Genomic DNA, 100,417 nt, shown 5'->3' with positions numbered 1-100,417 from the left:
AACCGGTCTTCCCAATGTATCTCCAGCAGTCTGCGTAGGATATTCCCAGTCCAGATCGATGCCGTCCAAATCATATTGAACAATATAATCGATGATACTCTTCGTAAAGGTATCGCGAGATTCAGCCGTTAATGCCGCATCTGAGAAACCATCGGCTGCCCATCCGCCTACCGAATTCAGAATTTTAAGATTTGGATTCTGCTTCTTCAGGTTTTTCATATAAGCATAGTTTGCCTCATAGAAATTACCTTCAACTGGCACAAGCTGGTTATTGGAAATATGAGTGAAAGCGTAATCAATATGTGTGAGCTTTGTAGCATCAATCGCTTTCGCCTCAGACCATTGATTCTCACCATTTACATACCCAATCAACTTAACCGCAGGATCAACAGTGAATTTAACCGTTGTTTTTGACGTCTTCCCACTTACATTGTGCAGCGCCGTAACAACAAGCGTATATTCGCCCGCCTCGGTGATTCCTTGGCCCTTAATATAGGCAGCTCCATTCAACGTCGCCGTGCTTGTCGTACCTACTTCATCCGTCCAATTCGGAAGTACACCGGAAGTGTACGTTTGACCTTCGGATACGCCTGTAACGCTAGGTACAGCAGGCACCGTGTTATCTGGGTTTGGTTCCTCTGGACCTGGTACATACGGTTTACCTTGAAGTCCATTCGCTAACGAATTCAGCAGTGTGCCTGTACTGTCATTGCTGTACTCCCAGAACATCGCACCACCGAGCTTCTTGTCGAGTACATACTTCGCTTTTTCGTGTACAGACTGTGGATCATCATACGATATGAACGTGCTTCCATTGAAACGATATGGCGCTTTCGCCGCATCATCCCAATACCGCTTGTATCCATTTGCTGCGTTATACTTCGCGAGAATTTCATTATACGTTGGCGTATTCCCGGAACCTGTAGCAGGTTGGCCTAATCCACCATTCTCCTTGGATGTAACATCCGTCCACATGTGGCTGTAGAATGCAGCCCCAATGATGATTTTATTAGCAGGTACCTTACCTTTTAGGAAAAGGTTTACACTCCAGTCCACACTAATATTGCCATATAAATTCGTGTGGTGGGCTGCATAAGGAACCCAACCGCCTGCGAGATCATAGGTCATAATATTAATATTATCTAGGAGTGGCGCAATCTTCTCAATTTCAACGCCTGCTAGATAGTTTGGACCTGCTCCAGCTGCAATCGATAACTCATAATACTTGTTGTGCTCTAGACCTAGTGCATTTAACTTTTCCCGAAGCAATTTCAATAGCAATGTGAAATTCTGTTTGTCTTCCGGTCTTCCCTTGGTATCCCCCGCTGTTTGCGTTGGATATTCCCAATCTAAGTCGATACCGTCCAGATCATATTTAACAATATAATCGATGATACTCTTCGTAAATATTTCGCGTGTTTCTGGCGTGAATGCCGCATCCGAGAATCCATTCGCTGCCCATCCACCTACGGAATTTAGAATTTTGAGGTTTGGGTTCTGCTTCTTCAAGTTTTTCATATAGGCATAGTTATCTTTATAAAAATTACCTTCAACGGGCACAAGCTTGTTATCTAAAATATGAGTGAAAGCGTAATCAATATGCGTCAGCTTGGTAGCATCTATCGCTTTCGCCTCAGACCATTTCGTCTCACCATTTACGTAGCCGATGAGCTTAACGGCAGGGTCAACCTTAAATTTAACCGTTGCCTTCGACGTCTTCCCGCTCACACTATGCAGAGCTGTAACAACTAACGTGTACTCACCCGCTTCAGTGATACCATTTCCCTTAATATAGGCAGCTCCGTTTAACGTTGCCGTGCTTGTTGTACCTACTTCATCCGTCCAGTTTGGAAGAACACCGGAAGTGTAAGTTTGTCCTTCGGATACTCCAGAAACACTTGGTACAGCAGGTACGGTGTTATCTGGATTTGGCTCTTCAGGGCCTGGTACATATGGAAGACCTTGAAGTCCATTCGCTAACGAATTCAGCAGTGTGCCTGTACTGTCATTGCTGTATTCCCAGAACATCGCTCCGCCGAGCTTCTTGTCGAGTACATACTTCGCTTTTTCGTGTACAGACTGTGGATCATCATACGATATGAACGTGCTTCCATTGAAACGATATGGCGCTTTCGCCGCATCATCCCAATACCGCTTGTATCCATTTGCTGCGTTATACTTCGCGAGAATTTCATTATACGTTGGTGTATTCCCGGAACCTGTAGCAGGTTGACCTAATCCACCATTCTCCTTGGATGTAACATCCATCCACATGTGGCTGTAGAAGGCTGCGCCAATGACGATTTTGTTAGCAGGTACCTTACCTTTTAAGTAAAGATTTACACTCCAGTCAACACTAATATTGCCATATAAATTCGTGTGGTGGGCTGCATAAGGAACCCAACCGCCTGCGAGATCATACGTCATAATATTAATGTTATCTAGGAGTGGCACAATCTTCTCGATTTCAACACCAGCTAGATAGTTTGGACCTGCTCCAGCTGCAATTGAGAGCTCATAATACTTGTTGTGCTCTAGACCTAGTGCATTTAACTTTTCCCGAAGCAATTTCAATAGCAATGTGAAATTCTGTTTGTCTTCCGGTCTTCCCTTGGTATCCCCCGCTGTTTGCGTTGGATATTCCCAATCTAAGTCGATGCCATCCAGATCATATTTAACAATATAATCAATGATACTCTTCACAAATACTTCGCGTGTTTCAGGCGTGAATGCCGCATCCGAGAACCCATTCGCTGCCCATCCACCTACGGAATTCAGAATTTTAAGATTTGGGTTCTGCTTCTTCAAGTTTTTCATATAGGCATAGTTATCTTTATAAAAATTGCCTTCAACGGGCACAAGCTTGTTATCTAAAATATGAGTGAAAGCGTAATCAATATGCGTCAGCTTGGTAGCATCGATCGCTTTCGCCTCAGACCATTTCGTCTCACCATTTACATAGCCAATGAGTTTAACGGCAGGGTCAACCTTGAATTTAACCGTTGTTTTTGACGTCTTTCCCGTTGAAGTCTTGAGAGCTGTAACAACTAACGTGTACTCACCCGCTTCAGTGATACCGTTACCCTTAATATAGGCAGCTCCGTTTAACGTTGCCGTGCTTGTTGTACCTACAGCATCTGTCCAGTTAGGGAGTACGCCAGATGTGTATGTTTGCCCTTCCGATACTCCGATAACGCTTGGTGCTGCTGGAATGGACGTATCAGGATTTCCGCCAGTACCGCCACCTGTACTACCACCGCCACCGCTGCTTCCACCACCCGTATTCGATCCACCACCAGAACCTCCTGTCGAATTGCCCTTGATGGACCCACTTTGTGGACCATCCACTTTAGTTGGCGCAACCTCAAAGGATGAACCTTTACCACCTTCATTAATTGTTGCAGTCGATACCTTACCACTACCTAATAACTTTATTAATGCGTTAACCACTAGCTTCACAATACTAGCATCCTTACTCAAGGTGATTGTATTGCCACTTCCATCAACAGTTACAGATTCTACAGATCCTTTCAGGATCTCAATCTTCATGTTTGTGGCTTCAATCTTGAGATCTTTAAAGGTTCCGCTTAGAGTAGAATTCAATCCCTTAGACAACAGAACATTGATAAATCCTGCTCCTGTCAGATTACTGCTCTCCTCCAGAATTGCAGCGGACAATACGGTTGTATCTTGAATTGAAGACGCTAATTCCGCAACAATACGGACAACACCATTTTCTCTATTTACAACGAGTTTACCGAGTGTGGTATCCAACAAATGAATTGATTTCTCCCCACCGCCACTAACTGTCGTTGTTCCTTCTACCTTTACATTCTTTAAGGTAACATCCCCACTAGCGATGTCCTTACCAAGCACTAAATTACCATGAACCATTGTATTCTGTAACGTAACGCCTGCGACGTTAATGATTACGTCACCCATTACCATATCCATGCCTGTGGCTGGGCCGTAAGTTCCTGCTTTATCGTAGACAGTACTCTGTGCATTGGGAACTCGACTTAGCAGGATAACTGCCTCTGCACGAGTTAAACTTGCTTGAGGACGGAAAGTACCGTCTTTGTAGCCACTAATTAAACCTTTAGCGACCAACGTCCTAACCGCATTCTTACTCCATGCAGCAATATCTGCTTCATCTCTAAAGCTGCTTTTGTCACTTTCGGCTGCTGCACTTGCTTTGATAACATTTGCAAGCATTACAGCTACTTCTTGTCGACTCACCTGCTTATCAGGACGAATTGTTCCATCGCTGTATCCTTCGATATAGCCAGCTTGTGCTGCCTTGCAAGCTCCGGATACTGCCATTGATTCTTGACTAGATCAGTGAATTGGATCTCCTTCTGAACCGTAAATTTAAAGTACCTGTTCATCAGAGCTGCAAGTTCTGCGCGTGTAATACTCGAATTTGGTCTTAAAGAACCATCCGAGAACCCATGCAGAAGCCCTTTATTTTGCCACTCCTCTAGCTGTTTCTCCGCCCAGTGTCCCTTGATGTCAGATGTTTGGGCCATCGCTAGACCCGCAAAAGAGTAAGATGAAAAAATGATAGCTGTGCATACCACATAGATAAACCACTTCTGAGCAAAGAATTTTTGAAGCGCTTTCATAATACACCCCAATCTTATTATATTTATGCCTTGTCTAAATTAAGACGCGGCTATTAAACTCAGCCCACAGGGGCTGAATTTAAAACATAGTTAGACTTCCAATGGAGTTGGTTTACTAGTACGAATAGGCTACGTATTGAGATGAGAATACTTCAGAAGCTTTTTTCTAAATAGTTGTATAACATGAAAGGAGCACATAGAGGAATGAATATTAGTGAGGTTATTACACATTATTATAGCTAATTCTACGGGGTATTCTAGATGTCTATTCAACTAATTCAAGAAATCTTAATCGTGGATTAATATAAAGTAACTTCCTAATCATTCGTAAAATTGTAATGTTCGACAGCCTTCTCTATCCTTTGATCCCGACAAAAAAAGAAGTGCGCATCTTCCATAGTTAGGAAGGCCCACTTCTTCATTTTAATCTTCTTTATAATAATAAACGTCTTCGGTAACAGACCCTTTCCAAGGACTCCACCAATCGCTGTTTATACTCACAACAATCAATAACGTATCATCACCAATTTTCTGCATCGCTTGGAACATATTCTTTTTGCTGTAGCGATCATATATATCTTTTCTATTTCCATAGACCGTTACAATTTTATCGAAGATTTGCTGCGCATTTTTCATATCTATAATCTGTGAATGTTGGTAAGAATCACACAAAGTTAAATGCCTGAAATTCTTTATGATAATGAACGCCCTCCTTAACTTTGAATTTTCCTTTAACGTTATATAAATCTTTCGAATTTAACACCTTTCTGTTCTAACCAATCAATAATAAATGAAAATCCGTCTAAAGATAACTGAAGACTCTCTCTTGTATCATCAGATGATGTCTTATCAAATCGAATGGACTTGTCATATTCGCTATACACGATTATATAATTAACCTCTTTATCGTCGATTTGCTCTGTCCATTTACACATGAAACTACTCGCAAAATTTCTCATACTTTTTCTTTTGATTTCAAGCTGATTGTGAGTGCTATCAACGGGAACAATTTCTTTATTTTGGTCTGCTTGTCCTTCTTTGTTCTTCTCCATAGTTTGTTGATATCCCGACATCGTAGAATCCCCCGACTTTTTTGTATTTGATGTTATAAAATCATCCAGCCAATCATCATGTGATTGAGCTTCTGCATTCACAGCTTCGTTCTCTTCAATTGCTTCTTCAGCTGCAATTTCATCAGCATCTAATTCAGCCTCGTCGGTTATATTTTCCGTTTCAATGACTTCGTCCTCATGATTACTTTTTTCAATTTCTGTTGCTCTCTCGGATGTAATATCTAGTACTTTATCCGAATTCCCTTTAACTTCTACTGTTAATTCTTCATCGATCTTTTCAATTTCTTGATCTAATATAGTGGCAGCTACTTCTTCTGCAGTATTAAACTTAAAATCGTCCCTAGAGGCATCATCATTCTGCAAAAGCGAGCCAAATTCTTCTCTCGGCTCCGCCTGAACAATCTGTTGGCTTACAATCTCCGGCTCTCCCTGTTCACTTGTTTCTGATTCATCCTCGATCGCAACTTCTTCAACAACCTCATCTTTAACTAGTAATTCTTCGATTAAATCTTCTTCCATTACAAAATTAATGATCAATTCTTCGTCCTGATTTTTAGGTATCACTTTAGTTTGATCGATCTCATTGTCCCGCTTGACCTCATTTATATGTTTAAGTTCAATCTGATGATTGAGTTCTTTCTGATAATTAAGCTCATTCATTCGGTTGAGTTCATGGATACGGTTACTCTCAACTTCGTGCAGTTCATCCAGTTTGTTCTTATCCACTAATGGCAGAACCTCTTGAATAATTTCATTTACGCGTTCCGGCTCAAAAGGCTTGGTCACATAGTTATTCGCACCCGCTTTTAATGCTTTGGAGATCAAATCTCGTTGACTCATCGCAGAACATATTAGCACCACGGACCTCGAATCAAATGCTCTAATCTCCTTTAACGCTGTAATTCCATCCATCTCAGGCATCGTGATATCCATAATGACAATATCCGGTTTTAGCTCTTTGAACATCTCAACCCCGATTAAACCATTCTCTGCTTGACCAACTACTTCATAGCCCGATTTGCTTAAAATATCCGTCAACATCAACCGCAAAAATTTAGTATCATCAACGATAAGAATACGATATGACATCCTAAGTTCACCTACTCTCTCAAGTTCAAGTTCCTGTCTTATCATTTAAAACTTTGTTTTCATCAATTACTTTGTTTTCGCTAGGCACCCTGTTTTCAATGACCGCTTTGTTTTCCTTAATAGGTATTGTTTTTCCACTTGGAGCAGGGAAATTAGCCTTCGGCAGTCGTTCCTTAATGCTGTTAAAATCAGGCGCATAGTATATTGAAATGGATATATTATAAGTGTCTTCATCCGTCATTGTAAGAGAATCGATCTTGACTATCCGTTCCAAGCCTTCAATGCCTAGAATAAAATTTTTAAAATCACTATACGTTGGAGATTTCACCGTCATCCCTAAGACCACTTTGCTCACTTCCGGCGCTCCGGGTTCGGTTCCTTGAGCAGCAACCGGAACTGCAGCTGGCGTAGCCGCACCCGTTTCAGCATTCTGCGTTTCAATTACTGGAAGCAACTCACTAAGTGCTGTCTTGGAATAGCTGATTCCCAGGTTACTCATGACACTTTTAGTAGACAGCTCCTGTCCCTTCAAATCCAGAAGTAACTGATCTACAAAAGGATCGATTGGAACGAGGCGCTGTAATTCCAAGGTATCAACCTTGTTAGCCTGTTGTAGATTAGCCTGCTCTTGTAATAGATCTAATGCTTTCTTATTTGTTTTAAGTTTGTCCTCTAAGTCATCCACTTTTTTCTGAGTAGGACTGATGCTATTAAAGTAGAACAGAAGCAGCCCAGACATGATCAGAAAACCCAACGCGACTAAGACGAAGATTTTAATTTGTTTGGCGTTCACTTCACTCCGTCTCCTTTCGCTCTCAAGAAAGCATCTCTCTTAAGGTGGATAGCGTATGTGCCTCGTAGAGTCCCTGGCTTCCATTCTCCTGCCTTGCTATTGAAATGATTTCTACCTTCTGTACCCAGTCTGCATAGGATAAATGATGGAGATATTGCGCTGTATCCTCTAGGCTACCGAATTCTGCCATAACCTCAATTGTCCCTGTATCCTGGTAATTGTATGATTTGAAAAATCCACTTTGGGGTAATGCCGCTGTCATATCGTCAAGAATTGTAGCCGTTTGAATGGGCAATTCTACTAATGTGTTCACGAGTAACTCATATTTTCCAACCTCAGAAATGGTAGCTGCCTGTAAAAGGCTTGCTGTTTCCATCTCAATCAATTTTGTAATCGTCTTCATTTCAGACTCTTTTCGATCTTGTTCCTTTAGCAAAGACTGGTACTGTAAAAAGAGTACACCACCGCCAACTAACCCAATTAACAATATGGCGACCAATACAATAACGAAGAAGATACTTCGCTTCTCTCTTTGGGGGAGTAGATTAATATTACTAAGCATTACACGCCCCCCTTTAAGGAGAGGCCTAACGTTAAGTAGTATTTAGGTATAATGAGTTCCTTAGACTGCGTATCAAATAGTTCATTATGAAACGTTAATGGAGTTTTGCCGAAGGTTCTCTCTAAATCACTCGCAATATCTTCGAGATACGGATAATCCCCTGTTAATAAAAAGGTTTCAATTCCATCATTTTGATGATTAATTAGGGAACTGTAAAAGTTAATCACACGCTCAATCTCACTCATCATGACGTTAACTTCATATTTTAGGTAGTCTTCATCTCCGACCCAACTTGGTATCGATGTCCCATCTCGATCCGTTCCATGTTCCCAGTTTTCAATAGCTAGATTCATTTTAAATTGACGAACCAGTAATAATTTATGATGGTTAATGATACTGACTGTCACGTCTTGAAGGTTGAACTGAATCGAAAGCGTCGTAGCTCCTTCGGGACTGGTAGTTTCTGAATCACCGTAAACCTTATAGAATAATCGATAGATCGCTAAGGAAGATACGTCCGCTGCTATCGGCTTCAAGCCCACACTCTTCAATATTTGTGCATACTCGTTAACGACCTGCTCAGGCGCTGCAAATAATAGAATTTCCTTCTTGTCTTCCTTCTCTTCCAGAAAATCTACGTCAAATATAGGGTTATCAAATGGCAAATGGAGGCTTGTCCCTAGTTCAAGGTACAGATGTCCTTTAATTTCTTCATCCTTCACTTCCAGTGGAATATCCACCTTCCGAACGATAATAACTGAATCAGGAACAAGAAACTGTACTTCTCTATTCTGAATTTTCCATTTACGAATACATTCTTTCAGAATGGATGCTAACCTGGCAGCGTCAATAATTTTGCCTTCTTGAATAATTCCTGATTCTAGAAAATGCTCACCGAACGCCGTTACTCCATGCAAATGTGGTCTCTTCGAATCAATATAGCGAATCACATGGTCCTTTAGAACCAGGCTAATCATTTTCTTCTTTGGGGATACTACATTACTTATTTTATGATCTTTACTTGTTTTATGATCTTTGCTCGCTCTTTTATTGGCTCTACTTGCTATCATATTGTCTCCTCCACTAGTTCAAAAAGAACTGGTAATACCACTCAATAAAAGCGTCCCCCCATAAATAAACCGTCATTGTACCCAGCGCAATAGCTGGACCAAAAGGCATGGGCTGTCCTCTGCGAACCTTTCCGAGAATTATACCGCCCCCTCCAATGATCGTTCCATAAAACGCTGAGAACAAGAACGCGAGTAAAACCCCTTTCCACCCTAAAACCAAGCCCAAAACAGCAAATAATTTAATGTCTCCTCCGCCCATGCCATTCTTGCTAACCAAAGCGATCAGTAGAAGCATCATGAATCCAGTGGCAGCACCGATGAACATGTTCCACCAAGGATTTAAGGGAATGAATAACCGCTCTACAACGAAAATCATTGCAAAAACAATTAAAATTTTATTAGGAATGACCATGTAGTGGATATCTGTGATAACGATCATCATAAGCAGAGACGCCAGGGTCCATGCAATAATCAATTCCGGCGACCAACCCATCAACCAGGCGGTAACCAAGAATAGCAGTGATGTAGCTATTTCAGTTACGGGATATACAGGAGATATTTTAGTACCACAGCTTCTACATGATCCCTTCAAGAAAATATAAGAAAAAAAAGGGACCAGTTCTCCTGCTCCTAATGTGTGTTGACACTTCGGACAATGAGAGCGTGGTCGAATAATCGATTCACCTTTAGGAACTCGTAAACCTACAACGTTAAAGAATGAACCTAGAAACAAACCTATCACTGCAGCATAGATGTAATAAAACGTAGCCATGGTTCATCCCCTTGTTAAAAATAGAACTCCCCCAAGAGGGGGAGTTTTTAATTGTGAACAGTTCCCCGAGTTACAATATTGGCATAATAATATTCATTTATCGTTGTTATAAGAATAATATTTTTCTCAACAATACAACTGCGTATAACCAGTTGTATTTCTTTTAGGTTGTTGGCTAAGGTGTTGTTGGTGTAACTTTCGCTACTGAAGCGCGATTCACATCAGACTCTAGTACGAAGGCTGCTGCTGCTCCTGTCCCTGTTCCTGTTCCAGACCCTATACTTCTTGTGGGACTAAGAAGATGAACTCCATAAGTCATACTTCCTGTTGACGTAGCAGTTACTCGTACCGCTGAGTAAGCAGTTATAGCGGTAGCACTTGGTACAGTTGCATCAGTAGTATTCCCAGCAGCACCTTCGCGCGTATAATTACCACGATCTGGATCTGCTACTGGTTCAATGTAGCCATTTTGCTCTAACCATTTTAATGAAATGTACACACTATTGCCCGGAGTTGGCCTAGCAGTATTGTCACCTGCTACCGCTATTTTTGCGGAATTAATCATTTGAACAGCGTTGGCAGCAGTAGCATCCTTCTTACTGTTCTCAATAATTCCCCCAATAGCTGGAATTGCAATCGCAGCAATAATCCCTAAGATGACTACAACCGCTAGTAATTCAATCAGTGTTAAACCCTTCTCATTCTTTAATGCCTGTATTGCCCTCTTCAACACATAAATTCCCCCTAATAAATGATTAATCTATTATAATGTTGCCACTATAACCTATTTAACGTGGTTGAAAATATCAAACATCGGTACGATAATCGAAAGTACGATAAAGCCTACGACACCAGCAAGAAAAATGATCATTAATGGCTCAATCAAGCCCTTTAATGCATCTGCCGTCGCATCTACTTCCTTTTCGTAGAAATCTGATACTTTCTCTAGCATTAAGTCTAGAGAACCCGACTGCTCGCCAATGGCGATCATCTGGGTAACCATGGGTGGGAAGATCCAATGTTGCTTCATCGGATCCGAAAGAGACTTTCCACTTTCGAGTGAAGCACGAGATTCCCTTAACACCCCAATCATTACCTCGTTCATAACGACCTTCTCTACAATGCTTAATGCTTCTAGGATGGGAACAGAACTTTTAAAGAGTGAGCTGAGCGTTCGTGTCATTCTTGCAATTACGGACTTTTGAACTAATTTTCCGAATATTGGCATTTTTAATATAGCATAATCTAGGTAATATTTACTATATGAGTTTTTCAAAATAATTAAAGCTAATACAATTAATGCTATAAATAGTAATATAATGACCCACCAAAAGGACTGCATCCAATTACTGATAGCTAAAACGATCTTTGTAATCGTAGGAAGCTCAGCATCGAACTGGGCAAACATCGTCGCAAAGGTAGGAACAATATTCGTTAATAGGAAAATAACCACGACAATGGCAACAATGCCGATAGCAATCGGATAGGTTAATGCAGACTTTACTTTCTGCATACCATAATGCTGTTTTTCGAAAAAGGTAGCCAGACGATCTAATGTCTCATCTAAATTACCAGTGGCCTCTCCAGCTTGTACTAAATTGATAAACATCGGTGGAAAGATCTTCTCATGCACCGCTGCTGCAACGGACAATGGCTTGCCTGAACGTAGTTCTTCCTCCACATTCATTAAGGCTTTACGTAAAGCTTTGCTAGCCGTTTGCTGCGCTAATATTCTGGTTGCTTCAACTACTGATATACCTGCAACGATCAATGTTGAGAACTGCCTCAGATATACTACAAAGTCTTGTGTCTTAACGGGACTTCCTATGGATAAAGAAACCTCTTTATTAAAAATATTACTTTCAAGTTCAATGATTTCAGAAACCGCAATCCCTTTCTCTCTTAACTGCACAACGGCATCTTTTTTAGCTGAACTCGTAATTTTTCCTTTACGAGATTTACCGGATCGGTCGCGCCCTATGTAATTAAACTGAGCCATTAACTCATCTCCCTAAAGTATGGTGCGGCAACCTCTCTCGTAATAATTTTCTTCTCAATTAATTCGGTCATCGACATTTCTAACGTATGCATCCCAAATGATTTACCAGTTTGCATGAAGTTAAAGATTTGATGTGTTTTCTCGTTACGAATTAAGTTGGCAACGGCATTGTTGTTAATAAGGAGTTCCGTTGCGACACGTCTGCTTCGATTATCAATCGTAGGGAATAGTCGCTGAGACATAATAGCCACAAGAACGGAAGCAAGCTGAACACGAATTTGTCCCTGTTGATTCGCTGGGAATACATCCAATATCCGATCAACTGTTGCAGGCGCGTTCGGTGTGTGCAGCGTTCCGAGTACCAAATGTCCGGTTTCAGCCGCAGTTATCGCAATTGAAATGGTCTCTAGGTCACGTAATTCGCCGACCAGAATAATATCTGGATCTTGACGTAAAGCCGCTCTCAGTCCGCTTGTAAAACTAGATGAATCATGACCAATCTCTCGTTGATTCACGACTGAGTAGTGATTATTATGCAAATATTCAATCGGGTCCTCTAGGGTGATAATGTGCTTACGCATTTTCTTATTCATGTAATCGAGAAGCGAAGCTAATGTTGTGGACTTACCACTACCCGTTGGTCCTGTTACGAGAATTAAGCCTTGAGCTCTCGTGGAAAGCTGCCTTAGAACCTCAGGTACATGCAGTGTGTCAAGCTCGGGAATTTGCGTAGGAATGAGACGCAGTGCAATGCCGACATGAGAGCGTTGATGATATACGTTTACACGGAAACGAGTTAAGTTCTTGATACCAAAGGAGAAATCTAGTTCCCTCTGCTCCTGAAATTGTTCCCATTGCTCCTTAGACATCATGCTCTTTGCCATCTTTACCGTATCTTCTGGAGCAAGCTTCTCTTCCCCATGCTGCTTCAATTCACCATTAATTCTCACCATAGGAGGTACATCCACGGCGAGGTGCAAGTCAGAGGCTCTATTCTCAAAAGCCATTCGTAATAATTGATCCAATGGTTCCAAATCACACTCACCTCTATTCACTAATTGCTACGCGTAATACTTCTTCCGTGGTGGTGTATCCTTCCTTCACTTTCATTAATCCATCGTCAATTAGAAAAATCGTTCCTTTGCTCACCGCAATATCCTTGATCTCCTCGATCGATCGATTATTCATGATCATACGTCTTATTTCATCGTCGATGACTAATACCTCATGCACAGCAATACGACCTTTGTAGCCGGTCATATTACATGTTCCACAGCCCTTGCCACGAGCTATAGCATTAATCTGCATACCTCGCTTCTCGAAAATCTCTTTCTCCCGTTCGGTGGGGGTGTCTGTAATCTTGCATTCCTGGCAGATTCGTCTAACCAACCGCTGCGATACAATTCCCGATAGTGATGCGGCCACAAGGAAAGGTTCAACTCCCATATCAATTAACCTAGTAATTGTGCTGATAGCATCATTGGTATGGATGGTACTCAAGACAAGGTGACCAGTCAACGATGCACGTACTGCAATTTCAGCTGTCTCCATATCACGAATTTCACCGACCATGACAATATTCGGATCTTGCCGCAGAATTGCCCGAAGTCCTTTCGCAAACGTCATGCCAGAACTCGTATTTACTTGTACTTGGTTAACTCCCTCTAGACGGTATTCGACGGGATCCTCAACCGTAATAATATTAATGTCTGGCGAATTCAATCTACTTAAAGCGGAGTATAACGTAGAAGACTTACCAGAGCCCGTTGGTCCCGTAATGAGCACGATTCCAGTTGGCTTCTCAATCATTTGAACAAACCGATCATAATTTGTAGGATGCAGGTTCATCCTCTTCAAATCGATTGCGGAACCACCAAGATCGAGTATACGCATGACTATTTTCTCGCCATAAACTGTAGGTAGTGTGGAAACACGTAGGTCAATGACGTTCAAATCCAAATTGATTTTGATTCTACCATCCTGGGGAACTCTAAACTCCGTAATATTCAGGTTGGCTACTATTTTAATTCGGGCAACAATGACACTTAGCATATGTTTGGGGAATCTTTTCTCCGTCCTCAATATTCCATCAACCTATAGCGCACGATAACTTCGGTTTCATGAGGGTCAATATGAATATCACTCGCCTTTTGTTGGACGCCTACCAGAATCAATTGGTTAACGAGTTTAACGACAGGGGAGTTTTCGTCCGTAGCGTTATCTTCTTCTTTTTCTTTGAAAGACTTCAGCTCAGCACCTATCAGATCATCCATATTGTCTACTAAGCCATAGTATTTATTAATAGCCTTTTGGATTTCTTCCATGGTCGAAATAACGACTTCGATTTGAAAGCCTGTGGATAGACGTAAATCATCAATGGCATAGAAATTCATGGGGTCCGCCATCGCCACAAATAATTTATCATTCTCTTTCTTCAGTGGAATTAGCTTGTTACGCTCTGCGGTTTCTTTGGAGACGATGTTTAATAATTTCGTATCTATGGGGTATTTAAAGAGACTTACATAGGGAATTCCTAGCTGAAATTCTAGTACCTCAATCAGTCTTTGCTCTGAGATATAGCCTAGTTGCATAAGCGTTTCGCCTATTTTTGGTGGTTTCTTTTCCTTGAGGGCGGTTTGCAATTGTTCATTCGTGATGAGTCCTGACTCAATGAGTAAATCTCCCATTCTCTTTCGAGGCTTGTTCATCATTTATCACCTATGATCTCATTGTATTTTGGTAAGACATAGTGACCATATTAAGGAGTTACTTTATAGGCAATTGCTTTAAATGCAGTAGTTCCACCTATTATAATGGCTTGCTTTTTCAATTCCATATTCAGCAATGACACTTGAGATTTCACTTCAAAATTACGACTATTCTTATGACCTTTGATCGTATAGGAAAGCCGATAATTGTTTACCTTGTTAAACTCGATACCATAGGTTACTGGACTGGAGAGATTCTCAGCAACCATAACAACCGTGTTATGTGCAGACGATCCATTGTAAATATACTGCTCAACACTTCTTCCGTTTGCGTTTACACAAATATAGCTAAATCCCGCAGCATAGGTAGATGGACAGGAAGCTAATAACGTAACATCGCTGGCAAAACGAAGCTTCTCTGTCGTAACATGTGAGGCGATCCGCACATTATCTTGCAGTTCACTTTGTTCGTTTGCCCGTTGATATGCATTGACACCAAACTTGTAGCAGAAAAAGCCAAAGTTAAGACGATTGTTAGGAGGACAATTACTGCTAATAATTCAATGATGGTTACACCCTTCTGATTAAGCCTAGCGTTGTGCATATGCCCCCCAATCTGAAACTTTAATCAACCTCTAGCAAACCCCCAACACTCTATAATTAATATTCGACCCAAGGTGAGCCAGAGCTCAGAGGTTTATTGGTTGCATCTGAAATGTGGGGACGAATACATGTGTAATTCTTGTTGTTGTATCTCACGTGATCATTCAATGTATAATTAACAGCTGCTGCCCACAAAGGCGGAGTAGAGATAAATACAGTCATTTTACTCCCGCTGGTTCCGGCAATAGGCTCGCTCACCGTCTCACCATGAAATTTGATTGCAGGAGGCCCCGATCCTGAAATTCTGTTAACCGTAATATTTCCATCCGTTCCTAAAGTAGCTCCTTCTATATTCTGCCTTGCGACAAGCATCTTCTCACTTCGAGTCCCAAATTTCGTAATAGACCTAAATCCATTCGAGAAAAGACTAGTAATGACTGTGGCCAGAATAGCGAGTAGAACAAATGAGGCAATCACTTCGATGAGTGTGAATCCTTTATCTTGCTTTAGAGCATTCATTCGATTCCCCTCCTACTGGCCACTCCATTTGACTCTCACAAACTTGCGAGTTTCTGTGATAAGATTTGCGATTTGGGAATCATAATGGATGTCATTACTTCCAAGCAACGTTAAATTCTTAGTAACCATAGCTCCTGTAAGATTTATAGCGCCCGTAGCTGTTGTATATTCAGCATCGGGTGCGTATAAGAGCACGCCATGTAATAAGAAAGACCCTTTTAATTCTATGGATTGCTTTACATGAAGAATTACTTTGTGAGCTGAGTATAAGTTATAAATTGAAAGGGAACCGTTACCCAGTATTTTATCTGCGTATATATGTATAATCCCTTTACCTGACCCGCCAATATTAATTACAGTTCCCGAAGCGGTGAAATTATTAAAAACGACATGCATTTCTTTATTATCCGGAACATTGATTGCAAACATGGAAGAAAGCGAATAATCCCCATAATATCCTGATTTATTTATTTCACTTCCTACTGATAACGGAGGCCCCCAGCTTGCTCCATTAGGGAAAGGAAGACTAGTCGGAAACGGACCTGCATAATTGCTTTGTTTATTTGCATTTATAATCAAATTAGAATTTATAATATTGCCACCTGCGGCTACCTTACCACCATTAACATTGGTGTTTGAATTCGGATTATTATCTGGAGTAATTTTAATATCATCTCGAACTAGTATTGCATGTTCCATATTTACAACTGGTGCATCTGGATTCAATGTTATAGAGACTTGATTTGTTACTTTACCAACTGTTGCCGTGGATTTAATAATGATTTGGATGGGCATATTAGCGATGTTTGGAGTAGGTGGGTCTATCTTTGAAACCTCTGCGCGGAAGGTGCCTTGTGTGTTATTACCTAAACTAATATCTTGCTTTAAATAATCGTTATTTAAATTCGTAATAGCTGTTGAAGTCAACGTTGCTGGATTATAATTGTCTATAATATACGTGGCAACGGCATCTGCTCCTGATTTGGCTATGTAAAAAGCCTGTTCTTTCTTCTCTTGCCACATGGTTCGGGCTGCTTGACTGGCGCTTACCCCAAGTAATGTCATCCCAAGTATCGTTAATACAGTTACCATCATTAGGACTATGGGTAGAGCAACTCCTCGCTCATCTTTGAACATTCAGCACCCCATTTCGTCATGTCAATCCCCAAAATAACCCAATTACAGACTGAGTATAACAAATATATACTTATTATGAAACAATCTTTTAAAATATTTATTAACTCCTATATTACGTAAAAATAGTGTCGAAATTAGGCGGAATACCTTTAAATTTGCATAAAAACACAGAAAGAGCACCCGCGTAAGGGTGCTCTTTCTAATTGTACATCTGCGGGAGAAATGATCGTCATTCTCCTCGCCAAGCTTAAAATATTACAATGATTTCTTGATGATTGAATCTATTTCACTCTTTAACAACAGATATCGGTGAACACTGCGATTAATCGGCACTTTAGTTAGATTATGTTTGCATACATACACTTTCATTTCATCTTTTGAAAGGCCGAGTGAATCCCCTGCTTCAGTGACAGTCAAGACTTCCTCGTTACTTGTGGCGTTAAATGTTTTTTTTACTTTTTGATTCCAGTCTTCAAATTCTACATTCATATATACACAACTTCCTTTTCATATCCAATGATCTTTTTTGACTGAACACTTTAATTATACCACAACCATGCAATGCTTTAATCTTAAATTATGACATTATATAAGAAAAACCCGCTTAGAGAGCGGGTTTCGTACCAGAATCATATAAAATCACTTAAGTAATGAGATGTTTCCTATAAGCGGAAGCTGTTTCATTTGTCCATTTGCTGCGTTCACAATACCCAATATTAATAATATGAAGATCGCGATATTTGCAAAGGGAAGCAGAATCCATCCTAGAATCGGAATGATACCAAGCACGAAATTGGCTGCTACCGCTGTTAATAACAGTAATAAACCCTGATTCGCATGGTACATTGCAAACTGAGAATCTCTTGCAGCAAGCAGCGGTAAGAAAAATAATATGTATGCTAAAATACCCATCGTTTTGTTCGTTTGCACGTCATTCGGGTCTGGCTGTGGATTTACTACCGGATCAATATTCAAATTCATACACCATCCTCCATCAAATTTTAATTTCTAGAATTAAGCTTCTATTCTCTTATGACTCTTTATTCTATGTATAAAACATCTAAATTTTACTATTTAAAACAATATAAAACAAGAAATTTATTGAATAATTATGATCTTAATCATTCGTGTACGGCTAAACTGTGCGGTAACTGTCTCAGTTTCCTAAACATCATGAAAAGCCCCCGCCCATAGGGGCGGAGGCTCCTGCACTGCTTTTAAATTTAAGGCAACGTTACTAAGAAAGGCTTAACCGTATTCGCAAAATTATAATTGCTGGTTTTATCCCAGTTAATGGACCACGTCATTGCACCACGAATATCTGGGTATTTGGCAACTGGCTTATACGTTCCACAGCCATTACCTGTTGCCAGACAGTTAAGCGCATTGTTCACGACACTAGGAGCGACATAACCTCCGCCAGCAGCAGAAGTAACGGCTGGAGTACCTAGTCCTAGTTGTGAAGGTGCAACCCACTGCAATGTCAAATCAGACAGTGCGGTGAGGAAGTTAACTGTTCCTTGAGAATAACATTGGCCATCACGACCTAGCATACAACCGGAGTTGTAATACTGCACGTTCATAACAGTTACGATATCCTTCAAGTTAGCATAAAGCTGCATATAAGACGTATTTTGGTTCTGCATATCGATGGTTTGTGGAGCCATCGTCAGAATAAACCCTGCACCAAACTGTTGCTGCAGCTGACGAACGGCTGTTGTTAAGTTGGCCACATTCATACCATTCTCTAAGTCGATATCAATACCATCTAATCCATACTGACTGATTAAACCAGACATACTCGATACAAAATTAGTTACATTCGGTGAGGTACTACCTAAATTAATATTTCCTTTCTCACCACCAATAGAAAGGATAACCTTCTTGCCTTGTGCATGCTTAGCGGCGATATCGCTAATTAAATTAGCATTCGTATATCCACCAAGAGCCGTAGACAATGCAGGGTCCACATTGAACGTAACTCCACCCGGTTTCGTCGGATCCATATCTGCAAAAGAAAGAGCGATGATATCATATTGGCTTGGTACATCACTTAATTTTAAAGCTGAAGAGTTGTTAATGAAATTTTGCCAGTATCCTGTGAGTACGTGCTTAGGTAACGTACCTCCACCACCGCCTCCACCAGAAGCTGGAGTTGTTGCACTAACGGCTGTACTTTGAGCAGAGACATTGCCTGCGGCATCTTTGGCCGCAACTTTAAAGGAATACGCTGTGCTCGCAGCAAGTCCTGTGACCGTTGCAGACGTACCTGTTACTGAAAGTGCCAAGGTGTTACCTTGATACACGTTATATCCTGTTACGCCAACATTGTCCGTCGAAGCATTCCAGGATAATGAAACGCTTGAAGAAGTGGTTGCGCTTACAGCAAGATTTGCAGGCACACTCGGAGCCTGCGTATCGCCACCAGCGGCCGCATTAGTTTGAGCGCTAATTTGATTACTGAAGGCAGATGCATTCCCTGCGGCATCTTTAGCTTTTACTTTGTACGTATACGTCGTATTTGCGGTAAGGCCTGTATTCGTGTATGAAAGTGTGGTTCCGGATACACTACCTACTAATGTTGTACCTTGATAAACATCATAGCCAGTTACCCCAACATTATCCGTTGAAGCGCTCCATCCAATGGTTATGCTAGACGCAGTTGTACCCGAGGCTAGCAAATTGGAAGGAGCTGTCGGTGCTTGGGTGTCCGTAGTTCCTCCCCCACCTTGAATCTGCTGCCACAGAGCAGGCACAGCAGGTGGCTCCCAACCTAAGAGAGACGTGTGTGGTTGAATGTCTTTGTAGGTATTCCCACCGTAAGTAACGGTATCATTTACAGCATAAGAAACATTAGGAGCCCATGCACCACGATCAGCTGCTGATACCATAGACGGCAGCAATCCAACAAATATAGCGGTTATGACCACAAGCGAAAGGGGTTTTCTGACGCCCTTCGCTTTTCCAGATAATAATTTTTTCATTTTATCGCCTCCATTATTTTTTCTTACAATCTTTCAAACTAACAACAACACCTCCTTTCCAAATCAAATACATTGCCTCACCTGAAATACCGTCGTGCTGGACAAAAGGCCGTTAGTATTAAGAAGTAGCGTCTATAAAAATGCAGTAAGCATAGGAGCATCGAGGAAACTAGGATCACTTAAATAATGGATCACTAGTTGGTCATAACGAGGAAGATACGTGAATAGATAAATGACATATAGAACGAGGAACAATAAAGATAGCGCTTACACAATGTTCATGAATTCGTCACATGTTTCTACTAACCTCCACTCAATTGTATTTAATTGTTAATTAATGGTCTATAGAACTATAGTTGCATATTTATATTAAATTTCAACTATTTTAATAGAAAATCGAAATAGGGCTCAAAGATTTCAAGTGTTTCTATTACTTTTAGCAGCTTATTACATACGAATATCGATATACAAAGCACCCATATCTAGGCATCTGAATACAATGAACAATAATCATCAACAGATGGAGGTGTTAGCATGAGCCTATCCCAACACGGAGTAAATCATAATATTTTGTATAAAGCTGATCCGAATGTAAGCCACACCATTACAAGCATTCGTGATCATATGAGCCATATTTGCAAACGGTATGTGAACCAAATGGTGCGAGTTGAAACTTTAGACGGGAATATATATGAGGGTGTGTTGGTGCACTGTGAACGAGGAATGTTATATATCAGCGTACCCTATCAGGGTAACCAGTTAGGCCAAGCAAGGGGTCTATACTACAACAACGCCATTCTGCCACTCGTATTGTACGAATTATTGGTGATCACATTGCTGTATACCTAATCCATCAGCCTCATCAGAGTAAAACGATCTATCATTCTGATGAGGTTCTTACTCATCAATGCCTTTAGGCTGCTGGCTTCTACCAGCGTATTTCTCGAATTGTATCAATTAAGATTCTTTGCGTATTCAGATCTATTGCCCACTGTTGAATCTCACTTATAATGCGTTCCAAATTTGTATATCCCTTTGCTAACCCATTTAGCCGGGCAGCCAGTTTCGAGTTCATTAAATCAGCTTGAGATGGATAGAGCGTATGTAACTTTTCAAGCGCATCCGGGTATCTTTTTAAATAATATTTCTGATGTCTTTCTTCAGCCGGGTAAAATTTCGAAAAAGGAAGAATTGCAGTCTCACGCTCTGCCTTTCCAAGTTCTTTAACCTTCTGTAATACATAAGATATGATTTCCTTCTGTTCTTCGTTATGATAGAGCACCAAAGACATGTACTGTCGCCCTTTATAATCATTAATATTCACTGGATTGTGGTTACTCCAGAATACATCGAGAATGTCTTCAAACGTAAGCACCGTTGGATCAAAATCAATTTGGACTGTTTCCGTATGATCCCCCATCTCGCGGTATGTTGGATTCGCAGCCCCGCCTCCGGCGTACCCCACTTGAGTTCTAATAACCCCTGGCAGCTGACCGAATAGAGCATCCGGACTCCAAAAACAACCCATTCCTAGCGTCACCGTTTGCGTAGGATTCTTGGAAAACAAAGATGCCAATTCATCGCTCTGTATATTCATGCTGCTTCTCTCCTTTTAATAAAATACATTGCCCCACCTTAAATAGCTGCTCCACAGGAACTTCTAATACCTCTGCAAGTTTTAAAGCAAGCAAAGCTTGTCCATTCATTTTATCCCAAAATAACAAAAAAGGGACCTTTAGGGTCCCCATTTAATCATTATCATTTATTAATCTATGATGCTAGTTTCATGCTACTCTTATCCTTTAATCGAACCCGCAACCATACCCTGCATAATTTGCTCTTGAAGAATAAGATATATGATAATAGTTGGGATCACAGCGATGGCCATGGCTCCCATTGTCAAGCTATAATCCGTTCCAAATCCATCTGAGAATAAGGCCAGACTCAGCGGTAGTGTCTTTAGAGCGGATGAGTTAATAAACACGAGTGCAAACGAGAAGTCATTCCAAAACCGTAAAAATGCCAGAATGGAGATGGTTGCTACGATTGGTGTACATAGAGGGAAAATAATCCTTCCAAAAACCCCCCACCAGCCATTACCATCAATCATCGCCGCTTCTTCAATCTCTCTGGGGATGGATGCTAAGTAACCGATCGCTAAGAAAATAGCGATGGGTAGCTCGAACGCCGTATACGGCAAAATTAGTGCGCCGTACGTATCTAGCAAACCTATTTTTTTCATCATTAGAAATAATGGAACTAACGTGCTATGAATAGGAATAAGCATGCCTGTTAGGAACAGGACAACAACAACTTTCTTAAACCTAAACTGAAATCTTGATAATACGTATCCAGCTAAAATGCCGAGCACAAGCGTCAGGATCACAGAAGATACGGTCACCAGCGTTGAGTTCATCATCGCTCGTCCCATATGTCCGAGATTCCATGCCCGAACAATGTTTTCTTTCATCCACACGAGTGGTAAGGAATACGGATGATTGAAGAAATCCTCATTGGTCTTAAATGCACTGATAAATAGCCAGTACAGCGGATATAGAGTAAAAGCCGCATATGCTAGTAGTAAAAGCTTACCGAGTCCATTCAAGCCCTTACCCAAAAAATGATTGCTGGGAGATTTCACGGTAGGTCTAGACGTTCTTAGTTCCACACTCCTTCCTCCTTCGCATTAATCCGCTTTCTTTCGAGTCAGGATGTAATTGATCCCGATCAACAAGGCGCTAATGATCATAATGATGGTGGACACGGCTGAACCGTACCCGTACCGATAGACACGGAACGTGTTGTTATACATATAGGTGGCAAGTAGCTCTGTCGATTGCGCCGGTCCTCCGTGCGTCATCACCATGACATGATCGAACGCCTTCAAGCTTCCTGAGATACAAAGAACAAGGGTAACAACCACCGTGCTCCAAATCATAGGCAGTGTCACATGGAGTAGCTTCTTCCACTTATGCGCTCCATCCATTTTGGCGGCATCGTCTATTTCTGGCGATATATTCTGTAGAGCCGCAATAAAGATGACCATATAAGGGCCAATATTACTCCAGTTAATTGGAATCGTAATGGCAAGCATATTCACATGTATATCGGAGAGCCAAGGGCGGGTCCAAGACCCAAGCCCTACAGCCTCCAGAACGGTATTCACTAGTCCGAATTGAGGGTGATAAATATATCCCCATATCAGTCCGACAACTACAGTTGAGAGCACCATTGGCATGAATACGGCAGAACGAATAATTCTTGTGAAGAACGTATTTTTGAGGAGCACTAATGCTAGAAGCAGTGCAATTGGAATCTGTCCCACAATCGCCGATGCAACAAGAATTAAGTTATTTCGTAGCGCCCGCCAAAAGATATGATCCTGCAAAATTTCGCGATAGTTACCAAGACCCACGAATTTAGTGGCTCCAAATCCCTTCCATTCGAACAATCCATAGTAAGCCGACCAAAAGACTGGAACAATAACAAACACGATAAAGAGCAGTAGGGCTGGTAGTAAAGCTAATGCTATAAAACTTTTACTTCGTAGAGCAGTAGGCATGGCAGTCTCTCCCTCCTTATGCCGACTCCTTGATAGTCTAGACTACGTTATGGGGTAACCGATCTTGCTTGCGCATCTTGTAGCTTCTTAGCAACGCTCTCTGGTGATCCACCTGTCATAATTTCCTGTAGTCCGTTATTGACTACTTCTGCTGCTTCCGCAGATAAATAAGCATCGTAAACGGGTGTAATGGTTGTCTTTTTAACCAAGTTGAATGCTTTATAGTAGAGTGAAGTTACTTTTGCTTTATCAATATCGGTGTCGTACATAACCATGGAGTTGCTCTCAGCAATTGCTTTTTGAGCCTCTGGACCACTTACTGCATAGATCAGCTTGAGTGCTGCTTCTTTTGCTGCACCTTCGGTACGTTTGCTTAATGCTAGACCACCACCAGCACCACCCGTAATGGTGTTCGCTTCACCTTTGCCTCCTGGAATCGATGGCAATACCGTAACATCAATATTTTTCATTTGATCTTCACTTGCAGAAGCCGCTAGATTCGTAAGCGTCCATGCACCACTAACCATCATCGCTGCATTTCCTTGAATAAAGTATTGCTCAGCTTGTGTATTATCAATACTGTTAGCTCCATCTTGGAAAGCTTTTTTATCTGATAGTTCCTTGAAGTAATTTAGTACTTTTACGAATTCTGGATCTGTAAATTTAGCACCTTTTTGTGCTGCTGCATTCTTAAACCATTCTGTACCTGTCACACGGTCTCCAAGCGCTCCAATAATGGTCGATTGAGCAACCCACGGTGCTTTATTACCAAGTGCAATTGGGGTAATTTTATTCTCATTGAAGACTTTAATTGCAGTCATCATTTCATCCCATGTAGTTGGAACTTTAACTTTGTATTTATCAAAAAGTGTCGTGTTGTAGTAAAGAATAGATGTTGCAGACATGCCGATTGGAGCGGTATAGACTTGCCCTGGTTCAAATGTGAATGGATCAAATGCACCTGGCAAGAATTTCCCTTTCCACTCTGGATTCTGATCTACAACTTCTGTAATCGGTTGCAACAATCCCGCTTTGTATAATTCTGCGGAGTGACTACCTGCATATACGAAGAACAAATCTGGAAGCTCATTTCCCGCAGCAACCGTACTCAAGCGTTGACGATAACCATCGGGCGGAATAGCTTGTGCATCCAGCTCTACATTCGGGTTATCCGCTTGGAACTTCTCGATGAGTCCTCTTACCGCTTTAGCGCGAAGGTCATCACCAGCAAAGTTATGCCAGACCGTAAGTTTCACTTTTTCGTCTTTCTTTGTTGTTGTTCCTTCTTCAGCCTTGTTAGTGCTGCCGCTGTCGCCGCATGCTGCAAGAATAAACGTCATGATTAATAGCAAAAGACTCATTTTACGTATTGATTTCATTATTTATCCCCCTTATTTATATCGAATGAACACGTTTCCAATTAGCTTCAATCAGGCACAGTTCATTCTGTATAATGAATAGCTTTAGTATAAGAGAGGAGGGTACCTACATAGGGGATATAATTCAGTCTATAGAGGGTTAAAATTCAGCACTTACCCCGATACTCCGAAGGAGTCTGACCCGTAAACTTTTTGAATAAACGATTAAAGTACTTCATATCTTCATATCCGATATGATTGGCGACCTCACTAATTTTGGCTGGTGTCTCCCTTAACATCGACATTGCTTTGCGCAGCTTAGCCTGTGTAACGAATTCAAGATAATTCTGTCCAGTCTCTTTTTTAAATATTTCGCTAAAATAATTCGGATTCATATGTACGTGCTTCGCTACCTGCGCGAGTGACAAGCTCTGATCTAAGTGATCCTGGATATAAACAACAGCGCGCTGAACAGGGCTAGAGCCCGAGACCATTAAACGATATTGATTCATCACATCTTCCAGATGATGATACAAGGTCTCCTCCGGCCTAGTTGCTAGCTCCCTCTTATCGACTTCTTCTCCATTGGACAATGAATTGGCGTAGCCTATGGACGTTGCGGCTCGCTCCAACCAGCGATGACCTGCAATAAGAAGGGATTGAAGGTAAGCCTGGAATGAGCCAGGCGTAGCCTCTTGATTCTGCTTAACACGTTCTACAATTGCTGCTACGCCTTCCCGCAACCTATCCCTGCTTCCTGCACGCAGTAGTGAAGCCAGTGCCGCTTCCTCTTCCACCGTACAGATCATTCGAATTCCTTTACGAGCGGCTATTTCTTCGTATCGCACATTTCGATCATGACCGAGTAACCACGCGTAATTACTGGCTTCTATTGCTGTATGAAGCGCGTCATGTATATCACGCATATCGGTAATAGTCCGGCCACAGGCAGCAAATGTCTGACAGCTTAGCATCTGCTCAGCCTTAAGTATGGCTGACTCTACAGGCTCCCACCCTTGAGGTGCTATCTCCATTTTGACAATGAGCAGTAAAGAATCATTCCACTGCAACCACTCGCAAGGAAGGAGTCCCTGTACAAATGTACCAAACACCCCATTGAGGTGTTCCACAGAACAGCTACCTTCCCGATATTCTTCTTGAATGGAAATGATCCAAATTTGCAGAAGGTGTTTACCTTTTGACATGCGTAATTCCGGGTATCTCTCTTCCAGTTCGATCAAGGTTTGCTCATCCGGGCGAGCAGTCGAAGTGAGTAAACTTCTTAGGAAACTCTGGCTTACCACCGTTTCTCTCGCCCTACCCTGTTCATCCGTCTGTTTACGCTGCTCCAGCCGCTCCTTTGCCCGCAGGGCCGCATGAATAATCTCATCGGGACGGCTCGTTTTTAACAAATAATCGCTAACCCCTTCTCGCATCGCCTGCTGCGCATATGCAAACTCATCAAACCCTGAAATTATAATCATTTCCGTATCGGGGTAGTCCTTTTTAACTTCATGAACCATATCAAGTCCACTCTTGCCTGTCATCCGAATATCAGTAAAAATAATCTCTGGACGCTCAACAGGAATACGCAGCAAAGCCTCCTCCGCTGAAGCAGCTGGTTCTAGGACAGTGAAGCCGCTGTCTTCCCAATTAATAACCGTACATAATCCTGTACGAATAATGACCTCATCATCGACAATCAACACTTTCATGCTCATCATCCCCCATTCGATTATTGTTGTACTCGTTCTTATGCTCCTTGTGATGGGATTGTAAAGAGGATCTGAGTACCCTCTCCTTCTATGCTATGAATGCGGAGGCCGGCATCTCTACCATAATGAAGAACAAGCCTGTTGTGAACATTTCGCAGGCCATAACCACCGCTAACGGAAGGATCCTTCTCATGAGTCGGATGCTCTGCTAACTGCGCTTGAAGCCATTCCAATCGCTCAGGTGTGATTCCGAGCCCATCGTCCTGCACCCTAAATTGGAGGCCATGTTCATCGTAACTAACATCAATGGAAATCTTGCCTCTTCCGTCTCGCTTCAAGATACCGTGCAGCATCGCATTTTCAACCAAAGGCTGTAGCAACAACTTAAGCATGTAATTGCCCTCTACACCTGAGCCCATATGCACCTGAAACTCAAATTTGTCCGGATAACGGATGGATTGAATGCTTACGTAGTTTTTGACATGGACCATTTCTTGTTCAACCGAGCAATATTCTTGGCCATTATTAAGACTAAATCGCAGAAAATCACTAAGCGAACCGACCATTTCGGCTATTTTGGCATCCTTGTTCATGAGTGCTAACCAATGAATAGAGGATAAGGTGTTATATAAAAAGTGCGGATTAATCTGAATTTGAAGCGCCTGCATATCCGCCTCTTTTTTGAGAGATTCATTCCTTTTCACTTCGTCTGTTAATTTAACAATACGAGAGCTCAATCTGTTATAACTCACGATGAGTTGGCCTACTTCATCAATCGATTTTACAGGTAGGGCAGGTAAGGGCTCCTCAGGACTTGAGTTTTTAAGGAAATTCGTTAATACAGACAAGGGTTTGGTGATCTTCTGGATGAGAAAAAGAACGAATATAATGACAAACAGGAGTGACACAAATACAGCGACAGCTGTCAAAATCAGAAAATAGCGGTTCTGTGAACGATATTCTTGGGAGGGGATAATACCGACTAGCTTCCAATTTACACTGGACATAGACTTATAAATAATGCTTTTTTTACCCGAGCCTTCGCCGTAATCTAAATATCCGCTTGAGCCAGTAAAGGCGCCCATATCGGGATAATAGGCAGACAAGGGAACATTCGTCTCGAAGGCGGCGGGGCCTGCGATAATGCGATTCCTCTCATCGAGCAGCAGGACGAAGCCGTCCTTCTCAAGAGATGAGAGCCTGATCTGATGAGCAATAATGGCTTGATCTAGATTAATTTGCTCTTTACCGATGAGCTTGAATTTGTCCGTGCTACGGATCGGTCTGGCTAATGTAATGACCTTACGCACGCCATCAAAGCTCCACTGCCGATGAACCGATGACCACCATTTCGGATGCTGTTGATAATAGTCGGGGTACGTCTTCGTAATATCGGTGAAATCCGAACCTACGATGGACTTGTGAGATATAGGTGGTTTAGAGCCTAAGGGTTCAATAATGATATTGGCAATGTAATCTTTAGAAAAAGCTAGGTTGTTCAAGAAATTAATAATCGTGGTCTGCTGCACGAAATCATTCTCTGGCGACTTCAAGTAAATCTGCACTCCGTTATGACCAATTAGAAATAAAGACATGTTCTCGACATCTTTCACCATCGTGTCCAAATAGACTTCTAGCTGCCGAAGTGTGTTCATCCCTGACGTTTTGGCTTTCTCTTCCGTGAATCCCTCAGCCATCTTATACGAAAATAATCCAAGGAATAGTAGTGGAATCAATGTTGCCATAATGATTAGAAGAGATAGCTTGTGCTTAAGGGACTTTCCGAGCCAATTTTTCATGTACACCCTACCTGACAAAATAAATTGTGATGTATAAGTTCATGATGATGTTCGTTCCTGCTATATTACTTAACATTCTGAATGCTGTAAACGCTATCAAATAACTAACTATAAAAAATGTTACTTATGCTATGCATATCTTAGTACCTGTAACTCCTCGTTATTCTTGTTTATCCCTAAAAACTGATATGATAGGTATAATCTTTATCTAGACTACACCCTCTTAGGAGAATGAATGAATAATGAAACCAACCCATACTTTGGATGATATAGAATGGCAACAGCTTATACAGACTGTTGGTGAACAATTTAATGATCTGACGATCAAACGCGGTTTTCAATATTTCAAGCAAGGGCGTGTTCACCAGCTGTCTACCCCAGATGCTCACCACGTCGAAGCTCTTGTAGATGGTAGCGAGGATTACCATGTCAAGTTAAACACCGAAACCCTCTCTTCCAGTCGCTGTGATTGTCCCGTTCCTTCGAGCTGCAAGCATATGATCGCTGTGCTGCTCGAATACGCTAATTTGCAAGGACAATCCGTGCATACGATTGTAAATGCGAACGCCAATGCCGAGTTCAAGCAGATTGCTAAACCCTTCTCATCGGCCGTGACGCCAAGATCAACGACGCTGAGTGCGAATAAGCTAGCGGAAATGTCTGCGAAGATAAAAGAGGACGCGAAGCAGCTATCTTCCATGTCGATTTCAGCATGGCATGATCTATTTAACCGCGCGATTGCGCCACTCGGGGTAAATACCCAAAATACGCATTATGTCCAGAATGCATTGTCTTCCTTATATGCTCTCAAACCTGACCTTTCACCCATGATGGAATTATGGTTCGGTCTGCATGTTCATCTATTTGTACTTCGATCACTGATTAAGCCCCAGCAGAAACAAGCGCAGCCTGCAAATTACCACATGGGGTATTACACACAGGTTGCGGCGGATGACATCCATGAAGCGGTAGCACGTCTTTTTACAGAACAATTTGTGCTTAAGGACGAGCCTGATCCATGGCATCGTATGCAAGAGACCGTCACTTATTTACGTAAGCAAATGTTGACTGAGCCTCCGAATATTACCTACTTCTCAGATGCGTATGATCAGCTCTGGCTAAACTGGATTCACCCTAACCTCCCGGACAAGCAGGTGCTTCTGGAGGAATTACACCAGTTGAAATCTGCTGAAACGGATTTCGGTACTTCCTTGGCTCGCCTTCCCTGGATGCTCGCACAAAGTCGTATGCATTTCTACCTCGCTCAGGATGAACAGGCCCAGATGTGGCTGCGTTCAGCGAATAAAGCATCAATGATTTCGCCTGCCATTTTACTTCGTTATCTAGATGCTCTATCCGAGTCTAAAGATTGGGATAGGCTACAGAACTGGCTTGTTAGTATTGGACCCATGCTAAGCAGTCATCGAAAGGATAACATGGCGGAGTATATGAAGCATTGGGAAATAGCTATTGCTCAACATCCTGAAGCTGAACCACTCATGTGGAACACCCTTGTTCAAATGTTACCGTACTCCAAGAAGATCTACGAAGAGACCCTACTCTCGCATGAGCGATGGCATGAGTGGATGGATTATCAGCTTAGTATCGGCAAAGAGCCTTTGGAACTTCGAGTAAGCGTCATGCAGCCGATTGAGAAGAATGCTCCTGAATTATTGCTGCCATTTTATCACCAGGCCGTTGAACGATACATTCTTCTTAAAATCAGAAGTAGCTATAAATCAGCCGTAAAGCTGCTCAAGCGGCTGTCAAAACTTTATAAGAAAATGAAGCAGGAAGAGCGCTGGGAGCTTTTCTAGATGCTTTTGCTAGTCGGCATAGTCGGCTGCGCGCATTACAAGAGGAGCTTCGGAGAGGGAAACTGATATCATGAGCCAATACACAGAGACAATCACGGTTCAGCTTACGTTGACCGCCTATGGAGATGCACTCATTTACGGATTTATGGGTGCTGCTCATAGTCCTGCACCTGGACATTATTTGAAGCAGCGTCTGTTCGCTTGGCATGAACCTTCCTTTTATGGCACAGAGCTTGAGATTCAGAGCACTTCGGACGTCGATTTGATTCTTCTTCCATCCGAATATGTTATTCCCTTCTTTACGGAAGCAAAAGTTCTTAACCATGTGGATTGGACTTGGAGTGAGGGTGCAGCAGAGCTTATGGAGCTTGCTCCTTTGCTTGCTGCAAGTATTGAAGATAAGCAGTACTTTCCCAGTTTAGCAGCCTTTAAGGCTGGTAAGTTGCAGTGGACTTGGGATGAGGGTGCGATGGATGCTACTAGCCGTGCGGCACTGGCTAAGGTGAGTACAGAGTCGCCACTTTACGATGGGATAGAAGCTGCGTTCTCTGCAGCTATCCAAGATCGTTACTATGCAACGGAGGCATCCGCTGCCGATTTACGTCGAGAGTTCCCTCTGTTATTTGCTAAAGATAGCAAGGTAAATATCGGTCTAGATGAGAAAAGCTGGCTTGTCTCCATCGGCTGGAGAGCTGATATTGCACCGTTCCGGCCGCTTTTGCAATTGCTTGAGCCAGATGAAGATGAGCCCTACTGGCGTATCCAGCTTATGCTGCAGGATAAGCTAGATCCCGCACTTCTCGTACCTGTCCGACTTACCAATGATGGGCAAATATTTGGTGTATGGCCAGATCATTGGTCCGCTCATATCCATGAACGTGCAGGCGGATGGTTAGAACATTTGCGTGCAAACCTGCCAAATCATTCAGGACATGGGACCCATGAAGATATTCTAGGTGAGCCCTTATCTGATGAGGCCGCTTGGCGATTCTTAACGACAGACAGCCGGCGATTACTTGATGCTGGATGGCAGGTTCTTCTTCCTGCTTGGTGGGAAGCGGCTACCCGCAAGAAGCCCCGCCTTAAGGCGAAGGTTCGTTCTGGCGAAGGCGCCAGCACAGGCGGAGAATCCCTGTTTGGCCTAGATTCCCTTGTGAACTTCGATTGGCGTATCGCGATCGGCGATATTAATCTTACAGAAGCAGAGTTTTCCGAGCTACTTGCTCGTAATGAACGTTTAGTTCGTTTCCGCGGCCAATGGATTCCGCTTGATCCGGCGCTGCTCGCACAAATTCGTCAGGTGATGGAAGGTGTTGATAACATGGAGGGATTATCCTTTCAGGATATCCTTCATTTGCACCTGCTCGGAACAGGCGATGAGTCCGCTGATGGCGATTTAGAGCAAGCGCAGGCGGAAGAGAACGGGCGAATCCAATTAGAAGTCGAACTGAATGAACATCTAAATACCATCATGGAGCAGCTTCGTCAGCAAACGCAGTGGCCGTCACTTCCAGTACCTACTGAACTGAAAGCCGACCTTCGTCCTTATCAGCGTGATGGATATGCTTGGCTTGCCTTCTTAAGGCGTTTTGGGCTTGGTGCATGTCTCGCCGACGATATGGGACTCGGTAAAACGGTTCAGTTTATCACTTATTTACTCCATGTGAAGGAGACGACCGCGGACCAAAGCGTACGCTTCCCTTCGCTTCTCATTTGCCCGACCTCCGTCCTGGGCAACTGGCAGAAAGAGCTGCAACGCTTTGCGCCAACACTAAGGGTGATGCTGCATTATGGAGGTGGACGTCTTCATGGTGAACGCTTTGAAGAATATGCGAGGGAAGCGGATATCATCCTTACGTCGTATGCCACAGCTACGCTAGATCAGGATTTGTTGCAAGAGTATACTTGGGAATCCATTTGCCTAGATGAAGCTCAAAATATTAAGAACGCTCAAACCAAACAGTCTACGGCTGTTCGACGTTTTCCAGCGAAGCACCGCATTGCGCTTACAGGAACGCCTATAGAGAATCGGCTATCCGAGCTTTGGTCCCTCTATGATTTCATGAACCCGGGTTATCTTGGCACAGCGCGAGGCTTTAATAACCGCTTCATCAATGCGATTGAGAAGGAGCATGATGAACAGCGTACGCAAGATTTGCAGCGGTTGGTTAAACCATTTATGCTGCGTCGCAAGAAGAAAGACCCCGCCATTCAGCTAGATTTGCCTGATAAGAACGAAATGAAAACGTATATTCATCTCACGGCCGAACAAGGTGCCTTATACGATCAAACCGTAAATACGCTTATGAAACGGATGCAGGAGCTTGAAGGTATTGAACGAAAAGGGGCGATTCTCTCAGCACTCACGCATCTGAAACAACTATGTGACCATCCGATGCTTTTAACCAAAGAGCCTTTTCAGGTTATGTCCAGCGCCGGCGCTGGTACTTCACTCGACACAGACATGTTAATTGGCCGTTCAGCCAAGCTGGAACGCTTACTTGCAATGGTGAGAGAGCTACGTGACGAGGGCGAGCGTTGCCTCATCTTCACGCAATATATTGGTATGGGTGAAATGCTGCAACAGGTTCTACAGCAGGAGCTTCAGGAGCCTGTGCTATATCTAAACGGCAGCTCGTCCAAATCAGCCCGTGACCGAATGATCGACCAGTTTCAATCACAAACACTGCCACCTGCGAAGCAACCATCTGTGTTTATTCTCTCGATTAAAGCAGGCGGTGTCGGCCTGAATCTCACAGCAGCCAATCATGTCTTCCACTTCGATCGCTGGTGGAATCCAGCCGTAGAGAATCAGGCAACTGACCGCGCCTACCGGATGGGGCAAACCAAAGATGTGCAGGTACACAAGTTCATTTCTCTCGGCACGCTGGAGGAACGCATCGATGAAATGCTGGAGAACAAGCAGCAGCTTAGCGATAATGTCATTTCTAGTACCGAAGGCTGGATTACCGAGCTATCGACAGATGAGCTGAAGGATCTGTTTACGATGCGGCGGGATTGGGCTGGCTAGGGATTCGGGACCCATGTAACGTGACTTAAAATAATTAGACAATATAATCTTCTATTAAGGAGGGGCTTATAAAATGATACCCGACAATCATCAGACAAACACTCAAATACCGAGCCCTTATGCTGCGAAAGCTAATTTTGATGTAAATGAAAGGAAGCTTCATTCAAAAGGTACAGATGGTTTACGGTATCAAGTAACCAACTTACTTATACTGATTGGGATCATCGCGTTAATCTATGGCGTAACTAGATTATTATAAAGTGCTAGACCAATCATCTTCACTAACAAAAAGGCTACCGATCAACTTGGATCGGTAGCCTTCTTGTTATAATAATTCTTAGGCTTTCGTATTTCATTAGTTTCCCCGTAGTCCCATCCTAGTCAAGCTGCGTCCACTTCTGCTCTAGCGTTTGCGGAACATAGTTCTCTAATTGATGTAAGAGCTCCAAGGGATCATCCGAAGCATTGATAAGACTGCGATGTGACGCATTGGCGAAACCCTCACTAATACTGTGATTGATCAGCTGAAGGAGGGGATCATAATAATGTCTAATATTAAGAAGTCCCACTGGTTTTTGGTGTATTCCAATTTGCGACCAGCACAAGACCTCGAATAATTCCTCATATGTCCCGAAACCCCCAGGCAAGGCAATAAATCCATCCGCTAATTGTGCCATCTTGGCCTTGCGACCATGCATATCCTCAACTTCGATTAACTGGGTCAGCTCCTGATGAACAATTTCTCCTTTAAACAAACCCTTAGGCATGACCCCAATGACCTCTCCACCGCCAGCCATGACCGCATTCGCGATTTCACCCATTAACCCCATTTTAGATCCACCGTATATTAAGCGATATTTTTCTTTAGCCATGTAACGACCAAGCTCAGCAGCTTTCAATTTATAATCTTCATGTACTCCTAAATTCGATCCTGCAAAAACACAAATGGATTTCATCCACTCATCTCCAGACTATATATTGATATTATATATTGTATATTATACTATATGTTGTACTGCATATCATCCTAGCGAGTAAGGAGTGTTCCACAATGGAAATGAATGAAGCACAGAAATGGATTAAACAATTTTATGGAGATCGAGGCTGGACGAACTACGGGCCTTTTATAAGGCTTGGATTTCTAATGGAAGAAACGGGTGAGGTTGCACAGGCCATTCGGTCTTATGAAATTGGTAGAGATCGCCCGGATGAATCCACACCATCTCAAGAACAGCTTAAGCACAATTTAATAGAGGAAATTGGTGATGTTATAGGTAATATTTCATTATTAGCCGATTTGTATCATATATCTCTGGACGAAGCTTTTGCTGCACACCAGGAGAAATTGCTTAAGCGATTTAGTTCGTAAATCTTTTATGATACAAACTGGATGGTTCTTACGACCAACCTCTGTAGATCTCGTACCCGATTCGGCGTATTGATACTGGAGTTGTTCAACATATCACACAAGGCAATGAGGTCTTCGAGTGTCGACAGGAGTCTCCAGTTATCCGCCAAAACGATTCCTTGCTCCTGATAAGCTCGAATAAAATGCTTTTCAAATGCTGAATGATCTTCTTCGTAACGCAGCATATTGGCGATATCAGCATATCGGCTCCAAGAAAAAGCATACTCCCAATCAAGAACAGCTGATATCGAACATCCTACAGAACCCTGATGCATGAGTATATTTAATCCGTTAAAATCGGAATGAACGAGGACTGGCTGTTGCTCCTGTTCCGATAATACCGAGCTGTGGGATTGGCAAAAAGACCATAGCGCTTGTGTAAGCTCGTCGCCCAGCCATTTCCCGCATAGGTTATGAAATAGACTTTCCTCCATAAATGAGAGAAAATGCTCACTATTCATGCTAAGAGGATCGGAGATCATCAGATCGTCACCAAAAAAGCCTGATTCAGAAAATGTATATGCATGTATATTTGCAAGAATGCTGCCTACTGAGGCCGCGGCTGAAGTGATATCCTGAAGAGTTCCATTTCTTAATACATCACGTAGAAGGATTCCCTCCTTCCACTCCAATATAGCCCATGGTCTGTTGAAGCTGTTGCAGCTCATATCCGCATATATACAATCGGCAACAGGAACGGTTCGGTGTACGAGCTTTGCAATCGAAAGCTCCTTCTCTGCAATCGATCCTCCCTCTCTAAATAAGCGAAGAACGAAGGGTTCCGCGCTTCCTTCCAGATGAATTTTGTAGTTAGAATTACTAAGTCCTGTACCAATTCGTTCTGCATTCTTTAGCCGTTTGCCGGGAAATGCAGGTTCGATGATTTCGTTAATTTGCCTAAGGTCGAGAGACAGAGGCAGATTCGTTCGTTCCCAGCCTTCTTTCATTTTATAAACCTCCATTTTGCGATCTATACAATATTTATTTTCTAAGCGTTGGTATAAGCCGATGATGCTGTATGAATAAGCCCAGCCCATCAATGATATCTGTGACCAATCTGTCTAGCGCTATCGTGCCATTAAAATCTAACACGAGATGATGAATGAGTAATGTATCTTGTCCTGGAATATGTATCTTCATCAATTCTCACCTTTCTGACACTCATTTTTATCTATTTTAACCTCTACGTATCCACCGAATTATAGTATTAATCTTGCTAGTAACAAAGGTCATATACACCATAGCCTAATGAATGACATATGTTAGAGTATGTTATTTTTTGAAGGGTGGTATATACAAATGTACTATACGAATTATTATCGAACGGATACCGTTCTAGCCTCGGACATTGAACATGCAATCAATGGAGAATATTCAGCTATTACATGCTATGAGCAATTGGCAAGACTTGCACCAAATGAGGAAGAACGATCCAAAATTCTTGAAATAAGAAATGATGAAATTAGGCACTTCCATGTATTCGCACAAATATACACCACGCTAACCGGCAGACAGCCCACACCTCACCTCCTTGAAAAATGCCCCACGGAATATTTTGAAGGAATCAACTTTGCTTTTAAAGATGAACAAAAAACAGTGGATTTTTATTTAGATATCGCAGATAAAGCTATTGACCCATACATGAAAGAACAAGTAAAACGTGCAGCAGCCGATGAACAAAATCACGCCGTGTGGTTTCTATACTTCATAACACAATATAAAACGAAATAATTATTTTCTGTTCATATCAAAACCATAGCCCCTGTCCTTAACCCCACCGAACTAACAGTAGAATCCCTAGTACAATGATGATTATAAATAGGTAACGTTCGAATTTCTCAGCGGGAATCCTTTTATTCAGAAACACACCAAGTGCGGTAGCTATGAGGATCGCGGGTAGAGAATATGCATAATAAATCAATGATTCTGGCGTCCACAGCCCCCCGAGTGCATGCCCAGTCACCACAAGAATGCCAGATATAAGAAAATGTGCTTGAAGCGTCCCCCGAAAACGATCTGGGTTCCAGCGTCTTAACGTGCCGTACACGACAACAGGGACACCATTAAAATTATAGGCACTTCCTAGAACTCCTGAAGCAAACCCAAAAGGTATAATCCAGCCACGATGATTAAGAACGGGTCGTTCGACTGCCCGAGAGAGCATCCTCTTAATGAAAGAGTAACATCCAAATGCAATCAGAAATATGCCAAGGCCTGACGTAATCAACATAGCCGGGGCAAAATGAAGTAACACAAGTCCCGCAGGAATACCTACTACAGTCGAAATGGCTAATCGAATCAATACAGCCCGCTCAACATGACGCCACCCGCTGAACACCGTGAGTGTGGCCACAGTAAGACCCGCTAATCCAATTAGTGAAACCGACGTTTGCAGCGGAATCGGGAGAAGTGCAAGCAAAGGCATACTCACAATGGCTTCTCCAAAGCCGAACATCGACTTCATTAAGGCACCTACAAATACAGCAACCACTACTAATAAAATAAGTGTAATACTCATCCAATCCCTCCAATCGGTTTGTACATAATAACACACCGAATATGAACATAATATGGCTGTTTTAACGCCCCTTGCGTACCGTTAGACAAGTTTGAATTCATAAATTAAGGAGAGATACACACTTCACAAGAAAATACGTTTAAGGGCTATTTAAATCACCCTGAGATACTGCTGTCTACAATACGAAAAAGAGTAACGAATAAGGTCCTCTCCCCTTACGTTACTCCTCAGTTCATATCTATATTAAGACTAACTTAATTAGCTAACTTCTCAGCCAGCATTTGAAAAGCAGTCTTCAGCTTCTCCTTCGGCACGCCAGCATATCGATCCCCTATACTCACCTCACAGTAACAACCTGTTTCACCGTTGTCCCTAAGCGTTGGTATCAATCCAATACTTGTAGCTTCATAAATACTGAGCAAGATTGGCTCAAGCTGCTCCTTCGGCATATCAAAATGTACATGGAACATATTCGATACCGGTTCTTTCGGTAAGGTAGACGTATGAGTGCATTTGTTATATAGACCTGCAAGCTCTTTGGCCTCTTCGTAGTACTGAACCATTTTATCGATTCGTTGTTTAAAATAATAATCTGAGCTGATCACATACGGATACAGGCTGATAAGGTCTCCACCATGACGTCTTTTCCATACCTTTGATTTAGTTGTGAATTCAGTATCACCCGCAAGAATAGCCCCAGCTATTCCACCAATCCCCTTATAAAAGGATACGTAGACACTATCGAATAACGCGCAGATTTCTGCGGCAGTCTTCTTATAATACGGCGTAATCTCGAACAATCTCGCCCCGTCTAAATGTAGTTTGATCCCTTTATTGTGGCAGTATGCCGAAATGGCTTCGAGCTCCTCGAAGTCGGGCAATTGACCACCAATTTCACGCTGAGGTAGTTCCAATAGCAGACATGAAATATCTACTTGAAGGCTCTGGACATCTTCCAGCGTAATCAAACGGTTCTGATCTGCGAGCAGAACTGGCTCAATATGATGCATTTCCTTCAATCCATCTTCTTCATGGATCTCCAAATGGCAGAGTGGATGATAGGCGACCTGCTTATACCCTTTCTCATCACACCAAATTCGCAAAGCAATTTGCTGAGCCATGGTTCCACTTGGAAAGAATACCGCCGATTCTTTTCCTAGATACTCAGCCATCTCACTTTGGAAATCTTCAATTACGTTTCCTTTGCCATACATATCACTGTCTAGGTTATTATCCACATCCTGCAAAGCTTCCCTTAGAACCTGTATATTTCTCTTCCCGTGACCTCCAACAGGATAAGCCGTGTTATTAAATGCTTCTGTTAATGTCATATTCATGTTGTTCTGCTCCCTCTGGTATCTAATCCGATTAGATTGATTCTAATCATTCAATACCTCAAGCATACTAAATCTTTAAAGCTAAAGAAAATGATATGTAACTAACATTCATTAATTCATCCCCGTCATGATGGTATCGTAAGCAAGCAAAGCCCCTTTGGCGCAGACGAAAAGAGCACCCCAGCATAATACTAATAATCCTGCACCTTTACAGAACACCGTGAATGCTTTGAATGTATACCTCTCGCTCGTAGCCTTTAGATTGTCCATATATTCCCTCCTCCCCTTGCGAAAATACACAATCCCTACCCCACCGGACGGCTGAGGTAGGGATTGCCTACATTCATATCTCCTTGAATGATGTTCTGAGCGTCCTCTATCTACTTCTCTTTACTTAGCTGTTTCGAGTTCCGCGATTTGTAACTTGTACTGTTCCAGCAGCTTCGATAGCGCTTCTTTAATAGCTCCCGCATTTTTGGACTCAGCTGCGTCGATTAACGCAGCTTGAGCATCTACAAAAGCCTGATCTAATTTGCTGTAACTCACTGCGATATCTTGCACCATTTCAGCATTAGAATCTATCTTCACTTCAGAAGATTCAGTCAAATTCTTCGCCTCAGTAGCCTTCACGGATACCGTCATATTTGAAGGTAACTTATTAAATCTCACCTTATCTGCGTTAATTGTAATAGTTTGGCCAGACTTTAACTCATCCTTGTCCATGGCAATGGAATACTGTGCCTTGCTCGCTTTTTCCGTTGCTACTGTTGTACTCGCAGAAAGTTCCTTCATCATGCTATCGTCTATTTCAAAGACTTGATCTAGTTTATGATTAGCTTTGTCCACATCCATAATAAATGCTTGATAGCTAGTATCTCTCGCCAGCTTCTTATATTGATCTAATGTTTTCTGCCATTCCTCTAGCGTATTCGGTGCATAGGTTTTAACTAATTCCATCGGGTTAGCCATATCACTGCTAATCGTAACCACTGCTTGTGATGCCACGGTTGCAGAGGTAACAGCGGCTGCTTTTGAATTAGCCATAGGTAGTACATCCTTTGGTGCACTATCTGCATTGGTCACTACAGGGGCAACGACGGCGGACAGCATCATCGCGGATAGAGCCATTTTTTTAAAAGGAATCTGATAATTCATAAAATGTAAACACTCCTCTTCAGTTTCGAATGATCTTACATGTCCAAGTGTACGAAAAGGGTGTGGCAGAACATTGGTGGATTTGTGGAAAAACGATGGCAGAGCCCCAACACCAGCTCGCCTGTTGATATACTAGTGGTAGAATAATATGGAGGTACAAACATGAATCCTAGCTATCTCATCGCCGTAGTAGATGATGATCTAAATATACGTAATCTCGTGGAAGCTTATCTTCAGAAGGAGAACTACCGGACCATAGGTCTAGGCAGTGCAGAGGAAGCTTGGTCTTTATGGCAGACAAGTCCCCCTGATATGTGGGTGCTCGACATCATGCTTCCTGGCATGGATGGCTATGAGTTCTGCAGACGTATTCGAAATGAAGCTGAGGTTCCCATTATCATGATTTCTGCTAAAGATAATGAAGTGGATAAAATATTAGGCCTAGAGCTTGGAAGTGACGACTATCTAGTGAAGCCTTTTAGCCCCCGAGAGCTCGTAGCCCGCATTAAACGTCAGCTACAGCGCTGGTATAAACTGAATCATGTTCCTGAAATATGGCCTAGTGGTGTCACGCCAACGCGAATGATTGAGGTCGGTCAGCTTCAACTTGTATTGGAGGAGCGGCGTGCATTCTGGCATTCAGAAGAAGTAGAACTAACAAGCAAGGAATTTGCCATGCTTAAAGTATTTGTAGAGAATCCGAACCGTGCATTCACAAGAGAAGATTTGCTGTCATTCGTATGGGGAGACGATTATTTCGGAAGTGATCGCGCCGTCGATCATTTGATCAAACGAATGCGCAAGAAATTAGAACACATACCCATCGAAGCCGTTTGGGGACATGGCTACCGATTGAGACTCGATGGAGGTGAGCAACCCTATGAAGCTTGTACATCAAATTAATGTAGCTTTTGCACTTGCATTGGTATTGGTACTTTCCGTTACAGCCGTTGTGATTCATTACGTGTTACTAGATCATTTCATCCAAACGCAAAAAGAAGATTTGAAGACTATGGGGTCGCAAATGGTAGCCTCCATACAATTGAATAAGTCTGAGCTATATCCCATTGAAGAGTTGAAACCAGCATTAACCGCGATGGCAACCTCCTCTACTGCTGATGTGGAGGCGGTATTTACGGATACCAGCGGAAATACAATACACATCCTAGCTCCCAATCAAATATCCACTGTCAATATTAATTCAGCCATATCTGTTAGCACGCCTTCTACTCTACAAAGCATTTCGAGCGGCACGGATAAAAGATACATTACGGACATAAATGTGACCCCTAAAGGGACACTAACACTCTATACACCTGTAAGTAAGGTCAAAGCGATCGAACAAGCATTGTTAGGACGTCTACTTATCGTCTTTTGTACGGCTGGCGCGTTCATGCTCCTGTTCAGTCTGTATATTACCAAAAAGCTGATTCATCCACTCATGAAGCTAAGATCTGAGCTTAAGAAGGTGAAGGACCGCCACTTCTCCGAAGTTCATTTGATTAAAGCTGGGGGAGAAATTGGAGCGGTTGCTCAATCGGTATATGATATGGCAGGTGAATTAAACCGATTCAATCACGTGCAGAAGCAATTTTTTCAAAATGCCTCCCATGAGTTAAAGACACCCTTGATGTCTATATCAGGCTACGCGGAAGGAATCAAAGATGGCATTTTTGAAGGGGAGCAGGTTCAGAAGGGGCTAGACATTATCATGAGTGAGAGCGGTCGATTAAAGCGGCTCGTAACGGAGATGACCCTGCTTGCAAAGCTGGACAGTGAAGAAGACGTGTTCCAGACCACAGATGTGTGTCTAAAGGAACTACTGACCGAAACGGTTGAACGAATGAATCCTATTGTAGTCAAAAGAGGACTGACTCTTCATATATCTTACGATGATCAAGAATTGCTGCTGATTCATGCGGATAAGGACAAGCTCCTGCAGGCGCTGCTTAATGTCATCTCGAATGCGACACGCTATGCAAATCACCATATCTATATTCACGCAATAACGAATCAAGGACGAATTGAATTAACCATTAGCGATGATGGGGCTGGTATATCCGAGGACCTCCTACCTTACCTATTTCATCGTTTTGTCAAAGGTAAGGACGGCGAATCTGGCCTCGGACTTGCCATATCCCGCGCGATCGTTGAACGCTGTGGTGGATGTATCACAGCAGAAAACCGCCGAGAAAGCGGAGCCATAATAACGCTAGGACTCCCGATAGCAGCGTCCACTTAAAGCTCACCTTTACGAAGTATACACCGTATTTAGCAGTCAGTTGAACAATAGCCTTCTTCTGCAATCGTATAAAAGACACGCCCAGCAAACTATGGAAACGTGGCACCGTATAGAAGCATTTGAAATTTTTATGTTTAAAAAGCCGCTCAACGTTATCCAATTCCGCTCCATTTGTGGAACGAAAGATACAGAAAAGCCTATGGCTATTAAATAACCATAGGCTTTACAAATCTACCTCGTCAATTCCCTCAGCAGCTTAAACGTTGACCGCACTCGCGGACGTTTAAGCTGCTCTTGCACGTATTTGTAGTCTACTAATTCAACCCCAGCATCACGTATGGCGTAGGTGAAATCGTCTTCGAACGGCAGTCGAAACTCCCATACCCGCTTTTCCCATTCTGGGATATTCGCCGACATCCACGGGTCTTCAACGCCCGGATGAATATAAGTTTCACTCACACCCTCAGGTAGCGTATACAATTTGTCGATCATTGATTGTTTGAAATCCTCATATGTCTCCCCTTCTTGCACATGAAAATGATGCGATAGCAGATAATCTGGAATTTGAACGCCAAATGTATCCGCGAATGCAGCGGCACGCGCGACAGGACGTTCAATACTCGTCAGTGAACCCAATAGCGGGTCACCTTCATGTACGTAGCGGAAGAATCGTGATGGCAATCCCCATCGCGAGATTTTCCATAGCGTCTGCGGAAGCAGGCTACGTCCGGTCGCCATCCCATACAGACTCGCCATGTGATTATCTACATGACTTATGGTGATTCCTGATTTCTTTACCCGCTCGTACTGTGCATCGATCTCCTTCATGACAGCGCCCGTCTGTGCTCCTAACTCGAATGCATGTGATGACATATACTGATGACCACTTTCATCGTGAAGGGAGGAATGGCCCGTCAGACTTTCCCATCGCAAAGCCTCAAATTCGCTAGTCAGGGTCAGGTGGAGTCCTACGTTCGGCTGTTTCCTGCGCGCGCTCCATGCTGCTGCTTCTTCGAAGGCAGGAGCAACAGCCATAATGGTCGTTGAGGATACTTTGCCCTCTTCGAGCAGATGCATAATCGCCTGATTCGTAGCAGGACTCTGCCCGAAATCATCACAATTAATGATAAGTTTCTTGCTCATAAATGATGGTCACCTCTCTTTTTCTATCGCAAAAAAACCACGGCGTTCAAGGCATTCTCATGATCTGTAGACATCTTAACCGGATTATTCCAGCGATTCTCTGCTTGTTATCTGCAGACTGAAATTCAGAAGTGCATCATTCATTAGATTCGCAACACTATCCGATCTGTCTTTTACACTGAAAATCATCAAATGATTGTCAATTCTAATTTTTATCTACTATTTTTAGTAGTAACTACTTTGTTTCCAAATCATATTTTTGGCAACAAAAACTTCATTGTCTTTCCCTTCATTAACTATATAAAAGTTCTTTGATAAATATTTTTTATTTATTTTTTTCTCCTCACCTACTAAGCTAAGGTCCATTGGAAAAGGCTTTAAAATAAAGATCGAATTTGGCTTCCACTTCTTGATTTTTAATTTTTTATTAACATAAAAAGCTCTGTTTTTAAAAACCACCAGATTAAAAGAATTATACAACGTTTGGTATAAACTCTTTAGAATTGATAAATTTTTTCTATAATTGTTGTAAGTAAAAGAGAACTCAAGCGGTAATGCTGTTATTTCCTTAGGAGATCCCAAATTATATTTAAAAAACAATTGCGATGATAAAGTAGGATATAAAAATTCCGGCTTTCTAATTGAAATATCATCGCCATACAGTTCTATCATTCTATCATAAAGACCATTTAAGAATGGATTTAAATTAAGCTCTTCAACTAAAATCCTTACTTGATTCCAATCCAACTGGTCTTGATGAATCATGATATAGAGGTCGTTTAAATCTCTAATTCTATATTTCCATTGATTTGCCAAATGGGCTATAAGCATGACCAATCTATCTTCTTTTGAAGGGATTAATATTCCATTTTCAAAAGTAGTTCTGTCCCATAAAACTTCGGGATATTCAATTCCACCCCAAATAAAGTAATTTACTAAATGTATATCTACAGCAACGTTTTCTTTATTCTCGGATTCGAGATCTATTGAACCCGTAAATCCTTTTTTATCGTTAATATACAACTTCAATCTATCATAATCGTAACTACCCTCAAATCTATTCAGAATTTCCCATAAATAATCAATGTCTCTTATGATCAGATCTATATCAACCGTGTTCCTCTTATATTCTTTTGGATAATAGAATCCAAGTGCTGAGCCTTTAATGAAAAGAATTTTATCTTCATCTAAATCATACTTTTTTATTAATTTATAGGCTTCTTCTTGGCTAACATCATTTACTGTAGTAAGTAAAAACCTATCTTTCCAGCCACTCAAGTATTTATGATCAGGGATATTACTTAATAAATATGAAATATTGCCCAAACCTATCTCATATACTTTATTTTTCTTTAACTCTTCAATTACAGAGTCTATCTGTATCTTTGCATATTCTGATTGCGTAAAATTATGTTTAAATAGGTCTATAAGCTTTATTTTTTGACTAGCTCCAATATATAATCTTCCCAATATGTTCATCAACTTAAATTCACTTGTATTTCCCATTAGAGCACCCCTTTCCCCGTTATATTGAATTTAACTAATTAATAATCCGTCAAACGCTGGTTCGATATTATGATCATTCATTAATTTTTTTAAATCCTTGTATTCTAACAACTCTGAATGGCTGAAATGAGTAGCATAAAATTTGCAGCCGCGATTAAAGGCATTTAATTCGTTAAGTCTGTTAACCTGTTCATTAAACATTTCTATATTTAAATGTGATGAACCCGTTTCCCCCAATACATTAGTGCACTCCATGATAAGAATATCAATATTTTTATTTGATAAAAAATCCAAGGTTCTTTGAGAGTAAAGTCCCGTGTCAGAAGCATAAAGCAGAACTTTGCCATAATGTTCAATCAGGAAATTACATGCAGCTCCATACTCCTTAGCATGGTTCGCCTCAATCGGTGTAATAAGGTATTCTCCCAAATGAATGGATCTATAAAACTCAATATTTATTTTATCTAAGTGCAATGCGCTATTTGTATAACCCAACATATTTAATTTATACATGACTGACGAGTTACCAATAAGAGTGCATTGTTCCGGCGGATTTGGAACATATCTTTTTGATCTTATTTCTAAATTCTCTGGATAAAAATGATCAAAATGAGCATGAGTTACACAAATAATTTTAATCTTCTCGCCAGAAATATCTTGATTATTAATAGATGATACAAAATCCGGGCCAATATCAATTAAAAACTCATCATTGATCAGAATAGAACTTCTTTTTCTTACATTCTTCCCCTGATGTTCCCTTGCTATTTTGCAACCCTCACATAAGCAAAATGGGGCTGGAACACCTTCGGCTGCGCCTGTTCCCAGAAAACGAATATTCAAAATATCTCCTCCTAATCATACTTATTCTAAAATTTCATAAAAAAATAAAGATGATTCCAATAACAATTCATCCCACGGATCAAGGTAAATGGGAATTCTATTTAACAGCTTTTTTAATAAATCAAAATCAAGCTCTGAGTACTTTTTTTCATTGGACAAAAGATCTAAAAGTAATATAAGTGCATCTTTTCGCATGTGCGTAATACAGCTGCTTAAATCATTCATCATTATAATTAAGTCATCATGAACGAGCTTATCTAGAAGCACTTTTTCTAGAATTTCTCTCTCTTTGCTAAGAAGCCTAGATATAAGAATTCTTTCTTCATAAAACGATAATTTTCTTTTTGTAATGTCTTTAGCTTCTGAATAAATATCCAAAATTAGATGAAAAAGAGTTGTATGCTCTGTATAAAACTCTGGGAACGTATGCTTAAATTCTTTTAACAGGATTTCTTTAATCCGATAAATAACATGGTAGTATGATAAAAATATAGACTCTTCTTTTAAGCAGTTACTGTAAACTTCTAAATGATGTTCACTATTCTTAGAAAATAAAGCTTTCTTTATCTCATCCATAGTAAAAAATACAGATGCCTCATATATTGCATTATTGATATCATCAGAACTATGCATAAACCCAAATGATTTATTGGAAACTCTATACATATCTCGTATTGTCCCTGCGTCTCTTAATAAAGGATCTGATTTTCCCTTTCTAGTTAACAAATATTCGCATAAGGAGTTATATTCCGCGGGAAAATTCCCTTTAACCAGCAATACACAACAAAGACCTTTAGTAAAAATTTTGTCCTTTATCCACCAAGAGGTTATATTATTCGTAATAAGTTCCTTTTGATAAACTTGTTCAGCTTTTGTACGCGATATGTTCACAAATTTAAATAACAATATACTTAAATTGAGGTCATTTATGATCGTCAAATGGGCATTTTGCAGTAATGCATCTGGCGTAAACATGATAAAACTAATATGTTTCGACTCGTCTATATCAATGGTTACTAGGTCTTTATTCATTTAGCTTCTTCCTTTGATAATCAAAGACTGCTCAAAATATAACGAAGAATTGTTCTCGTTCTCGTTATCGCTAACTTTTAGATACTCTTTCCAGATTGTAGACGTAATATCTCCAACTTTTCCTTCACCTATTGAGAGTCGATCTATACTTAAAACGGGCTGAATAAGTTTTGCCGTATTGCAAAGAAAAACTTCTGATGCCAAATATAATTCTGTTCTATCCACTTCCCTCTCTAAACATTTTAGATTCAATTGATTTTTGCAGATATTAATAATCATGCTTCTATTTATGCTTTCCAAGATTCCACTTGTAGCTGATGGTGTATGCATAGTCATTTCATCATCAATAAAAAATATTGCTGATTCGGCTGCTTCACTCACCTTTCCTTGCGGATTGAGCAAAATAGCATTATCATAGCCATTTATAATGCTTCAAAGCCAGCTAAGCGCGTATTCTCGTAGTTACATGCAGATTTAGCTCTGGGTGGAAGAACGTTATCTGATATTCTTGTCCATGAAGAGGTACAACAATGAATACCCTCAAGATACTCTGGAAGTTGACCTTTTTCCATGTAAGTAATGCAAAACATTGTCGTTACATTCTTTGGATCATATACAGAGCTTCCGGGTGATGGAGAATTTACATAAGCAGTTATTCGGATATACCCATTGTTCTTCGTATTGCACTCAGATATCAATTGTTCTATTCCATGTACCACATCATTTTTATTAAAAGATGGATACATTCTCATTAACTTCATGGATTGAAATAATCTTTCTACATGTTTTTTTACATTTAGTAGAATATAGTCATCATTGTTCTTTCTATAAAAGACTCGTACTGCCTCGAAGACCGAAGCCCCTAAAGTAAAAGCAAGACTATTGATAGGTATTTTGGCTTCTTCTATAGTTGTTAGTTTACTGTCGAAAAATACATTTTTCATATGAAGCCTCCTTTATTTTTCTGCCACAGTTAGTAAATGAATAACAGGGGAAGCTCTGTAATACTTTTTTTGATTATATTTTTGAAATGGAGAATTCTCAAAAAGCGATCTGAACTCTTTTGATGTTAGATGCTTTGTATATAGATACTTTCGCTCCTTAATATCCCAATACCATGGTAAAATACTGATGAAAAATGGATCACGTATACTGTCAAGTAGAAGTAATCTTCCCCCTGGTTTAAGAACTCGATACATTTCACTAATTACCTTGTCGGGCTGTTCATAATGATGGAATGATATCGTATTGATGATGATGTCAAAACGATCATTTTTATAAGGAAGTGAATGCGAATCGCCTACTATAAAATTTTCCTCATTTTTAAACTTTGATCTTGCCTTTTCGATCATAGAATCTGAAATATCAATTCCGTTATAATTTCCATTTGGATAAATTTGACTTATGTTAGAAAGTAAATCTGCTGGTCCACATCCGATATCTAAAACTGATTGATTTGAAAGATCCGGAAGATTATTCAAGATCCATTTATGATTTTTATTAAAATAATTATTAACAAATGTAATATCATATTTTTTTTGAATATCTATCAAAAAATATTTTAGAAGCGTTAGACATTTTTTTCTCCTCCTTCATGTACATAAAAAAACAATAGATTCTTTAATAAGATTTTTTCCCACGTTGTAATATAAATGTTTTGACTACTAGAAATGACCTCTAACTCTTCAAAATCCACTTTCGGGAAGTTTTCAAAATCACTAAGTGTGAGCAGTATTATATATAATGAATATAATTCCTTTAAGAAGATCTCATTCTCAATATTTCCCTTTTCATGAATGAGTAATTTTTGAATGATTTCTATTACTATGGCTTGATTGGAATACATAATTTTCTTTTCTTCCTCAAGAAATTTCTTGTAATACATATGTTGCTCTATAAAATTCATGTTTGTGTTAGCTTCAATTTGATCATATAGATTCACCAACTGATTATGAATATTTGACCATATGTTATTTGAACTGGACTCTAAATAGTAATTAAGTTTATAGAGCACCCTTTTTTTTATCTTATAAAGTGAATCATATAATGATGTTTCTTGATAATCAGTGAATTGGAGGCTTTCTAAAATATATTCTTTTGAATAGATTGCATGGATGTTTCCTTTGTTGAGAAACCCTTTATTAAAAAATATGGAAGATTCTCGTTCGCTCGAACTAAGATCATCAGAGCTGTGAAACAACGCTAATGTCTTACTTAAACTACCAATTCTATATCTCAAAGAATTATGCTCATCATTACGATAAGGATCTGACTTCCCCTTAAAGGACTTAATATATAAAGGCAGGTTATCGTAACCATCGGGCAGATTATTGGTTTCCAATAGAAGTAATATTGCTGGATAGTGAGCGTATGTTTCTTTGGTTAGCCACCAGTGTGTTCTTTTGAAACTTTCCACTTTCTCTAAATATGTTAATTTATAAACCTCTTCTATTTCTCTTTCCGATAGTTTTTTTATCAAAAAATTTTTGATCTGAATATTTTTATCCAATAAATAATCAATGACTTCTTCTGTTTTGCCTCTTATCAATGCATCTGGCGTTATCATTGCAAAACAAGTGTTTTTATCCATTACACACCTCTCCTATTCAAATGTATTCTGACAAAAAATCTTCCACTGTTATATTCGTATATCTTAATAACTGTGGTATATTACTGTTCTCTGTAAATCCAGGTACAGCACCCGCCTCAATGAAAAATACCTCCTCGTTGTTGACGATCAGATCAAAATAACCAAAGTCCTTCATGTTGAAAAGTTTGAATAATTCAAGAACCATATTTCCAATTCTAGTTTCTAACATTTCATCAATAGGCGGATCAATCTTGAGTTTTCGTTTCCCGTTAATTTTTTCTTTACTTCCCGACATATTTTCTTCTTTCATAACTTCTATTAATGGTAATACGATATATGAACCGTTTCTTTTAATAACACAAGCTGTATACTCTGTTCCCTCAACATATTCTTCAATAAGGATTTCATAATCGTATTTTAATGCTTCCTTGATACCCTCATATATTTCTTCTTCTGAATAACAGACTGAGATTCCCAAGCTTAATCCGCCCATCTTATTTGGCTTGACGACAAGCGGATAATTAAATCCATGCAATTTATCACTTACATTGTCATCTGAACAAATCAGAGTATATTTAGGCGTATAATAATGATTAAGAAATGCAATATCTTTACTGAATTTCTTGTTCTTCACTAATGAGCTGGAAAATTGATCAGATCCTATAAATTCAATTCCTTTCATATTCAAAAGCCCTTGGATAATCCCCTCTTGACCAGGACTTCCATAGACTAAGCTAAAATATTTCAAATCACTCTCTAATTCATCTAAATTCTTCTGATTATATAGGAACTCTGATATATCATATTTTTGATAATTTAGTTTCCCGCTAATTTGACTTTCTAAATATTCCAGCGCTTTTCGAGAGTAATCGCTTTCAATTGACTGCCCACCATAGACAATGCCTAAACCGCCCATTTAGTATTCCCCCAATGATTTCAGAATGGTTCTTAAAATTGCCCGTTCGTCCAACTGATATAATTCCAATAAGCTTGACATATCACCGGATTGTGTAAAGATATCGTGAAATCCTATATTCGTAAAATTAGTTATATAATGATAGATAGATGATTCGAACAACATTTTTGAAATTTGTGCCCCTAATCCGTTAGTAGTATTGAGTGGCTCTACAACAATCAGATTTAATTCATGACTTATAAAACGTTCCAATACATTTATATCTAATGGTTTTAACCGTTTGAGATTGATTACGGCGGTTGGTATGCCATAGTTATTCTCTAAAATCCCCATTACATTTATAGAAGTCTCAACAAAGCTTCCGGTTGATATGATCAAAACTTTGTACTGATTACGGTTTGCATAGAAATCTAATGATTCGCTTTTAAAGGTTGGATCTATGGAGATTTCATCCACTATTGTATTTTCAATTCTCATATATTTAGGGCCGGATACATGAGCTAGCATCTCGGTTAACTCAATCAAGTCAACAATTGAAGCAGGGCTATAGATTTGCAAATTTGGTATAGAAGAAAGAATGCCAACATCATCTATCGACTGATGTGTTGCTCCAGCCGAAGGGTCAGAAATACTTGATTTCGCACCAACGACTAGAACATTCTGGTTGGTATAGCAAATACTATTTCGAAATTGATCCAGAGCTCTCGTAGACGCAAATACAGAAAACGTTTGAACTATTGGATTAAATCCTTGACTTGCTAGTCCTGCTGCAGCTGAAAAGGCATTTTGTTCAGCTACACCAAAATTGAATGATCTTTCTGGAAATTTAGATCTAAACAAAGATGTTTTAAAAGATTTACCTAAATCACAATCAATCACGACCGTTTTTTCATTGTCCGTTGCAATTTTTATTACCGTTTTCATATACTCTGTGAAAGAATCAGCATATTTAACCAACATTCATCCCAACCTCCCCCAGAGCTTTTTTCTTAAGTTCTTCATCAAGTTTATTACTATGCCATAATTTATTTGATTCCATGAAGGATATACCCTTGCCTTTCACAGTCTTTAAGATGACTACCATGGGTTTCTCCCTTGTAAGAGATAATGATTGATGTATTAAATTAAAATCATGACCATTATCTACAAAAGCCACATCCCAACCAAAGCTGCTCCATTTTTCCTCTAAATGTATTAATGGCATCACCTCGGAAGTATCCCCATCAACCTGTTGACCATTTAAGTCCACTAATGCAACCAAATTATCTAGTTTGAACTTCGCTGCACTCATAGCAGCCTCCCAAATCTGACCTTCATTTAATTCTCCATCCCCAAGTAGAACATATATTTTATCTAAGTCTCCATGTAATCTATTGCTAGCGCCTTCCCCACACCAACGGATAAACCTTGTCCTAAAGAACCTGAGGAGAAATCAATATAGGAAGACTTTTTCATATCTGGATGACCTTGAAAAACAGAATCCAATTGTTTATAGCTATAAAGCTCCTCTTTATCGAAGTATCCCATTTGGGCTAGTAAACAATATAAAGAGAAGCAAGAATGTCCTTTTGACATAATAAACTGGCTTCTTTTCTTTTGATTTAAGTCTCCAATAAATTCCGAATAAATGTACACCATGATCTCAACACATGATAGTTCACCACCAAAATGGTAAACCGTACCGACTTTTGCGTATTCTATTACATTTCTTCTGACTTCCAAAGACAATTGATTTAGATGATCAATATTCATTTTCATACACCTCAATGCCATTTATAGAATTGTCAATTTCATTATTACCAAGCAAGTTTTTGACTCCCGAATTAAATACATAACTATCAAAGGTTTTTGTGTTAACTCTAATTACTTTTTTTGAAATTCTTGAACATTCTTGTAAAATCAAAGCCAACATACTTTTTGGGAAAAATCTAATACTATCGAACAAAATAACGATATCAAAATAGTCATCTGAAAACTTTGTTGAGATCCCTAGTGATTCATAAATGTGAGCATCACCTATTGAGTAGTAAATTCTTTCACTCATTTTAGAATTCATAACTAAATAATGATTGAAGGATAATTTTGAAATTGCAGATGGTGAATCTAATCCTATGCACAAAGTTTCCTTTTCTTCACTAATCATAGAATTTATAGACTTAATAAAACTATCGGTATACAGAGGATTAAGGCCGTCAAATGTAATTGATTCAATCATATTCCAATAATTCTGATAGAATAATCCTGTTGTTAACATATACAGTTCAGTACGAACATCAAAAAACTTTTTATGCAGAGCTTTTCTATTTATAAAATTGCTTTCATTCTTGTTACTTATATTCTGGATATGTGGAATATGGACTCCATAGATCTCCTTGGTAGGAATAAATACAACGTCATCTTTAAACATTCTATAGCTTAGATCCGTATCTTCTGATCCCCAACCTTCAAAGGATTCGTCAAATCCATTAAGTTTGACAAAGTATTTCTTACTATACGTGATCAACCCACTCCATCCAAAAACCCATATTTCGGAGTACTTATTCTCTTGATCAGAAAAAATAACATCTCGTATATCCAAATAGTCATTTGAATTACAATTAAATTTTTCAAAACCGGGCTCTAATTGAAATAATTTATCGGCTTGTTCCGATCCAAATAACGTATTAAATCCGTAAATGTAATGTATTAAACAAATATTTTCCTGACTAATTGTGTTGAGTCTCTTCAATAAACTCTCAATAAAATTATTTGGTACAATTAAGTCTACGTCTATAAAAGTAAGATATTTACCTTCCGCATGATTCGCAGCTATATTTCGACAATTACTTATATTGAAGCCGGACTTACTGTTATGGATGTAGGTTATTGAACAAGCACTACTTAATTTTTTATGCGATACAAATTCCTGATTAATAAAATTATCCGACATATCATGTATAACGATTTCAAAATCTTCATACATGATTTCTTTTTGCTCAATCAAAGAGTTTAAACAACGCTCGAGTTGCTCGTGTCTGTTATAAACCGGAATTATTATGGAGGCTATTTTCATTTTGAGCTTCCTCTTTTCCCATTTTACGTACAAAAGGTAGGTATATGATTGTGTTAATACTTAATAAAAATAACTGTAAAAACACTCCAGACAGGCCAACTCCAAGAAATCCTGAAAAGAATATTGGCATCGTCCAAGGAAGCTGAATACCATTCGTCATATTTACCAAACCCCATTTCATTGAAAAATAAGATATAAGAGTATTGATGACAGGACACACCACAAATGGAATGAAAAGTTTGAAATTCAGTATGATTGGAATGCTATAAACTATCGGTTCATTGATGTTGAATAAGGATGGAATTAAACCGATTTTTGCTATTTTTTTGATTCCTGCATTTCTAGAAACGAGAAAAATAGCAATGATAAGCGCTAAAGTAGATCCACAACCACCCAAGTTTATAAATATAGATTGAAATGTTCCCGTTACGATGTTCTTAGGAACCTCTCCATTTGAAATGCTTTCTAAATTTTGCGTTGATAATGAAATATATATGGGTTTCATTACTGAGTTAAAGATATATGAGCCATTAAAACCAAAAAACCAAAAAAAGGATATTCCAAAGTTTATCAACACAATAATCACTATATTAGTTCCAAATAACATTAAAGGTTTATCTATAAACGTATTAAAAATTGCATAGATATCAGTGTCTAAAATATTAGTTAAGGTTAAATTTACCGCTGTTAAAAGAAAGCATATACATAATAAGGGAATTAATGAGGAAAAGTTATCAGATACATCTTTTGGGACACTATTCGGGAGCTTGACTGAAATGTTGAGTTTTAATAACCACTTGATTAGTCTGGGAACAATTAATCCAACAATTATTGCTAAAAAAATTCCATTTGAATTACTGTAATCACTACTTAAATAAATGGTATTAACACCGTTAAATGGCGTTAATACTAAATAAACAAAAAAACTAATTAATGCGGATTGAATGGGTAGAATACCTAAGCTATTAGAATAAAAATAGGAAATAGATATGACGACATAGATACTTATAAATAAATAAAATGAATCTGCCATGTGTGGAAGGACTGTTTTAAAGAGAACCGGGAAATTATTCTGCAATACATCATTGATAGGATTGTAGGGAATATTTGTTGCTAATATAAAAAAAGATCCGACAATAGTTAGTGCATTTAAAGACAAGAAACTATCTTTTACTGCCAATAATGCCTTAGACTTCGTTATTCTTTCAACGATTTTATTCATTCAAAGCGTTTACCTTTCAAAAACATATTATACATATTGTTACAAATGTTAACATGTATGTGAAAGCGTTGTCAATAATCATACATTTATACCACTTATTGTAATATAACCACGAACTAATCAAATGGAGATTGGAATATTCCGAGAATGGCTCAATAAACTCTAGGCTGAAAGGGGTCTATATATATATAAAAAGCATTACCATGAGCACATTCCATTAGAATACGCTCTTGATAATGCCTATATAAAGAATCTCTTCATTCCCCTATAAATTCTAATCTCGAAATGGTTCTATGTTGATAGTTCAATCAGCTTTTCACACAATTCGGGATATTCTATACCTATAGCTTTAGCTTCTTGGGGGAGTAAGCTTGTAGGGGTCATGCCGGGAAGAGTGTTGGCTTCAATGCAAAATATATTTAGATGGGAATCCACAATAAAATCTATTCTGGAATAACCGGAAAGTCCCAAAATCCTATGAACTTTAAGGGCTTCTTTTTGTAAAGAGGCGGTTAGTTCATCTGATACTTCTGCAGGGGTGATTTCCTTTGCAGCCCCTTCCTGATATTTGTTTTTATAATCATAAAAGCCATGGGTAGGTATGATTTCAATAACAGGCAATGCCACTTCACCTAAAATTCCGACCGAAAACTCTCTGCCTTCAACCATTTTTTCAATGAGTACAGATTTTGAGTACTTGCATGCATTTTTTAGCGCGTTTGCCAAATCATTTTGATTATAAACTAGCTCCACTCCGATACTAGACCCACTATCGTTTGGCTTTACAACGCAAGGCAAAGGAATCTTGGAAGTGTCATCACCCACACGATATATGGTCCATTCAGGAGTTGTTACCCCATTTACGGCCATTAGTTGTTTGGAGAGTGCTTTATCCATTGCAAGCAAGCTTCCTGCATAGCCGCTTCCACTATAAGGAATTCCATAAATATCAAATAAAGCCTGTAGCTTGCCATTCTCGCCAATTCCACCATGCAACGCTAGAAAACAAAAATCTGCACTCTGGCATATCGATATCACATTAGGTCCAATTAGTGACTTTTGATAGTTTTGTTCTCTTCGGAGTAATTCCAAATCGGGTTCTTCCTTCGGAACGGCATACTCATATTTTGAAGTCGAAAGTTTGCTATACGCATCATCAAAATTCTCTTTATTCGCAACCCCTATGTATATATCTATAAGAAGCACCCTGTGCCCCTTGCTGATTAGGGCATTTGCAATTTGACTTCCTGATGACAATGATACGTCTCTTTCATCGCTTAATCCGCCAGCTAAAACAACAATGTTCATATCGTTCCTCCATTGATCTTTATTCTACCCGAAATAGAATCTATTTTAATCAAATATAAAAAGCCTATTAGAAGCCTGTCAAGTAAAAAACATCCCATATAGACTGCTCCCGACACAATGTAATTTTCAAGGTACCTACTTTTTATCCGAATTTATCCATATGATGCTTGGGTACACGATATTCATATTTAATGATTAAATCAACTCATTTAATTTACAGATAACGTTTGTATACTTCTTCAATTAAGCATAAACAATGTAACAAATGATAAAAAGCATGAACCCCATACTCAGGAATTCATGCTCTTTAACTTTAGTTCCATAGCCATGCAAGCGGCATTGCAAACACAGATACCCATATACCCGTAAGTCCCATACTAAAGCCGCTGACCGCTCCCATCCATTCGGAATCTTTGAGAACGCGCGCCGTTCCTATCCCATGGGATGTCGTGCCGATGGCCACACCAATAGCTGTCTCATCTGTAATACCGCATAATCGGAGTAAACTAGGACCCATCATACTTCCCATCAGTCCCGTCAGTACGGTTAGCACCGCGGTGAGTTCGGGATAACCACCGTACATCCGCGAGACTTCCATCGAGATTGGGGTCGTTGCTGATTTTGGCATGAGGGTCCACGCCATCTCACTCGTCCCACCCATTAGCAGCACGATGGCTCCAGTACTAAGCAGACCACAAACTGCACCAACCGTAATGCCTGATAATATAGACTTCCAGCTGCGGCGAATCTGATCTGCATGCTTATAAATAGGAACGCCCAAGGCAATCGTTGCGGGTCCAAGAATAAACGTCAGCCATGAGCCGCCCTGCTGGTAATTTTCAACCGGAATATGTAGTGACATAAGTAGAAGGATGATGACAATGCTAGTCATAAATAAAGGGTGCACTCGTTTATAGCGTTTCTGTAGTGATATCATCACAGCATAAACGATGACTGTAATCGAGATGCCGAACAGAGGATTAGCCGTGATGGACATGTGTCTCATCCTCTTTTCGATTCAGTGCACGGGTATGAAGTAATCTCTGTACGAGTCCCCCTGTAATGATTAGTGTGAAGATGAAGCTCAAGACTCCCCCACTAGCCAATACCGCCCAATGCTCTTTAATATACGGAAAGAAGGTAATACTTCCCACAATAACAGGTATGAAAAAAAGGCTCATGTTCTTTAATAGAAACGACGAGGTATCTTCTACTTTTTGCACAGGTACCCACTTTAGAAATAATGCTGCAATGAATAGGAGTAGTCCGATTACATTCCCAGGCAGCAAGATGCCGGTCCACTTCTGAATAAGCCAGCCTGCTAATTGAAAACCAAGAAGTATTGCAAATCCATTCATCATTGTCCTCCTGTATACGGACTCAGGATCGTAATGGAGCCCGGAGTCGTAGTATCGAATCCAGCCTCACATTACGCTAAAATGACGGATCTAGCAAGAACATATTGCACCCGTTTGTTTGGGTTCTTAACCTTTGACTGCACCCATGGTGATACCTTGCGTAAACGCCTTTTGGAACAAGAGGAAGATCGCAATCATCGGAACCGAAGCAAGCGCTGCTCCAGCCATCATCACCCCATAGTTTGTAGTGAACTCACCCTGTAGTGTTGCAATTCCAAGAGGCAGAGTCATCATCGATGTTGAGCGAGTCATGATGAGCTGGCTGAAATAATCATTCCAAGAGCCAATGAACGTGAAGATTGCAAGTGCTCCTAAAGCTGGAGTAAGTAGTGGAAGGATAATGGTAGAGAACATTCGGATCTCTGAACATCCATCGATTCTCGATGCCTCCATCACTTCACTTGGAATCGTCTGCGAAAATTGTTTCATCAGAAATACACCGAAGGGCCAACCGATAGCTGGTAAAATTAAACCATGATACGTATTTACCCAGCCGAAATCAGCTAACATCGTAAAGAGCGGTACAAGAATAACCTGTTTCGGTAGTGCCATAGCGGCAACGAACATGCCGAATATGAGTTTGCGACCCGGAAATACCTTCTTCGCTAGCACGTATCCGGCAAGAGATGCGACCAGACATACAGCGATCATCTCGACAAATGAGATCAGAAAGCTATTAAATGTCCAACGCCATACCGGATTCTTGAATAAGTCTGACAAGTTCTGAAGTGTGGGATGAAGTGGAAACCATTCGGGTGGAATGGCTGTTGCCACCGTTTGTTTCTTGAAAGCTCCCGTGATAATCCAATAAAACGGGAAGATGAAGAACAAGGTGGATAGGATCAACAAGAAATTAGAAATGATCTTGCCAATGCTCCATTCCCGTTTCTTTCGTACTTTGGGACTTGGAAGGCCTGCCTTCATATTAGCTTGTATAGATGAACTCATATGGTAATCCTCCTAGTACTCCACATCGCTGCCAAGGTATTTGAATTGAATAGTGGAAATAATACCGATTACAACCGCGAGCACAATGCCCATGGCCGATGCCATTCCAAAGTTTCCGAGCTTAAATGCCTGTTCATATACGCCATACATGACGGTGGTTGTACTGTAGAAAGGACCACCAGAAGTAAGTAGCTGGATTAAGGCAAAACATTGGAATGTATTGATCGTCGTAATTACGATAATGTACAGATTGGTTGGCATTAACATCGGCCAAATGATTTTCCGGAATATTTGCCATGAGGATGCTCTATCAATTTGAGCGGCTTCGATATACGAAGTCGGGATATTACCAAGTGATGCCACGTATAGAATAATCGGCTGTCCAACCGAAGTCGTAATAAGCACAGCGATAATCGACAGCAGAGCTGTTTTCGTATTTCCAAGCCAAGAGATCGGATCTGCTCCGAATAACCCGGTTATATAGTTCAAAATCCCGTAATTCGGGTGATAAATCCAGCCCCATACGACGGTGATACTTACAACAGAAGATACCGCCGGTAAGTAGAAGACGCCTCTAAAGAAGGAACGTGCGAATTCTTTCTTCTTATAAATATTCATAGCTACAAAGATCGAAAATACGATAACGACTGGAACCGTAATAATAACGAGCAGCGACGTATTCCAAAGCGATTTCAGAAAGGTTTCATTATGAAATAACGAAATATAATTATCCAAACCCGTAAACTCAAATTTCCGTAATGAGTAATTGAAAAAACTGATATAAATTCCTTTTAGCATTGGATAAGCGACGAAGATTAGAAAAAATCCAAATGCCGGAAGTAAAAACAAATAGCTCATGAGCCAGTCGCGTAATACATGTTGATTTACCTTACGGACTCTTGTCTCCATCATTGCTCTCCTCATTCCATGTCTTGTTGAAAGGAGTAGCACACTTCGATCGCGTACTACTCCAAACAACTTTTATTTGTATGTTAGTTTATTTTTTAGCTTCTGCTTTAGCTTTTGTGATGGCTTCGTTTGCTTTTTCAGCGAATGAATCGAGTGCTTCTTTACCCGTTGCTTTACCGATCAGAGCGCGCTGCAATTCAGGGAACCAGTACGTACGAATTTCAGCATATCCGTCAGCAACTGTTGGAGGATTTGTATAGAATTCACGTGCTTTTTCGGCATATGTGTACTCAGGATCGTTATACAAACCAGTAATTGAATTACGAGCAGACAGACCGCCTGTTTGAATTAGATTCTTCTTACCCCATTCTGGATCATTAGCGATAAAATCAATCAATTTCTTGGATGCAGCAATCTTAGCGTCATCACCGTTGTTAAATACCGCCATACCCCCAAGATAAGGCTCAAGTCTTGGCTTTGCACCATCAATCGTTGGGAATGGAAGAAGGATATCTTCAAATTCAGCTTTTTTAAGCGTCACGTTCTGTGCTCTAAGTACAGGAGAATAGTTCAGTGAAATTGCTAGTTTACCTTGTAGGAATAGGTCATTCACATCGCCACCTGTTAGTGATTCGGATCCTCCAACGACTAATTTGTCCTTCACACCTTGGACGATCCAGTCGAGTGCAGCTCCCGCTTTGTCGGTGTTGATTGCTACTTTGGAATAGTCATCCGTAAAGAAGCTAGCATTACCGAGGTTCGAAATATAAGCGCGTGTTCCTTGGTCTCCTGCTTGGCTCTTCGCGAAGAATCCAGAAGGAATCACGTCTGGTGCCTTTTCCTTAACAGCTTGTAGAGCCTTCTTGTATTCATCAAAAGACCATGTGCGATCTGGACGATCCAATGGCAATAGATTTAATGCACCAATTTTCTCAAATACGGTTTTATTAACACCCAGCATAAATGGAGCTGTATTGATCGGATACATATAGACCTGATCGCCAACCATGGATTGTTTCATTAGCGCAGGTGAAACGTCATTCTTCACTTCATCCGTGATCATATCGTTCAGTGGAGCTAATAAGTCCTTCTTACCCCAATCTAGAATTCGACCAGGAGCATCATAGATGACATCAGGAGCTGTATTTGAAGCAATCGCTACATTGAGCTTCTCAGGACCAGCTTCAAATGTAAGCATTTCTAGATTAACTTTGATATCCGGATTTTTTTGATTGAAAGCTGCAATAACTTGTTTTTCGTATTTCCCAACTTCTCCATCCAAGGCTTGAAAGCTCGGAAAGTTCCACCATGTAATCTCTACTGGCTTAGCCGTATTTGATGGTGTCGTTTCTTTACCTGCTTCACTTGACTTTGGGGTCTCTGCGGTCGATCCACATGCTGCTAGTTGTGTGCTGATGAGCGTAATTCCTAGTAAAGACATAATCCCTTTTTTGAAAGTTCTCATTTCTTTCCCCCTAAATAATTGAAGTCGTATTTAATATAGCGCTTTCATTTACTATTATAGAGGCATAAATCCACCTTCTTGAATACCCCTATCTTTACTTTCATACCTCAAAATTGACTCTTCCCAAATATTGTTTGTTGCATTTCGTTCACATCCGATACAATCGATATACTACTTAATATAGGAACCTAAAGCTAAAGCATCGGGGGTTTGATGATGTATAAATTGATGGTCGTAGAGGATGAACCGTTAATTCGCATGGGGCTTAAAAAGTATTTTGAATGGGAGGAGCTTGGCTTTCACGAGATCGTCGAAGCAGAGAATGGCTCCGAGGGTGTGGATATTGCACTCAGAGAGCGCCCAGATCTTATCATTACAGATATTCGCATGCCTCTAATGGATGGCCTTGAAATGATAGAACGACTCCGCAAAGAGCTACCGGATACTCTATTTGTCATATGGACTGGATATAATGAGTTTGCCTATGCCCAGAGAGCTATTCGCTTAGGTAATGTATTTGCCTATCTACTAAAACCCCTTCAATATGCCGAGAGTATTAAGACGATCCATGACTGTATTGAGAAGCTCGATTTACGGCGTGAACAACAGATTTCCGCTCTCTCGATCCGTAAAGATCTTAAAGACAACATGAAGCTGAAGCGTAGTCAATTCGTGAAGCAATTAATAGAAGACGGCAACATTTCTACCGAGATCGACGTACTAAGTGAGTTATGTGGCATCAACGCGGAGGAATGCTCGCTACAGCCTTTTGTATTATCTTATGTACCTTCGTCCTTCCCATCGCCACAATCTAGAACTTGGTGGTGGCAGAATGCCGAACGCATTCTTATAAACGTACTTCATTCCTACCTAGGAAAAGGGAGTGACCAACAGCCACTTTTCACCTATCAACATCATTCTAAATTGTATGCGTTTACAGTTTGTGGAGTAGATGGTGAGGATAAAATAGCTACACCTATTTTAGAAGAATGCATACAGCAACAACTTACATTAGTACTTCAAAATGAAGGTGCAGCGCCAGATGTGCATCTTTATGTAGCAGTAGGCCAGGTCACTTCGGATATTCAGACCCTACCCTCCTTACTACTACAATCCGACAAAGCACTCTTTCAGCGCTTTATACCTTCGGGCCATCAGGTCTTTGAGATTCAGCCCATAGCGGCCGAGCCTGTAAAAGGAGCTGCTATCCCTTTTAGTGAAAACGATAAAATAAAGCTGCAATCTTTTCTTGAACAAGGTGATGTTCAGCAATTACAGCAATTCATGAATCGCTTGGCTATTGATTCGCAGTCTAAAGTGCAACAGTTGTCTCTAGAGCAGTGGCTCAGCTTCATCCAAGAAATTATTGCCGTTGCCATCCGTTTCGCGGGCAAGCACGGTATCAATATGGAAGAACGATATCATGAAAAACTGATCTATCTCAGCTTTCTCGATGATTTCGATTCAATCACAGCATTATTTGAATGGATTACCGCTTGGATGATCCAGCTTGGTATCGATTCAGGTGAATCCTTGAGGAACATCGGTACTACGGATACAGCCATGTTCGAGCAGATCGAAGCCTATATTTTGCAGCACATTGATCAGGAAATTACGCTACAGATGGTGGCAGACCGATTCTTTTATAATCCGTCTTACCTCAGCCGTCTCTTCAAAGCAAAACTTAATAAAAACTACATGACCTTCGTCACCGAGATTCGAATGGAGTACGCAAAGCGTTGTCTACTTCAATCCAATTACGCCATGACAGATGTCTGTTTGATGTGCGGATATACGAGCTATAAGCATTTTGTCAAAACCTTTAAGAAATTCACCAACATGGCACCCACCGAATATCGAAAGCAAATGGGGATGATGGATTGATCAGACCGCTACAGTTTCGCAAGCTCTTTTACATGAGGCATTTAAACACCCAGATCTTTGCCCTCATGATTCTAACCATTACGATTCCGCTCATGCTAATTTCGGGGGTCATTTATTATGTATCGCTTCAGACGGTTAAAGCCGAATATAAGAATAGCTCCAATCTAATTCTGAACAATTTGTCGTTTAATATTGATCAATATTTGCAAAGTATTGAGAAGGGTACCTTTATGCTCATATGGATGGGCAGCTTCAGAATGCGCTTGAGAAGTGGATGAGCAAGCCAGAGGAAGATCAGAAGCTCAACTATCAGAATGTCATTCAGCATTTTATCGCTACACTTGAAATGACCATTAAGAATGTAAATAGCGTACAGATCTACTCTGGTAATCAGCTCTTCTATTCCGCCAATTTCAATCGCGCAGATATCGATTACGAAAATTTCGAACAGGATGAATGGTATAAGAAGACCGTCCAGAGAAAAGGTGCAATCGTTATCTTTGGCACACATACTCCTTTTCACAAAATGAACTCCACGGAGAAGGTGATCTCCATTGCCCGCGTCATTAATAAGACGGGTGGCAAGCAGCCGCTCGGCGTCATGCTAGTCGATATTAGGCTCGATTCACTGAGTGAAATTCTGAATTTGTCGGAAAATACGAAGCGTAATTTTGTCATTACAGATCAAACGGGCGCAATCATATACGCCTCAAATAATCTGGACATATCCAAACCACTACAAATGGACAGACAAGTGTTCAGCAAGGTGCTGAACGAGCAATCGGGTAGCTTCAACACTACTTTTGCAGCACATAGCTCCTATTTGAACTTTGTCACTTCCCCTTATTCCGGTTGGAAAGTCATTCAATATATGGACGAGAAAGAAATGACGAAGGATTCTGCCCTACTTAGTACAATCATCCTTGCCCTTGCTGTTGGTTCCATTGGCATGGCGGTTCTCTTCATGATTATCATGCGCTCACGCGTGACAGAACCGATTATTTTCCTGAAAAGACAGGTTGAGAAGGTCGGTATGGGTAATTTCGATGTTGATCTGGGAAGTACTCGGCGTGATGAATTTGGTGTACTTTATCAAGGACTGCGTAAAATGGTGGAGGAATTGCAAAACTATATCGAACGTTCTTCGAGGGCAATAGTCCAGCAAAAGGTAGCCCGTTTAGGCGCGCTCAAGAGTCAGATCAATCCTCATTTCTTAGCAAACACGCTTGAATCCGTTCAAATGAAGGCCATCCTGAGCGGAGATCGAGAAATTGCTGAAATGGTTGGGACATTAGGACAACTCTTCCGCATTCATACACAGATGAGCAAGGATATTATTCCGCTACATCAGGAGCTTGAGCATATTCGTCTATACGTCAAAGTACAACAAATGCGTTTCGGCGATAAAATTCAATATGTTGAGAATTTAGCACCTGATACGGAATCCTTACAGGTTGTCCACTTCTCACTACAACCGCTCATTGAGAACGCTATTATTCATGGACTTGAACGTCAGGTCGGTGCGGGATTGCTTGAAGTCTCTTCAACCCTCTCTGAAAATCTTTTACTCATTACCATTCGTGATAACGGGACGGGTGTGAGCCATGAACAGCTGCTCAACCTACAGCAACGGATCTCTAACCATTCTGATGTAGATATGGACAGCCATATTGGACTTATTAACGTTAATGAGCGTATTCGCTTATATTTTGGGGAACAATATGGAATCTATATCCATAGTGAACTTGGCGAAGGAACAACAATTACCATCCGACTTCCAGCACTTCCCTATCGATTATAAGAGTCCATGAAAGTGTACAGACTCTTTATCCATCATATTGTCGAAATTTGAAATTTACCTACGAAATTTTACCCGCGTCGAGGTGTAAAAATGTGCACTCTGTGCTACAATACTGGAATTGCAACGGGAATTATCCCAGGGAGGATTATAAATCAACATGCTCATTATTGGTATCGCCGGCGGCACCGGCTCTGGAAAAACGACTGTGGCTCGCTCTGTCATTGAACGTCTTGAATCGAGCAAAGTGACTTTCATATCTCAAGACAGCTACTATAAAGATCATTCGAGCCTCAGCATGGCTGAGCGAGAATTAATTAACTATGACCATCCGTTTGCCTTCGACAACGGACTGTTAACGGAGCACCTCTCACTTCTTAAAGAAGGAAAGACTGCATTTGCTCCAGTATATGATTTCACTGTTCATGCACGTTCTGAAGTGGAGACGCTTGAGCTGAAGCCTAGCAATATCGTCATTCTAGAAGGACTACATGTCCTTTCTGATGAGAACCTTCGTGCTCTACTCGACATTAAGGTGTTCGTTGATACCGATCCCGATGTACGCATTCTGCGCCGGGTCGTTCGAGATATTGAAGAACGCGGACGGACTATTCAGTCTATTCGTCAGCAATATTTAAATACGGTAAAGCCAATGCACGAGGCGTTTATAGAGCTTCTAAGAAATATGCGGATCTAATCATTCCGGAGGGCGGGCAAAATGAGGTTGGTATTCAGTTACTATCCATTTTGACGGAGAAGTTCCTAACAGGCGACCGCACTTGGGGCGAAGTCTAAAGATTGGACAAGTTGTTTCGAGTAAAGTTTCGGTAGAAACCACTGAAAAAAAGGGGGGCCCAGAAGCCATGTAAATGGCTTCTGGGCCCCCCTTTTTTTGTTTTTACACGTGCGTTATTCAGACTCTGAAACCAGTGTGAACCGAGACTTCACATGCTTCGGAGTTTCGATCTCATCCAAGATCGCTATTGCATAATCGGCATAACTAACATGGCTTTCTCCTTTAGAGTTAACCAAGAGATTATCTTTTCCAATCTGATACGTACCCGTCCGTTTACCTTCTGGATTAAAAAAGGCCGCAGGACTAACAAATGTCCACTGGATGCCTGATGTCTTTTGTAGTTCCTCTAAATTCTTACCTTGGCTCGATGCTGTCGCTTTATAAATTTCTGGGAACTCAGGAGTATCTATTAGACGAATTGTTTGAGCTTCATCCACAAACAGACTTCCTGCACCTCCCACCACAATGAGACGTGTGTTTGGCGCTCCCTCGAAAGCTTGGATCAGCACTCTACCCGCATCAACATGCAGTTGCTCTTGACCCTGTGGTGCTCCAAAAGCATTTACAACAACATCAAAAGCAGCAACATCTTGCGAATTTAAATCAAATAAATCCTTTTCAATTACTGCTACGTTATCTGTGTTAATTTTGGATGCGTCACGTACGATTGCGGTTACTTCATGTCCTCTTGCCACTGCTTCAGAAAGAATTTCACTTCCTGCCTTACCACTTGCTCCAATAATTGCTATCTTCATAAAATGATGACCTCCGTTAAATGGTTTGAATGGGGAGTTACGAAGCCGCAGTGCTTTTTGTTGTAACTTCAGCAGTTACAACAACTCCAAAAAAATTACGATTTCATTTTGATCTGTTTTGCAAGAACCGTAACGAGTTCTTCCAGCGTAATGTCAGATAGAACCTTCTCCATTGCTTCCTGCGCGCGAGTTAACAGTAGCTCAAGGACGATCTGAATGTTAGCTCCTACGGGACATTCCGGATTTGGCTCCTCGTGAATATGAAATAGTTCTCCTTCTTCGACCACATCCACAGCACGGTAAACATCCAGTAAGCTGACTTCATTAAGTTCCTTCAGCAGGAATGCACCGCCACTGCCTGCACGAACATTCACAAATCCCGCTTTCTTAAGCTGCCCCAATACTCTCCTAATAATCACCGGATTTGTTCCAACGCTTCCCGCAATCCATTCCGATGTACTATGAGCGGTCTTCGAGATCGCAAGCAAAGACATAATGTGTACAGCTATGGAAAAGCGACTGCTAATCTTCATATGTAACACCCTTTCGTTGTAACTATTATAGTTACAACCAGTTATTCAAGTCAAGTTTATAAAAGTGTCAATTATATCCCCTTGTGAATAGGCTATATCATCAAATTCATTTCTGGAGGTTCCCCTATATGACTACGAACGGATATCCGTATGGATCCCAATATCAACAGCAGCCTGTTCATCCATACTATTCTACTTACGACCAACGTTCAACGTATCCATACGCCTTTCAATACCCTTGTCCTCATTATTTTTATTGGTACCCGTCACCTTATCGGGCAGTTCATTCTTATGGCGTAGTCAATCATCAGCATATCCCGTTCCCGTTCCTTACTACTCCCATACTTCTTATTCTAGTGCTCCTTACCCAAATGCTCCATATGCTAATGATTCATATGATACACAGCCTCAATATTTCGAAACAAACCGGCTCGAGTCAACTCCTAATGGGTACAGCATCAAACTCAATAATGCAGCCGAAGAACATGAGAATGAGAATGCGATTCCGAATGGGAATGAAAATCCGAAGGGATTCCATATGGAGACAGGCGGAGAAGTTGGTGGTGAGCATGGCGTCGGTTTTCATGTTGGAGGACATGTCGACGGACATGGTTTAAATACCCATGCCGATACGCATATTGGCGGCGAGAAATACGGTCTTGGCGCTCATGGAGAAGCAGATTTAAATGATAAGAAGGGTTTGAATTTTGACACGGGCGGTAAGGTTGGCGGTAAGTACGGCCTTGGTGCCCACGCTGACGGCCATATGGGCATCAAGCAAGGTGTTGGCTTTAATACGGAAGCGCAGGTTGGCGGTACTCATGGCCTCGGAGCTCAGTTCAACAGCCAGCTTGGTGGTGGCAAAGGCGCCGGACTAAGTACTGGAGCCCACCTAGGTGGCGAGCATGGTCTTGGTGTTAACGCCAATGCCCATCTGGGCGGCGGTCACGGTGTGGGTGTTCATACAGATGCCTCACTGGGTGGTGAAAAAGGTTTAGGCGCTCAATTAAATGCTCAGGTTGGTGGCGGTAAATTAGCTGATATCAACACAGGGGCTCAAATCGGTGGTGAAAAAGGCGTTGGTGCTCATGCCGATGCCAAGGTCGGCGGCGGTCAAGGTGTAAGCTTCAAAATCGGTGGGAATGTAGGAAGCCATGATGGCCACATAGGCATCAATATTGGCAAAGATAAGGATAAAGAAGAAAAAGATAAGGAAGCTAGCAAATTCAAAAAAGCGTATTAATACCTATCTACTGACTATGATTGAATCACGGTAGCTTGAATAGATTGAGAAGAGCCTTCAGATGAATCATCTGATGGCTCTTTTTACAATACTCTAATTTCAATAATTCGTTATATACTGAGATTGCTAAGAGTCTGGCTATTTAAATATCTTTTCTCTGATAGATCAGACCTGTCTCCGTCCAGCGGCTTATCAGATCCGAGCCACCCATTATGATTTTATTCTCCGAGTCCATAGTTAGAATGACTGGCAAGTCACGGATATAAAACTCCTTAGAAGAACGTGGATGCAGTTTATGTGGATGACCGCTCGGATCAATCATAAAATATTCGTCAGCGATGCGCTCCACTTTAAGCGTAAGTCCAAGCTGGCTATTGGAGAACTCTCCCTCATCGAATGTTGTTGGAGTATCCTGAATAGGCGTCAGCCCACAAAACGAAAGTAGCTGATGCTCATATATAGGCCAGTCCCCAGAAGTTACGTCAATCGAAAGCTTAGGACAAGGTGCCTTCTCATAAAGTTCCTGTGCTAAAAGATGATAATCTGCTAAAAAGTCGAAATACGAATCCACTTGATCGGGGCGATGCATGTAATACGGTCTATGTCGGTCCCTATTCCAAATTAGCTGAAAAAAAGCTTCGCCTCGTACCTGTCTAAGATGATCGATTGCATCCGTGACGGAATTACGATACAGCATAATCAATTTGGGTTGAAGTGGCATAACGATTTCCCATAAGGCATCAGTAAAGTGAGCAAGCATATGTTTCGGAGCGTTAGCTAATTGAAACGTAAATATTTGATATTGAAAAATACAACTATCCAATAGGACCACTTGTTCAGGTTCCTCTGCAGCCTTTTTAGCGAATACCCTCCATTTTTCTAATGCGATATCCATATACTCTTCGACCGTGCAGTTCCAAGCATCCTTCTCCTGAAGTTCAATAAATGCCTTCTCAGATATGTCCTTCTGGTAATTCCATGACAGCTCAAGCAAATCAATCCCAACGGTTTGTTCACGGATTTGCACAAGGTTATCCATAAAAGAATGAACGAGATTATGCCGATTTTTCCAGTTTTGATACTCATCCATTGTTAAACATGCTTCATTGAAAAACAAAACCGGATGAGGGCGATCCAATTCATGTACCCATCTAGTTTTGAAGCCATTTCGTTCGAACTGACGATAGAGTAACCCTGAATTCGTTGATTTACCAGCTCCAGGCAACCCTTCCACAAAGACAAGCATAAGATCCTCCTATATGTACTGTTTCTAAGGTTAGAGTTGATGACCTTTTCAAGTTTTAATTCTTCTTTTAATTGGAAATTAAGTCTTTTTGTAACTGTATAGTAAATTAACATTATAGACAAGGTAGATTTCTATTAAGGATAAGGTATACGGGTTGGATAATTTAAGTGACTACCTTCATAGATCCCCGCCCATACGCCCAATGATTCGTAGGGCCATGCCCCCTACCAATCTGTATCCCATCCTCAATGGCAGCTTGAATGAAATCTTTCGCTCGACTCATCGCGTTCTCCATAATCATCCCCTCTGCAAGGCCAGCGGTGAGTACCGCAGAGAATGTGCATCCTGTTCCATGCGTATGTTCCGTATTCACTCTCTTCCCTGCCATCTCGGTAAAATGGCTCCCGTCATACAGCAGATCAATTGCCTCGGTGCCGGAGTCATGACCTCCCTTAATGATGACATATTTCGCACCTAAATCAGCAAGCCGTTTAGCGGCTTCTTGGCGATCAGCAATATGATGTATCACGATGCCCGTAAGCTTCTCAGCTTCGGGTATGTTAGGAGTTACCACTGTAGTAAGTGGTAACAGCTTCTGCGTCAAAGCGCGAATCGCCTCTTCCTGAAGCAATACAGACCCGCCTTTAGCGATCATCACAGGGTCCACAACCAGCTTCGACCATCCAAAATCGCGTATGGCTTCCGCTACGGCGAGTATAATTTCACTACTAAATAACATACCTGTCTTCACCGCATCCACACCGATATCGCTGCCAACTGAATGAATCTGCGCGGTGACAGCTTCTGGACTTAGCGGATATACAGCTTGTACGCCAAGCGTATTCTGGGCAGTGACCGCGGTGAGGGCAGACATGCCGTAGACACCAAGCTCCTGAAAAGTTTTCAGGTCAGCTTGAATACCTGCTCCCCCTCCACTATCGGAACCCGCAATGGTCAGTGCTTTGGCAATAGGTTTATTCACTTTTTGCTGCATTGCTTCGCCCCTCTCTGATCACCTCATCGATTCATACCACAAGTCCCACATGAGTTTCCACTCCATCTCTACGTCGCCAGCTCAACAGTTCCGAACACCAAACCGTTCCGGTGAAAAAGCCTGATAAGCATCCGCTGTCTTCTTGCCTTCTATTAAATCGGCTATATATTTCGCAGTTACCGGACTGAGCAGAATACCATTGCGATAATGCCCGGCAGCGAATATAACGCGCTTCGAGTCATGAATCGATCCAATCAAAGGCAGACCATCCTGTGTAGAAGGCCGCAGCCCCGCCCAACGATGAAAAGGAACATGATCCGCTAGGAAAGGAACCACCTGCTTATTCCATTTTCTTAGCCGCTCAATCCCCTTATCCGTCACGGATGTATCGAATCCGGCTACGTCCTCGGAAGCGCCGCATACCAAGTTAGAATTCTCTTTCCCGACCAAGTATCCCTGACTACTAAACACCATATGCTGAACTGGTTTATGCTCTGCCCGATATGCACAAATTTGTCCGCGAATAGGATACACAGGAATCTCAATATTAAAGGTATTCGCCAGTTCCTGCGCCCAAGCCCCTGAACAAACAACCAATCGGTCTCCGTTAAAATACCGCTTATTCGCCGCCTGAATCAGGATTTCATGCTTCCATTCCTTAACCGTAAGCCGCTCCAAATGCTCATGGATCTCAACTCCGATCACTCGGCACGCCATCTCAAGCGCATGTACATAATCCGGTGCGTAGAGATGGCTCTCTTCTGGCGTATATAGCGCCGCCTGCACATTCCGTGACAGCATCGGTTCCATGCGGAATAATTTATCTCCCGCTAGGATGGTGCCCGATGAACCGAATTGCCGTTGCCATAGAAGTCTACCCTCCAGCGCCAACATATCCGCATCATGATAGGCGATATATAAACTGCCTGAGTTCGTATACTCAAACGTTTCACCTGAAATCTGCTTCACCTGTTGCTGCCACTCAGGATATAGTTGCAGGCTCTCTAGACAAAGCTGGAAGAACTCATCTGGCCCCTCCAAATTCTCTGAATATGGCGCCAGCATACCTGCTGCTGCTCCCGAAGCTTGACCGCCGCATTGATCTTTCTCCAGCAACGTGACCTGAAATCCACGTTTCTTCAATTCAAAAGCGCAGGATAAACCAATAATGCCGCCGCCCATAATAAGGATCTTCTCTTTCAATTGAATCCCTCTCTTTGCTGCCTTATTACTCGCACCTGTTGTTCCATTCATATTATTTCAATTGAAAAGCATCCAGCCCACTGCTTGCTGACGCATATTTCTTCTTCGTGATTCGGCCCGCTAAATAGGAGAGTCGCCCCGCTTCAATAGCTAGTCTCATCGCTTTTGCCATGCGTACTGGATCGGTAGCCTTCGCAACAGGCGTATTCATAAGTACACCAGACACACCAAGCTCCATCGCCTGCACCACATCACTTGCCGATCCAAGACCTGCATCTACAATGATCGGAACATTCGCTTCTTCTACGATTAAGCCAATATGATACGGGTTAAGGATGCCAAGTCCTGTACCAATCGGTGCTGCTCCCGGCATCACCGCTGCTGCGCCTGCTTCCTCTAGACGTTTGCAAATAACGGGATCGTCCGAGGTATATGGTAGAACTGTAAAGCCTTCTTTTACGAGAACTTCCGTAGCCCTTAGCGTTTCGATAGGATCAGGTAGCAGCGTACGTTCATTTACACTAATTTCGACCTTGATCCAGTCACTAAGACCCGAAGCCCGCGCCAGACGCGCAATCCGCACCGCCTCATCCGCTGTTCTCGCACCTGACGTATTGGGAAGATAAATATAAGATTCATTGTGCAGATGCTGAAGGATGGAATCATCTTCGGTGTTCTCAAGATTGATGCGACGAATGGCGAATGTCAGCACCTCAGCACCCGATGCTTTGATAGCTTCCATTTGGACATATGGATTAGGAAATAATCCCGTTCCGAGAAAAAATCGCGAAGCTAAACAGCGTCCTCCTATGCGTAATACATCCGTTTCCGTTTGCATCCCTCTCACCCTCCTCCCACAAAATGTACTAATTCGATCCTCATATGATCCTGCACCGCTGTTGTCGCCCATTGCTCAGATGCATACACGGTACCGCCAGCTTCAACCACCACAGGCTTACCTGCGAGTCCAAAGTGCACAACGACATCCTGAATTGTAACGACATCCAGCTGATATTCATTTCCGTTCACGATAAGATTCAACTATTCTCACCTCTCAATAGTAATTACTTAAGTTTGCTGATAAAAGCCTCGCAAGTCCCTCGAACGTCCTTACTGCCAACAATCTCGCTAATCGCGCAGATGCGGGTCGCTCCTGCTGCAATGACTTCATCTACGTTATGCAGTTTGATGCCGCCAATGGCTACAAAAGGAATCTGGATGCTCTGTGCTACTTCCCTTACATACGATACAGATACCGGATCAACCACATCCTCCTTCGTTGCGGTCCGAAAAATCGGACCGACGCCAATGTAATCCGCGCCCTGCCGCTCCGCAAGTCTTGCTTCTGCAATCGCATGTGTGGAAATGCCGATGATTTTATCCCCAACAATCTTCCGCGCTTCAACAATCGACAGATCGCCTTGACCAAGATGAATACCATCTGCCTCTGATTTCAGCGCAATATCGATGTAATCGTTAACGATGAAAGTCACCTGATAGTGGCGTGTCAGCTCACGCAGCGCTTTAGCTTTTTGCAGCAGCTCTGTTTTGCCACTGGTTTTGTCCCTAAGCTGAATAATATCTACCCCCCAAGAATCGCTTCCTCCATCACATCGATCAAATGGCGCTCTGGATGGAATTGCTCACCGGTAATGGCATATAGCTTGAAATCTTTCATTTCGCTCACCGCCCTTTCCCTCCATCTACAAATCCCCCACTACATTCACAAACCAGTACCCACAATGAATTTATAGGTTACGAAAAGCCTCATTCGCCTTGATTTCCTTCTTCATAAGCTGGTGATTTGTTAACCAATCGATGGCTGAGTTCCAGGACGCTTCCGTCTGGCTGCCAAAAGGCTCTGCTCCTGCATCCATCAGCGGCAGCAAGACTTCAAGACTTTTTCTCTCAATTTCAGGGTCCAGCGGAAACTCCTTATCCTGCTTATCCAGCAGTACCTGTAACGACTCATCCGGATGCTGTGCGGTATATTCCTGCCCTTTGGTCGCGGCCTGTAGAAATTTCTTGATGGCATCCCCTTTATTCCTAAGCCCCTCTTCACTAGCTGCCAGCACTAATTCATAGTAGTCCGGTACGCCATATTCAGCAGGGTCAAACGTCTGAAGCTTCTCGCCTTCCTTCTCTAGCAGCAGCTTCTCATGATTTACGAAGCCCCCAATAATCGCATCTACTTTCTTGGTTGTCATTGATGGAATCAGGTCCCAGCCGACATCCACATAGTTCAGCTTGGCTGGGTCACCACCCTCTGCCCGCACCATCGTATTTACGATTGCTTCATCCATAGGTGAGGATGGATAACCAATTCTTTTACCAATCAAATCCTTCGGACTATTCATTTCAGCCGAATCTAGTGCAAATAATTGATTGAGCGGATGTCGTACAATTGCAGCTACCGATACAATCGGAATATCCTCCGAACGTGATACAGCAACCTGCATCTGGTAACTGAATGCGAGGTCCGCTTTCCCTGTCGCTACCAGCTTAATCGCGTCATTCGTATCCGCTGGCGTTTGCAGCTTCACGTTTAGGCCCGCCTCTTTGAAATATCCCTGCGCCTGCGCCGCATATAGGAAGGTATGTACCGCGTTCGGATACCAATCTAGCAGGACCGTCAGATCTGTTAGCTCTGCGTTGCTAGATTCCTTGGATGAAGAAGTACAGCCTGTTAGTCCTATGAATGTGAGTGTACAAACAAGAAGTAGACACGCACTTTTGTTCCATATTCGAGATTTCAATGTTATTTCCGCCTCTCTCTTCAACTCTGGCAACATATGATTAAGATTTAGCGTTTTTGCGGTAGGATAGGGTCACTCTTTCCACCCCTTGCACAGCTAGGAATAATAGAATACCCATGGCCGAAAGTAGCAACACTCCTGAGAAAACCTCTTCCCCCCGCAGCATATTCGATGCCCGTTTGGTGTACATGCCAAGGCCAGCTTCACCCCCTAGCCATTCTCCCAGCGTTGCGCCAACTACACTAAATGCCGCTGCCATTTTTATTCCCGTAAAAAAACCCGGTAACGCCGCTGGAATCTTCCACTTTAGGAATAAATCCCGTTTACGCGTCCCCATCGTGCGCATCAGCTCTCCAATGTCCAGATCCGCCGTGCGGAACCCATCCGCCGTATTCACAACGATGGGGAAAAAGGTGAACAATACGACTACAGCCACCTTGCTCCATATTTCATAGCCGAACCACATCACCATAATCGGTGATAAGGCGATCATCGGAATCGTCTGAGACATGACAATAAGGGGGTAGATCGTCCTTTTGGCCAAACTGGAACTGTCCATCCATATCGCAGCAATCGTTCCCCATACCACCGAAATGCCAAGTCCAAGTAGAGATTCTCCTAATGTGACGCCACAATGCTTCGCAAGCAGCTCCCAATTCTCCCCTATGGAGATAAACACGCCCGACAGCTTAGGGATGATGTAATGGGGGATATGAAATATCGTTGCTAAAGCTTCCCAGCAGATGGCTAGCAATATAACGAAAAGGATCACGGGTGCGCTTGCTGAAATACCGCGACTCATAAGCTCTCACCTTCCAAACCCGAACGATGTTGTGTACGGCTAATCAGGCTTAACACCTGACGCTTAAGTCCAATGAACTCAGCATCCATCACCGTCTCATACTTCCGCGGACGAGGTATGGGGACGATAATCTCTTCTAACACAGTAACTGGAGAGATTGCCGCAACAAGGACTCGATCAGATAAGAGTAGCGCTTCATCCACATCATGGGTGACAAAAACAATCGTTTTGCGATGCTGTTCCCATACTTGAAGTAACCATTCCTGCATATTGATCCGCGTCATTGCGTCCAGCGCGCTAAAGGGCTCATCCAGAAGTAGTACATCAGCCCCACCGAGGAGTGAACGTAAAAATGACACTCGTTGGCGCATCCCTCCGGAGAGCTCATGCGGATATTTATGCTCTGTCCCTTCGAGCCCTACTAGAGGAAGCTGCTCCATTACTCGCATGCGAGCCACCCGTTTCGATGTTCCGTTTAATTCCAGACCAAGCGCCGCATTATCTAAGACAGTTCGCCAAGGCATAAGACAATCTTTCTGCGGCATATAGCCGATTTGAGCCCCCTTAGATGCAGCTTCTGTAAGGGATATCTGCCTACCACTAGCGACAATCTCTCCTTTTGGAGAATCAATTAGTCCAGCTAAGAGCCGAAATAAAGTCGTTTTACCCATGCCACTTGCCGCAAGTAAAGACACGAACTCTCCCTCTTGAATATCAAAGCTGAGATCATCAAACAGTGGTCGCTCCCCTGGAAAAGAATACGTAAGTCCGCGCACCGATAAAGCTGGCGTTTGCTGCTTCGTCACGACTCCATTCATGCCACTGGCCATTCTTCTTGCCGATATGCCATATCCCAGAACATATACTCATATCTAGATGTAATGACGAATCGCTCTTCAAGGCGGGCAAGTTCCCGCTCTGGTAATCCTTCTGCTAACCGATCCATCAAGCCAATACACCATTCGGTGAGCCTACTAAATTCTTCAGAACTGTACATGAAGATCCAATCTCGGTAGAGAGGATGAAGAAGCGCTTCAGGTTGCTGCGCAAACAATGTTCCAATCTCGCGGTAACTCCACATACAAGGCAGGAGTGAGGCCACGACATCTCCAACCGTTCCCTGAGTTCCAGCTTCAAGCATATATTTGGTGTACGCAATTGTCGTCGGAGCGGGTAGCGTGCTCTCAAGTTCCTCTCTCGTAATGCCGAAACGTTCGGCATACACTCTATGCAGCTCCATCTCCACGTTCAGCGTGGAGTGCAGAAGCTCAGCGAATTTACCCATTGTCTCCAGATCCCGCGCTTTGATGCTGCCTAAGGCGAACATCTTGGCATAATCGATCAGATACACATAATCTTGTTTCAGATAATAGATAAACCGCTGGGTATCCAGTGTCCCCTCTCTGAGCTCAGTCAAAAAGGGATGCTGATAACTTTTTTCCCACACTCCTTGTGCTAAACGGTACAATCTTGTACTAAAAGAATCCATACAAAGCGCCACCTCTCTAGTTCATTTTGAGGAGCCAATCCCTTGTAGACATAGAAAAAAACATTCGAGAATAGACGAATGGTTACACAAATTCGATAAGTTCTCTACGCCAGCATTACCTGGATCAGATTAACGGTCAGGGAAATACGTTCCCTATCTCAGCCAGACTTGATCTAGCACCCGTGCTCCAATATTTAATTTAAACACACTATAGCCTATTACCCTATTTTTGGCAATACTCGTATTTGTTAACTTAGCATATGCTGTCCATGCTAAGTGCAAAGACGATATATAACACAACCATGACTGGCAAGCTGATCCAGAGGATAGCGCTACATAAAAGGATAGAAAATCACAGCTACGTTTTTTGATAAAAAATAACAAATTTATGTAACTATTTGCTTTTTTAACCGTCTGTTAAGGAGAAGGATAAGTTGTTTCAGGCAGTAAGATGTTAAACCTTATGATAAAAATCCTACTGTCTGTTACGATATAAAATTTTAGCACTCTTTGTTTGGTTAGGTAAGGCAGACAACATGAATTACATATTTAGATTAGCTTTATGAATCAGCTAAAACGGGAGTAGCGAAAGGGGCTAGATTTTAGTTGAAACGAAAGTTGAAATCAGTAATTGCTGCCACTGTTGTCAGTGCAACCTTCTTAATGTCTTCGCAAGCGTTCGCAGCAGAAGTAATGTTCACTAATTCAACCACTATTAACAGTTCTTTTAACCGATCGGCTGCCGCCGATTACGCTGAAACATGGGCAACGACACCCAATCCTGCTTACGCCAACTATGGAAGTAGCAGTGACGGAGGGGATTGCACCAACTTTGTATCCCAAGCACTGCATGATGGTGGTGGATTACCATTTAACGGAATTAAGGGAAATAATAGAAATACCATAGACTGGTACTATTACGGTTCAAATGTTCCTCCTTCTACTAATCCAAGAACATCATCTTGGACGGGAGCCCATCAATTCCGGGAGCATTTTGCGGTTGTCAATGATCAAGGTGGGAAGAAAGCATATAAGGCAACAAAATATACATCTCAAGAATTAAGTAACGACTTCCAACCAATCTATAACGAGCTGTTTCGTGGAGATATTGTCCAGCACGTTAATTCTGCTGGGCATACCATCCATTCGCAGATTATAAACGGTTACGGCCCAGGAAACGATCTTAAAATCGCTCAACATTCTGTAAGCAGTGGGACTTGGGATAAGAATATATCGTTAAAATCATACGTAGCTTACGGTTCTTGGATTGTATCCATCAAAATTAAAAACTAAAGGAGCTGGAATAAATTGAAGAAGAAAACTTGGATAATCCTTTCTGTCTGCAGTACTTTAGCGATTGGGGGCTTTATATGGGGTAACTTCAATGCAAACCAGGTCGATGCTAACAGCCCTACCCTCCAAGAGAGGGTTTCTTATGCAGCCGAAAGCTATGACGCGCAGAAGAAAATTGCAGATGCACCTGGAGCGACTACAGCTGATGAACAGAAATTGAAGGAGCTGGCGAGCAAGGCTGGAGATTTAGAAGCGAAGCTCAGTCCAAAGAGCACTCTAGACGAATTTAATGAAGTTTTTGCGGGTTATAAAGACTTATACGAAATTGAGAGTGCATATTATGCTGATCAACAGGATTCCAAAGACCCATCTGTACAAAGGGTACTCGAGGAATTGGATCATAAAGGAAAATTAATAGCTACATTTGAAAATAAGGCTCAAAGTCAGGCATTGAGCAAATCAACTAATGACCAATCCTTGTTAGATCAGTTCATGGAAGCAACAAGTAAACTAAATCAAGAGCTCTATCCTGAACAGTATAAATAAGCAATGAAGTATAGAAAGCTGCCCAAGTTGGGCAGCTTTCTTGTCTGTAATGGCAGCACACGATTACGTGTCGAGAAAAAATATCTCGCAAAGATAAATGCTATGACAATGCAGCCGTCTGTGACTTCTTTGGGGGAATGTCACTTGCTCAGTGAATTTCATACATCAATTCATTTAACCAGAACCCTAACACTCCGTAAGTTCCGACGGTTATAATAACTAAGAATAGATACTCCCTAATCCTTACAATTGTAATAGTCGTTTCTTTAAGCTTAAATGAGGGATAATTACTTAGGAAGTGAATCTACATTAAGATATAAGTTAGACCATCCCATTTTTGCTTTCCATTCTGAATTCGTATATTAAATTATTCTAAGAAGCCTATATAGAGGAGCTAGACACCATGACTAAAATACTCGTAGTGGATGATGAAGTAAGCATTGCCAGCGCTGTGGCTTACGCGTTACGTAGAGAAGGATATACGGTGGAGACTGCCAAAGACGGAGAAGAAGCACTTGAACGTGTAGAGACCTTTGATCCAGATGTCATGGTCCTCGATGTCATGATGCCCCGGAAAAATGGATATGAAGTCTGCCGCACACTGGCTGAACGAAAGCGCCCCGCCATTCTGCTATTAACCGTCAAGAACGATATTGTAGATAAAGTGCTTGGTCTAGAGCTTGGAGCGGATGACTATATGACAAAACCCTTTGATATACGTGAGCTTACGGCAAGGGTGAAGGCGTTAGCTCGTAGATCGGGAAAAGAGATCTCAGCTCCTGCCTCTTTAGATTCGGATGTATTCCACTTGGCAGGACTTACGGTTGAGATGTTCAGCCGTACTGCTCGCATAGGGGATCAGACGCTCGATTTAACGCCTAAAGAATTCGACCTGCTCGCCTTACTTACACGCAATCCAGAGCGAGTATATTCACGTGAGGCATTGCTGGCCCAAGTATGGGATATGGACTTTGCTGGTGGCACACGCACCGTGGACATCCATGTACAGAGACTTCGGAAGAAGTTAGGCGACTTACAGGGATTTATTCAGACCGTGTATGGTATTGGGTATAAAAGCACGGGGAAATTCTGAGATGAACAAACCTATTCGTCTGGGCCTCAAGGGGAAATTGGCTATTCTTTTAGCCTTGTTACTAGCCTCAGTACTAGCTGTACTCAGTTTCTTGGTACTATCAGGGATTAAGGATGATCAACGAAGTCGGCTGGAACAATCCTTCGCTCAGCAGACGGAACTGGCTAACCTCAAAGTGCGGCAAGAATACTTAACAGGACAGAAAATCCCTGTGAATACGTTCATAGAACGCAGCGGACAGCGACTAGCTGTAGATCTAGGGGCAGAGAATGGAATGGCCGTCACACTTTATACCGCAGATGGTGGATTTGCAGGTAGCTCCCTACCCGCTGAATCCAAATGGGATGTCAAGGATGCTTTGACCTATACCAACAAAGGACAATCTGCCTATATTACGCAAGGGGATCGTGTCTTATACTTAGCACCACTTTTTATTGATGGAACACGCGCAGGAACCATTCAATTTCATTCGTCGCTTGCAGAGCAGCATGCTTTTTATGAGCACATACGATCTTTATTCCTCTTTACTGGTGCATTAGTGCTGATCGCAGGTTTCCTAATTGGATACGGGTACGTATGGCGTCAAGTGAACGTGATTTCGAAGCTCAATACAGCCGCGCAGCAAATCGGTAGAGGGCAATATTTGGCATCCCCTGTTGTCCGTAGGTCTGATGAGCTTGGAGAATTATCCATTGGAATTTTTGAAATGAGCAGCAGTATTTCTTCATCTGTGGCACTGTTAACCGAAGAGAAGCTCAAACTGTTAGAAGCTATTGCAAGGCTACAGGAGCTGGAACAACAACAAAAACAATTCATTGGCAATATCAGTCACGAGCTAAAAACACCACTAACCTCAATTCGAGCCTATGCCGATTTATTGCATATGTATCAGGACGACCCTCTTCTACTAGAGGAAGCACGCACGCACATCGGAATCGAGGCCGAACGTCTTTACGCTCTAATAGAGAAAGCTCTTCAACTATCGGCTATGGACATCTACGATTTCGAGACACATACAGAGTCTGTTCAAATATCATCCTTTATGGAGGAAGCCGTGAGTCGCCTACAGGGCAAAGCACAACTGAGCGATGTAACCTTGGAAGTCCGCGCCACTCCAGGTTATGTCTGGGCAGATCCTGAGAATGTCACGCATATGATCGTCAATTTATTAGATAATGCCATCAAATATAATAAACAGGGCGGTACCGTGACGATCTCCAACTATGTAGAGAAAGATGACTCCGACCGAAACGCATGGATGGTGATTGAGGTGGCTGATACTGGTAAGGGTATCCCGGTAGATGCCACCCATAGGATCTTTGATCCCTTTTATACGGTTAGTGGAGATCGTTCTAGAGATTACGGGGGTACAGGTTTAGGGCTATCCCTTGTACGAAGTCTGGCAGAGAAACAACGAGGGTCGATCCAACTCGTTGAATCGGGTCCTGAAGGATCCAGATTTGCTTTGCGCCTTCCCCTTCAAGATCCCGATGCGTAAATATCATAATTGTTTACAAGTTGGATACAAGATGGATATGGTTCTGAAATATCTGCATTCTATACTAAGTTTACACCAAAGAAATCTAATACTAAAGGAGTCTAGGAGAACCTGGATGAGAAAAAAGTATCGTATGTTGAGCGCCCTAACCATATCCTTGACTCTCGCCGCAGCCCTTTCTGGGTGCCAATCGGGTCAAGACCAGATTACTTTGGTGAAGCCCAAATCTAACCAGACACCCCCAAGCTCAGTGAGCACTTCCCATCCTTCTTCGAATAGAGGGGACCGTACGCTAACGGTGGTGGATGGAGCAGTTCAAAGTGCCAACCCCGAGGCCATTGTAGACCGCATCCATCGTATAGATGATGCACACATAGAGAAATGGCTCTCGGATAATGAGGTTCAGGTGGAGGTAGTAAAGGTAACGAAGCCCCCGACCAAAACTGTGGAAGCCCAATATTCTTATACCTCCGCGGTAGTGGAGCTTACACAGGATCAATTGCGGAATATTCCAAAGACTCCCGAAAGAAGCAATGGACAACTCACGGTAAAGGAACAGCCTTCACCTGATGGTAAGCTCATCTTCATTCAGAAGTGGATGGACAAATACACAGCCTCTAACTTTATCCAACAAGTAAGTACCGGGTCGCTAATCGAGGTTCCGGGAGATAACTACATGGAAGTGGGCGACTGGCTGGATAACAACACATATGTACTGGCAGCGGGTTCTACCCAGGGCAGAGGGGAAATTCGCCATATTTCAGCGGATGGGACGTATACTCCGCTCGAACTGAATGATCCCGACACAGAGATCTTGTCTCAAATAGGGACCAGCGGAGGCCGTATTTATTACACAGATGTCCATCATCAACTCAAGGCCTTCGAGCCCGGGAACAGCGTTCCGACTCTAATAGCCAAAAACGTAGGAGATTTTCAAATCTCACCCGATGGACAGCGGATTGCCGTGGCGACTTTTATGGCTAATGATAAAGGCAATACACAAATTCTAATCTATACCCCTCCGCAGGTGCAGGGTTCTATGATTGGCAAAGGAGATATGATGCTCTATCTAGCTTGGTCTCCGAACTCGGCAAAATTAGCTTTTGCCCTCTATAGTGAAGAGAAGAGTGGAATGAATGGACTGTATATCTTTGATTCGAATACAGCAGCGTCTCGCCTCTCGGCCCAACATACTACCCAGTCTACCCTTTGAACTGGAGTCCTACGGGCAAACGTCTTGGCGTAACTATGCAGAATGAGAGCAGTAGCATTGTGACTCAAATTCTAGATTTTAAATAAGAATGGAGAAATAACTATGAAAAAGACAATCGTATCTATGATGGTATTAGGCATGACCCTAACGGGTGTAAGTGGTGTATATGCGGGAACGAATCTACAAAAAATAACGGCGTATCTTAACCACAATATTGGTATTCAAGTCAATGGATCAACCTACACCCCTACCGATGGAAAAGGTAACAAACTCGCTCCGATTACGTATAAGGACACTACGTACTTGCCTGTGCGTGCCGTAGCAGATGCGCTTAAAGTTCCCGTATCGTATGATGCCGCCTCTCACCAAGTGAACATCGGTAGCAATTCATCAATCACGTTATCTAAAGTAACTTATAGTAGCACTCAAGTTGCAGCCATTCGCAAAGAATTTGCTAAATTTAAATCATTTGAGACCGCGTATGCTCCTCAGCTCATGGCAAAAGGCGATGCTTACCAAAAAGCTGGAGCTTCTGATGACAGCGTATACCTTATATTCAAGCACATGCGTGTCGGCATCTCGCCAAGAGATTACTCAAATGGATATACTAGCAAACCAGTGAAACTGTCCAACGGCATTCAGGCCAAATGGTATACGCCAGACAAGACTCCCATGCTCGGTTTCAAGCTTAACGATCGGTATGTAACGATCAGCTCCGAGGATCATATATTAAGCCAAGCTCAAATTGAGCAAGTGGCCGCGAGCTAGCTAAGCTAAAATAAAAGGCTATTGAATCAGTAATATACTTGGAAATTGAATGGTATATATCGTAAAAGGAGCTGCCTGTGGCAGCTCCTTTTAATTCACTATAATAGATATGGTATCAGGTTGCTCCACCGGAGGTTATCACATCCTTGACTCACCTATAGCCTTCCTCACTTCATAATCCATCAGATCAATATCTAGATCCATGTCCAGTGCTAATTTAGCCATTTCTCTCCCAATAAAAGGTCCCATGGTCAAGCCAGAAGCGCCAAGACCATTGATTACAAGAAGGCTCTCCCAGCCCGGAACTACTCCGATAACCGGAAGAAAATCAGCTGTAAATGGGCGAAATCCCACCCTTACCTCCTGAAATGTGCTGTCTGCCAGCCCAGGCGCCCAAGTAAGACTTTTGCTTAAAATTTCGTGCATTCCACCAGATGTAATCCGCGCATCATACCCTTCAATGTTATTCTCATGAGTAGCCCCCACCACAATTTTCTGCTGTTCAAAGGCGAGCAGATATTGATCGGAAGGCGGCATCACCACCGGCCATTCACCCGTATTAAGCTTCGCGTCCGGAAGCTGCAGGTGCATAATCTGCGCCTTCTGGTATCTCACCTGAAAATCAATACCTAGCGGCTCCATCAGCTGCCTCGCCCAAGCTCCAGCACACACAATAACCTTGTCCGCTGGGTAATAATCTGCACCACATGTTACGCCCGTTACACGGCCCGCATGAAACTCAAGCTGAGCGTCTGCTTCGACAAGCTTAGCCCCGTTCCTCTGTGCAGACCGAAGCAGAGCGTTCCTAAGAGCGCGACCATCGACACGGGCGGCTCCACTAATATGAACAGAGGCGTGATCTTCCACGAGCAGTGGGAACAGCTCTCGGGTGCTATGCTCGTCCAGCCGGGTAATCTCCCCGATTTCCGGCGCGTCTTCCAAACGCTTGTATGCCCGCTCTTCCATGTTGCCGAGCTTCCCCTGATCCATATGTATATTAAGGGCACCCACTTTGGCATAACCGGTCTCAGTTTCCCCTTCACTTTCAAGCTCATCAATAAGCTCTGGATAATAACGCGCACCGGCTTTGGCAAGTCTGTACCAAGCCTGATTGCGCCTCTGCGATAACCATGGACAAATAATACCCGCTGCCGCATCCGTAGCCTGTCCCTCGTCTTTCCGATCTATAATAAGTACGTCCGCACCCCGTTTGGCCAAATGATATGCCGTGGATGCCCCCGCAATTCCAGCTCCTATAACAATAATCTTCATGATGATTTCATTCCTTCCCGAACTTGGTTCTTCTAAGTCTCATTCCATTATAACCGTATCCACGGAACTAACGAAAAGGATTGACAGTTATATCGGCAAACGATATATTATTATTACGTTCAACGATATATCATTAAACGTAATAATTGGAGGTGCCATGTCTTGGTTAATTCGGAAAGAACGGCGTTGTCTGAAGCGGTATTCTACATCCTACTATCCCTGTATACGCCGATGCATGGATATGGAATCATGCAGAATATAAGACAAATCAGTAATGACCGCGTAAATCTTGGAGCAGGTACTTTATACGGAGCCATTAACACGCTGCTTGAGAAGAAATGGATCCAGCCGGTGGAAGAAGACAACGATTCGCGGAGGAAAGAATATGTCATCACCACACTAGGGAAATCTATCGCGAGAAATGAGATGACTAGACTTGAAGAATTGCTCCTGAACGGCAAGAAAATTGAAGGAGGCGAACACGGATGACACATATTATAAGAAAGATGTTTTGGGATTATGAGAAGGAAGAAGAATGGCTGAACGCAATGGCTGCCAAAGGGATGATGTTAACCGACTATACCTGGTGCAGATATGTCTTTGAGGAGGGAACACCTAAGGAGTACACCTTTCGAATCGAATTATTAGAGCATGCATCCACCCACCCAGAAAGCAAGGCATATATTCATTTTATGAAGGAGAATGGGATTGATTGCGTTGCATCTTATAAGCGCTGGGTATACTTTCGCCGCAATTCTTCGGAAGGCGCATTCGATATTTACACCGACTTGGAATCCAAGTTACAACACTATAAGCGAATTCATTTATTATGGATGACTCTGATGGCTGTTGAACTAATCGTAGGCCTGTTAAATATCCTGATTAGCGTAGTTAATCTGAATTTCAATAAAACCATGGGGAACTATTCGATCGTGAACCTTATCGTCGGCTCCCTACTCTTTGCACTCGCCTTGCTCTTCTGGCGTTTAGACATCCCGATCCGCAGGAAGATCAAAAAACTTCAACGAGAACAACAAATAAGAGAATAACCTCCATATAACGTTGTACACAAAACTAAACCAGTCTGAAAAGGACACCCTTCAAGGTGTCTTTTGTGCTCCAGAGGGGGGAAAAACTAACCTGTTATAAACCTGGTGATTCTCTTATACTGTATCTATTTTTTATTTTGACTAGATGCAGACCGAGAGTTAAGATGATTTCATATAGGACTTTTAGACGATTGACGAATCAAAAATATGAAAATGATTTTTCAGGGTGATTACTATGGGTGAGGCCGACAAGAGCATTTTGCTTCAGATTGCAAATAATGATCATGGTACGATTATGACACTTCAACCACAGGCTTGGCATTATTTCATCATGTCCCGAATTACAGCTCGTTTGCAGCACTGGAGTTCTTTCTCCGAACATAACCCAAGCTTGCGTACCCCGCGACATATTGACTTCGAAGGAGAACAGATCATTATCCAGCTGCCAGCCTTGTCTGCGAAATGGGCTCCGCTATCGGAACTCATGACCGAAGAACTTCGAGAACAGGATAAAGCCCTAGTGTTCGCTTCTCTTTGTCGTGCCTTAGGCACACTACACCATCAGCATTTTGTATACGGTTTCTTCGCGTCCGAGTCTATCTATGTCCACCTTGATACGATGCAGGTATGCCTTGATGTACAGCCTTTTGACACTACATATCCATTCGTTAATCACCAGCTTGAAGATTACCCATTCGAGTGGCTGCCATTGCATTCCCGATTCGCAATTATGCCGCGATTGGCAGACATAGAGACCGCTGGAATTGGGCTGGATTTTCTATTTAAAAACGGTTTGCCAAGCAGGCTGCAGCGAATTAGCCAAAGATTACACAGACACCCGGAGTCGGTATTGTTCCTGGAGCACATTGCAGACGAGGTCTGCTCAATTTATGGGATTTCGGTCCCCGCGTCTCCACATTTTGAACCATCTCACTCTTCTTTTTGGCTTCATCCAGCTGAATCCCCGCTTACACTCAGCAGCCTGCGTTCCATGCAGTCTTTTCTGAGGAAAGGGGATGAGCTAACACTTGCTGTCATTGAACGTGATCCCCATATTCGTACACGTCTTCTACGCCAGCAAACCTATGCAGTGTTGAATTCGCAAGTGTTCATTACTATAAATTGCACGCCAATTCCGCTCTCTACATGGAGGCAAGGCATTCAGCAGATTATGGATAGCTTTCACCACCTCTACCCGAAGGCTCGGGGGAGGTTCAGATCCATATACAACCGGCTTCAATATTTGCTAAACCACTTTTACTCCGGCGAAGATATTCTGGAGGACTCGGCAGACTGGTTGTTCGATTTGATGAGGCTTATTTTTGAACATCTGTCGGACGAGCATTTGTATTTCATACTCGAGGATTGCCATGAGCTTGATAGTAGCACATTGGAAGTATTCGATCATTTCCTCCATAAGCATGGCTCACGTCTTCCTAAGCTTCATTTTATAATCAGTGGACAGGATCTCCCTAAGGGACTGAAGCCCGATAAGGTTAGTCAGGTCAAAATGATGCCTTCAACACGAAGGTATTATCAAAGAACACTCAGGGGGGCATTGGGCGGAGCCGATGAAGGTATCATCTCATTAGCAATAGAAGAAATGTTGAAACTACGCATTCACCCTTCCCATACCCATACGATGCTGAATCAATGGCTCGCGTCAGGGAAGCTAGTTCTAACTTCTAACGGATGGCATTGGCAGGATGCACGCTCAGAACCACCATCTCTTAATCCGGATGAATGGGTAGAACTACAGGTTCGACAATTGCAGCAAGATGATCTCCATCAGCTTGCCGTTCTGTCCTCTCTACCTACATGGATTAATCTGCGTCCCATAGCTGAAGCGAACAAGCTGGATCTCACTTTACTAATTCCCAGCTTGCTCCGGCTTGTCGATTCAGGTCTAATCGAAATTATTTCTTGGAATTGTCTGCTGGTTCCAGGCAGTGTAAGGCAAGCTCTTAAACGGATAATACCCGAGAGTAGGAGAACTGATAGCGAACAAGAAGCGTTTAACTTGTACCGCAACTGGCAGCCCAAAGCCTCTTCCGTCTTGTTACACATGGCGCAATCTATTCGCGATCGTACTGCGGAATATTATTATCTGATTCGATACTATCGGGAGAATCGCTCTGTGCTAATGCTTGAACAGACGCAATCCTTACTTGCTGACATTATAGAATTACATCACTCGCTGAAGCGTCCGTCTTCAGAAGGTTGGCTCAGAAAACAGATCACCACCAACCAGCAGCTCGGAGATTGGTCAGCCGCGGAGAAATACGCCAAGGCGGTCTATGATAGGACGGGCAGTGACAGCGATCAGTTTCGTCTGTTACAGATCCAGCTCATGCAAAATAAATTGGACTTGCCCGCGCTCAAACCGGGACTTTTCAAATATGTAACCGACACAAGTAAGAGTGCCCATGATCGCGCTCATGCTTTCTACGTCCTTATCTGGTACTGGGCAAAGGTAAACTTATCGAAAGATGAACGACAAATTTTGCATGAAACATATGTTAATGAACTCTATCCAAACCGTCACCAGATGAAACGTGAAATTCACTTGCTGATTTCAACCCGTTATGCCCAATTTTTATTGGAATTCTTCCCGGAACAAGAGGAATGGGCGCTGTCGCTTCTAAGCAGCTTAGAAGCATTAATCGAACATGCCGGGTTTCATACCATGAAGCTTAGAGTATATGCAGCCTATATGTTTCACAAAAATATGAGGAATGCCCGCAATTATATTCTTAAATCAATCGAAGGCGCGCAGCGGCTCGGTATACACTGGCTGGTGCATCTCTCTCAAGCGAACGGCGCCGAAACGGCAATGTACGTGGGCGATATTCGGGCTTTTTGGTATCACCGGGAGAGAGCTAGCAGTATGAACAGGAAAGATTGGGAATCACTCTCTTTGGAATCCTTATTTCTCTACTATTGTGAATGGAACGACCCGGAACAATTCGCCCAGCTCGTATCGACCCGGAATCTGGAGGAGCTAACTCCGATCGCCAAGGCGTATTGGGAAATTACACGCCGATATCTGGCATTTCAAAGAGGGGAACCCTTACTGGAACCGGCCTTATCTGATGGAGATGTTCAGGAACGCTACTTCATGATGGCTCTCACTGCCTCTGCGGGCCGTTATGATTACTCCGAAGTAACCCGGCTTTGGAAGGCTTGCATTCATGCGGATGGAAGCAGCCCTAACGGAATTAGAATGATGACAGGATGGTCATACCGGGAGCTTATCCGCCATTTACATGTCTATCAGCCTGAAGAGGCAGCCTTCTGGTTAAAACAATTCAGAAACTATATCTCCGATCGTGGATTCCATCTGTTCTGGCCTGATTACTATTACTTCAGTTCCCAATTGGCCATTCGATTCGAACAAAATGAAGAGGGTCTATCGCTGCTGGATCGTGCAATCAAGGGCTACCGACTGCAGGGCAAAAAGGACATCACAGATCGTTTGGAACGCGAGTTTCAATCCTTGATTGAGCCCTCCTATTTCAACCATGCAGATCCGCTGCTGCAAGACCCAAAGGTGCAATTCCTTCTACGGGACAGAGAGGCGTATATCCGCAAGTCCATGCGGCTATTGCTCAACCTTCGTCTTAGCGAGCAATTGCCGGAGACACCGGATATTAACAAAACCATTGAGAAACTCATTCAGCTATTATTTGAATATTTTCCGGTTGAGGCGATCGTGATCGACTACGAATTACGGGTCAAGCAAGGAAAACAAGCCTATACTACGAGCGGCGTCGTACACCAACGAATGCACGAAAATTATTTATCAACTCATGAATACGCCACTTTCTATGCCGAGCTGTACAGCAAGTCTTCGTGGCGAATCGGAATCCAAATGCACTTGCATCATATGGAGCATTGGGACAAGGAGCAGTTGGAATCTGTCTTGAATATAGTAAGGCCCCATATCTCCGCTTCCGTACTTATTCTTGAAATGGGTGTTGATGACTTAACAAGCCTTTATTTACGTAATTTTTTCTTGGAGCGTATGCGGCAGGAGTTCGAGCTGTCAAAAAGATGTCAGCTTGATCTATCGGTCATGATGATTGATCTGGATAATTTCAGACTCATCAACGAGTACGGCCACCAGGAAGGGGACCGTGTGCTGCAGGAAGTCGCGGATGTCATCCGTTACATGATCGGTCCATATGCCGTTCCGGGACGTTATGGAGGCGAGGAGTTTATCGTTATTTTGCCAAAAACCAGCGGACCGCTCGCCATGCGTATTGCTGAGCAGCTTCGACGAAGAATTGAGCAGTTATCAGAAGAGCGACCCTATGTGGTCTCAGCCAGCATTGGAGTATCCTCGCTTTCTTGGTCCGATGCCGCCACGCCGGATGAGCTAATTCGGCTAGCTGATGAAGCAGAGATCCGTGCCAAAAAAACAGGCAAGAACCAAGTCATCGCCGCGCGGCAGTAGTCAAATAATGACTTTCATTGGGACATCCTTATTTTGAATAATAACTGTCAATTCTTTCTTAATGCACTGCATTTGCTTTCATATGATTTGGGGTGAAGTTAATTTCTCTCTGCCTGCCAAGCTACAAAGAAGAGACCTCAAGTAGAGGTCTCTTCTTTGTATAAACAGATCCAAACCACAAATCATAGTGTAACTGGCCACTACTACTAGTTTCTAATTCTCAAACAAAACCTTCCCTGTCTGCGACAAGTCATAACCTTGAATAGGTCGTAGCTCGCTATGGAAAGCTTCCGATTGCAAAATCTGCTTCACTTGCTCGATCCATTCTAGATTATCCGGATTTTTTAACATGACCAAATCATAACGCTCTTGAATTAGTGGGGTGAATTCTACGCCACCCACCATATTTGCCGCCTTTTCGATACCTACTCCAAAATCCGCCTCACCTGTCGCCACTTTCCCTGCAACTCCAATGTGATTGGACTCTTCCTGATCATAACCACTTAATATCTGCCGTGATATGCCATGTAGCCGAAGCTGCTCATCTAGAAGCACCCGTGCTCCAGATCCCTTTTCCCGATTAATCATTCGCAGTCCTGGCTGACTCAGATCATTCCAGCTATGAAGCTGTTTAGGATTTCCCTGCATCACGTATAGTCCAGCGGTTCTGGTCACGAGATTGACCACGGTATATGAGAAGCCGGTCAGTAACTTTTGAATATACGGAAGATTATATTGCCCAGTATCGCCATCGAACAAATGAGTACTGACAATGTCGGATTCACCTTTATACATGGAAATGAGGCTATCCAGACTCCCTACGTAAGAACGAAGCGGTCTATAGTGAGCTACATTTTTCTCAATATGCTTGGATAAAATATCTAAACTAACATCCTGCCCCGTGATCACTAAGTTCCTTGTAGCTGGAGCTCCCATCGATTGCTGTTGTACTGAAGTTCCCACCACATCCACCTTATTTGCATTAAGGTTAACGTATGCCATACTGCCTTTGGTGCGCGCTTTATATGCTTCAAGGTCTATTGAATCTACACGCATCTGTTTACCGACACGGTATGCGGGTAGTTCTCCTTTTTTAATAAGGTCATAAACCGTTAACTTCGAGACTTTCAAAAGCTTGGAAATTTCTTCGGTGGTATATGATATATCCGTTGTCATGGTCGTCCTCCTTGGGACTTAATCTACATCACTATAGTCTATCATAGGTGGTACAATCCTGTATTTCAATGCTCGCTGTTTACTAAATCGATAACGTCTACTATAATAATTTAAGTCTATATATATCTATTTATATCTATTTATATTGTTTGTGGATATTTGGAGGGAATATATTGTATAAAAAAGGGTTGTTTAGTTATGTTCTAATATGTTTAGGTGTGATGTCGGTCATTTTTACGGGATGCGGTAATCGTGAGAAGGACAAGGCTTCCACAAGCGCACCTACGGAAAAAGTAGAGCTTACCATCTCGGCAGCGGCGAGCTTGACCGACGCTCTGAAAGAAATACAAACCAACTACGAGAATAGACATCAAACTATTAAACTGAGATTTAACTTTGGTGCATCAGGAGCTTTGCAGCAGCAAATTGAACAAGGTGCTCCGGCCGATTTATTCTTCTCAGCATCCAGTAAGAATATGAATACCTTAATCGACAAGAAGCTCATAGATGATTCGCAGCATAAGAATATTCTACGTAATGATTTAGTTGTTGTTGTACCTGCTAACGACAAAGCAAATGTTCAGAAAGTAGAAGACTTATCTAACGACAATATTAAATATGTAGCACTAGGCGAGCCTAAAACGGTTCCTGCTGGTAACTATGCTAAAGAGGCGCTGACCTATTCTAAACTATGGGATTCTCTTCAACCAAAAGTGGTACAAGGTAAAGATGTACGTCAGGTCCTTACCTATGTCGAATCAGGGAATGCCGAGGCCGGCTTTGTATATAAAACAGATGCTTTGACTTCTAAAGCTATTACCATCGCATTTAATGTAGATCCACAATCCTATACGCCGATTCAGTATCCCGCAGGTATTGTTAAGGCAACCAAGCACAGCAAAGAGATTTCTGACTTTTACACCTATCTTCAAGGTAAAGAGGCACAAGATATGTTTGTAAAATACGGATTTTCCATACCTGAATAATGATGAACAACATCAACTGGGCTGATTTCACGTCCCCCATCTTACTTTCATTAAAGGTCGCTGTTGTATCAAGCATCTTCGTTCTTGTAATCGGGGGGGTTACCGCTTGGAAAATGTCTCGAAGAAATTTCCGCGGGAAGACTGTTGTCGAAACTACATTTCTGCTGCCCCTTGTTCTTCCACCTACGGTGGTAGGGTTTATCTTACTGGTTCTACTCGGTAAAAAGAGCTGGATTGGACAGTTCATGGAGAGCTTCTTCAATCAATCGATCATATTCACTTGGGGAGCTGCCGTCATTGCTGCCATAGTGGTGGCTTTCCCCTTAGTCTATCAGACGATGCGAACAGGCTTCTCCTTGGTGGACAAGGATATAGAGGATGCCGCTAGATCCATGGGGGCAAGTGAGTGGCAGGTTCTGAGATATATCACCATGCCTTTGGCCTGGCGATCGCTTGTGACTGCTTACCTTCTCGGCTTCGCTCGGGGGCTAGGAGAGTTTGGGGCAACGCTTATGATTGCGGGCAACATCCCTCACAAAACCCAGACGTTGCCGACAGCAATCTATATCGCGGTTGAATCGGGAGATATGACGCTTGCTTGGTACTGGGCAGGGGCAATCATCATTATTTCATTTGGTTTGATGCTCGTTGCTAATCGCAAAGTTTAAAGAATGCCATTACTCTAAGAGTAATGGCATTTTATATTGATGAATTAGCTCTATACAAGTATATTAATATTATAATATATTTCCAATTATGTAATTAAAGAGGTGAATCCATGTCCGAAATCATGACGTATATCTCAGATTTGTATGATTGCCGTAAAATCCAGCTACTTCTCCTTTTTCAAGAAAAGAATATCCCGATTGAGTTACTATTCTATAATGCATACGAGAGTACCCAATCCATCTATGACCATTTATTCATACAAGACAAGAATCGCTGGTCATATGATAGCCACTCGATGAACGATGAAGATATTAAGCTATTCAATATTCAGATGGAAGAGCAATGTATACATAATGAAGAAGAGTTAGATTATTTACTACAGGATCTACTAAATAAGAATCAATATATCTACCTTTGGGTCAATCTAGATTATATGCCCCACTGGGTCCTAGGCAAGCATTACTTGGTTGAGGGGGCCCTTCATTCTGTCTTTCTGAAGCAATTACAAATCAATGGTGACCAAATCAGCTACCTACTTCAAGATAATTACCCACCATTTTGCGATTATGTAGATCAAAGCTTCATTAAGGATGGAATTTTTAAGGGTGATCCACAGTACACTCATCTCGTGAGCGTTGTTAGTGTTGCTAACTGGAATGACCAGTTAGTCCAAGCATCACTCGAAGAAAGATTCACGATCTGGCGCAAAGGTCTGGTTGATCATTTTCAGTTCTATGACCATATTCTCCAGTTCATTGAGGAAATTCCAGCAAATCCACCATCATTCTACGAAAGACTTGAACATGCGTTAACACTAGTGACAGGGTCTCGATATGTTTTCGCTCGGTTCCTTGAATACGTTGGAGCATCTGAAGAACTCGTACGCTGCCTAGATCAATGTAGTCAGATCGCTGAACGAATGAAGAATGCTTTTGCTAAGGCAGTAATTAGCGGCAAAATTAATCAGAGCAAGCTATCCCCGTTATGTATGGAGCTGAAGCGGCTGGAAATGGAATGCTTTCAAACATTAACAAGTGATAGCTTTGCTCCGATCCTTTTATCCCCTCTGGTCACATCCTTCGTTAGTACTCCAGAGTAAGCAACATTCAGTTAACGTCCATAGTTATATAACAGCACGCATCTGGAACAGATGGGCGTTAACCCTTCTCCTAGCACTTCCCTATGCTTTCGGAAATTATCACTATGGAATACATCCTTTAATTCCCCGTCATTCAGATCACCCAATGTGAACTCAGGAAAGAACTTACATGGATTGACCTTACCGTCAGGCATAATATCCAGTCGGTTCGCAATGGACAAGCATTGCCCCCGCTTCATCGCAGGTTTCTCAGAACCAAGAATGAAATCTCTTACTTCGTCTAGCTCGAGCGCAGGTTGGAATCGAATTCTGTTCTGCCATACACGCTGATTAATTCGATCAATTTCAGCAATGAGCGGCTCGATGTTCTCTTCGGATACATGGAATGAAAAGGAATGCCAGCTATAGCGCTGTTGTTGCTGAACTGCTTCAAGCCATGAGAAACGATCTTCATAGAAATCATCCATTTTTGTAGCAATATTTTCAGGAATATACCAAGGGAAAACGAAATAAACAGTGTCGACACCCATATTCTCAAAATACTCCATGAACTCGTATAGTCTTGGCACCATCGAATCACTAATGGTTAGACTAATTGAAACTCTGCCCTTGTATTCACCGGTCTGCTGCAATTTCAGTATCAGATTGATCATATGAACAACCCTTTTGAACGTGCCCTTTCCGCGAATGGCATCATTCTCCTCCTCGAACCCATCGAGACTGATCAATAGGGTCATATCCTCCGAAATTTTAAGAATGGAGTCCAGCTTTCGTTCAATGAGTAGCGCGTTGGTGCAAATGGTTGTGTTGCGGGGATCTTTGGCTAGCAAATCAGCGAATTCATCGAATTTACTGTAAAATAGTGGCTCACCGCCCCATATAAACAGTCTTGATTTCCTCTCATGCGTTTGTTCAAGAATACGTTCGACTAAACCCAAATCAATCTCTTGATTCTTGGTTTCTTTGGCCATGTCATGATGGAAGCCATCATTGGCCCATTCGAAGCAGTGTTGGCAACGTAAATTACAGCCATTGTTCAGCTTAATCCCTACATCATCAGGAATATCAAGTGCATATGTTGGGTCTTGCTTCTGCGCTCTACTCGTAATAGACATATTCTGAATCGTTCGCTTCACATTCTGAAATGTGCTACGGTCAAATGTAGTCTTGGTTTTCGGCTGCATCGCAATTCCCCCTATCCACTTATTTTTGACAAGTTGCTTGCTACTTCATCCGATGGTGTGTTCTCTCTCATCAGGAAAAGGACGAGCGACTCGATCGTACCCATATGCTCATAGTCGAACGTCTCAAAGTCTATTTCAAGATCAAAGGCATCTTCTAATGCCAACACAAAATTAATCATTTGCAAGGAGTCCAAACCAACACCGTGAATAATATCCGTCTGAGGCGTTAGCTTGGACATCAACTCAGGAGATTCCTTAATATCACATAAAATATTCATAACGGTTTGGATCATATCAATTCCTCCTTTTATTTGTACCACTCCGGTAATACGGTCTTAGCCTATTGCACGAATCTCTCAGCATGACGAGTCAGCCTCACCTCCCATTCGTAATATTGCTCACCAAATTGTTGGCTTTGTACGCTGCATTCCTGAGATTATGGTGAATACTCTCCAAGACACTTACTGCAAAGTCTTGCTCTTTCCAGGCGTCATAGCTTATCCCTAATCCAAGAGATACCCAGAGATGTGCATTCGCTCGTTCATGATCTCCGAAAGGCTCCAGAAAAATTAAAGGCGTGGCAGAAGCCAATGAATCTAACAATGTCGCGCCCCCTGGCTTACTTATAATCCCTGTAGAATGGCGCATCAGCTCGAATGCCTTCGGATAGTTACCACTCGTTTCAAATGTGCAATCCTCCCCCTGCTTTATTTCAGCAAACGGTGGAAAATCAAACTCATTAGACGAATTACGTTGCCAAGGACTCCAGGATGGATCTAACATGAAATAACGGTGGGATACGGACTCGGGCAAATCAGCCGAATCAGATGTAAGATCCTCGTTATAGTAGGCGATGATATTTAATGAAATACCACTCGCCGTAAGCTCCGAAATTTTGTCCTTATAGGTACCGATTCCCCAACCACCACCATGAATCAGATAACGCTGTGTTCGATCCTGAAATGGAACCGGCTCCTCCTCGCTAACCGCAATCGTTTGGGCAATTCGATTCTCCCCGACTGGATATAGCCACACATTGTTAAACGCATCACATGCCTTCCCATATACCGAGAATGAGGGGGTGTGGCTTGCATCCAAACGAATAAGTCTGATATCTACATCTACTGCCCCCATCATCTCCCGGTAGCGTTCTAGAATCGGAATCCAGAACCCCGTAAGGGCAATAAACCTCCTTCTTCCAGATTGCTTCCATTCATGTAGAAGCATCACGACATGATCCTCATCGAAGGTCTCGCGGCTGTCCTTCGCGAGCTTATAGCCCATCTTGGCAACAGCAAAGCTATCATGGAATGCCTTACGATATCGTGGAATTTTATCTAATGTCTCATGGTCGTACAAATGCTCAAGCATATAAATATCTGTATGAATGCCTTGATCTCGGAGCTGTAATTGAAGAAGCTTGGCTGGTATATAAACACCCAGTGAATTTCCTGCGCTAAGAAGTGTTATGGTCTCGTTCAAGAGCACACCCCTCCTTGAAGCATGGTGATCCGTCCAAACTTGTCCAGCATATCACTTAGCTTGGCGGCTTCATTACCGTAAAATAGTATGAAGATACGATATACATTCATGTGTGGTTGATGGTCGAAAGCAAATGTGTAGATGGTAAATAGGTTGTCCGCATCAGGCTGAAGCTCTATTTTAAATCTAGATTGGATATCCTCAAAAGTGTGCGTATCACTTGTCTCCATCTGTATATAGCGGCTCTCAATATAGGTATAGGAGGGAAGTAATGATTCGATAAAGGGAAGTAAATAGGTAACCTGTGTAAATCTTCCGTTAATTTCAATAACCGGGTATAGATGATCTTGTTCATCAAGAATGGAGTCAACACCTGCAATTCCTGCGTAACCGCACTGCCTCAGTACGGCTCCTAATCTCAGCATTTCTGCTCGATATTCATCCATGATGGCAACATCATAATGAGGGGTATAATTCGTGCCAATGTATACTCCGTAATCATTAATTCTCTGCTCAGTCACTGCGAGCAGGTTAACAGAATTCTGATCCATCCATAGCTGTGCATTTAGAGAATGCTTTGTGGGGTGCCATGCTTCCAATAATAATTCAAAACGATCAAACCGCTTTCGAATATACGATGATACCTGCCTAAATTTGTCCTCACTCTCAATAATCGTTAGACCTTTGCCGGAGGAACCATAAGCTTGTTTCAGCACCGTCTTCGTAAATCCTTCAGCCCGCATTTGATTGTAAGCTTCAATAAGCTCTTGCGGGTTGTAGCAGAATTTGCCCTTCGTTATAGCAAATCCATGTTCTTCTGCCAGTCTTCTCGTGACATACTTACTGTTCACTTGCTTCACGACATTCACATTGGAATGGATTAAATGCCATCCATATTGCTCAGCCAATGTGACAAATGCTGAGGTCAGCATAAAAGGCATAAAAGTAGGGGGCTCCGTTGAAACCCTCTCCACAAAATCGGCTACCTCGCCTGTATCTGTAGTCACGCAGATGTGCGGAAGCTGATCACGATGACTCTTTACATATTCTAAATATTGTGGATCAAGTGGATGCAGTAGCCAAACGACATCCTGTGGCTCAGCTATCCAGAGCAGCTGCTGTTCCTGCTGTTCAATTAGCGTTGATCGCTGTGATTTCACAAATGAAGGAAATAACGCAGTCTCATTCCAGCTTTGGTCCTCATTAATATTCGCAAGCCATAGAACAAATGGGGGTCTCGCCATACGAAATGGTTCTAAATGAATACGATAGTCATTCATAGACTTTCCTCCTCACCTTTTCTCAAACAACCAAAATTACAGGTTTGAACTGCTATATACTTTAAGGCTTGCTTCCACAGCATGCGTATGAGCATGAAGAATATCAGTGGCGCCAGTATACCCCATACCATTTCAACCTTAGTTAGTTTATGAAGGACAATTAGAGGTGCATAATTTGTAACAATAAATACAGGAATAATGAATGTTCCAATTCGTTGTATCCATTTGTTGTAGATCAATTTAGGCATGTTGTTTGCGTCCCACACCGAATAAGAAATTTCACTGGCCGCCGATGTATTCACAAACCAGAAGGACAGCAAAGGAGGAATAATCATGATGCAGTAGGTCAAGATTGTAGCGATAAAGATAAAGATAATAAATAGCAGTATGTTAAGTAGCGTAAATGGAATATCCGAAGCACTCCATCCGATGGAGACCATAATGGATCCTGCGATGATATTCGGAATCGGCATTCCCACTTCGATATGTCTCACCGAGACTAAAAATTGCAGTGAAATGGGCTTCACGATCATTAAATCGAGCATTCCCGTACGAACATACTCCGTTAAACGTTGGAAATTGTTGAAGAAAAGCCCCATATAAATACCCGTAAGCAGAATATGCGTCCCCATAAACATTAGAATCGTATCGGGTGTTAATCCATCAATATGTATATTCGTTTTGTACACCACTACCACATACAACAGCTTAGCGACAAGAAAAGCCGCCTCCACAAAAATACCCGTAACAAAGTTAGCACGGTATTCCATCTGCGAAATGATAGAGTTCTTTGCGAATAGCATAAGGATGTACAAATGTCTTCGCATTTCAATGACAAAGTTCAAGTGGTTTAGCCTCCTAACCCCAGATACCTTTTCATTCCCCGCTTCCAGACCAAATGACAGATGAGTAGCAACAAAATGATCCATACCCCCTGTCCCATAATCCCCTGCCAGATCTGATGCCCCGATATTTTGCCACTCAATACATTGACCGGAAAGTAGATCAAGTAATGGAAGGGCAGTAATCGAAATATCTGCTGCAGCCGCTCTCCGAATATTTCTAAGGGAAATATCCCACCACTCATCATATTAATCAGTAAACTCGTTACTACGAAGAAGTAAGATATTTCTGATAGCCAGAATGCACAGGCACAGATAGCATACGAAATTAAAAAGCTAAGAATAACAGACAAAATGATAGACAGACAAAAGATAAGTATTCGTTCTTCTTCCGTTTTAAGGCTATAAAATGTATTTAATATGTAGGTTAAAGCAAGTATGATGCATAAAGAGATCGTGAAATACATAAGTCGCTGTCCAATATAGGAGCTAATCCGAAAACCAAAATAGTATATTGGCTGGATGATATACTTGTTCAGTCCACCACTCTTAATATCTTCAGCAATAGAACTCTCAATATTCGAAATCACCAGCTTTGAAACAACAGCAGCTAGAATGGTATACATAATCATCTCGCGATACGAATATCCGAATACATCCTTCTCCCCAGCATTTGCATATACCGCAGTCCACATATAATATTGCACAATCATCGGGAAGGCTGCGCTTAGTAGTGACAGAAAGAAGTTAAATCGGTACTCAAGTGAGCTCTGAAAACCAATCCGAAAAGCAACCACATATTTATTCCTCGTCATGCGCTACCTCTATAAAGTTTGGCAATTCCTTCTTCAATCGTCAGCTCCTCAATCGTGAAATCGACGACAGGAAATCGATACAAGAAATGCTGCATACTTACTCTGACTTCCTCTTTCTTTACTTCAATCTCAGCATAAAAACCGTCAAATTCCTTCACATCTCCGAATTCCTTTAGCAGCTCCAAGGTTGTATATTCGGAAAAATGTAGCTTGATCAACTTTTTCTCATCTTGATGCGTATTAATCTTTTTAAGCTCACCGTCGTATACAATAGTGCCCGAGTTAATAAGGATGGCCCTTGGACAAAGATCCTCAATGTCCCTCATATAATGACTCGTTAAGATGACCGTAGCACGATATTGCTCATTATAATATTTTAGAAAATTACGAACGGCGCGCTGCGAAATAATATCCAGCCCAATTGTAGGTTCGTCGAGAAACATCAGCTTTGGCTTGTGAATTAAGGAGGCAATAAGCTCCATCTTCATCCGCTCTCCAAAGGACAGCCTTCGTACCTGCACACCCAGTAGTTCTTTGACATCTAATAGCTCGGACAACTCATCAAGCGTTCGTCGGTAATCCGCATCAGGCACCTGATAAATGCACTTATTCAAAAAAATAGATTCCCCCGCAGGTAAATCAGGCCACAACTGGCTTTTCTGACCCATAACGATGGAGAATATTTGTTTGAATTGCTTCTTACGCTCCCAAGGAGTATAGCCGAAAACATTTACACTGCCTGAAGTCGGATGTAGGATACCCGAGAGCATTTTGAGAGTCGTGCTCTTCCCCGCACCATTAGGGCCAAGAAAACCAACCACTTCACCCTCTGCAATGGAAAATGAGACATTATTCACAGCTTCTTTTACTAGTTTTTCACGAAAAAAAAGATTTTTGAGAGATTGCCGCATGCCAATTTCTTTCTTGTAATACTCAAAGTTTTTCACTAGATGACGCACCTCAATGGCGCTTTTCATGAGCATACCCTCTCTCTAAAGTAATCCACTATACTCACAATATTATTTATGTAATAACTTACTTACATTGTAATTAAATGTAATTATTTTGTCTATATCATATGTTTTTCATATTGGAATAAAAAAACAACTGGCGTTGTAATGCACCAGTTGTTCAAAAGACCATCAATAGTAATGATTAATTACGGCTCGCAATCTTCGAGAGTAGGCGAAGCATCTCCACATACAGCCATACCAGCGTAACCATCAAACCAAATGCTCCATACCACTCCATGTACTTAGGAGAGCCTTGCTGCGCGCCAGACTCGATGAAATCGAAATCAAGAACTAGATTCAAGGCAGCGACAATAACGATAACAACGGATATTCCGATGCCAATCAAGCTGTTATCATGCAAATAAGGAATTGTAACACCGAACATACCAAGTACAAAGCTGAGTATGTACATCAAGAAGATACCGCCTGTAGCAGCGAACACTCCGAGTTTAAAGTTTTCTGTCGCTTTAATCATTCTTGTCTTATACGCTAGAAGTAGGGCAATAAAAACACTAATCGTTAGCAAAGCCGCTTGTAACGTTATCCCGTGATATAGCGATTCATATCTCGCGGACAATGCTCCCAAGAATACTCCCTCCAGAACAGCATATACCGGCGCTAGATAAGGAGCTAAAGTCGGCTTGAAGCTAATAATTAATGCGAGGACTAATCCACCAATTGCTCCACCGATGGCCATTGGAAAAACGTCTTGACCACTGAAATACAACGACCAGCTAACAACGGCTCCCCCAAGAAGGATTGCGAGGATAATGAACGCTCTATTGACCGTTCCTTCAATTGTCATCCTTTCCGATCCGCTATACCCATTCGTTTGGTCAAATGTTTTGTCTTTCAAGGCTGGATTACCGCTGCGACCTATCACCTAATGATCACCTCTATAGTTATTTTGTACCAATTATAACATAGATTAATAAGCGTAAGAGCAGACAATTTTC

Annotated in this window: 96 protein-coding genes, 5 pseudogenes and 1 riboswitch; of the genes and pseudogenes, 26 read left to right on the top strand and 75 right to left on the bottom strand. The window is 42.0% G+C overall.

The features are described 5' to 3' along the window. The 19 genes and pseudogenes from JCM16418_RS23850 to JCM16418_RS15300 all read right to left on the bottom strand — a co-directional run. On the bottom strand, window positions 1-4,323 hold a 4,323-nt coding region (locus JCM16418_RS23850; RefSeq protein ID WP_242403860.1), incomplete at its 3' end, for a glycosyl hydrolase family 18 protein. Beyond that, window positions 4,236-4,625 carry an S-layer homology domain-containing protein gene (locus JCM16418_RS25970; RefSeq protein WP_052020347.1) on the bottom strand — a complete coding sequence of 130 codons (390 nt, stop codon included), beginning with the start codon at window positions 4,623-4,625 and terminating at the stop codon, window positions 4,236-4,238. The genes JCM16418_RS25970 and JCM16418_RS23850, both read right to left, overlap by 88 nt. Window positions 4,626-5,048: 423 nt before the next feature. Then, on the bottom strand, window positions 5,049-5,297 hold the full coding sequence (locus JCM16418_RS15375) for a hypothetical protein (RefSeq protein WP_036650551.1): 249 nt from the start codon (window positions 5,295-5,297) through the stop codon (window positions 5,049-5,051). A 1,133-nt stretch (window positions 5,298-6,430) separates the two neighbouring features. Then, window positions 6,431-6,787 (bottom strand): annotated as a pseudogene (locus tag JCM16418_RS25965) (response regulator); the annotation flags it as partial. A gap of 25 nt (window positions 6,788-6,812) precedes the next feature. Further along, window positions 6,813-7,580, bottom strand: a complete 768-nt coding sequence (locus JCM16418_RS15365) for a hypothetical protein (protein WP_036650550.1) — start codon at window positions 7,578-7,580, stop codon at window positions 6,813-6,815. A 22-nt stretch (window positions 7,581-7,602) separates the two neighbouring features. After that, entirely contained in the window at window positions 7,603-8,142 is a 540-nt protein-coding gene (locus JCM16418_RS15360) for a PilN domain-containing protein (RefSeq protein WP_036650544.1), read from the bottom strand. Beyond that, entirely contained in the window at window positions 8,142-9,212 is a 1,071-nt protein-coding gene (pilM, locus tag JCM16418_RS15355) for a type IV pilus biogenesis protein PilM (RefSeq protein WP_052020344.1), read from the bottom strand. The genes JCM16418_RS15360 and pilM overlap by 1 nt, the downstream gene beginning before the upstream one ends. A gap of 13 nt (window positions 9,213-9,225) precedes the next feature. Next, window positions 9,226-9,984: a prepilin peptidase gene (locus tag JCM16418_RS15350; RefSeq protein ID WP_036650542.1), complete on the bottom strand. Its 759-nt coding sequence runs from the start codon at window positions 9,982-9,984 to the stop codon at window positions 9,226-9,228. 175 nt (window positions 9,985-10,159) lie between these two features. Continuing rightward, window positions 10,160-10,717, bottom strand: a complete 558-nt coding sequence (locus JCM16418_RS15345; RefSeq protein ID WP_036650540.1) for a prepilin-type N-terminal cleavage/methylation domain-containing protein — start codon at window positions 10,715-10,717, stop codon at window positions 10,160-10,162. A 51-nt stretch (window positions 10,718-10,768) separates the two neighbouring features. Then, entirely contained in the window at window positions 10,769-11,983 is a 1,215-nt protein-coding gene (locus JCM16418_RS15340; RefSeq protein WP_036650538.1) for a type II secretion system F family protein, read from the bottom strand. Beyond that, window positions 11,983-13,017 carry a type IV pilus twitching motility protein PilT gene (locus JCM16418_RS15335; protein ID WP_256203060.1) on the bottom strand — a complete coding sequence of 345 codons (1,035 nt, stop codon included), beginning with the start codon at window positions 13,015-13,017 and terminating at the stop codon, window positions 11,983-11,985. Before JCM16418_RS15335 ends, JCM16418_RS15340 begins: the two co-directional genes overlap by 1 nt. 13 nt (window positions 13,018-13,030) lie before the next feature. Then, window positions 13,031-14,691: pseudogene (locus tag JCM16418_RS15330) on the bottom strand (GspE/PulE family protein). A gap of 50 nt (window positions 14,692-14,741) precedes the next feature. Further along, window positions 14,742-15,137 (bottom strand): hypothetical protein, encoded by a 396-nt coding sequence (locus JCM16418_RS24715; protein ID WP_036650536.1) that lies wholly within the window; start codon window positions 15,135-15,137, stop codon window positions 14,742-14,744. Then, entirely contained in the window at window positions 15,074-15,295 is a 222-nt protein-coding gene (locus JCM16418_RS26930) for a pilus assembly FimT family protein (protein WP_081765464.1), read from the bottom strand. Before JCM16418_RS26930 ends, JCM16418_RS24715 begins: the two co-directional genes overlap by 64 nt. A 56-nt stretch (window positions 15,296-15,351) precedes the next feature. After that, window positions 15,352-15,813: a carbohydrate-binding protein gene (locus JCM16418_RS15320; protein WP_036650534.1), complete on the bottom strand. Its 462-nt coding sequence runs from the start codon at window positions 15,811-15,813 to the stop codon at window positions 15,352-15,354. 12 nt (window positions 15,814-15,825) lie between these two features. After that, window positions 15,826-16,836 carry a DUF7305 domain-containing protein gene (locus JCM16418_RS15315; RefSeq protein WP_158442438.1) on the bottom strand — a complete coding sequence of 337 codons (1,011 nt, stop codon included), beginning with the start codon at window positions 16,834-16,836 and terminating at the stop codon, window positions 15,826-15,828. A gap of 369 nt (window positions 16,837-17,205) precedes the next feature. Then, complete coding sequence (locus tag JCM16418_RS15310; RefSeq protein ID WP_036650530.1) at window positions 17,206-17,439, bottom strand: hypothetical protein; 234 nt, start codon at window positions 17,437-17,439, stop codon at window positions 17,206-17,208. A 150-nt stretch (window positions 17,440-17,589) separates the two neighbouring features. After that, the gene (locus tag JCM16418_RS15305) at window positions 17,590-17,931 is read right to left on the bottom strand and encodes a DUF4870 domain-containing protein (RefSeq protein ID WP_148298827.1); all 342 of its coding nucleotides are present in this window, start codon (window positions 17,929-17,931) and stop codon (window positions 17,590-17,592) included. Between the two features lie 242 nt (window positions 17,932-18,173). Next, entirely contained in the window at window positions 18,174-19,934 is a 1,761-nt protein-coding gene (locus JCM16418_RS15300) for a fibronectin type III domain-containing protein (RefSeq protein WP_036650528.1), read from the bottom strand. 534 nt (window positions 19,935-20,468) lie between these two features. On the opposite strand from JCM16418_RS15300, the gene JCM16418_RS15295 reads away from it, so the two are divergent. Further along, window positions 20,469-20,783 carry a hypothetical protein gene (locus JCM16418_RS15295; protein ID WP_036650526.1) on the top strand — a complete coding sequence of 105 codons (315 nt, stop codon included), beginning with the start codon at window positions 20,469-20,471 and terminating at the stop codon, window positions 20,781-20,783. Window positions 20,784-20,862: 79 nt separating this feature from the next. Here JCM16418_RS15295 and msrA read toward each other — a convergent pair whose 3' ends face one another. The 7 genes from msrA to JCM16418_RS15265 all read right to left on the bottom strand — a co-directional run bounded on the left by msrA (window position 20,863) and on the right by JCM16418_RS15265 (window position 28,368). Further along, window positions 20,863-21,531 carry a peptide-methionine (S)-S-oxide reductase MsrA gene (msrA, locus tag JCM16418_RS15290; RefSeq protein ID WP_052020341.1) on the bottom strand — a complete coding sequence of 223 codons (669 nt, stop codon included), beginning with the start codon at window positions 21,529-21,531 and terminating at the stop codon, window positions 20,863-20,865. Beyond that, window positions 21,512-21,640: a hypothetical protein gene (locus JCM16418_RS26400; protein WP_256203059.1), complete on the bottom strand. Its 129-nt coding sequence runs from the start codon at window positions 21,638-21,640 to the stop codon at window positions 21,512-21,514. Before JCM16418_RS26400 ends, msrA begins: the two co-directional genes overlap by 20 nt. Window positions 21,641-21,729: 89 nt before the next feature. Then, window positions 21,730-22,602, bottom strand: a complete 873-nt coding sequence (locus JCM16418_RS15285) for a carbohydrate ABC transporter permease (protein WP_036650519.1) — start codon at window positions 22,600-22,602, stop codon at window positions 21,730-21,732. Window positions 22,603-22,620: 18 nt separating this feature from the next. Continuing rightward, the gene (locus JCM16418_RS15280) at window positions 22,621-23,496 is read right to left on the bottom strand and encodes a carbohydrate ABC transporter permease (protein WP_036650514.1); all 876 of its coding nucleotides are present in this window, start codon (window positions 23,494-23,496) and stop codon (window positions 22,621-22,623) included. 47 nt (window positions 23,497-23,543) lie between these two features. Then, window positions 23,544-24,875 carry an extracellular solute-binding protein gene (locus tag JCM16418_RS15275; RefSeq protein WP_036650512.1) on the bottom strand — a complete coding sequence of 444 codons (1,332 nt, stop codon included), beginning with the start codon at window positions 24,873-24,875 and terminating at the stop codon, window positions 23,544-23,546. 146 nt (window positions 24,876-25,021) lie between these two features. Continuing rightward, window positions 25,022-26,569 carry a response regulator transcription factor gene (locus JCM16418_RS15270; protein ID WP_036650510.1) on the bottom strand — a complete coding sequence of 516 codons (1,548 nt, stop codon included), beginning with the start codon at window positions 26,567-26,569 and terminating at the stop codon, window positions 25,022-25,024. Between the two features lie 38 nt (window positions 26,570-26,607). Then, window positions 26,608-28,368 carry a sensor histidine kinase gene (locus JCM16418_RS15265; protein WP_036650508.1) on the bottom strand — a complete coding sequence of 587 codons (1,761 nt, stop codon included), beginning with the start codon at window positions 28,366-28,368 and terminating at the stop codon, window positions 26,608-26,610. Between the two features lie 242 nt (window positions 28,369-28,610). Here JCM16418_RS15265 and JCM16418_RS15260 point away from each other — a divergent pair, with 242 nt between their 5' ends. The 3 genes from JCM16418_RS15260 to JCM16418_RS15250 all read left to right on the top strand — a co-directional run bounded on the left by JCM16418_RS15260 (window position 28,611) and on the right by JCM16418_RS15250 (window position 33,475). Continuing rightward, window positions 28,611-30,185, top strand: coding sequence for an SWIM zinc finger family protein (locus tag JCM16418_RS15260; protein ID WP_242403859.1), 1,575 nt, complete (start codon window positions 28,611-28,613; stop codon window positions 30,183-30,185). Window positions 30,186-30,255: 70 nt separating this feature from the next. Then, window positions 30,256-33,216, top strand: a complete 2,961-nt coding sequence (locus JCM16418_RS15255) for a DEAD/DEAH box helicase (protein WP_036650506.1) — start codon at window positions 30,256-30,258, stop codon at window positions 33,214-33,216. Window positions 33,217-33,289: 73 nt separating this feature from the next. Next, the gene (locus JCM16418_RS15250) at window positions 33,290-33,475 is read left to right on the top strand and encodes a hypothetical protein (RefSeq protein ID WP_036650505.1); all 186 of its coding nucleotides are present in this window, start codon (window positions 33,290-33,292) and stop codon (window positions 33,473-33,475) included. 118 nt (window positions 33,476-33,593) lie between these two features. Here the strand turns inward: JCM16418_RS15250 and JCM16418_RS15245 are convergent, their stop codons facing one another. Beyond that, entirely contained in the window at window positions 33,594-34,172 is a 579-nt protein-coding gene (locus tag JCM16418_RS15245) for an LOG family protein (protein ID WP_036650503.1), read from the bottom strand. Window positions 34,173-34,267: 95 nt separating this feature from the next. Here JCM16418_RS15245 and JCM16418_RS15240 point away from each other — a divergent pair, with 95 nt between their 5' ends. After that, window positions 34,268-34,585 (top strand): MazG nucleotide pyrophosphohydrolase domain-containing protein, encoded by a 318-nt coding sequence (locus JCM16418_RS15240; RefSeq protein ID WP_036650501.1) that lies wholly within the window; start codon window positions 34,268-34,270, stop codon window positions 34,583-34,585. Between the two features lie 5 nt (window positions 34,586-34,590). Here the strand turns inward: JCM16418_RS15240 and JCM16418_RS15235 are convergent, their stop codons facing one another. After that, window positions 34,591-35,571, bottom strand: a complete 981-nt coding sequence (locus JCM16418_RS15235; protein WP_036650499.1) for a phosphotransferase family protein — start codon at window positions 35,569-35,571, stop codon at window positions 34,591-34,593. 34 nt (window positions 35,572-35,605) lie between these two features. Next, entirely contained in the window at window positions 35,606-35,764 is a 159-nt protein-coding gene (locus JCM16418_RS25000) for a hypothetical protein (RefSeq protein ID WP_156327225.1), read from the bottom strand. A 159-nt stretch (window positions 35,765-35,923) separates the two neighbouring features. Here JCM16418_RS25000 and JCM16418_RS15230 point away from each other — a divergent pair, with 159 nt between their 5' ends. Next, a complete protein-coding gene (locus JCM16418_RS15230; protein WP_036650497.1) occupies window positions 35,924-36,355 on the top strand; it encodes a ferritin-like domain-containing protein in 432 nt (143 codons plus the stop codon). Window positions 36,356-36,392: 37 nt separating this feature from the next. Here the strand turns inward: JCM16418_RS15230 and JCM16418_RS15225 are convergent, their stop codons facing one another. The 4 genes from JCM16418_RS15225 to JCM16418_RS15215 form a co-directional block, all read right to left on the bottom strand. Then, window positions 36,393-37,142, bottom strand: coding sequence for a sulfite exporter TauE/SafE family protein (locus tag JCM16418_RS15225; RefSeq protein WP_036650496.1), 750 nt, complete (start codon window positions 37,140-37,142; stop codon window positions 36,393-36,395). Between the two features lie 254 nt (window positions 37,143-37,396). Next, window positions 37,397-38,479, bottom strand: a complete 1,083-nt coding sequence (locus JCM16418_RS15220) for a threonine aldolase family protein (protein ID WP_036650493.1) — start codon at window positions 38,477-38,479, stop codon at window positions 37,397-37,399. 111 nt (window positions 38,480-38,590) lie between these two features. After that, on the bottom strand, window positions 38,591-38,749 hold the full coding sequence (locus JCM16418_RS24995; RefSeq protein ID WP_156327224.1) for a hypothetical protein: 159 nt from the start codon (window positions 38,747-38,749) through the stop codon (window positions 38,591-38,593). A gap of 120 nt (window positions 38,750-38,869) precedes the next feature. After that, window positions 38,870-39,634, bottom strand: coding sequence for a hypothetical protein (locus JCM16418_RS15215; protein ID WP_036650491.1), 765 nt, complete (start codon window positions 39,632-39,634; stop codon window positions 38,870-38,872). A 162-nt stretch (window positions 39,635-39,796) separates the two neighbouring features. Here JCM16418_RS15215 and JCM16418_RS15210 point away from each other — a divergent pair, with 162 nt between their 5' ends. Both JCM16418_RS15210 and JCM16418_RS15205 read left to right on the top strand, forming a co-directional pair. Then, window positions 39,797-40,537, top strand: coding sequence for a response regulator transcription factor (locus tag JCM16418_RS15210; protein ID WP_036650489.1), 741 nt, complete (start codon window positions 39,797-39,799; stop codon window positions 40,535-40,537). Then, the gene (locus JCM16418_RS15205; RefSeq protein ID WP_036650487.1) at window positions 40,515-41,876 is read left to right on the top strand and encodes a sensor histidine kinase; all 1,362 of its coding nucleotides are present in this window, start codon (window positions 40,515-40,517) and stop codon (window positions 41,874-41,876) included. Before JCM16418_RS15210 ends, JCM16418_RS15205 begins: the two co-directional genes overlap by 23 nt. A 231-nt stretch (window positions 41,877-42,107) precedes the next feature. On the opposite strand, the gene JCM16418_RS15200 is transcribed toward JCM16418_RS15205, so the two are convergent. Continuing rightward, the gene (locus tag JCM16418_RS15200) at window positions 42,108-43,019 is read right to left on the bottom strand and encodes a polysaccharide deacetylase family protein (protein WP_036650485.1); all 912 of its coding nucleotides are present in this window, start codon (window positions 43,017-43,019) and stop codon (window positions 42,108-42,110) included. A 32-nt stretch (window positions 43,020-43,051) separates the two neighbouring features. Here JCM16418_RS15200 and JCM16418_RS27080 point away from each other — a divergent pair. Next, a pseudogene (locus JCM16418_RS27080) lies at window positions 43,052-43,163 on the top strand (transposase); the annotation flags it as partial. Between the two features lie 81 nt (window positions 43,164-43,244). Here JCM16418_RS27080 and JCM16418_RS15195 read toward each other — a convergent pair. The 19 genes from JCM16418_RS15195 to JCM16418_RS15115 all read right to left on the bottom strand — a co-directional run bounded on the left by JCM16418_RS15195 (window position 43,245) and on the right by JCM16418_RS15115 (window position 60,228). Next, window positions 43,245-44,525 (bottom strand): nucleotidyltransferase family protein, encoded by a 1,281-nt coding sequence (locus tag JCM16418_RS15195; RefSeq protein ID WP_036650484.1) that lies wholly within the window; start codon window positions 44,523-44,525, stop codon window positions 43,245-43,247. Between the two features lie 30 nt (window positions 44,526-44,555). Then, window positions 44,556-45,368, bottom strand: coding sequence for an MBL fold metallo-hydrolase (locus JCM16418_RS15190; protein WP_036650482.1), 813 nt, complete (start codon window positions 45,366-45,368; stop codon window positions 44,556-44,558). Between the two features lie 21 nt (window positions 45,369-45,389). Continuing rightward, on the bottom strand, window positions 45,390-46,400 hold the full coding sequence (locus JCM16418_RS15185; RefSeq protein ID WP_036650480.1) for a nucleoside-diphosphate kinase: 1,011 nt from the start codon (window positions 46,398-46,400) through the stop codon (window positions 45,390-45,392). After that, complete coding sequence (locus JCM16418_RS26395; RefSeq protein WP_256203062.1) at window positions 46,401-46,826, bottom strand: aminotransferase class IV; 426 nt, start codon at window positions 46,824-46,826, stop codon at window positions 46,401-46,403. Then, on the bottom strand, window positions 46,823-47,344 hold the full coding sequence (locus tag JCM16418_RS26390; RefSeq protein WP_052020336.1) for an aminotransferase class IV: 522 nt from the start codon (window positions 47,342-47,344) through the stop codon (window positions 46,823-46,825). The genes JCM16418_RS26395 and JCM16418_RS26390 overlap by 4 nt, the downstream gene beginning before the upstream one ends. 12 nt (window positions 47,345-47,356) lie before the next feature. Beyond that, a complete protein-coding gene (locus JCM16418_RS15175) occupies window positions 47,357-47,953 on the bottom strand; it encodes a class I SAM-dependent methyltransferase (protein ID WP_052020335.1) in 597 nt (198 codons plus the stop codon). 17 nt (window positions 47,954-47,970) lie between these two features. After that, a complete protein-coding gene (locus JCM16418_RS15170) occupies window positions 47,971-48,990 on the bottom strand; it encodes a nucleoside-diphosphate kinase (RefSeq protein WP_036650478.1) in 1,020 nt (339 codons plus the stop codon). Between the two features lie 16 nt (window positions 48,991-49,006). Beyond that, window positions 49,007-49,906, bottom strand: a complete 900-nt coding sequence (locus JCM16418_RS15165; RefSeq protein ID WP_036650476.1) for a D-alanine--D-alanine ligase family protein — start codon at window positions 49,904-49,906, stop codon at window positions 49,007-49,009. After that, window positions 49,907-50,866 carry a transketolase family protein gene (locus JCM16418_RS15160; RefSeq protein ID WP_036650474.1) on the bottom strand — a complete coding sequence of 320 codons (960 nt, stop codon included), beginning with the start codon at window positions 50,864-50,866 and terminating at the stop codon, window positions 49,907-49,909. Further along, entirely contained in the window at window positions 50,856-51,254 is a 399-nt protein-coding gene (locus tag JCM16418_RS26385) for a thiamine pyrophosphate-binding protein (protein WP_256203061.1), read from the bottom strand. Before JCM16418_RS26385 ends, JCM16418_RS15160 begins: the two co-directional genes overlap by 11 nt. Before the next feature lie 5 nt (window positions 51,255-51,259). After that, on the bottom strand, window positions 51,260-51,658 hold the full coding sequence (locus JCM16418_RS26380) for a thiamine pyrophosphate-binding protein (protein ID WP_052020331.1): 399 nt from the start codon (window positions 51,656-51,658) through the stop codon (window positions 51,260-51,262). Further along, window positions 51,648-52,958 (bottom strand): glycosyltransferase family 2 protein, encoded by a 1,311-nt coding sequence (locus JCM16418_RS15150; protein ID WP_036650472.1) that lies wholly within the window; start codon window positions 52,956-52,958, stop codon window positions 51,648-51,650. Before JCM16418_RS15150 ends, JCM16418_RS26380 begins: the two co-directional genes overlap by 11 nt. Next, the gene (locus JCM16418_RS15145) at window positions 52,924-54,180 is read right to left on the bottom strand and encodes a PTS sugar transporter subunit IIC (RefSeq protein ID WP_036650470.1); all 1,257 of its coding nucleotides are present in this window, start codon (window positions 54,178-54,180) and stop codon (window positions 52,924-52,926) included. The genes JCM16418_RS15150 and JCM16418_RS15145 overlap by 35 nt, the downstream gene beginning before the upstream one ends. 291 nt (window positions 54,181-54,471) lie before the next feature. Continuing rightward, window positions 54,472-55,488, bottom strand: a complete 1,017-nt coding sequence (locus JCM16418_RS15140; RefSeq protein ID WP_036650467.1) for a D-alanine--D-alanine ligase family protein — start codon at window positions 55,486-55,488, stop codon at window positions 54,472-54,474. A 313-nt stretch (window positions 55,489-55,801) separates the two neighbouring features. Continuing rightward, window positions 55,802-56,485, bottom strand: coding sequence for an LrgB family protein (locus JCM16418_RS15135; RefSeq protein ID WP_172679235.1), 684 nt, complete (start codon window positions 56,483-56,485; stop codon window positions 55,802-55,804). Further along, window positions 56,469-56,849, bottom strand: coding sequence for a CidA/LrgA family protein (locus JCM16418_RS15130; RefSeq protein WP_242403858.1), 381 nt, complete (start codon window positions 56,847-56,849; stop codon window positions 56,469-56,471). Before JCM16418_RS15130 ends, JCM16418_RS15135 begins: the two co-directional genes overlap by 17 nt. Before the next feature lie 123 nt (window positions 56,850-56,972). After that, window positions 56,973-57,854, bottom strand: a complete 882-nt coding sequence (locus JCM16418_RS15125; protein ID WP_242403857.1) for a carbohydrate ABC transporter permease — start codon at window positions 57,852-57,854, stop codon at window positions 56,973-56,975. 12 nt (window positions 57,855-57,866) lie between these two features. Then, window positions 57,867-58,766, bottom strand: a complete 900-nt coding sequence (locus JCM16418_RS15120) for a carbohydrate ABC transporter permease (RefSeq protein WP_081765459.1) — start codon at window positions 58,764-58,766, stop codon at window positions 57,867-57,869. An 85-nt stretch (window positions 58,767-58,851) separates the two neighbouring features. Continuing rightward, the gene (locus JCM16418_RS15115) at window positions 58,852-60,228 is read right to left on the bottom strand and encodes an ABC transporter substrate-binding protein (protein ID WP_036650461.1); all 1,377 of its coding nucleotides are present in this window, start codon (window positions 60,226-60,228) and stop codon (window positions 58,852-58,854) included. Between the two features lie 213 nt (window positions 60,229-60,441). On the opposite strand from JCM16418_RS15115, the gene JCM16418_RS15110 reads away from it, so the two are divergent. The 4 genes and pseudogenes from JCM16418_RS15110 to udk all read left to right on the top strand — a co-directional run bounded on the left by JCM16418_RS15110 (window position 60,442) and on the right by udk (window position 64,705). Continuing rightward, entirely contained in the window at window positions 60,442-62,112 is a 1,671-nt protein-coding gene (locus JCM16418_RS15110) for a response regulator (protein WP_081765458.1), read from the top strand. Between the two features lie 65 nt (window positions 62,113-62,177). Beyond that, window positions 62,178-62,390 (top strand): hypothetical protein, encoded by a 213-nt coding sequence (locus JCM16418_RS15105; protein WP_148298826.1) that lies wholly within the window; start codon window positions 62,178-62,180, stop codon window positions 62,388-62,390. After that, window positions 62,351-63,913 carry a sensor histidine kinase gene (locus JCM16418_RS15100; RefSeq protein ID WP_081765457.1) on the top strand — a complete coding sequence of 521 codons (1,563 nt, stop codon included), beginning with the start codon at window positions 62,351-62,353 and terminating at the stop codon, window positions 63,911-63,913. The genes JCM16418_RS15105 and JCM16418_RS15100 overlap by 40 nt, the downstream gene beginning before the upstream one ends. Before the next feature lie 157 nt (window positions 63,914-64,070). Continuing rightward, a pseudogene (gene udk, locus JCM16418_RS15095) lies at window positions 64,071-64,705 on the top strand (uridine kinase). Window positions 64,706-64,819: 114 nt separating this feature from the next. Here udk and JCM16418_RS15090 read toward each other — a convergent pair. Both JCM16418_RS15090 and JCM16418_RS15085 read right to left on the bottom strand, forming a co-directional pair. Beyond that, on the bottom strand, window positions 64,820-65,461 hold the full coding sequence (locus JCM16418_RS15090) for an NAD(P)-dependent oxidoreductase (RefSeq protein WP_036650452.1): 642 nt from the start codon (window positions 65,459-65,461) through the stop codon (window positions 64,820-64,822). A 95-nt stretch (window positions 65,462-65,556) separates the two neighbouring features. Next, on the bottom strand, window positions 65,557-65,994 hold the full coding sequence (locus JCM16418_RS15085; RefSeq protein ID WP_036650450.1) for an Rrf2 family transcriptional regulator: 438 nt from the start codon (window positions 65,992-65,994) through the stop codon (window positions 65,557-65,559). Between the two features lie 238 nt (window positions 65,995-66,232). Between JCM16418_RS15085 and JCM16418_RS15080 the strand changes: the two genes are divergently transcribed. Beyond that, window positions 66,233-67,237, top strand: a complete 1,005-nt coding sequence (locus JCM16418_RS15080) for a hypothetical protein (RefSeq protein ID WP_148298825.1) — start codon at window positions 66,233-66,235, stop codon at window positions 67,235-67,237. Between the two features lie 142 nt (window positions 67,238-67,379). Here JCM16418_RS15080 and JCM16418_RS15075 read toward each other — a convergent pair whose 3' ends face one another. The 10 genes and pseudogenes from JCM16418_RS15075 to tenA form a co-directional block, all read right to left on the bottom strand. Then, window positions 67,380-68,483 (bottom strand): P-loop NTPase family protein, encoded by a 1,104-nt coding sequence (locus JCM16418_RS15075; protein ID WP_036650444.1) that lies wholly within the window; start codon window positions 68,481-68,483, stop codon window positions 67,380-67,382. Window positions 68,484-68,646: 163 nt separating this feature from the next. After that, window positions 68,647-69,477, bottom strand: a complete 831-nt coding sequence (gene thiD / locus JCM16418_RS15070) for a bifunctional hydroxymethylpyrimidine kinase/phosphomethylpyrimidine kinase (protein WP_036650443.1) — start codon at window positions 69,475-69,477, stop codon at window positions 68,647-68,649. An 81-nt stretch (window positions 69,478-69,558) separates the two neighbouring features. Next, window positions 69,559-70,680, bottom strand: coding sequence for a glycine oxidase ThiO (gene thiO, locus JCM16418_RS15065; protein ID WP_036650572.1), 1,122 nt, complete (start codon window positions 70,678-70,680; stop codon window positions 69,559-69,561). Window positions 70,681-70,732: 52 nt separating this feature from the next. Continuing rightward, on the bottom strand, window positions 70,733-71,518 hold the full coding sequence (locus JCM16418_RS15060; protein ID WP_036650442.1) for a thiazole synthase: 786 nt from the start codon (window positions 71,516-71,518) through the stop codon (window positions 70,733-70,735). A 5-nt stretch (window positions 71,519-71,523) separates the two neighbouring features. Next, window positions 71,524-71,721 (bottom strand): sulfur carrier protein ThiS, encoded by a 198-nt coding sequence (gene thiS, locus JCM16418_RS15055; protein ID WP_036650440.1) that lies wholly within the window; start codon window positions 71,719-71,721, stop codon window positions 71,524-71,526. Between the two features lie 23 nt (window positions 71,722-71,744). After that, window positions 71,745-72,358 (bottom strand): annotated as a pseudogene (gene thiE / locus JCM16418_RS15050) (thiamine phosphate synthase). 70 nt (window positions 72,359-72,428) lie between these two features. After that, a complete protein-coding gene (locus tag JCM16418_RS15045; RefSeq protein WP_242403856.1) occupies window positions 72,429-73,436 on the bottom strand; it encodes an ABC transporter substrate-binding protein in 1,008 nt (335 codons plus the stop codon). 40 nt (window positions 73,437-73,476) lie between these two features. Then, window positions 73,477-74,238 (bottom strand): ABC transporter permease, encoded by a 762-nt coding sequence (locus JCM16418_RS15040; RefSeq protein WP_036650437.1) that lies wholly within the window; start codon window positions 74,236-74,238, stop codon window positions 73,477-73,479. Continuing rightward, window positions 74,235-75,056, bottom strand: coding sequence for an ABC transporter ATP-binding protein (locus JCM16418_RS15035; RefSeq protein WP_036650435.1), 822 nt, complete (start codon window positions 75,054-75,056; stop codon window positions 74,235-74,237). Before JCM16418_RS15035 ends, JCM16418_RS15040 begins: the two co-directional genes overlap by 4 nt. Further along, the gene (tenA, locus tag JCM16418_RS15030) at window positions 75,053-75,727 is read right to left on the bottom strand and encodes a thiaminase II (protein ID WP_036650433.1); all 675 of its coding nucleotides are present in this window, start codon (window positions 75,725-75,727) and stop codon (window positions 75,053-75,055) included. The genes JCM16418_RS15035 and tenA overlap by 4 nt, the downstream gene beginning before the upstream one ends. Window positions 75,728-75,811: 84 nt before the next feature. Then, window positions 75,812-75,921: riboswitch (TPP riboswitch) on the bottom strand. Between the two features lie 424 nt (window positions 75,922-76,345). Here tenA and JCM16418_RS15025 point away from each other — a divergent pair. From JCM16418_RS15025 to JCM16418_RS15000, 6 genes are all read left to right on the top strand, one after another. After that, window positions 76,346-77,020, top strand: coding sequence for an amidase domain-containing protein (locus JCM16418_RS15025; protein ID WP_242403855.1), 675 nt, complete (start codon window positions 76,346-76,348; stop codon window positions 77,018-77,020). Between the two features lie 15 nt (window positions 77,021-77,035). Next, window positions 77,036-77,566: a hypothetical protein gene (locus JCM16418_RS15020; protein WP_036650428.1), complete on the top strand. Its 531-nt coding sequence runs from the start codon at window positions 77,036-77,038 to the stop codon at window positions 77,564-77,566. 403 nt (window positions 77,567-77,969) lie between these two features. After that, window positions 77,970-78,659 carry a response regulator transcription factor gene (locus JCM16418_RS15015; RefSeq protein ID WP_036650426.1) on the top strand — a complete coding sequence of 230 codons (690 nt, stop codon included), beginning with the start codon at window positions 77,970-77,972 and terminating at the stop codon, window positions 78,657-78,659. 1 nt (window position 78,660) lies between these two features. Further along, window positions 78,661-80,157, top strand: a complete 1,497-nt coding sequence (locus JCM16418_RS15010) for a sensor histidine kinase (RefSeq protein WP_036650424.1) — start codon at window positions 78,661-78,663, stop codon at window positions 80,155-80,157. Between the two features lie 115 nt (window positions 80,158-80,272). Continuing rightward, on the top strand, window positions 80,273-81,370 hold the full coding sequence (locus tag JCM16418_RS15005) for a TolB-like translocation protein (protein ID WP_052020329.1): 1,098 nt from the start codon (window positions 80,273-80,275) through the stop codon (window positions 81,368-81,370). Window positions 81,371-81,472: 102 nt separating this feature from the next. After that, window positions 81,473-82,138, top strand: a complete 666-nt coding sequence (locus tag JCM16418_RS15000; protein WP_036650422.1) for a stalk domain-containing protein — start codon at window positions 81,473-81,475, stop codon at window positions 82,136-82,138. Window positions 82,139-82,276: 138 nt separating this feature from the next. On the opposite strand, the gene JCM16418_RS14995 is transcribed toward JCM16418_RS15000, so the two are convergent. Beyond that, window positions 82,277-83,413 (bottom strand): NAD(P)/FAD-dependent oxidoreductase, encoded by a 1,137-nt coding sequence (locus tag JCM16418_RS14995; protein ID WP_036650419.1) that lies wholly within the window; start codon window positions 83,411-83,413, stop codon window positions 82,277-82,279. 159 nt (window positions 83,414-83,572) lie between these two features. On the opposite strand from JCM16418_RS14995, the gene JCM16418_RS14990 reads away from it, so the two are divergent. The 3 genes from JCM16418_RS14990 (at window position 83,573) to JCM16418_RS23825 (ending at window position 88,915) form a co-directional block, all read left to right on the top strand. Then, the gene (locus JCM16418_RS14990; RefSeq protein WP_036650417.1) at window positions 83,573-83,899 is read left to right on the top strand and encodes a PadR family transcriptional regulator; all 327 of its coding nucleotides are present in this window, start codon (window positions 83,573-83,575) and stop codon (window positions 83,897-83,899) included. Then, window positions 83,896-84,459, top strand: coding sequence for a DUF2812 domain-containing protein (locus JCM16418_RS14985; RefSeq protein WP_036650415.1), 564 nt, complete (start codon window positions 83,896-83,898; stop codon window positions 84,457-84,459). The genes JCM16418_RS14990 and JCM16418_RS14985 overlap by 4 nt, the downstream gene beginning before the upstream one ends. Before the next feature lie 235 nt (window positions 84,460-84,694). After that, window positions 84,695-88,915 (top strand): GGDEF domain-containing protein, encoded by a 4,221-nt coding sequence (locus JCM16418_RS23825; RefSeq protein WP_052020327.1) that lies wholly within the window; start codon window positions 84,695-84,697, stop codon window positions 88,913-88,915. 213 nt (window positions 88,916-89,128) lie between these two features. Here the strand turns inward: JCM16418_RS23825 and JCM16418_RS14975 are convergent, their stop codons facing one another. Then, entirely contained in the window at window positions 89,129-90,091 is a 963-nt protein-coding gene (locus JCM16418_RS14975) for a substrate-binding domain-containing protein (protein ID WP_036650412.1), read from the bottom strand. A gap of 173 nt (window positions 90,092-90,264) precedes the next feature. On the opposite strand from JCM16418_RS14975, the gene modA reads away from it, so the two are divergent. The 3 genes from modA to JCM16418_RS14960 all read left to right on the top strand — a co-directional run bounded on the left by modA (window position 90,265) and on the right by JCM16418_RS14960 (window position 92,845). Then, window positions 90,265-91,077, top strand: coding sequence for a molybdate ABC transporter substrate-binding protein (modA, locus tag JCM16418_RS14970; protein ID WP_036650410.1), 813 nt, complete (start codon window positions 90,265-90,267; stop codon window positions 91,075-91,077). Between the two features lie 2 nt (window positions 91,078-91,079). Further along, a complete protein-coding gene (modB, locus tag JCM16418_RS14965) occupies window positions 91,080-91,745 on the top strand; it encodes a molybdate ABC transporter permease subunit (protein ID WP_036650565.1) in 666 nt (221 codons plus the stop codon). A gap of 110 nt (window positions 91,746-91,855) precedes the next feature. Continuing rightward, window positions 91,856-92,845, top strand: coding sequence for a hypothetical protein (locus JCM16418_RS14960; protein ID WP_036650408.1), 990 nt, complete (start codon window positions 91,856-91,858; stop codon window positions 92,843-92,845). A gap of 11 nt (window positions 92,846-92,856) precedes the next feature. Here JCM16418_RS14960 and JCM16418_RS14955 read toward each other — a convergent pair whose 3' ends face one another. From JCM16418_RS14955 to JCM16418_RS14920, 8 genes are all read right to left on the bottom strand, one after another. Continuing rightward, complete coding sequence (locus tag JCM16418_RS14955) at window positions 92,857-94,029, bottom strand: radical SAM protein (RefSeq protein ID WP_036650405.1); 1,173 nt, start codon at window positions 94,027-94,029, stop codon at window positions 92,857-92,859. Window positions 94,030-94,040: 11 nt separating this feature from the next. Then, window positions 94,041-94,322, bottom strand: a complete 282-nt coding sequence (locus JCM16418_RS14950; protein WP_052020325.1) for an acyl carrier protein — start codon at window positions 94,320-94,322, stop codon at window positions 94,041-94,043. 82 nt (window positions 94,323-94,404) lie between these two features. Continuing rightward, on the bottom strand, window positions 94,405-95,511 hold the full coding sequence (locus tag JCM16418_RS14945) for a hypothetical protein (protein ID WP_052020323.1): 1,107 nt from the start codon (window positions 95,509-95,511) through the stop codon (window positions 94,405-94,407). Continuing rightward, window positions 95,508-96,791 (bottom strand): ATP-grasp domain-containing protein, encoded by a 1,284-nt coding sequence (locus JCM16418_RS14940; RefSeq protein WP_052020322.1) that lies wholly within the window; start codon window positions 96,789-96,791, stop codon window positions 95,508-95,510. The genes JCM16418_RS14945 and JCM16418_RS14940 overlap by 4 nt, the downstream gene beginning before the upstream one ends. Next, the gene (locus tag JCM16418_RS14935) at window positions 96,788-97,636 is read right to left on the bottom strand and encodes an ABC transporter permease (RefSeq protein ID WP_052020320.1); all 849 of its coding nucleotides are present in this window, start codon (window positions 97,634-97,636) and stop codon (window positions 96,788-96,790) included. The genes JCM16418_RS14940 and JCM16418_RS14935 overlap by 4 nt, the downstream gene beginning before the upstream one ends. A 5-nt stretch (window positions 97,637-97,641) precedes the next feature. Further along, a complete protein-coding gene (locus JCM16418_RS14930; RefSeq protein WP_036650399.1) occupies window positions 97,642-98,448 on the bottom strand; it encodes an ABC transporter permease in 807 nt (268 codons plus the stop codon). Beyond that, the gene (locus tag JCM16418_RS14925) at window positions 98,445-99,425 is read right to left on the bottom strand and encodes an ABC transporter ATP-binding protein (protein WP_036650397.1); all 981 of its coding nucleotides are present in this window, start codon (window positions 99,423-99,425) and stop codon (window positions 98,445-98,447) included. Before JCM16418_RS14925 ends, JCM16418_RS14930 begins: the two co-directional genes overlap by 4 nt. Window positions 99,426-99,603: 178 nt before the next feature. After that, window positions 99,604-100,344: a Bax inhibitor-1/YccA family protein gene (locus JCM16418_RS14920; protein ID WP_036650395.1), complete on the bottom strand. Its 741-nt coding sequence runs from the start codon at window positions 100,342-100,344 to the stop codon at window positions 99,604-99,606. Window positions 100,345-100,417 lie beyond the last annotated feature (73 nt).

The organism is Paenibacillus pini JCM 16418, from assembly GCF_000576305.1.
In the GTDB taxonomy this organism is placed as follows: domain Bacteria; phylum Bacillota; class Bacilli; order Paenibacillales; family Paenibacillaceae; genus Paenibacillus_AQ; species Paenibacillus_AQ pini.
The sequence above is the reverse complement of the archived record's forward strand: the minus strand, read 5'-3'. Positions and strand labels throughout refer to the sequence as shown.

Bases quoted from the DNA above. Each gene is read 5' to 3' on its own strand.
- JCM16418_RS25970 (WP_052020347.1), bottom strand. From the start codon at position 4,625: ATGAAAGCGCTTCAAAAATTCTTTGCTCAGAAGTGGTTTATCTATGTG.
- JCM16418_RS15360 (WP_036650544.1), bottom strand. From the start codon at position 8,142: ATGCTTAGTAATATTAATCTACTCCCCCAAAGAGAGAAGCGAAGTATC.
- pilM (WP_052020344.1), bottom strand. From the start codon at position 9,212: ATGATAGCAAGTAGAGCCAATAAAAGAGCGAGCAAAGATCATAAAACA.
- JCM16418_RS15350 (WP_036650542.1), bottom strand. From the start codon at position 9,984: ATGGCTACGTTTTATTACATCTATGCTGCAGTGATAGGTTTGTTTCTA.
- JCM16418_RS15340 (WP_036650538.1), bottom strand. From the start codon at position 11,983: ATGGCTCAGTTTAATTACATAGGGCGCGACCGATCCGGTAAATCTCGT.
- JCM16418_RS26930 (WP_081765464.1), bottom strand. From the start codon at position 15,295: ATGCACAACGCTAGGCTTAATCAGAAGGGTGTAACCATCATTGAATTA.
- JCM16418_RS15320 (WP_036650534.1), bottom strand. From the start codon at position 15,813: ATGAATGCTCTAAAGCAAGATAAAGGATTCACACTCATCGAAGTGATT.
- JCM16418_RS15315 (WP_158442438.1), bottom strand. From the start codon at position 16,836: ATGTGGCAAGAGAAGAAAGAACAGGCTTTTTACATAGCCAAATCAGGA.
- JCM16418_RS15310 (WP_036650530.1), bottom strand. From the start codon at position 17,439: ATGAATGTAGAATTTGAAGACTGGAATCAAAAAGTAAAAAAAACATTT.
- JCM16418_RS15305 (WP_148298827.1), bottom strand. From the start codon at position 17,931: ATGAATTTGAATATTGATCCGGTAGTAAATCCACAGCCAGACCCGAAT.
- JCM16418_RS15300 (WP_036650528.1), bottom strand. From the start codon at position 19,934: ATGAAAAAATTATTATCTGGAAAAGCGAAGGGCGTCAGAAAACCCCTT.
- JCM16418_RS15295 (WP_036650526.1), top strand. From the start codon at position 20,469: ATGAGCCTATCCCAACACGGAGTAAATCATAATATTTTGTATAAAGCT.
- msrA (WP_052020341.1), bottom strand. From the start codon at position 21,531: ATGAATATACAGAGCGATGAATTGGCATCTTTGTTTTCCAAGAATCCT.
- JCM16418_RS26400 (WP_256203059.1), bottom strand. From the start codon at position 21,640: ATGAATGGACAAGCTTTGCTTGCTTTAAAACTTGCAGAGGTATTAGAA.
- JCM16418_RS15280 (WP_036650514.1), bottom strand. From the start codon at position 23,496: ATGCCTACTGCTCTACGAAGTAAAAGTTTTATAGCATTAGCTTTACTA.
- JCM16418_RS15275 (WP_036650512.1), bottom strand. From the start codon at position 24,875: ATGAAATCAATACGTAAAATGAGTCTTTTGCTATTAATCATGACGTTT.
- JCM16418_RS15270 (WP_036650510.1), bottom strand. From the start codon at position 26,569: ATGAAAGTGTTGATTGTCGATGATGAGGTCATTATTCGTACAGGATTA.
- JCM16418_RS15265 (WP_036650508.1), bottom strand. From the start codon at position 28,368: ATGAAAAATTGGCTCGGAAAGTCCCTTAAGCACAAGCTATCTCTTCTA.
- JCM16418_RS15260 (WP_242403859.1), top strand. From the start codon at position 28,611: ATGAAACCAACCCATACTTTGGATGATATAGAATGGCAACAGCTTATA.
- JCM16418_RS15255 (WP_036650506.1), top strand. From the start codon at position 30,256: ATGAGCCAATACACAGAGACAATCACGGTTCAGCTTACGTTGACCGCC.
- JCM16418_RS15250 (WP_036650505.1), top strand. From the start codon at position 33,290: ATGATACCCGACAATCATCAGACAAACACTCAAATACCGAGCCCTTAT.
- JCM16418_RS15245 (WP_036650503.1), bottom strand. From the start codon at position 34,172: ATGAAATCCATTTGTGTTTTTGCAGGATCGAATTTAGGAGTACATGAA.
- JCM16418_RS15240 (WP_036650501.1), top strand. From the start codon at position 34,268: ATGGAAATGAATGAAGCACAGAAATGGATTAAACAATTTTATGGAGAT.
- JCM16418_RS15235 (WP_036650499.1), bottom strand. From the start codon at position 35,571: ATGAAAGAAGGCTGGGAACGAACGAATCTGCCTCTGTCTCTCGACCTT.
- JCM16418_RS25000 (WP_156327225.1), bottom strand. From the start codon at position 35,764: ATGAAGATACATATTCCAGGACAAGATACATTACTCATTCATCATCTC.
- JCM16418_RS15230 (WP_036650497.1), top strand. From the start codon at position 35,924: ATGTACTATACGAATTATTATCGAACGGATACCGTTCTAGCCTCGGAC.
- JCM16418_RS15225 (WP_036650496.1), bottom strand. From the start codon at position 37,142: ATGAGTATTACACTTATTTTATTAGTAGTGGTTGCTGTATTTGTAGGT.
- JCM16418_RS15220 (WP_036650493.1), bottom strand. From the start codon at position 38,479: ATGAATATGACATTAACAGAAGCATTTAATAACACGGCTTATCCTGTT.
- JCM16418_RS24995 (WP_156327224.1), bottom strand. From the start codon at position 38,749: ATGGACAATCTAAAGGCTACGAGCGAGAGGTATACATTCAAAGCATTC.
- JCM16418_RS15215 (WP_036650491.1), bottom strand. From the start codon at position 39,634: ATGAATTATCAGATTCCTTTTAAAAAAATGGCTCTATCCGCGATGATG.
- JCM16418_RS15210 (WP_036650489.1), top strand. From the start codon at position 39,797: ATGAATCCTAGCTATCTCATCGCCGTAGTAGATGATGATCTAAATATA.
- JCM16418_RS15205 (WP_036650487.1), top strand. From the start codon at position 40,515: ATGAAGCTTGTACATCAAATTAATGTAGCTTTTGCACTTGCATTGGTA.
- JCM16418_RS15200 (WP_036650485.1), bottom strand. From the start codon at position 43,019: ATGAGCAAGAAACTTATCATTAATTGTGATGATTTCGGGCAGAGTCCT.
- JCM16418_RS15195 (WP_036650484.1), bottom strand. From the start codon at position 44,525: ATGGGAAATACAAGTGAATTTAAGTTGATGAACATATTGGGAAGATTA.
- JCM16418_RS15185 (WP_036650480.1), bottom strand. From the start codon at position 46,400: ATGAATAAAGACCTAGTAACCATTGATATAGACGAGTCGAAACATATT.
- JCM16418_RS26390 (WP_052020336.1), bottom strand. From the start codon at position 47,344: ATGAAAAATGTATTTTTCGACAGTAAACTAACAACTATAGAAGAAGCC.
- JCM16418_RS15170 (WP_036650478.1), bottom strand. From the start codon at position 48,990: ATGGATAAAAACACTTGTTTTGCAATGATAACGCCAGATGCATTGATA.
- JCM16418_RS15165 (WP_036650476.1), bottom strand. From the start codon at position 49,906: ATGGGCGGTTTAGGCATTGTCTATGGTGGGCAGTCAATTGAAAGCGAT.
- JCM16418_RS15160 (WP_036650474.1), bottom strand. From the start codon at position 50,866: ATGTTGGTTAAATATGCTGATTCTTTCACAGAGTATATGAAAACGGTA.
- JCM16418_RS26380 (WP_052020331.1), bottom strand. From the start codon at position 51,658: ATGAATATTGATCATCTAAATCAATTGTCTTTGGAAGTCAGAAGAAAT.
- JCM16418_RS15150 (WP_036650472.1), bottom strand. From the start codon at position 52,958: ATGAAAATAGCCTCCATAATAATTCCGGTTTATAACAGACACGAGCAA.
- JCM16418_RS15145 (WP_036650470.1), bottom strand. From the start codon at position 54,180: ATGAATAAAATCGTTGAAAGAATAACGAAGTCTAAGGCATTATTGGCA.
- JCM16418_RS15140 (WP_036650467.1), bottom strand. From the start codon at position 55,488: ATGAACATTGTTGTTTTAGCTGGCGGATTAAGCGATGAAAGAGACGTA.
- JCM16418_RS15135 (WP_172679235.1), bottom strand. From the start codon at position 56,485: ATGTCCATCACGGCTAATCCTCTGTTCGGCATCTCGATTACAGTCATC.
- JCM16418_RS15130 (WP_242403858.1), bottom strand. From the start codon at position 56,849: ATGATGAATGGATTTGCAATACTTCTTGGTTTTCAATTAGCAGGCTGG.
- JCM16418_RS15125 (WP_242403857.1), bottom strand. From the start codon at position 57,854: ATGAGTTCATCTATACAAGCTAATATGAAGGCAGGCCTTCCAAGTCCC.
- JCM16418_RS15120 (WP_081765459.1), bottom strand. From the start codon at position 58,766: ATGATGGAGACAAGAGTCCGTAAGGTAAATCAACATGTATTACGCGAC.
- JCM16418_RS15115 (WP_036650461.1), bottom strand. From the start codon at position 60,228: ATGAGAACTTTCAAAAAAGGGATTATGTCTTTACTAGGAATTACGCTC.
- JCM16418_RS15110 (WP_081765458.1), top strand. From the start codon at position 60,442: ATGATGTATAAATTGATGGTCGTAGAGGATGAACCGTTAATTCGCATG.
- JCM16418_RS15105 (WP_148298826.1), top strand. From the start codon at position 62,178: ATGATTCTAACCATTACGATTCCGCTCATGCTAATTTCGGGGGTCATT.
- JCM16418_RS15100 (WP_081765457.1), top strand. From the start codon at position 62,351: ATGGATGGGCAGCTTCAGAATGCGCTTGAGAAGTGGATGAGCAAGCCA.
- JCM16418_RS15090 (WP_036650452.1), bottom strand. From the start codon at position 65,461: ATGAAGATAGCAATTATTGGAGCAAGTGGTAAGGCAGGAAGTGAAATT.
- JCM16418_RS15085 (WP_036650450.1), bottom strand. From the start codon at position 65,994: ATGAAGATTAGCAGTCGCTTTTCCATAGCTGTACACATTATGTCTTTG.
- JCM16418_RS15075 (WP_036650444.1), bottom strand. From the start codon at position 68,483: ATGCTTGTCTTTGTGGAAGGGTTGCCTGGAGCTGGTAAATCAACGAAT.
- thiD (WP_036650443.1), bottom strand. From the start codon at position 69,477: ATGCAGCAAAAAGTGAATAAACCTATTGCCAAAGCACTGACCATTGCG.
- JCM16418_RS15060 (WP_036650442.1), bottom strand. From the start codon at position 71,518: ATGCAAACGGAAACGGATGTATTACGCATAGGAGGACGCTGTTTAGCT.
- JCM16418_RS15040 (WP_036650437.1), bottom strand. From the start codon at position 74,238: ATGAGTCGCGGTATTTCAGCAAGCGCACCCGTGATCCTTTTCGTTATA.
- JCM16418_RS15035 (WP_036650435.1), bottom strand. From the start codon at position 75,056: ATGAATGGAGTCGTGACGAAGCAGCAAACGCCAGCTTTATCGGTGCGC.
- tenA (WP_036650433.1), bottom strand. From the start codon at position 75,727: ATGGATTCTTTTAGTACAAGATTGTACCGTTTAGCACAAGGAGTGTGG.
- JCM16418_RS15015 (WP_036650426.1), top strand. From the start codon at position 77,970: ATGACTAAAATACTCGTAGTGGATGATGAAGTAAGCATTGCCAGCGCT.
- JCM16418_RS15010 (WP_036650424.1), top strand. From the start codon at position 78,661: ATGAACAAACCTATTCGTCTGGGCCTCAAGGGGAAATTGGCTATTCTT.
- JCM16418_RS15005 (WP_052020329.1), top strand. From the start codon at position 80,273: ATGAGAAAAAAGTATCGTATGTTGAGCGCCCTAACCATATCCTTGACT.
- JCM16418_RS15000 (WP_036650422.1), top strand. From the start codon at position 81,473: ATGAAAAAGACAATCGTATCTATGATGGTATTAGGCATGACCCTAACG.
- JCM16418_RS14985 (WP_036650415.1), top strand. From the start codon at position 83,896: ATGACACATATTATAAGAAAGATGTTTTGGGATTATGAGAAGGAAGAA.
- JCM16418_RS23825 (WP_052020327.1), top strand. From the start codon at position 84,695: ATGGGTGAGGCCGACAAGAGCATTTTGCTTCAGATTGCAAATAATGAT.
- JCM16418_RS14975 (WP_036650412.1), bottom strand. From the start codon at position 90,091: ATGACAACGGATATATCATATACCACCGAAGAAATTTCCAAGCTTTTG.
- modB (WP_036650565.1), top strand. From the start codon at position 91,080: ATGAACAACATCAACTGGGCTGATTTCACGTCCCCCATCTTACTTTCA.
- JCM16418_RS14960 (WP_036650408.1), top strand. From the start codon at position 91,856: ATGTCCGAAATCATGACGTATATCTCAGATTTGTATGATTGCCGTAAA.
- JCM16418_RS14955 (WP_036650405.1), bottom strand. From the start codon at position 94,029: ATGCAGCCGAAAACCAAGACTACATTTGACCGTAGCACATTTCAGAAT.
- JCM16418_RS14950 (WP_052020325.1), bottom strand. From the start codon at position 94,322: ATGATCCAAACCGTTATGAATATTTTATGTGATATTAAGGAATCTCCT.
- JCM16418_RS14940 (WP_052020322.1), bottom strand. From the start codon at position 96,791: ATGAATGACTATCGTATTCATTTAGAACCATTTCGTATGGCGAGACCC.
- JCM16418_RS14930 (WP_036650399.1), bottom strand. From the start codon at position 98,448: ATGACGAGGAATAAATATGTGGTTGCTTTTCGGATTGGTTTTCAGAGC.
- JCM16418_RS14925 (WP_036650397.1), bottom strand. From the start codon at position 99,425: ATGAAAAGCGCCATTGAGGTGCGTCATCTAGTGAAAAACTTTGAGTAT.